This window comes from Haloarcula sp. Atlit-120R (genome assembly GCF_003665885.1).
Lineage (GTDB): Archaea > Halobacteriota > Halobacteria > Halobacteriales > Haloarculaceae > Haloarcula > Haloarcula taiwanensis.
Map to the genome: position 1 here is coordinate 109,591 of NZ_QPLN01000002.1, position 109,806 is coordinate 219,396.

117 protein-coding genes (1 of these 117 only partly in view) are annotated in these 109,806 nt (G+C 63.4%); 60 read left to right on the forward strand and 57 right to left on the reverse strand.

Annotation, left to right across the window (positions count from 1 at the left end):
- Nucleotides 1–197: 197 nt before the first annotated feature.
- Entirely contained in the window at nt 198–1,010 is an 813-nt protein-coding gene (locus DVK01_RS07795; RefSeq protein WP_101349115.1) for a ZIP family metal transporter, read from the forward strand.
- Here DVK01_RS07795 and DVK01_RS07800 read toward each other — a convergent pair.
- Complete coding sequence (locus DVK01_RS07800; protein WP_101349116.1) at nt 1,007–1,459, reverse strand: hypothetical protein; 453 nt, start codon at nt 1,457–1,459, stop codon at nt 1,007–1,009. The genes DVK01_RS07795 and DVK01_RS07800 overlap by 4 nt on opposite strands.
- A 176-nt stretch (nt 1,460–1,635) precedes the next feature.
- Between DVK01_RS07800 and DVK01_RS07805 the strand changes: the two genes are divergently transcribed.
- The 8 genes from DVK01_RS07805 to DVK01_RS07840 all read left to right on the forward strand — a co-directional run bounded on the left by DVK01_RS07805 (nt 1,636) and on the right by DVK01_RS07840 (nt 6,552).
- Nucleotides 1,636–1,788: a 50S ribosomal protein L39e gene (locus DVK01_RS07805; protein WP_004518346.1), complete on the forward strand. Its 153-nt coding sequence runs from the start codon at nt 1,636–1,638 to the stop codon at nt 1,786–1,788.
- Complete coding sequence (locus DVK01_RS07810; protein WP_053966510.1) at nt 1,788–2,066, forward strand: 50S ribosomal protein L31e; 279 nt, start codon at nt 1,788–1,790, stop codon at nt 2,064–2,066. The genes DVK01_RS07805 and DVK01_RS07810 overlap by 1 nt, the downstream gene beginning before the upstream one ends.
- Nucleotides 2,067–2,068: 2 nt before the next feature.
- Entirely contained in the window at nt 2,069–2,734 is a 666-nt protein-coding gene (locus DVK01_RS07815; protein WP_121536265.1) for a translation initiation factor IF-6, read from the forward strand.
- Between the two features lie 281 nt (nt 2,735–3,015).
- Nucleotides 3,016–3,153 carry a hypothetical protein gene (locus DVK01_RS22170; protein ID WP_196219967.1) on the forward strand — a complete coding sequence of 46 codons (138 nt, stop codon included), beginning with the start codon at nt 3,016–3,018 and terminating at the stop codon, nt 3,151–3,153.
- Nucleotides 3,154–3,301: 148 nt separating this feature from the next.
- Nucleotides 3,302–3,475 (forward strand): 50S ribosomal protein L18Ae, encoded by a 174-nt coding sequence (rpl18a, locus tag DVK01_RS07820; protein ID WP_004518350.1) that lies wholly within the window; start codon nt 3,302–3,304, stop codon nt 3,473–3,475.
- Nucleotides 3,472–3,930: a prefoldin subunit alpha gene (gene pfdA, locus DVK01_RS07825; protein WP_101349118.1), complete on the forward strand. Its 459-nt coding sequence runs from the start codon at nt 3,472–3,474 to the stop codon at nt 3,928–3,930. The genes rpl18a and pfdA overlap by 4 nt, the downstream gene beginning before the upstream one ends.
- Nucleotides 3,931–3,937: 7 nt before the next feature.
- Complete coding sequence (gene ftsY, locus DVK01_RS07830) at nt 3,938–5,227, forward strand: signal recognition particle-docking protein FtsY (RefSeq protein WP_121536267.1); 1,290 nt, start codon at nt 3,938–3,940, stop codon at nt 5,225–5,227.
- An 875-nt stretch (nt 5,228–6,102) separates the two neighbouring features.
- Entirely contained in the window at nt 6,103–6,552 is a 450-nt protein-coding gene (locus DVK01_RS07840) for a cell wall anchor protein (protein ID WP_121536269.1), read from the forward strand.
- A gap of 51 nt (nt 6,553–6,603) precedes the next feature.
- Here DVK01_RS07840 and DVK01_RS07845 read toward each other — a convergent pair whose 3' ends face one another.
- From DVK01_RS07845 to DVK01_RS07855, 3 genes are read right to left on the reverse strand one after another with little or no spacing between them, the layout of a single operon-like run.
- A complete protein-coding gene (locus DVK01_RS07845; RefSeq protein ID WP_121536271.1) occupies nt 6,604–7,254 on the reverse strand; it encodes a bifunctional 4-hydroxy-2-oxoglutarate aldolase/2-dehydro-3-deoxy-phosphogluconate aldolase in 651 nt (216 codons plus the stop codon).
- Between the two features lie 55 nt (nt 7,255–7,309).
- A complete protein-coding gene (locus DVK01_RS07850; RefSeq protein ID WP_101349122.1) occupies nt 7,310–7,684 on the reverse strand; it encodes a cupin domain-containing protein in 375 nt (124 codons plus the stop codon).
- Nucleotides 7,685–7,732: 48 nt separating this feature from the next.
- Nucleotides 7,733–8,641, reverse strand: coding sequence for an AEC family transporter (locus DVK01_RS07855; protein ID WP_121536273.1), 909 nt, complete (start codon nt 8,639–8,641; stop codon nt 7,733–7,735).
- A 162-nt stretch (nt 8,642–8,803) separates the two neighbouring features.
- On the opposite strand from DVK01_RS07855, the gene DVK01_RS07860 reads away from it, so the two are divergent.
- Together DVK01_RS07860 and DVK01_RS07865 are read left to right on the forward strand one after the other, a co-directional pair.
- Complete coding sequence (locus DVK01_RS07860) at nt 8,804–10,210, forward strand: signal recognition particle protein Srp54 (RefSeq protein ID WP_101349124.1); 1,407 nt, start codon at nt 8,804–8,806, stop codon at nt 10,208–10,210.
- 108 nt (nt 10,211–10,318) lie between these two features.
- The gene (locus DVK01_RS07865; protein ID WP_053966501.1) at nt 10,319–10,717 is read left to right on the forward strand and encodes a universal stress protein; all 399 of its coding nucleotides are present in this window, start codon (nt 10,319–10,321) and stop codon (nt 10,715–10,717) included.
- 8 nt (nt 10,718–10,725) lie between these two features.
- Here DVK01_RS07865 and DVK01_RS07870 read toward each other — a convergent pair whose 3' ends face one another.
- The 6 genes from DVK01_RS07870 to DVK01_RS07895 all read right to left on the reverse strand — a co-directional run bounded on the left by DVK01_RS07870 (nt 10,726) and on the right by DVK01_RS07895 (nt 16,452).
- Complete coding sequence (locus tag DVK01_RS07870; RefSeq protein ID WP_121513882.1) at nt 10,726–11,409, reverse strand: thioredoxin family protein; 684 nt, start codon at nt 11,407–11,409, stop codon at nt 10,726–10,728.
- The gene (locus DVK01_RS07875) at nt 11,410–12,153 is read right to left on the reverse strand and encodes an ABC transporter ATP-binding protein (protein WP_101349126.1); all 744 of its coding nucleotides are present in this window, start codon (nt 12,151–12,153) and stop codon (nt 11,410–11,412) included.
- Nucleotides 12,150–12,908 (reverse strand): ABC transporter ATP-binding protein, encoded by a 759-nt coding sequence (locus DVK01_RS07880; RefSeq protein ID WP_101349127.1) that lies wholly within the window; start codon nt 12,906–12,908, stop codon nt 12,150–12,152. The genes DVK01_RS07875 and DVK01_RS07880 overlap by 4 nt, the downstream gene beginning before the upstream one ends.
- Nucleotides 12,905–13,996 carry a branched-chain amino acid ABC transporter permease gene (locus DVK01_RS07885; RefSeq protein ID WP_101349128.1) on the reverse strand — a complete coding sequence of 364 codons (1,092 nt, stop codon included), beginning with the start codon at nt 13,994–13,996 and terminating at the stop codon, nt 12,905–12,907. Before DVK01_RS07885 ends, DVK01_RS07880 begins: the two co-directional genes overlap by 4 nt.
- Nucleotides 13,993–14,931, reverse strand: a complete 939-nt coding sequence (locus DVK01_RS07890; protein WP_101351392.1) for a branched-chain amino acid ABC transporter permease — start codon at nt 14,929–14,931, stop codon at nt 13,993–13,995. Before DVK01_RS07890 ends, DVK01_RS07885 begins: the two co-directional genes overlap by 4 nt.
- 132 nt (nt 14,932–15,063) lie before the next feature.
- On the reverse strand, nt 15,064–16,452 hold the full coding sequence (locus DVK01_RS07895) for a substrate-binding protein (protein ID WP_101349129.1): 1,389 nt from the start codon (nt 16,450–16,452) through the stop codon (nt 15,064–15,066).
- Nucleotides 16,453–16,583: 131 nt separating this feature from the next.
- Here DVK01_RS07895 and DVK01_RS07900 point away from each other — a divergent pair, with 131 nt between their 5' ends.
- The 4 genes from DVK01_RS07900 to DVK01_RS07915 are packed head-to-tail and all read left to right on the forward strand — an operon-like array spanning nt 16,584 to nt 19,734.
- The gene (locus DVK01_RS07900) at nt 16,584–17,435 is read left to right on the forward strand and encodes a hypothetical protein (RefSeq protein ID WP_101349130.1); all 852 of its coding nucleotides are present in this window, start codon (nt 16,584–16,586) and stop codon (nt 17,433–17,435) included.
- Between the two features lie 55 nt (nt 17,436–17,490).
- Nucleotides 17,491–18,069: a magnesium transporter gene (locus DVK01_RS07905; protein WP_101349131.1), complete on the forward strand. Its 579-nt coding sequence runs from the start codon at nt 17,491–17,493 to the stop codon at nt 18,067–18,069.
- The gene (locus DVK01_RS07910) at nt 18,070–18,636 is read left to right on the forward strand and encodes a magnesium transporter (RefSeq protein ID WP_101349132.1); all 567 of its coding nucleotides are present in this window, start codon (nt 18,070–18,072) and stop codon (nt 18,634–18,636) included.
- A 54-nt stretch (nt 18,637–18,690) separates the two neighbouring features.
- Nucleotides 18,691–19,734: a nucleoside recognition protein gene (locus DVK01_RS07915; protein WP_121536275.1), complete on the forward strand. Its 1,044-nt coding sequence runs from the start codon at nt 18,691–18,693 to the stop codon at nt 19,732–19,734.
- 2 nt (nt 19,735–19,736) lie between these two features.
- Here the strand turns inward: DVK01_RS07915 and DVK01_RS07920 are convergent, their stop codons facing one another.
- Nucleotides 19,737–20,471 (reverse strand): GNAT family N-acetyltransferase, encoded by a 735-nt coding sequence (locus DVK01_RS07920; RefSeq protein WP_121511304.1) that lies wholly within the window; start codon nt 20,469–20,471, stop codon nt 19,737–19,739.
- 121 nt (nt 20,472–20,592) lie between these two features.
- Nucleotides 20,593–21,486, reverse strand: coding sequence for a CBS domain-containing protein (locus DVK01_RS07925; RefSeq protein ID WP_121536277.1), 894 nt, complete (start codon nt 21,484–21,486; stop codon nt 20,593–20,595).
- Nucleotides 21,487–21,573: 87 nt separating this feature from the next.
- On the opposite strand from DVK01_RS07925, the gene DVK01_RS07930 reads away from it, so the two are divergent.
- From DVK01_RS07930 to DVK01_RS07940, 3 genes are all read left to right on the forward strand, one after another.
- A complete protein-coding gene (locus DVK01_RS07930) occupies nt 21,574–22,536 on the forward strand; it encodes a lamin tail domain-containing protein (protein ID WP_101351394.1) in 963 nt (320 codons plus the stop codon).
- Between the two features lie 51 nt (nt 22,537–22,587).
- Entirely contained in the window at nt 22,588–23,643 is a 1,056-nt protein-coding gene (locus tag DVK01_RS07935) for a molybdopterin-dependent oxidoreductase (RefSeq protein ID WP_101349135.1), read from the forward strand.
- A gap of 92 nt (nt 23,644–23,735) precedes the next feature.
- The gene (locus DVK01_RS07940) at nt 23,736–24,080 is read left to right on the forward strand and encodes a hypothetical protein (RefSeq protein WP_101349136.1); all 345 of its coding nucleotides are present in this window, start codon (nt 23,736–23,738) and stop codon (nt 24,078–24,080) included.
- Between the two features lie 47 nt (nt 24,081–24,127).
- Here DVK01_RS07940 and DVK01_RS07945 read toward each other — a convergent pair whose 3' ends face one another.
- The 7 genes from DVK01_RS07945 to DVK01_RS07975 form a co-directional block, all read right to left on the reverse strand.
- Nucleotides 24,128–24,751: an HAD family hydrolase gene (locus DVK01_RS07945; protein WP_101349137.1), complete on the reverse strand. Its 624-nt coding sequence runs from the start codon at nt 24,749–24,751 to the stop codon at nt 24,128–24,130.
- Nucleotides 24,748–25,170: an RNA-binding domain-containing protein gene (locus DVK01_RS07950; RefSeq protein WP_121536279.1), complete on the reverse strand. Its 423-nt coding sequence runs from the start codon at nt 25,168–25,170 to the stop codon at nt 24,748–24,750. The genes DVK01_RS07945 and DVK01_RS07950 overlap by 4 nt, the downstream gene beginning before the upstream one ends.
- Complete coding sequence (locus DVK01_RS07955; protein WP_101349139.1) at nt 25,167–25,730, reverse strand: AAA family ATPase; 564 nt, start codon at nt 25,728–25,730, stop codon at nt 25,167–25,169. Before DVK01_RS07955 ends, DVK01_RS07950 begins: the two co-directional genes overlap by 4 nt.
- Before the next feature lie 45 nt (nt 25,731–25,775).
- Entirely contained in the window at nt 25,776–26,618 is an 843-nt protein-coding gene (locus DVK01_RS07960) for a polyprenyl synthetase family protein (protein ID WP_101349140.1), read from the reverse strand.
- Nucleotides 26,619–26,679: 61 nt separating this feature from the next.
- The gene (locus tag DVK01_RS07965; RefSeq protein WP_101349141.1) at nt 26,680–27,630 is read right to left on the reverse strand and encodes an electron transfer flavoprotein subunit alpha/FixB family protein; all 951 of its coding nucleotides are present in this window, start codon (nt 27,628–27,630) and stop codon (nt 26,680–26,682) included.
- Nucleotides 27,630–28,421, reverse strand: a complete 792-nt coding sequence (locus DVK01_RS07970) for an electron transfer flavoprotein subunit beta/FixA family protein (protein WP_101349142.1) — start codon at nt 28,419–28,421, stop codon at nt 27,630–27,632. The genes DVK01_RS07965 and DVK01_RS07970 overlap by 1 nt, the downstream gene beginning before the upstream one ends.
- Before the next feature lie 84 nt (nt 28,422–28,505).
- A complete protein-coding gene (locus DVK01_RS07975) occupies nt 28,506–29,600 on the reverse strand; it encodes a hypothetical protein (RefSeq protein ID WP_121536281.1) in 1,095 nt (364 codons plus the stop codon).
- A gap of 154 nt (nt 29,601–29,754) precedes the next feature.
- Between DVK01_RS07975 and DVK01_RS07980 the strand changes: the two genes are divergently transcribed.
- A complete protein-coding gene (locus DVK01_RS07980) occupies nt 29,755–30,987 on the forward strand; it encodes a hypothetical protein (protein WP_101349144.1) in 1,233 nt (410 codons plus the stop codon).
- A gap of 26 nt (nt 30,988–31,013) precedes the next feature.
- Here DVK01_RS07980 and DVK01_RS07985 read toward each other — a convergent pair whose 3' ends face one another.
- Entirely contained in the window at nt 31,014–31,634 is a 621-nt protein-coding gene (locus DVK01_RS07985) for a methyltransferase domain-containing protein (protein WP_101349145.1), read from the reverse strand.
- A 115-nt stretch (nt 31,635–31,749) separates the two neighbouring features.
- On the opposite strand from DVK01_RS07985, the gene ahaH reads away from it, so the two are divergent.
- The 11 genes from ahaH to DVK01_RS08040 all read left to right on the forward strand — a co-directional run bounded on the left by ahaH (nt 31,750) and on the right by DVK01_RS08040 (nt 42,059).
- The gene (gene ahaH / locus DVK01_RS07990) at nt 31,750–32,082 is read left to right on the forward strand and encodes an ATP synthase archaeal subunit H (protein ID WP_101349146.1); all 333 of its coding nucleotides are present in this window, start codon (nt 31,750–31,752) and stop codon (nt 32,080–32,082) included.
- Entirely contained in the window at nt 32,069–34,309 is a 2,241-nt protein-coding gene (locus DVK01_RS07995) for a V-type ATP synthase subunit I (protein ID WP_101349147.1), read from the forward strand. Before ahaH ends, DVK01_RS07995 begins: the two co-directional genes overlap by 14 nt.
- Nucleotides 34,310–34,527: 218 nt before the next feature.
- Nucleotides 34,528–34,788, forward strand: a complete 261-nt coding sequence (locus DVK01_RS08000; RefSeq protein WP_004518385.1) for a F0F1 ATP synthase subunit C — start codon at nt 34,528–34,530, stop codon at nt 34,786–34,788.
- Between the two features lie 22 nt (nt 34,789–34,810).
- Entirely contained in the window at nt 34,811–35,395 is a 585-nt protein-coding gene (locus DVK01_RS08005) for a V-type ATP synthase subunit E (protein WP_101349148.1), read from the forward strand.
- A complete protein-coding gene (locus DVK01_RS08010; RefSeq protein WP_101349149.1) occupies nt 35,392–36,465 on the forward strand; it encodes a V-type ATP synthase subunit C in 1,074 nt (357 codons plus the stop codon). Before DVK01_RS08005 ends, DVK01_RS08010 begins: the two co-directional genes overlap by 4 nt.
- On the forward strand, nt 36,462–36,785 hold the full coding sequence (locus tag DVK01_RS08015) for a V-type ATP synthase subunit F (protein ID WP_053966473.1): 324 nt from the start codon (nt 36,462–36,464) through the stop codon (nt 36,783–36,785). Before DVK01_RS08010 ends, DVK01_RS08015 begins: the two co-directional genes overlap by 4 nt.
- 2 nt (nt 36,786–36,787) lie before the next feature.
- Nucleotides 36,788–38,548 carry an ATP synthase subunit A gene (locus DVK01_RS08020; protein ID WP_101349150.1) on the forward strand — a complete coding sequence of 587 codons (1,761 nt, stop codon included), beginning with the start codon at nt 36,788–36,790 and terminating at the stop codon, nt 38,546–38,548.
- 2 nt (nt 38,549–38,550) lie between these two features.
- The gene (locus tag DVK01_RS08025) at nt 38,551–39,963 is read left to right on the forward strand and encodes an ATP synthase subunit B (protein WP_004964535.1); all 1,413 of its coding nucleotides are present in this window, start codon (nt 38,551–38,553) and stop codon (nt 39,961–39,963) included.
- Between the two features lie 93 nt (nt 39,964–40,056).
- Nucleotides 40,057–40,809, forward strand: a complete 753-nt coding sequence (gene cop3, locus DVK01_RS08030) for a cruxrhodopsin Cop3 (protein ID WP_101349151.1) — start codon at nt 40,057–40,059, stop codon at nt 40,807–40,809.
- 108 nt (nt 40,810–40,917) lie between these two features.
- Nucleotides 40,918–41,610, forward strand: a complete 693-nt coding sequence (locus DVK01_RS08035) for a V-type ATP synthase subunit D (RefSeq protein WP_101349152.1) — start codon at nt 40,918–40,920, stop codon at nt 41,608–41,610.
- Nucleotides 41,611–41,666: 56 nt separating this feature from the next.
- Nucleotides 41,667–42,059: a DUF6276 family protein gene (locus DVK01_RS08040; RefSeq protein ID WP_101349153.1), complete on the forward strand. Its 393-nt coding sequence runs from the start codon at nt 41,667–41,669 to the stop codon at nt 42,057–42,059.
- A 25-nt stretch (nt 42,060–42,084) separates the two neighbouring features.
- Here the strand turns inward: DVK01_RS08040 and prf1 are convergent, their stop codons facing one another.
- The gene (gene prf1 / locus DVK01_RS08045; protein ID WP_101349154.1) at nt 42,085–43,341 is read right to left on the reverse strand and encodes a peptide chain release factor aRF-1; all 1,257 of its coding nucleotides are present in this window, start codon (nt 43,339–43,341) and stop codon (nt 42,085–42,087) included.
- Between the two features lie 267 nt (nt 43,342–43,608).
- Here prf1 and DVK01_RS08050 point away from each other — a divergent pair, with 267 nt between their 5' ends.
- Nucleotides 43,609–44,427: an AAA family ATPase gene (locus DVK01_RS08050; protein WP_101349155.1), complete on the forward strand. Its 819-nt coding sequence runs from the start codon at nt 43,609–43,611 to the stop codon at nt 44,425–44,427.
- A gap of 55 nt (nt 44,428–44,482) precedes the next feature.
- Here DVK01_RS08050 and DVK01_RS08055 read toward each other — a convergent pair whose 3' ends face one another.
- On the reverse strand, nt 44,483–45,178 hold the full coding sequence (locus DVK01_RS08055) for a helix-turn-helix domain-containing protein (protein WP_101349156.1): 696 nt from the start codon (nt 45,176–45,178) through the stop codon (nt 44,483–44,485).
- A 143-nt stretch (nt 45,179–45,321) separates the two neighbouring features.
- Between DVK01_RS08055 and DVK01_RS08060 the strand changes: the two genes are divergently transcribed.
- Complete coding sequence (locus DVK01_RS08060; protein ID WP_101349157.1) at nt 45,322–46,113, forward strand: alpha/beta fold hydrolase; 792 nt, start codon at nt 45,322–45,324, stop codon at nt 46,111–46,113.
- 65 nt (nt 46,114–46,178) lie between these two features.
- Here DVK01_RS08060 and argS read toward each other — a convergent pair whose 3' ends face one another.
- Together argS and DVK01_RS08070 are read right to left on the reverse strand one after the other, a co-directional pair.
- Entirely contained in the window at nt 46,179–47,918 is a 1,740-nt protein-coding gene (gene argS / locus DVK01_RS08065; protein ID WP_101349158.1) for an arginine--tRNA ligase, read from the reverse strand.
- Nucleotides 47,919–48,051: 133 nt separating this feature from the next.
- Complete coding sequence (locus DVK01_RS08070; RefSeq protein ID WP_121536283.1) at nt 48,052–49,818, reverse strand: site-2 protease family protein; 1,767 nt, start codon at nt 49,816–49,818, stop codon at nt 48,052–48,054.
- Nucleotides 49,819–49,921: 103 nt separating this feature from the next.
- On the opposite strand from DVK01_RS08070, the gene DVK01_RS08075 reads away from it, so the two are divergent.
- Entirely contained in the window at nt 49,922–50,812 is an 891-nt protein-coding gene (locus DVK01_RS08075; RefSeq protein WP_101349160.1) for a universal stress protein, read from the forward strand.
- Between the two features lie 62 nt (nt 50,813–50,874).
- Nucleotides 50,875–51,051 (forward strand): hypothetical protein, encoded by a 177-nt coding sequence (locus tag DVK01_RS22175; protein ID WP_198560213.1) that lies wholly within the window; start codon nt 50,875–50,877, stop codon nt 51,049–51,051.
- Nucleotides 51,052–51,101: 50 nt separating this feature from the next.
- On the opposite strand, the gene lysS is transcribed toward DVK01_RS22175, so the two are convergent.
- Together lysS and pyrH are read right to left on the reverse strand one after the other, a co-directional pair.
- On the reverse strand, nt 51,102–52,739 hold the full coding sequence (lysS, locus tag DVK01_RS08080; protein WP_101349161.1) for a lysine--tRNA ligase: 1,638 nt from the start codon (nt 52,737–52,739) through the stop codon (nt 51,102–51,104).
- Complete coding sequence (pyrH, locus tag DVK01_RS08085; RefSeq protein WP_101349162.1) at nt 52,740–53,426, reverse strand: UMP kinase; 687 nt, start codon at nt 53,424–53,426, stop codon at nt 52,740–52,742.
- 419 nt (nt 53,427–53,845) lie between these two features.
- Between pyrH and DVK01_RS08090 the strand changes: the two genes are divergently transcribed.
- Complete coding sequence (locus DVK01_RS08090; RefSeq protein ID WP_004518404.1) at nt 53,846–54,094, forward strand: hypothetical protein; 249 nt, start codon at nt 53,846–53,848, stop codon at nt 54,092–54,094.
- A gap of 94 nt (nt 54,095–54,188) precedes the next feature.
- The gene (locus DVK01_RS08095; protein WP_121536285.1) at nt 54,189–55,427 is read left to right on the forward strand and encodes a site-2 protease family protein; all 1,239 of its coding nucleotides are present in this window, start codon (nt 54,189–54,191) and stop codon (nt 55,425–55,427) included.
- 30 nt (nt 55,428–55,457) lie between these two features.
- Here DVK01_RS08095 and thiL read toward each other — a convergent pair whose 3' ends face one another.
- Complete coding sequence (gene thiL, locus DVK01_RS08100) at nt 55,458–56,324, reverse strand: thiamine-phosphate kinase (protein ID WP_121536287.1); 867 nt, start codon at nt 56,322–56,324, stop codon at nt 55,458–55,460.
- A 96-nt stretch (nt 56,325–56,420) separates the two neighbouring features.
- Between thiL and DVK01_RS08105 the strand changes: the two genes are divergently transcribed.
- The 4 genes from DVK01_RS08105 to DVK01_RS08120 all read left to right on the forward strand — a co-directional run bounded on the left by DVK01_RS08105 (nt 56,421) and on the right by DVK01_RS08120 (nt 59,076).
- Nucleotides 56,421–57,455 carry a lysylphosphatidylglycerol synthase transmembrane domain-containing protein gene (locus DVK01_RS08105; RefSeq protein WP_121511282.1) on the forward strand — a complete coding sequence of 345 codons (1,035 nt, stop codon included), beginning with the start codon at nt 56,421–56,423 and terminating at the stop codon, nt 57,453–57,455.
- Between the two features lie 109 nt (nt 57,456–57,564).
- The gene (locus DVK01_RS08110) at nt 57,565–58,026 is read left to right on the forward strand and encodes a 30S ribosomal protein S19e (protein WP_053966456.1); all 462 of its coding nucleotides are present in this window, start codon (nt 57,565–57,567) and stop codon (nt 58,024–58,026) included.
- A gap of 87 nt (nt 58,027–58,113) precedes the next feature.
- Entirely contained in the window at nt 58,114–58,458 is a 345-nt protein-coding gene (locus DVK01_RS08115) for a DNA-binding protein (protein ID WP_053966455.1), read from the forward strand.
- Nucleotides 58,459–59,076 (forward strand): alpha hydrolase, encoded by a 618-nt coding sequence (locus DVK01_RS08120; RefSeq protein ID WP_101349166.1) that lies wholly within the window; start codon nt 58,459–58,461, stop codon nt 59,074–59,076.
- Nucleotides 59,077–59,104: 28 nt separating this feature from the next.
- Here the strand turns inward: DVK01_RS08120 and DVK01_RS08125 are convergent, their stop codons facing one another.
- Entirely contained in the window at nt 59,105–59,770 is a 666-nt protein-coding gene (locus DVK01_RS08125) for an ATPase domain-containing protein (RefSeq protein WP_121536289.1), read from the reverse strand.
- A 244-nt stretch (nt 59,771–60,014) separates the two neighbouring features.
- On the opposite strand from DVK01_RS08125, the gene hisS reads away from it, so the two are divergent.
- Entirely contained in the window at nt 60,015–61,322 is a 1,308-nt protein-coding gene (gene hisS / locus DVK01_RS08130) for a histidine--tRNA ligase (RefSeq protein ID WP_121536291.1), read from the forward strand.
- A 61-nt stretch (nt 61,323–61,383) separates the two neighbouring features.
- Entirely contained in the window at nt 61,384–61,806 is a 423-nt protein-coding gene (locus DVK01_RS08135) for an SHOCT domain-containing protein (RefSeq protein ID WP_101349169.1), read from the forward strand.
- A 63-nt stretch (nt 61,807–61,869) separates the two neighbouring features.
- On the opposite strand, the gene DVK01_RS08140 is transcribed toward DVK01_RS08135, so the two are convergent.
- Entirely contained in the window at nt 61,870–62,376 is a 507-nt protein-coding gene (locus DVK01_RS08140; RefSeq protein WP_121536293.1) for a GNAT family N-acetyltransferase, read from the reverse strand.
- Nucleotides 62,377–62,471: 95 nt separating this feature from the next.
- Between DVK01_RS08140 and truA the strand changes: the two genes are divergently transcribed.
- The 6 genes from truA (at nt 62,472) to DVK01_RS08170 (ending at nt 68,930) form a co-directional block, all read left to right on the forward strand.
- Nucleotides 62,472–63,299, forward strand: a complete 828-nt coding sequence (gene truA / locus DVK01_RS08145; RefSeq protein WP_121536295.1) for a tRNA pseudouridine(38-40) synthase TruA — start codon at nt 62,472–62,474, stop codon at nt 63,297–63,299.
- A 52-nt stretch (nt 63,300–63,351) separates the two neighbouring features.
- A complete protein-coding gene (gene pepF, locus DVK01_RS08150) occupies nt 63,352–65,142 on the forward strand; it encodes an oligoendopeptidase F (protein ID WP_101349172.1) in 1,791 nt (596 codons plus the stop codon).
- A 150-nt stretch (nt 65,143–65,292) separates the two neighbouring features.
- Entirely contained in the window at nt 65,293–66,513 is a 1,221-nt protein-coding gene (locus tag DVK01_RS08155; RefSeq protein ID WP_101349173.1) for a proteasome-activating nucleotidase, read from the forward strand.
- A gap of 254 nt (nt 66,514–66,767) precedes the next feature.
- Complete coding sequence (locus DVK01_RS08160; RefSeq protein WP_121536297.1) at nt 66,768–67,982, forward strand: PQQ-binding-like beta-propeller repeat protein; 1,215 nt, start codon at nt 66,768–66,770, stop codon at nt 67,980–67,982.
- Between the two features lie 42 nt (nt 67,983–68,024).
- Nucleotides 68,025–68,495, forward strand: coding sequence for a pyruvoyl-dependent arginine decarboxylase (locus tag DVK01_RS08165; protein ID WP_121536299.1), 471 nt, complete (start codon nt 68,025–68,027; stop codon nt 68,493–68,495).
- Nucleotides 68,496–68,576: 81 nt separating this feature from the next.
- Nucleotides 68,577–68,930 carry a DUF5811 family protein gene (locus DVK01_RS08170; RefSeq protein ID WP_004518427.1) on the forward strand — a complete coding sequence of 118 codons (354 nt, stop codon included), beginning with the start codon at nt 68,577–68,579 and terminating at the stop codon, nt 68,928–68,930.
- 39 nt (nt 68,931–68,969) lie between these two features.
- On the opposite strand, the gene DVK01_RS08175 is transcribed toward DVK01_RS08170, so the two are convergent.
- The 3 genes from DVK01_RS08175 to DVK01_RS08185 form a co-directional block, all read right to left on the reverse strand.
- Nucleotides 68,970–69,164 (reverse strand): hypothetical protein, encoded by a 195-nt coding sequence (locus DVK01_RS08175; protein ID WP_053966438.1) that lies wholly within the window; start codon nt 69,162–69,164, stop codon nt 68,970–68,972.
- A gap of 69 nt (nt 69,165–69,233) precedes the next feature.
- Nucleotides 69,234–71,039, reverse strand: coding sequence for a translation initiation factor IF-2 (gene infB, locus DVK01_RS08180; RefSeq protein ID WP_101349176.1), 1,806 nt, complete (start codon nt 71,037–71,039; stop codon nt 69,234–69,236).
- A 94-nt stretch (nt 71,040–71,133) separates the two neighbouring features.
- On the reverse strand, nt 71,134–71,670 hold the full coding sequence (locus DVK01_RS08185; protein WP_121536301.1) for a plastocyanin/azurin family copper-binding protein: 537 nt from the start codon (nt 71,668–71,670) through the stop codon (nt 71,134–71,136).
- Nucleotides 71,671–71,861: 191 nt separating this feature from the next.
- Here DVK01_RS08185 and DVK01_RS08190 point away from each other — a divergent pair, with 191 nt between their 5' ends.
- Both DVK01_RS08190 and DVK01_RS08195 read left to right on the forward strand, forming a co-directional pair.
- Nucleotides 71,862–72,101, forward strand: coding sequence for a PRC-barrel domain-containing protein (locus DVK01_RS08190; RefSeq protein ID WP_004518435.1), 240 nt, complete (start codon nt 71,862–71,864; stop codon nt 72,099–72,101).
- Nucleotides 72,102–72,560, forward strand: a complete 459-nt coding sequence (locus DVK01_RS08195) for an NOB1 family endonuclease (protein WP_053966435.1) — start codon at nt 72,102–72,104, stop codon at nt 72,558–72,560.
- Here the strand turns inward: DVK01_RS08195 and DVK01_RS08200 are convergent.
- From DVK01_RS08200 to DVK01_RS08210, 3 genes are read right to left on the reverse strand one after another with little or no spacing between them, the layout of a single operon-like run.
- A complete protein-coding gene (locus tag DVK01_RS08200) occupies nt 72,557–72,703 on the reverse strand; it encodes a CopG family transcriptional regulator (RefSeq protein ID WP_101349178.1) in 147 nt (48 codons plus the stop codon). The two genes, DVK01_RS08195 and DVK01_RS08200, sit on opposite strands and share 4 nt — an antisense overlap.
- 56 nt (nt 72,704–72,759) lie before the next feature.
- The gene (locus DVK01_RS08205; protein ID WP_121536303.1) at nt 72,760–73,902 is read right to left on the reverse strand and encodes a CPBP family intramembrane glutamic endopeptidase; all 1,143 of its coding nucleotides are present in this window, start codon (nt 73,900–73,902) and stop codon (nt 72,760–72,762) included.
- A gap of 23 nt (nt 73,903–73,925) precedes the next feature.
- Nucleotides 73,926–75,236: a glucose-6-phosphate isomerase gene (locus DVK01_RS08210; protein WP_121536305.1), complete on the reverse strand. Its 1,311-nt coding sequence runs from the start codon at nt 75,234–75,236 to the stop codon at nt 73,926–73,928.
- 126 nt (nt 75,237–75,362) lie between these two features.
- Here DVK01_RS08210 and DVK01_RS08215 point away from each other — a divergent pair, with 126 nt between their 5' ends.
- Both DVK01_RS08215 and DVK01_RS08220 read left to right on the forward strand, forming a co-directional pair.
- Nucleotides 75,363–75,905: a hypothetical protein gene (locus tag DVK01_RS08215; protein WP_121511269.1), complete on the forward strand. Its 543-nt coding sequence runs from the start codon at nt 75,363–75,365 to the stop codon at nt 75,903–75,905.
- Between the two features lie 96 nt (nt 75,906–76,001).
- Complete coding sequence (locus tag DVK01_RS08220) at nt 76,002–76,469, forward strand: DUF5812 family protein (RefSeq protein ID WP_121536307.1); 468 nt, start codon at nt 76,002–76,004, stop codon at nt 76,467–76,469.
- Nucleotides 76,470–76,495: 26 nt separating this feature from the next.
- Here the strand turns inward: DVK01_RS08220 and DVK01_RS08225 are convergent, their stop codons facing one another.
- On the reverse strand, nt 76,496–76,810 hold the full coding sequence (locus DVK01_RS08225) for a hypothetical protein (RefSeq protein WP_121511267.1): 315 nt from the start codon (nt 76,808–76,810) through the stop codon (nt 76,496–76,498).
- A 101-nt stretch (nt 76,811–76,911) separates the two neighbouring features.
- Between DVK01_RS08225 and secF the strand changes: the two genes are divergently transcribed.
- Together secF and DVK01_RS08235 are read left to right on the forward strand one after the other, a co-directional pair.
- Nucleotides 76,912–77,775 carry a protein translocase subunit SecF gene (gene secF, locus DVK01_RS08230; protein WP_101349184.1) on the forward strand — a complete coding sequence of 288 codons (864 nt, stop codon included), beginning with the start codon at nt 76,912–76,914 and terminating at the stop codon, nt 77,773–77,775.
- Nucleotides 77,772–79,328, forward strand: a complete 1,557-nt coding sequence (locus tag DVK01_RS08235) for a preprotein translocase subunit SecD (RefSeq protein WP_121511266.1) — start codon at nt 77,772–77,774, stop codon at nt 79,326–79,328. The genes secF and DVK01_RS08235 overlap by 4 nt, the downstream gene beginning before the upstream one ends.
- A 489-nt stretch (nt 79,329–79,817) precedes the next feature.
- Here DVK01_RS08235 and rnhB read toward each other — a convergent pair whose 3' ends face one another.
- From rnhB to DVK01_RS08255, 4 genes are all read right to left on the reverse strand, one after another.
- The gene (rnhB, locus tag DVK01_RS08240) at nt 79,818–80,453 is read right to left on the reverse strand and encodes a ribonuclease HII (protein ID WP_121536309.1); all 636 of its coding nucleotides are present in this window, start codon (nt 80,451–80,453) and stop codon (nt 79,818–79,820) included.
- Nucleotides 80,454–80,493: 40 nt separating this feature from the next.
- Nucleotides 80,494–81,651: a hypothetical protein gene (locus tag DVK01_RS08245; protein ID WP_121536311.1), complete on the reverse strand. Its 1,158-nt coding sequence runs from the start codon at nt 81,649–81,651 to the stop codon at nt 80,494–80,496.
- A 126-nt stretch (nt 81,652–81,777) separates the two neighbouring features.
- Nucleotides 81,778–83,055 carry a tRNA pseudouridine(54/55) synthase Pus10 gene (locus DVK01_RS08250; protein WP_121511262.1) on the reverse strand — a complete coding sequence of 426 codons (1,278 nt, stop codon included), beginning with the start codon at nt 83,053–83,055 and terminating at the stop codon, nt 81,778–81,780.
- Nucleotides 83,056–83,121: 66 nt separating this feature from the next.
- Complete coding sequence (locus DVK01_RS08255; RefSeq protein ID WP_121536313.1) at nt 83,122–84,222, reverse strand: mechanosensitive ion channel family protein; 1,101 nt, start codon at nt 84,220–84,222, stop codon at nt 83,122–83,124.
- An 89-nt stretch (nt 84,223–84,311) separates the two neighbouring features.
- Between DVK01_RS08255 and DVK01_RS08260 the strand changes: the two genes are divergently transcribed.
- Together DVK01_RS08260 and DVK01_RS08265 are read left to right on the forward strand one after the other, a co-directional pair.
- The gene (locus DVK01_RS08260; protein ID WP_101349190.1) at nt 84,312–85,124 is read left to right on the forward strand and encodes an undecaprenyl-diphosphate phosphatase; all 813 of its coding nucleotides are present in this window, start codon (nt 84,312–84,314) and stop codon (nt 85,122–85,124) included.
- Nucleotides 85,125–85,179: 55 nt separating this feature from the next.
- Nucleotides 85,180–86,046: a CheF family chemotaxis protein gene (locus DVK01_RS08265; protein ID WP_101349191.1), complete on the forward strand. Its 867-nt coding sequence runs from the start codon at nt 85,180–85,182 to the stop codon at nt 86,044–86,046.
- Between the two features lie 189 nt (nt 86,047–86,235).
- Here DVK01_RS08265 and DVK01_RS08270 read toward each other — a convergent pair whose 3' ends face one another.
- From DVK01_RS08270 to acs (DVK01_RS08305), 8 genes are all read right to left on the reverse strand, one after another.
- Entirely contained in the window at nt 86,236–86,460 is a 225-nt protein-coding gene (locus tag DVK01_RS08270; protein WP_232794514.1) for a hypothetical protein, read from the reverse strand.
- Between the two features lie 213 nt (nt 86,461–86,673).
- Nucleotides 86,674–86,889 (reverse strand): hypothetical protein, encoded by a 216-nt coding sequence (locus DVK01_RS08275; RefSeq protein ID WP_121511257.1) that lies wholly within the window; start codon nt 86,887–86,889, stop codon nt 86,674–86,676.
- 52 nt (nt 86,890–86,941) lie between these two features.
- Nucleotides 86,942–87,415, reverse strand: coding sequence for a universal stress protein (locus DVK01_RS08280; RefSeq protein WP_101349194.1), 474 nt, complete (start codon nt 87,413–87,415; stop codon nt 86,942–86,944).
- A 4-nt stretch (nt 87,416–87,419) separates the two neighbouring features.
- Nucleotides 87,420–89,090 (reverse strand): cation acetate symporter, encoded by a 1,671-nt coding sequence (locus DVK01_RS08285; RefSeq protein ID WP_101349195.1) that lies wholly within the window; start codon nt 89,088–89,090, stop codon nt 87,420–87,422.
- On the reverse strand, nt 89,087–89,521 hold the full coding sequence (locus DVK01_RS08290; protein ID WP_101349196.1) for a DUF4212 domain-containing protein: 435 nt from the start codon (nt 89,519–89,521) through the stop codon (nt 89,087–89,089). The genes DVK01_RS08285 and DVK01_RS08290 overlap by 4 nt, the downstream gene beginning before the upstream one ends.
- 45 nt (nt 89,522–89,566) lie before the next feature.
- Entirely contained in the window at nt 89,567–91,561 is a 1,995-nt protein-coding gene (gene acs / locus DVK01_RS08295; RefSeq protein ID WP_121536315.1) for an acetate--CoA ligase, read from the reverse strand.
- A 70-nt stretch (nt 91,562–91,631) separates the two neighbouring features.
- Nucleotides 91,632–93,323 (reverse strand): bacterio-opsin activator domain-containing protein, encoded by a 1,692-nt coding sequence (locus DVK01_RS08300; protein ID WP_121536317.1) that lies wholly within the window; start codon nt 93,321–93,323, stop codon nt 91,632–91,634.
- Nucleotides 93,324–93,462: 139 nt separating this feature from the next.
- Nucleotides 93,463–95,406 carry an acetate--CoA ligase gene (gene acs, locus DVK01_RS08305; RefSeq protein ID WP_101349199.1) on the reverse strand — a complete coding sequence of 648 codons (1,944 nt, stop codon included), beginning with the start codon at nt 95,404–95,406 and terminating at the stop codon, nt 93,463–93,465.
- Nucleotides 95,407–95,571: 165 nt separating this feature from the next.
- On the opposite strand from acs (DVK01_RS08305), the gene DVK01_RS08310 reads away from it, so the two are divergent.
- The 3 genes from DVK01_RS08310 (at nt 95,572) to glmS (ending at nt 99,571) form a co-directional block, all read left to right on the forward strand.
- Nucleotides 95,572–96,432, forward strand: coding sequence for a CheF family chemotaxis protein (locus DVK01_RS08310; RefSeq protein WP_101349200.1), 861 nt, complete (start codon nt 95,572–95,574; stop codon nt 96,430–96,432).
- A 158-nt stretch (nt 96,433–96,590) separates the two neighbouring features.
- On the forward strand, nt 96,591–97,781 hold the full coding sequence (glmU, locus tag DVK01_RS08315) for a bifunctional sugar-1-phosphate nucleotidylyltransferase/acetyltransferase (RefSeq protein ID WP_121511253.1): 1,191 nt from the start codon (nt 96,591–96,593) through the stop codon (nt 97,779–97,781).
- The gene (glmS, locus tag DVK01_RS08320; protein WP_121536319.1) at nt 97,781–99,571 is read left to right on the forward strand and encodes a glutamine--fructose-6-phosphate transaminase (isomerizing); all 1,791 of its coding nucleotides are present in this window, start codon (nt 97,781–97,783) and stop codon (nt 99,569–99,571) included. Before glmU ends, glmS begins: the two co-directional genes overlap by 1 nt.
- Nucleotides 99,572–99,585: 14 nt before the next feature.
- On the opposite strand, the gene DVK01_RS08325 is transcribed toward glmS, so the two are convergent.
- The 4 genes from DVK01_RS08325 to aglF form a co-directional block, all read right to left on the reverse strand.
- Entirely contained in the window at nt 99,586–99,978 is a 393-nt protein-coding gene (locus DVK01_RS08325) for a hypothetical protein (RefSeq protein WP_121536321.1), read from the reverse strand.
- Nucleotides 99,979–99,997: 19 nt separating this feature from the next.
- A complete protein-coding gene (locus DVK01_RS08330) occupies nt 99,998–101,122 on the reverse strand; it encodes a DUF4330 family protein (RefSeq protein ID WP_101349204.1) in 1,125 nt (374 codons plus the stop codon).
- Between the two features lie 242 nt (nt 101,123–101,364).
- Nucleotides 101,365–102,780, reverse strand: a complete 1,416-nt coding sequence (locus tag DVK01_RS08335; protein WP_121536323.1) for a sugar transferase — start codon at nt 102,778–102,780, stop codon at nt 101,365–101,367.
- Nucleotides 102,781–103,136: 356 nt separating this feature from the next.
- Entirely contained in the window at nt 103,137–103,892 is a 756-nt protein-coding gene (gene aglF / locus DVK01_RS08340; RefSeq protein WP_121536325.1) for a UTP--glucose-1-phosphate uridylyltransferase AglF, read from the reverse strand.
- A gap of 88 nt (nt 103,893–103,980) precedes the next feature.
- Here aglF and aglM point away from each other — a divergent pair, with 88 nt between their 5' ends.
- Nucleotides 103,981–105,288 (forward strand): UDP-glucose 6-dehydrogenase AglM, encoded by a 1,308-nt coding sequence (aglM, locus tag DVK01_RS08345; RefSeq protein WP_121536326.1) that lies wholly within the window; start codon nt 103,981–103,983, stop codon nt 105,286–105,288.
- 5 nt (nt 105,289–105,293) lie between these two features.
- Here aglM and DVK01_RS08350 read toward each other — a convergent pair whose 3' ends face one another.
- The 5 genes from DVK01_RS08350 to DVK01_RS08370 all read right to left on the reverse strand — a co-directional run.
- Complete coding sequence (locus tag DVK01_RS08350; RefSeq protein ID WP_121536327.1) at nt 105,294–105,785, reverse strand: hypothetical protein; 492 nt, start codon at nt 105,783–105,785, stop codon at nt 105,294–105,296.
- Complete coding sequence (locus DVK01_RS08355) at nt 105,778–106,251, reverse strand: hypothetical protein (protein ID WP_121536833.1); 474 nt, start codon at nt 106,249–106,251, stop codon at nt 105,778–105,780. Before DVK01_RS08355 ends, DVK01_RS08350 begins: the two co-directional genes overlap by 8 nt.
- Before the next feature lie 68 nt (nt 106,252–106,319).
- Nucleotides 106,320–108,653, reverse strand: a complete 2,334-nt coding sequence (locus tag DVK01_RS08360) for an STT3 domain-containing protein (RefSeq protein WP_121536328.1) — start codon at nt 108,651–108,653, stop codon at nt 106,320–106,322.
- A gap of 48 nt (nt 108,654–108,701) precedes the next feature.
- Nucleotides 108,702–109,697 (reverse strand): NAD(P)-dependent oxidoreductase, encoded by a 996-nt coding sequence (locus DVK01_RS08365; RefSeq protein WP_101349211.1) that lies wholly within the window; start codon nt 109,695–109,697, stop codon nt 108,702–108,704.
- A protein-coding gene (locus DVK01_RS08370; RefSeq protein ID WP_101349212.1) for an NAD(P)-dependent oxidoreductase crosses the window boundary here: on the reverse strand, nt 109,690–109,806 show its 3' portion. 816 nt of this gene lie beyond the right edge of the window; the window shows 117 of its 933 coding nt (coding positions 817–933); its start codon lies off the right edge, out of view; the stop codon is at nt 109,690–109,692. Before DVK01_RS08370 ends, DVK01_RS08365 begins: the two co-directional genes overlap by 8 nt.

Sequence of the window (109,806 nt, forward strand, 5' to 3'; positions counted from 1 at the left end):
GGCCGGCGCTTATTGTAATAATATTTATACGAGCTGCGCGACGGCGTTGCGACCGCTGTAGCATGGGCGGTATTCCTTCCAGGGGCGTCAATTAGACCCCCGAGTAGCTATCGACAGCGTCTGGCTGCCCGTTTAGGTTAGCCAAAACAAATCAGGTTAGTGACAATTTTTATCGGTCCGAGTGGCGTAGGACCGATATGGTCGCCGTCGAGAACGTCGTCTTCGTGTTTGTCGCGGGGTTGCTTACGGCACTCGCCACCGGCCTCGGTGCGATCCCGTTCTTTCTGGTGGATGAGTTCTCTGACCGATGGAACGTCCTGCTGTGGGGGTTAGCCTCGGGGATCATGGTCGCCGCCTCGCTGTTCGGCCTCGTCCGGGAAGGGCTGGCCTACGGGTCGCCGGTGCTGCTGGTTCCCGGAATCCTCGCCGGGGTCGCGCTTGTGGCCGTGGCGCACGAACTTCTGGACGACTTCGACAGGTCACCCAAAGAGTTCGAACAGGCGGATTTCACGAAACTCCTGCTGATTCTGGGCATTTTGACTGTCCATAGCTTCCCGGAAGGCGTGGCTGTCGGCGTCTCCTTCGCGGAACTTGGGCTGGAATCGGCGACGCCAGACTCCGCCGTGAGTCTCGTCGGTGTCTCCGTCCCGCTGCTGGCAGTGTTCATGACGGTCGCCATTTCTATCCACAATATCCCCGAGGGGACTGCCATCGCCATCCCCCTCCGCTCGCTGGGCGTCAGCGAGTGGAAGATGGTCTGGTGGGCAGTGTTCTCCTCGCTGCCACAGCCGCTTGGGGCCGTTATCGCGTACTACTTCGTCACGCTGGCGAAGGCGTTTCTCCCGTTCGGCTTTGGCTTCGCCGCCGGAGCGATGGTGTATCTCGTGCTCACGGAGTTCGTCCCAGAGGCGCTGGAGTACGGCGGCGGTTTGCCGGGTGGGGGCAAACGCGAACTCCTCGCTGGCGTCGTTGTCGGAGTGCTGGCGATGGTGCCGCTGGCGTTCGTCTAGAAGGGGAGTTTGTTCCGGATGACCGTGAGATCGACGAAGGCCTTTAGCGGGTCGTCGTAGTCGTCAACCCGGGTTTCCATCCGGTAGTTCGAGTGGTCGACGGCGAAAAAGTACGGTCCGGGCTCGTCAAGTGACTCTCGTGCGCCGCCGTCGTCTGTCGACGCCTGATAGATATCCGACCCCTTTGGCTGAACTGCTGTCTGGCTGAATTTGGGGTTCCCCGGCGGTGTCTCGTCCGGTTCTCGACCCTTGATGTACGCATCGTACTGCTTGAACTGCGCACGGTCAGTGAAGAAGTACACGTTGAACGGCGTCTCAGACTTGACAATATACTGTAGCTCACCGCCGGGGTCAGATACGTCCGGAATCCGCTCTTTTATCCACGCCTCGTGTGGCTCGACTCTGACATCCTGCTTCACGCTGACGACGACTTCGCCGCCACCACCCATGCAACCAGAGCCGACGGCTGTTGCACCGACACCCACTGTCTGGAGGAATCTCCGGCGCTTCATCCATTGATAATCAGGGTTGCGCTCTACTTAGTTCTACGTCCGCAGTTATAGTCGCTGATAACGGGTTCGAAAAGGAAGGAATTTAAACCACGGCACGGAACAAGCACCATACCATGGGTAAGAAATCGAAGGCTACGAAGAAGCGACTGGCCAAACTCGACAACCAGAACAGTCGAGTCCCGGCCTGGGTCATGCTCAAGACGGACCGCGAGGTCCAGCGCAACCACAAACGACGCCACTGGCGGCGCAACGATACTGACGAATAATGAGCGCCAGTGACTTCGAGGAGCGTGTCGTCACCGTCCCGCTCCGAGACGCGCGAGCCGAACCGAACCACAAGCGCGCAGATAAAGCGATGGTCCTCATCCGCGAGCACCTCGCCAAGCACTTCTCTGTCGACGAGGACGCCGTCCGTCTGGACCCCTCCATCAACGAGGCGGCCTGGGCCCGCGGTCGCGCCAACACGCCGAGCAAAATCCGTGTTCGCGCCGCCCGCTTCGAGGAAGAGGGCGAAGCCATCGTCGAAGCAGAGACCGCAGAGTAACGTTGCTCCGCGCGGCTTTCTCCGGATCGTCGTACGTAGGTGTGTTCGCCCGTGCGACCGACGACTGCGTGCTGGTTCGCCCAGACCTAGACGAATCGCTGCTTGACGACCTGAGCGACGAACTCGACGTTCCGGCTGTGGCGACCACCGTTGGCCGCTCCGGGACCGTCGGCGCGCTCGCGACCGGCAACGAGAACGGGCTAGTCGTCTCCGAACGCGTCCGCGAGACCGAAATCGAACGGATTCAGGACGTCGTCGACGTGCCCGTGACGCGGCTGCCCGGCCGGATCAACGCCGCCGGCAACGTCGTCTGCTGTAACGACTACGGCGCGTACGTCCACCCCGACCTCTCCAGAGAGGCCGTGCAGGCGATCAAGGACGGGCTAGACGTACCCATCGAACGCGGTGTCATCGCCGGTGTCACGACTGTCGGGACCGCCGCCGTCGCCACCAACAAGGGCGTCCTCTGCCATCCGAAGGCCACTGACGGCGAACTCGATGCCCTTGAGGACATCCTCGACGTGCCGGCCGACATCGGGACCATCAACTACGGTGGCCCGCTCGTCGGCTCCGGGCTGGTCGCGAACGATCACGGCTACGTCTGTGGTTCGGACACCTCCGGGCCGGAACTGGGCCGTATCGACCAGGCGCTGGGCTACATCGACTGACGCGACTTCTCTTTCACCACTCAGGATGGATGCTGGTGGCTGAGTTTCTCTGCCACCACGCCCGGAACGGGTAGTCCACAGTCAGCACACGCCCAGGACCGGCTGGTCCCGCCCCGCTCCAGCGTCAAATCCTGCCTGAAGCGCAGAGTCGCACCACACTCACACTGGTAGGTTGTCTCGCTCATATCTCAACGTATGTGGTGTCCGGCCAAATCCGCCGGGGTCAGTGACCATGATAGATCGTGTCAAAGAATAATATAGTGCGTTCCCAAACATCACGTATGGTCCAGCGAACACCGACTGCGGAAGACCAGAACCGCCTCGTCTGCCGGAAGTGTGACTACTCGACAGGTGTGCTCCGGCCGTCCTGCCCGGAGTGTGGTGGTGATATGGTGTACGCGCCAGAACCCAGTGAATAGAGGTATTTCGCCCGTTTCTTGATATGTCGGTATCGGACTGCCCGGGTCTGAGAGTGGTGAATACTGGTTGGTTCTGTCGCGGACAGTTGCGTTACTGGAAAAAGGCGGAAGGGGAAGATACTTCCCTGCCCTGCCCGCATCTGCGTGTATGAGCACGTACACTGTTCGCGGTAGTTTCCCGGCCCGAGACGGCCCACAGGAGTTCGAGAAGGAGGTCGAGGCGCCAAACGAGAACGTCGCTGAGGAGCGCGTTTACAGCGACTTCGGCTCCCAGCACAACCTCAAGCGCACGCAGATCACAATCGAGGAGGTGGCAGCATGATGGGCGGTGGCGGCGGTGGCGGCGGTCAGATGCAGCAGGTCGCACAGGAAATCGAACAGATGGAGCAGGAAGTCGACGCCATCGACGAGGAAATCGAACGCCTCCGCGAGAAGCAGACGGACATCGACGAAGCCATCGAGGCCATCGAAACGCTCGACTCCGGCTCCACGGTGCAGGTCCCGCTCGGCGGCGACGCCTACATCCGCGCGACTATCGAGGACATCGACGAGGTTGTCGTCTCTCTCGGTGGCGGCTACTCCGCAGAGCGCGAACAGGACGGCGCTGTCGACACGCTGGAAACCAAGAAGGAAACGCTGGACGACCACATCAGCGACCTGCAGGAAGAGAAGGCCGAAGTCGAGACCGAGATGGAGGAACTCGAACAGCAGGCCCAGCAGATGCAACAGCAGCAGATGCAGCAGATGATGCAACAGCAAGAGCAGGAAGACGAGTAAGGCCGCCATGTTCGACGGACTGAAGGACAAACTCAGCGGGTTCACGAGCGACGTCGAGGAAGATGTCGACGACGACGCGCTCGAAGCGGAGGACGAACCGGACGCCGGCGAGGCAGATGGGGACGTGCCTGCCGATGCAGAGACTGAATCCGAGCCCGCACCGGACGCACAGCCGTCCGAAGACGACACGCGGGTGGCGGAAGCGACAGCCGAGACCGACCAGCAACAGGCTGACGCTGAACCGCCAGCAGCGGACTCTATGGCGACAGAGGAGTCAGCCACAGCGTCGGCTACGGAACTCGAAGACACGGACGCGGTCCCCGACGATGAGTCACAGTCGGACACCGCAGCGGCGACCGAGGAGGACTCGGAGTCCGAAGCCGATTCGGAGTCTGAGGAAGACGACGGTGGCCGCGGCCTCGCCGCGAAGGCGAAGCTCATGGCGACCGGGAAGACGGTCATTGAGGAGGAGGACCTGCAGAGCCACCTCGACGACCTCGAACTGGCGCTGCTGTCGAGCGACGTGGAGATGAGCGTCGCCAACGAAATCCTCGACGGCGTCAAGGAGAATCTCACGGGCCAGACCCGCCGACGGCTCTCTAGCACGGGGAACCTCGTCCGGGACGCACTCCGAGAGTCGCTGTACGATGTCATCAACGTCGGCCAGTTCGACTTCGACGAGCGCGTCCAGCAGGCGGACAAGCCCGTCACCATCGTGTTCACCGGCGTCAACGGCGTCGGGAAGACGACCTCAATTGCGAAACTCGCCCAGTACTTCGAGGACCGTGGACTCTCGACGGTGCTCGCCAACGGCGACACCTACCGCGCTGGCGCGAACGAGCAACTGGAGAAACACGCCGAGAACCTCGACAAGAAGATCATTACCCACGAGCAGGGGTCGGATCCGACGGCGGTTGTCTACGATGCCGTCGAGTACGCAAAGGCCAACGACATCGACGTGGTGCTTGGTGATACGGCTGGCCGACTCCACACCTCCGATGACCTGATGGCCCAACTGGCGAAGATCGACCGTAACATCGACCCCGACATGACGCTGTTCGTGGACGAGGCGGTCGCGGGTCAGGACGCCGTCAATCGGGCGCGCGAATTCAACAACGCGGCTGAGATAGACGGGGCGATCCTGACGAAAGCTGACGCCGACCCGCAGGGCGGTGCGGCTATCTCCGTCGCCCACGTCACCGGCAAGCCAATTCTCTTCTTGGGGACCGGCCAAGACTACGACGACCTCGAACCGTTCGACCCCGAGGAAATCGTCGACAGTCTCATCGGCGAGTAGGCCTCTTACTTTGCGGTTATTGTTGCCGCAGCCTCCGGGCTGTGCGTAGCTATTGTGCACCCTGTGCGTGGAAAACACGGAGCGGTCACACGCTTCTGCCGAGGGCCCACTGCACTCGATGCGGCAAATATTACTACATGAGCGGAGGTGTGGTCGTTTTCGCCGACAGGAGCGCGCTGAAGTCACTCGCTGTGCATCTCTGACGTACACACTATCGTAGCGTGACACCAATGCAGACAACCGAACGACGCGACGTTTCCAGCGATGTTGTCAACGGGGGAGATAGCGATGTCTGACGGCCGCTACTGTCGGCAAGCCGCGCCGGCTGATGTCGCACCTGAACTCGTCGGGCCGTCTCCGGATGATCGTCCTCTCCCTGTTGACGAGCAGCGGTCGTAACTGGCGGGGGCGAGTTGCTGCCCGCTGTCTCAGTTGGCAGTGACGAGAACTGCGGCGATGGGAGTTCCCGCAGGCTGGAGACTGCTGCTGGACACACGCGTTATTACGTTGCTAAACGGGGCTGAGTGGATGAGTTCTGACCGGTGAACGGCTGTCCGTCACAGTGCGGAGCAGGCCGGCATTCCCAGAGGCGCAGATGTCTATGTGTTTGATAACTGCTTGGGAACAGTATGCATACATATAAGCCGGACACCGAACAACACCGCGACACCTCAATGTCTGGGCAATCAAAGCCAGAACTCCCGGTGAACCGGACGAAATACTGGCTTTGAACGAATCAGGGTCTGGCACAGACTGTTTATCGTTGTTCTGTGGACCGGCCCACCTTCGGATGTGTCTAATTCGTTCCGTCGGCTCCCTGTCAGACGCTTAGCAGGCCATTCATAAACTGCCCTGGTGGTCTTCGGGCAAACGCTATGGGACGACTCACAACTCGACGAAACGTTATCAAAATCGCAGGCGGCGCACTCGTAGCGCTCGCTGGCTGTAGTGACACTGGCGGTAGCGGCGAGAACGGCACGATGGAAACTGACGGCGGAGGTGGTGAAGCCCCGAACACACCCACGGCAGCAGCGACTGATGCGATGACGGAAGACGACACAGAACCGGCGATGGTGACTGCGTCCGACACCGAGGGCGAAACTGGAACCGATACCCAGACGGAATTCGACGAAAACGAGACCGGGATGCCGGACGGCGAAACCGACATACCCGGCAACGATACCGCGGGGCCGGGCAACGCAACAGACCTGCCAAGCAACGAGACCGAACTGCCGGATAACGAAACCGGTCTGCCCGGTAATGAGACCGACACGGCCGGAAACGAGTCGGGCAACGAAACGACTGCCAACGAAACCGGCACATAAGCCGCTGACGCCGTGCCGGACCGCGTTCTGTCCGGCCGGGTACGTCTGGTGTTACTCTCGGGCGGCTTCAACGGCGTCGACGAATGCCGCGGCCTGCTCGCGGACGCCGTCCATGTCGTCGTTTTCGATGGCCTCGTAGTTGACCAGCGCCGAGCCTGCGCCGACGGCGACTGCGCCAGCGTCGAAGTACTCGTCGACGTTGTCAGTCGAGACACCACCGGTCGGCATAATCGGGACATCGCCCAGCGGCCCCTGCAGCGCGCCGATGTGACCCGGGCCGACAGTCGAAGCGGGAAACATCTTCAGGATGTCCGCGCCAGCTTCCATCGCGTCGGCGGCCTCCGTCGGCGTCATGACGCCCGGAATCGCGAGGACGCCCTCGCGGTTGCAGACGTCGATGACGTCCTCGTTGAGATTCGGCGCGAGGACGAACTCCGCGCCCGCCTCGATGACGTTTCTGGCGGCGGCGGCGTCCATGACAGTGCCGGCCCCGATGATGGCGTCGGTATCGTCGAGGGCCTTGTCGACGGCGGCGATCATGTCCGAACAGCGCTTTGCGTCGGCCGTCAGCTCCAGCGCCGTGACGCCGCCCTCGTGGACCGCCGTCGCCACGTCGACCATTTTCTCCTCGGGAATCCCGCGCAGGACTGCCGTGACGCCGCTGTCGACCAGTTCCTGTTGTACCGCCTGTTTGCTCGTCATAGGCGCAACTGTGGTGGGGTGGCTGAAAAGCGTGTCTGAACCGCCGGCTCACTCGCTAGGCGTCCGGGTTGTACGGGCGCGCGATATCGGTCGGCGGCGCGCCGACGCCCAGCACAGTAACCGACTCGTCGGCATCAGCAGGGTTGTGGGCACGGTGTGGGCTTTCCGGTTCGGCGACGAACGCTTCGTCGGACGAGACAACGTACTCCCCGTCGGGCGTTTCGACGTGAAGTGTCCCCTCAAGGACGTAGAACAGTTCCTCGCGCGTCTCGTGGTAGTGGTAGGTCCGCGAGAGGTCTTCGCCGGGGGCCATCTCGTAGGTGGCCGCATGGAGCGCGTGGAGTTCGGCGGCGTCGGAGATGCCGCGCCGGTCACAGGGGTAGTCCTCGGTTTCTGACAGGTCCCGTGGGTCGATCTGATGATAGCCCATATCGTCGGTGGGGGCGTCGGCGGGCAAAAGCGTGCCCACGGCGCAGTGTCAGGTGAACAGCCAGACGAGAAGCGAAAGCGTTCCGATGGAGACGACCGTCGACGTGAAGACGTTTAGCGAGGCAAACGCCGCGTCGCCGCCGAGTTCCGTCGTGTAGACGTACGTCGACACCGCCGTTGGGGTGCCGAGCATCACAACCGCCGCGCTCAGCGCCGTCGTGTCCATCGACAGCGAGGAGTACACCAGCCACGCCAGCGCCGGCATCCACAGCACCTTCAGCCCGACGACGCTGACGGTCTTTTGCAGGTCCGCCATCGGGAGGTCCGTGTCAAGCGTCGCACCGATACACAGCAGGGCCACGGGGAGCGCCAGTTCAGCCGGCACGCCGAGTGCACCGATGAGTGACTCCGGAACGGATAGCGACAGGACCGAGGCTGTGATACCGGCCACCAGTGCGATGAGGACCGGGTTCGTCACGAGTTTCTTGCATTCGCCCAGCAGCGAGGCGTCGCTGCCGTTGATGCGGACCAGCAGGAACACCGTCACCGGGACGTGAGTCACCGCGCCGATGCCGAGGATGACGCTGGCGACGGCTGTCGCTTCGCTGCCCATCGTCGCCGCTACGAGCGGCAGGCCGAGAAACCCCATGTTGCTGTGATACGACTGTACGACCGACACGCTCCGGCGACCCGCCGACTCTAGCCGTCGATGGACGAGCCAGCCCAGCGCTATCGTCAGTCCGATGACGGCCCAGAACCCCCCGAGGAGCGCCGGCGAGATAATCTCCTGTAACGGGCGGTTGTAGGTAGACCGGAATATGAGCGCCGGCAGCGCGACGGTAAAGACGAGTGTGGTGAGGATATCCGTCCGCCGCTCGGTCAGCAGCCCGAAGTGACCGGCAGCGACGCCGGTCGAAAGGAACGCGACCATGAACCCGAGCTGCCCGAGAACGGCCATGTTGGTGCCCAATCGGTTCGAACGCTTGACCCTTTCGTCACAGGCGAAAGCGAATTTTAATCATGTAGTTCCCGCGCGGAGGGAGTCGGTTCCGCTCCCAGCCAGGGCGTGGCGGCCCGACAACAAGCCTTTACCCGCACCGTCGCGTATCTCGCGCCAACAATGGTACTCGACAATCTGGGGAGTTCACTCCGGGGGACACTTGACGACCTCCGGGGGAAGTCCCGGCTCTCTGAAGAAGACATCGAGGACATCGTCAAGGAGATTCAGCGGTCGCTGTTGCAGGCCGATGTGGATGTCGGGCTCGTGCAGGACCTCTCCGACAGCATCGAAACACGCGCGCTGGATGAGGAACCGCCGGCGGGGACGACCCCGCGGGACTGGGTCCTGCGAATCGTCTACGAGGAACTGGTCGACCTCGTCGGCGAGTCGACCGAACTCCCGCTAGAAGAGCAGACCATCATGCTCGCCGGCCTGTACGGGTCGGGGAAGACGACGACGGCCGCGAAGATGGCGTGGTGGTTCTCGACGAAAGGACTCCGGCCGGCTATCATCCAGACTGACACGGACCGGCCCGGTGCGTACGACCAGTCCAAGGAGATGGCCGAACGAGCTGAGGTCGACTTCTACGGCGACCCCGACGAGGACGACCCGGTGAAGATCGCCCGCGACGGGCTGGAAGCGACGGCGAACGCGGACGTTCGTATCGTCGACACGGCAGGTCGTGACGGCCTGAACGAGGAACTCATCGAACAGATCGAGCGCATTGAGCAGGAGGTCCAGCCCGACCGGGACCTGCTCGTGCTGGACGCGGCGATGGGCCAGAGCGCCAAGAGCCAGGCCGCCGACTTCGAGGAAGCCATCGGCATCGACGGCGTCGTCATCACCAAACTCGACGGGACGGCGAAAGGTGGCGGCGCGCTCGCCGCCGTCAACGAGACGGACTCGACCATCGCCTTCCTCGGTTCCGGGGAGACGGTCAAGGACATCGAGCGCTTCGAACCGTCGGGGTTCATCTCTCGACTGCTCGGCATGGGCGACCTCAAACAGCTCACCGAGCGCGTCGAGCGCGCGATGGAGGAGACCCAAGAGGGCGACGACGAGGACTGGGACCCCGAGGACATGCTAGAGGGGCAGTTCACCCTCAAGGACATGCGCAAGCAGATGCAGACGATGAACAACATGGGGCCGCTCGACCAGGTGATGGACATGATTCCCGGCCTGGGCGGCGGGCTGATGGATCAGCTCCCCGACGACGCGATGGACGTGACACAGGAGCGGATGCGTGACTTCGACGTTATCATGGACTCGATGACTGAGGAGGAACTGGAGAACCCCCGCGTCGTTGGTCAGTCCCGGACCGAACGCATCTGTCGCGGCTCGGGCAAGCCCGAGGAGCGCGTGCGTGAACTCCTCCAGCAGCACAAGCAGATGGAGCAGATGCTCAAGCAGTTCCAGGGCATGGGCGACGGCGACATGGAGCGGATGATGAAACAGATGCAGCAGGGCGGTGGCGGTGGTGGCGGCATGGGCGGTATGGGCGGCGGTATGGGGCCGTTCGGCGACTGACGCCGCTGTGTCGAGTCGCGGGCTGTGATGCCCTACGCTATTTTGATGATTTATATTCGAAATCCGGGCCAGAACTAAGGGTTGGCCCGTCCTACGGATAAAGCGAGCATGTACGAAATTGTCGCTGGGATAGACAAAAGTGAGGCTCGTGGGACCGCCATCGCGGAAGCGATAACCGAGATTCCGATGGACGCCAGCCAGGTCCGCGTCACGTTGCTACACGACTTCGAGGAGAACCCCGAAGGTGCGTCCGTCGATCAGGTGGCCTCTATCCGTCGGGCACGGGAAGTCCTCGAAGAGGCTGGCGTCGAGGTGGCTCTGGAGGAGTCGAGCGGCGAACCGGCTGACGCCATCCTCCGGCTAGCTGACGAGCAGGACGCTGACATGATTGTCGTCGCCGGGCGCAAGCGGACGCCGACGGGTAAAGTGCTGTTCGGCAGCGTCACACAGAGCGTGATTCTGGGCACGGACCGCTCCGTGCTGGTCTGTAGCGGCGAAGAAGAGTAACGCCGCGGTCAGACGCCGTACACTTCTTCGACCCGCTTAGCGAGCGGCGACGGGTCCGTCCGGCCGGTGATCCGCTCGACGGGGTCGCCGTCCTCGAACAGCACGACGGCGGGCGCCGCGTTGACACCGACTGACCGACAGAACTCCGGCGACCGCTCGCCGGCGACGCCGCCGACCGGAACGCCGTCCGGGAACGCGGCCAGGACGTCGTCTAACTGTTCTTTCATCGCTTCGCAGGGGTCACAGAACAGCTTCCATACGGTCACGACACACCGCTCGTGGGCGTCGACGAAGGCCTCGTAGCTGTCGTCGTCTAGATGTTCGACCCCGTCGGGGACCGGCGTCTCCGGTCCCAGTTCGGTCGCCATCTGTGCCATCGTCGTCAGTTCCACGGTGGTGTAGGAGCCGTCGACGTTCGACCGCAGGGTCAGGAACGTGGCGAACTCCTCACGCGAGACGTCGAGTTCGTCGACGCGCTCGGCCGCTTCGGCAGCCGAATCGAGGCCGAACACGTCGGCGACGGACTCGTGGAACTCCGCGTCGCCCATCGTGACGTAGGTGTCGTAGTACACCTCGCGGTCGGCCTCGAATGCCTCTGTCGTGCTGACTTCGTCCGTCTCCTCGTCGATGACGGCAACGCCTTCCGACTGCAGCGCGTCAAGCAGCGCTTCGGGAGAGCTTGTGTCCGACATTCAGACACCCAGATATTTGTCGCGCGTTTCTTGATCTTGCTGTAGTTCCTCGGCGGGTCCCTCGAAGACCACTTCTCCGCGATCCAGCACGTAACACCGGTCGGCAATCTTCATCGCCGCTACGGCGTTTTGCTCGACCAGCAGTATCGTCGTCCCGTCCTCGCTGATACGTTCGATGGCGTTCTCGACGGACTCGATGATCTGGGGGGCCAGCCCCTCGTACGGCTCGTCGAGCATCAACAGGTCGGTGCTCTGATGGAGCGCGCGGGCGATAGCGAGCATCTGCTGCTCACCGCCCGAGAGCGTGCCGGCCTTCTGGGAGCGTCGCTCGTCGAGTCGCGGGAAGTACTCGTAGATCTCCGCCGTCGACATCCCTTCGTCGCGGAAGTCGAGCTTCCGCCGCCAGGTGTTCGACTTGTTGCGGACGGTGTCCGCGAGGTGGAGGTTCTCGGCGACGGTCAGATCAGTGAACACGCGCCGTTCTTCCGGGACCAGCGAGATGCCGCGGACGGCGATGTCCTCTGGCGGCTGGTTCGTGATGTCCGTTCCGTCGAACTCGATACGGCCGCTCCGGACATCCGGCGGCGTCGCCCCGGAGATACACCGGAGTGTCGAGGTCTTCCCCGCGCCGTTTCGGCCCAGCAGGGCCGTGATTTCGCCGTCATCGACGTTCATCGACACGTCCTGGATGATGTGGCTCTCGCCGTAGTAGCCGTTGATGTTGTCCACGTCGAGCAGCGTCATTCTTCGACACCTCCAAGATACGCTTCCTGTACCGCAGGATCGTTCTGTACTTCCGTCGGCGTCCCTTCCGCGATGACTGCTCCGCGGTTGAGGACGACGATTCGGTCCGAGATGTCGAAGACGATCTCCATGTCGTGTTCGACAAGCAGGAAGGTCAGGTCGAGGTCCTCCTTGACTCGCTTGATGAGCTTGACGGTCGATTTCGTTTCGTCGGGGCTCATTCCGGCAGTCGGTTCGTCCATCAACAGCATATCCGGCTCGGCGGCCAGCGCGATGCCGAGTTCGAGCCGGCGCTTGTTCCCGTAGTCGAGGCTATCGGCCTGATTCTCCCGCTCGTCGTACAGGCCGACCGACTCGAGGACCTCGTTCGCCAGTTCGTCGACCGCCGGGTAGCTGTTCTGATTCCGGAAGAAATTGAACCGGAACGAGCCGTGCTCGGCCGCCAGTGCCGCGATGGTCGCGTTCTCCTTGACGGTTAGTTCAGGGAAGATAGAGGCCGTCTGGAAGGACTTGCTCATCCCTCGCTGGACGACCTCGTGTGGGTCCATCCCGATGATGGAATCCCCCTGGAACGCAATCTCGCCGTAGCTCGGTTCGAGCCGCCTGGTGACGAGGTTGATGAACGTCGACTTCCCCGCGCCATTGGGGCCGATGAGGCTCACGCCCTCCCCCTGTTCTATCTCCAGGTCCACCTCATCGACGGCCGTGAGGCCGCCGAACTGTTTGGTGAGCTGTTCCGTTTTGAGGACCGTCATTCGTCCTCACCCCCGACAACCATGTCACGAAGGTAGTCGATACCGCCCCAGATCCCGTTGGGGAAGAGGACGACAGCGACGACGAATACGATACCAAGAATGAGGTGCCAGAACGGGCCGAGCGTCTCGAACCCGCTGACGATGTTCTCGATGTACAGATACAGGCCGGCACCGAACAGCGGCCCGAACAGCGACCCGACGCCGCCGAGCACAGTCATGATGACGACGCGGCCGGATTCGGTCCAGTACAGCGACTCCAGTGGCACGTAGTTCCCCTCAATGGCGAACAGGCTCCCGGCGATGCCGGCGAAGGCAGCCGAGATGATAAACGCCATCAGCTTGTACCGCCAGACGTCGAGGCCGACGAACTCCGCCCGCCGCTCGTTCTCTCGAATCGCGCGGAACACGGTCCCGTACGGCGAGTGGAGGATGCGGTTCGCCATCGCGACCGACAGCACCGTCATGACGGCCACGAACACGTACAGCATGTTGTCGACCAGCATCGACAGCGGGAACGGCACGCCGCCGTGGATGTCGATGACGCCCAGCAGGCTGCCGATGTCCACGGAGGTGAAGCCGTTCTCACCGTTCGTCAGGAAGGCCAGCGGCGAGGCCGCTAGGTAGAACGACATCTGGCCGAACGTCAGCGTCAGGATGGCGAAATAAATCCCACCGCGGCGCAGCGACAGGAAGCCGACGATCCACGCCAGCAACACGGCAAACGCCGTGCCGGCGAGCAACACCAGCAGCGGCGAGCTACTGACGCTCGCGCTGAAGATACCGGCGGCGTAGGCTGCGCCCCCGAAGAAGACGGCGTGACCGAACGACAGCAGGCCGGTGTACCCCAGCAGGATGTCGAACCCAACGGCGAAGATACCGTAGATGAGAATCAGCGTCGCCAGCTGCGTGTAGCCGTTGAGGTAGTTGTTGAAGAGGAACGGGAAGACGGCCACGCCCACGACTGTGAGCAGTACCGTCGATATCTCCCGGTCGCGGAAGCTGGCCCACCGGTCGGCGAGGCCGCCGGTGACCTCCGCCTCAGCGTCGGCCGCTGCCGTGGCGGTCGCGTCACCCGGTTCGTCGCTCATGAGACGTCCACCTCCGAGCCCAGCAGACCCTGCGGACGCACCAGCAAGACGAGTGCCGCGAGCGCGTAGATACCGACCTGACTCCAGGCGGCGTACCCAGTCTGGATGAGGAGCACCTGTAGGGTTCCAAGCATCAGCCCGGCCACGACGGCCCCCTCTATTTTCCCGACGCCGCCGATAACGACAGTCAGAAACGCCGGAACCAACTGTTCAGTCCCGATGTTCGGATTGACATTGGCGAGCGGACCGCCAACGACACCAGCCACGCCGGCGAGTGCAGCACCGATGCCGAACACGACGAGGTACGGCCGGCTCAGTTTAATTCCCAGGAGGCGAACCATCTCACCGTCGAGGGTACCGGCCTGGACGATGAGTCCGAAGTCAGTGTACTCAACGAGGCCGTACACGCCCAGGACGAGGACTGCCGTAATCGCGATGACGCCGAGTCGCCAGCGCGGGAAGTTCCCAACGACGGGCAATGCGATGGGGCCGGATGCCCACGATGGCTGTGGGAACGGCTGGCTGTTCCCGCCAAGCAGCGCCCGGAGCAGTTCCTGGACGATGATTGCGAGCCCGAAGGTCACGAGAATCTGGTCCGTGTCGGGGCGGTCGTAGAACGCCTGTGCGACGAATCGCTCCATCAGGAGGCCGACGACGAACACGACAATCGGCACGATGATGAGCGCGGCGACGAACCCCAGACCGATGCCGTATGACTGGATGCCCCACTCTGCTAACTGGCCGTTGTTCAACGGGACCTGACCAGTTATGAACAGCCCCAGATACGCGCCGACGAGGTACAGTGCCCCGTGGGCGAAATTCACGAACTTCAGTGTCCCAAGGATAATCGACAGTCCAACCGCGAGTAGGACGTAAATCGCACCCTGTTGCAACCCGTTTAGTAAGATAGTGAGGATGTCCGCGAGTAGCGTCACGTCGGACTCCCCCCACTGCACTCCGCTCGTACTATCTGCGTATTCCTAATCATGCTAGTTTTTGTGTATCAAGTAAGGCGACCTCATGAACTATAAATCATGAGGGAAGCGGTCCCCTGTCGGGATTATGGCCTATTCGTCGCCGTATTCGCCGAGTTCACACTCCGCGGCCGGCCCGGAATCGCACGCGTATCCGACATCGTCCCGGGACGTGACCTCGACGATTTCGATGAAGTTCCCGTCGCCCTGTTCGCTCTCCGGGAGTCCGCGGGCAACTGGAATCGCTCGCTGGGCCTGGTGGTCGCAGGCCCGCATCGTCTCCTCGCCCATGCCGATATTGTTGTAGTTGTAGTCTTCCAGTTCGCGGATGACTTCCGGCGGGTAGAACGTTCCCGCCCGCTCGGCGGCAGCCGCGTACTGGAGCGTCTGGGCGTAGGCGAGCTGGGCCGGGCCAGAGGGAACACGGTCGTACTCGTTCTGGAACACCTCCGTGAACGCGTTCGAGGGCTCGTTGTCGATCTGGGAGTCCCAAGCAATCGTTCCGAAGACGCCCTCGATAGCCCCGCCGGCGGCCTGTGCCATCGGTCGGTTGTACAGCGGGACGACGATTTCCATGTCCTCGTCGATACCGGCATCGACGGCCTGGGAGACGGAGTTCGCGCCGTCCAGCCCGTAGTGGTCGAGCAGCAACACGTCCGCGCCGCTGTTTGCTGCCTCCGAGAGGTACGACGAGAAGTCGCTGGTCCCGAGCGGCGTCGGCACGCTATCGACCTGCTCCCAGCCGATTTCCGAGAGGAACTGGTTCATCGACTCCTGGACGGTCTGGCCCCAGGAGTAGTCGGCGTACAGCTGGTAGAAGGAGTTATCCGAGCCGTACTCGCTTTCGAGCACCGGCGCAAGCGCCTGTCCGGTCATGTACGCGTTGAACATCTCCCGGAAGCCGTACCGGGCGCAGTCTTTTCCGGTCGTGTCGTTGGAGTGAGTCAGGCAGGCCATGAACATGACCTTCTCCTGCTGGCAGAGGCCCTGGACGGCGATGGCCACCGCGCTGGAGGAGCCACCAGAGATCATCACTACGTCATCCCGGTTTATCATCCGCGAAGCGGCCTGTCGGGCGGTGTCGGCGTCGGTCGCTGTGTCGCCGTTCACCGACTCGACCGTATAGCCAAGGACGCCGTCTCCGCTGAGGTCCTCGAAGCTGTCCACCCAGCCACCCCCGTTATTGAGGTGTTTCTGGGCGAGTTCGTACGCCCGGAGTTCGTCTTGCCCCTCAGACGAGTAGGGTCCGGACTGTGGCACGTTGAACCCGAACGTGACCGTGTCGCCCTCGACCGGGAAGTTCCCGAGCGACGGGTAGTCGTCGCCGCCGTCGCCACCACCGCCGTCGCCACCGTCGCCACCACCGCCGTCGCCACCGTCGCCACCGGAGCAACCGGCCAGTCCTGTTAGCCCTGCCACACCTGCGACGCCCGTACTCTTCAGCAACTGTCGTCGGTTGACCGATCTGCCATTAGTTGGCATGTTCCATACGGTGTGTGTATATATCATAATAGTTTCGGTAGGTTAACTAACGATTTCACATCTACAGGCCGACAGATTCCGGGTAAATTGCGATCCGCAGACTTATTTCGATCTGAATGGTTTGTTATAGCATGGCGAGGAACGCAGGGTGGCAGCTACTCGTCCTCACCGTCGTCGTTACCGCAGGCTGTGGGGGATTCGGGTTCAGCGGCGGCGACGGCTCGCCGACGCCGGTGACGCCCGCTCCGGTACCGACCGACTCTGCGACCGCGTATCCGGCCGGCGTTGGACCGACGGGTGTCACCAGCCCATCTCTGCTTGGGTCCGCACACGGCGACCGCCTCAACGGAACCGGGTACACGCTGACGATGACCCGCACCGTCAGATATGCAAACGGGTCGTTGCGGTCCCACCTTCGAGTCCACGTCGCGCTGGACAAGAACCGGACACATCTCGCGAACATCTCTGTCCGTGGACATGCAGCCCCAGTGCTCCTCGGCCGACCGCCGGCGACCGCCTCGTTCTGGTCCGACGGCGACACGTATCTCCGTCGACTTGTGCGCGACAACCGCACGGTCTACAACGAGTACGACCCGCCGGACAGCTACGCTGGTACGTGGCAATACTGGGTCCACACCGCCGCGCTGAACGGGCGTCCTGCCGCCGACGTCACTCGAACTGTTGCTCCGTTCCACACTCGGACCTCGCGGTCCGGGCGGTCCGACGGGGCGGTCTACGTCATCAGCGGTGACCGACTGCGGGACAACGCAACGTCGACAGTGTGGGCGAGCCGGAAGAACGCGACGCTCGTCGCCCACGTCACCCGGTCGGGACTCGTCCGCAACTACCGGACCGAGTACACGACGGTCACGGACGGCGGCGACCCGATCACCGTCACCAGAACTGTTCGGTTTACCAAGGTCGGGAACACGATGGTCGGGCCGCCGCCGTGGCGCGACAGGGCACAGTCGACTCCCGACTGAGCCGTCGCCAGCGCTATCAGGGGGCTTTTTTTCACTCGCCGTCCTTCGGCCTGCAATGACTGTCCGTGAGGTGGCACTCGAAGCCTACCGGGAATCGCTCCCGGTACTGGCGCTCAGTGCAGTCGGTGGCCTCTTCGCGGGCGTCGTCCTCGGCGGCATGGACGCGGAGTTGCAGGACGTTGCGGGACTGCTCGTGCTCGTGCCGGCGTTGCTTGCCACCCGTGGGAACGTCTACGGCTCGCTCGGGGCCCGTCTGGGGTCGGCACTCCATCAGGGACTCATTGACCCGCGGTTCTCCTTCGACGACGACCGCATCAACGCCGCCGTCGCGGCGGCACTGGCAAACGGCGTGCTCATCAGCGGCGTCGCCGCGGTGATGGCTGTCGCCCTGCTCGCGCTGGTCGGGCGACCGTCGGCCCCGCTCGCGACCCTCGTCGCCATCGCGCTCATCGCGGGCTTCGTCTCCGGGCTGTTGTTGACTATCGCTGTCGTCTCGGTCGTGTTCGTCGGCTACCGCCGCGGGCTCAACCCGGATACGCTGGCCGGCCCGGTCGTGACGACGACGGGCGACGTGGTCGGGGTCGCGACGCTGCTGGGTGCAACCCGCCTCGTTCTCGCGCTGGGGGGTGGCTGAGTGGCGGAGTTCGCCTCCCAGTGGTCGGTTTCGGGCATCATCCGGACGATGTTTCCCATTCTGATCGTCCTCACTGCTATCGAACTCGGGAGCGGCCTCGTGCTGGATACCTTCGAAGGAACACTGCTGCAGTATCCGTCGCTGCTCGTCCTCGTCCCGGTAACAATCGGAATGGCGGGCAACCTCGGCAGTATCCTCGCGGCACGGTTCTCGACGGCGTTTCACCTCGGCCTCCTGTCGTTTACGGCGACTGACGACCGGTTGGCCGGCAACGCCATCGCTACCCTCGCTCTCGCGGTGACACTGTTCCCGCTCGTCGGTGCCGGCGCGTGGCTTCTTCAGACCGTCATCGGCGGCGCTGCGCTCCCGCTCCGGACGGTCGTGCTGGTCGCGCTCGTCAGCGGCAGCCTGTTGGCGGTGCTGGCTATCGTCGTGACGACGGTGACGACCTACGCCGCCTACCGGTTCGAACTGGACCCCGACGACGTGGTCATCCCTGTCGTCACGAACGTCTGTGACGTGTTGGGCGTGGTGGTGCTGTTCGGTGCCGTCCGCGTGTTCGTGTGAGTGGCGACTGACGCTACCGATGGGCCTTTGCGGGACAGGCCGCTACGTCGAGCCGTGCAGTCGCTCGCCGCCGTCCTCGGGCACCCGGCCGTCTCGGTCCTCGGAGAGGTCGCTGTCCGTGTCCTCCGTATCACGCTCTTCCTCTCGTTTGGCGTGTTCCTCGCGGAACTGGCGGTCGCGTTCGGGCTGGTCGAAAAAATCGCCGTCGTCTCGCGCTATCTCACCTCGCCGGCGAATCTCCCGGACGAGGTCGGAACCGCCATCCTGACGACGACCGCGTCGACGACCGCCGGCTACGGGATGCTCGCCGACTTCCGGGAGTCCGGCGTGCTGTCCGACCGTGCGACGCTCATCGCCGTCACCATCAACACGTTCTTCGGCTTCGCCCAGCACATCATCACGTTCTACGCGCCGATACTCATCCCCATCCTCGGCTTCCGCGTCGGGGTGCTGTACGTCGCCACCCGCGGGCTCGTCGCGCTGGCGATTACGCTGACCGGCATCGCCGCGGGCGCGGTCCTGCTGGACCCGGCCGCCGTCGGCCGGTCGGGTGCCGGCGCGGGACCGGCCCCCGACGGCGGGACGGCCGACGACCCCGCGGACGTGTTCGACGAGCGCCCGGCCACCCGCCGGGCGGCCGTCAGGGCGGCGTTCGACGCGACGGCCGAGAAGGTCCGGGACATCCTGCCGCGGCTGGCGGCCATCTACGCCGTCGTCTCCCTGCTCGTGGCCTACGGCGACGAACTCCTGGCGCTGGCTGGCAGCGACGGCGCGTCCGTGACCGCCGCCGCCGACGGGTTCGCCGGGCTGCTCGGCCTGCCCGGCGCAGCCATCCCCGTCATCGCCGCGTACGCGCTCGATACCACTTCGGGGGCAACGGTCATCGCGCCGCTCATCCGGAACGGGACTTTCACCGCCCGGACCGCCGTGGCGACGATGCTCGTGGGCGGCATCATCTCGTATGCCGTCTCGACGTTCAAGCGCTCGATTCCGTTCCAGTACGGTATCTGGGGCCGGGAGTTCGGTTCGAAAGTTATCGTCGTCAACACGGGGCTGAAAATCGTCTGGATCGCGCTGGCGCTGGTCGTCCTGCTGTAGGCTCACTCGAACGTGTAGGCCATCATCACCTCGTCGACCTGCTCGCCGTCGACGGTGTAGTGGTTCCGCCGGATTCCTTCGGTGTGCCAGCCGTGGTCTTCGAGGAACACCATCGCGTTCTCCGTTATCGCCGGCACGCTGTTGTACAGTTTCCGGTAACCGTTGGCCCGTGCCCAGTCCAGCCCGCGTTCCATGAGTTGGCTGCCGATGCCCTGTCCCTGCCGTTCCTCCCTGACGCCGACGGTGAGCTGGGCCGTCTCGCGGAGCTTGTCCAGTTGCGGGATGTCGAGGTGACACCAGCCGACGACCTCGCCGTCGATTGTGGCGACGAAGAACACCCGCGACTCGACCGTGTTGTGCCGCGTGACGGCGTCCTCGTACAGCAACTGCTCGGCGACGCTCTCGGCGACGACGTAGGTGCCGTCGCTGGAGACGTTCCGAATCGTCTGGACGAGCCCCTCGAAATCGTCGTTACGGGCCGGCCGAATCGTGTACGTCAGCCCGTCCGTGGTGTGTTGCTCGACGGAGCCGACGTCGAGCGCCAGCGTCAGGGTCCCGCCATCGTCCTCGATGTATCCCTTCGACAAGAGGTGTGTCAGGGCCTCCTCGAATGCCTCCGGCGATAGATCCACCGCCTCGCGGACCCTGTGGCGCGCCGCGGTCCCGTGTCGCTCGACGTACTGATACACCTCCATCGCCGCGCTCGTCTCGAAAGTCGGCCGTTCAACAGCGTCCATGTCGAGCATATATACTAGCAGATTATTAACAATTGTTGTTTGGTAACACAAACCATTGTTGCGGTGGTTTCCTGTGCGATCAGTCCCGGCCGAGCGTGCCGAGGCGGGCTTACCTGTCAGCTCAGGCCGTGTCCGGAATCGGGTCGGAGATGACGACGGCATCGCCCTCGATGACGCAGTTCCCCTCTGAGTCATCGACGGCTGTGGCCAGCCGGAACCGGTTGTCCTGTATGCGCTCGACGACCTCACAGCGGGCCGTGACCTCCTCGTCGATGTCGACGGGTCCCTGATAGCTCAGCTCTTGCGAGAGGTAGATGGTCAGCCCGGGGAGCCGGGCCAAGGCCGCGCTGATGACGCCGGAGACGAGTGTGCCGTGAACGATTCGGCGGCCGAACCGTGTCCCGTCCGCGAATGCCGTGTCGAGGTGGAGTCTGTTCGTGTCACCGCTGGCCTCAGCGAAGGCCTCCACGTCGCCCTGCGTTATCGTCTTGCTGAACCGGACGTGGTCACCGACGTCGATACCGTCGGCAGTCCCGTAGCTCTCGAAGGTCCAGTCCTCGTCCTCGTACAGCGTGTCCGGCCGGGTGAACCGCTCTCGCTGTGACGGCTCGTCAGTCGCTCCCCCTGCCCGCCTGAGGTATGGGATGTAGTCAGAGATGTCGGTTATTGTAACAATCCCGACAAGTTCGCCGTCCTCGACGACGGGCAGTTTCTTGACGTTGTTCGTCCGGAGCCGTTCGACGGCTGTTTCGATGTCCACTTCGGGGGTGACCGTCACCAGTGTCTCGGCCATCACGTCGCCGACTGACAGCGCTCTGGTATCGCCCTCGGCTGCGGTGACAGCGACGATGTCACTCTCCGTGATGATGCCGACGCAGCTGCCGCCGTCCTCGACGACGAGCGAGCCGATATCCTCGTCGCGGAGGCGCTGGGCCGCCTCGATGACCGGAGCGTCAGGACTGATAGTCTTGACCGGTGTCCGCATAATCTCTCTGACTGGCAGCGGGACGAGCATTGTACGGACACCCACTCGTGGCAAACCTATAACAGTCCGCCCAGCGGCACCGTCACACTTGTGCCGCCGGCCGACAAGGTCTATCCGATGCGATGGCCCGTGTTCGGTTTCGTCGTCGTTCTCGTGGTGGCTGCCGGCTGTAGCGGCTTCGCCGGCTCGCCGTCGCAGTCGACGGGGGCCGCCGCTGACGGCCAGTCAGCAATCGACGTGCCACACGCAGTCGTCACCGTTACCGTCACGGCCGTCGTCGACGGCGATACGATACAGATTGCCTACGAGAACGGGACTGGCGACACGGTCCGACTCGTCGGCGTCGATACTCCCGAAGTCCACACCGAGACCGACCCCGCGGAGTTCGAGGGCGTCCCCGAGACCGACGCCGGGTCGGCCTGCCTCCGCGGGGCCGGCACGAACGCCTCGGCGCTCGCCAAACAGCGGCTCCTCGGCGAGACAGTGGGACTCGCCTTCGATTCGAATCTGAACCGGCGGGGCTACTACGACCGACTACTGGCCTACGTCGTTCACGAGGAAGTGCTGTTCAATTACCGACTCGTCGAGACTGGCCGCGCGCGTGTCTACGACAGCGAATTCACGCGAACCGAGCGATTTTACGCGGCCGAGGACGCCGCGCGCTCCGACCGGCGCGGGCTCTGGCACTGTACGGACCCGGGCGCTACGACCCGGACGGATACCGCCGACAGCGGGGCTATCACCGAGAGCACCAGCGGTGTCGAAATTGCGACGATCCACGCCGATGCGGCAGGAAACGACCACGAGAACCTGAACGACGAGTACCTCACGCTCACGAACGCCGGCGACGAGTCGGTCGACCTCTCCGGGTGGACGGTCAGCGACGCTGCGGGGCACCAGTACACGTTTGCGAACCTGACCCTCGGCCCGAACGACTCGGTCACCCTCTACACCGGTCGCGGCACCGACACTGTGACCGAGCGGTACTGGGGCCGGAACGGGGCAGTCTGGAACAACGACGGTGACACTGTCACGGTCCGAAACGCCAGCGGTGAGCCGCTCCTCCGGCAGTCGTACTGACGCCGCTGCGCTGTCACGGCAGTATAAGCCGCTCCGGTGCTAACCGGTACCATGGCCATCCACCGGCTGACGCCAACGCCACGGGCGGTCGACTGGGGGCTGTTCGCGGCGGTGGCGACGCTGCTTGCCACAGGTATCGCCACCATCTTCGCAGGTATTCCCAGCAGTGCGTGGATAATCGACCTCCACGCGCTCTCCGGCGTGGTGCTGACGCTCCTGCTGCCGGTGAAGCTCCACCGTGTGGTCCACCGTGTCGCGCCGTCGCGGCTCACTGCGGCCCGTGTCCTCTCGGTCGGTCTGGCAGCGGTCACGCTGGGGGCGCTTGGCACCGGCGTCTGGTGGATATTCGGCGGCACGCTCGACCTCGGTCCGTGGGGGCTGTTTCACCTCCACGTCGCGCTCGGCCTGCTGGTCCCGCTGCTGTTGCTGATGCATCTCCGAACCCGGTTTTACTCCCCAGCAGAGGCCACCCGCGGCGGCCGCCGTGACGTTCTCCGGTACGCTGGGTTGGTAACCACGGGGGCACTGATCTGGCGACTCCAGGGGCCAGTCAACGACGCACTCGGTACGGCCGGCGCGGACCGCAGGTACACCGGCTCGCGGGAGGACGGGACCGGTGACGGCAACCGGTTCCCAGTCACTAGCTGGGTCGCCGACGATCCGGACCCGGTCGACGCGGCCGAGTGGTCGTTGTCGGTCGGTGGCCGGGTCGCCAGCGAGACCAGCTACGCCGCAGCCGACCTCTCGCCGGACGCGACCGAACCGGCGGTGCTTGACTGCACGAGCGGCTGGTACTCCGGTCACGAGTGGCAGGGCGTTCGCGTCGGTGACCTGCTCGACGCCGCCGACCCCGACGACGCGGCGGCGTGGGTCCAGTTCCGCTCTATTACTGGCTACCGGTGGAGTCTCCCGCTCTTAGAGGCCCGCGACGCCGTGCTGGCCACACACGTCGACGGCGAACCCCTGGCCCACGGACACGGCTACCCCCTCCGACTCGTTGCGCCCGGCCGTCGGGGGTTTCAGTGGGTGAAGTGGGTCGATTCGGTGCGGGTCAGCAAGCGCCGCGAACTCGGGGAGTGGATCGCGATATTCGTGAGCGGATTCTGAACGACGCCCACACCCTTCGAAAAGAGAGCTTACCGGTGTAGCTGTCATTGAAGCTACTACTAACGAAGTACTGTGTCGCGGTACCGGGTGGTATGAACTGGCGACACCCCGCCCGACTCACCGGTCCCTCGAACACTGCCATTGCTCTGTGGGCGGTTGCCGTCGCCTTTTTCGGCGTCGGCGACCTCGTCACGACGCTCGTCGGCTACAGTATTACCGGGGTGACGGAACTCAGCCCCGTTGTCAAGCTACTGCTTGCACAGCATGCGGTGCTGGTGTTGACCGGCCTGAAAGCCGCCGTGTTCGTGGGCTTTTTCGCCATCTGGAAGTACGTTTCTCGGCCGTACTCAATCGGTGTCCCGCTCGGGCTGGCGCTACTCGGCGTCGTGGTCACGGCGTGGAACACCGGCGTTATCCTTACCGCTGTACTGACCTGATTGTCGGCCGCTTCCAGTACGCCGCTCCGTACCGATGGCTCCGTGCGCTACACCAGCGCGTCGATAGAATCCCAGAGGTCCGGCCCGCTGTCATCACCCGACTCGTAATGAATCGGCACGAAGCCCGCGTTACGTGCGCCTTCGACATCGGTTTCGTACTCGTTGCCGACCATCACGTATTCGTCGGCCGGTAGCTCTTCCCGGACCCGGTCGAACGGCGCGCTGTCGGGCTTGTGTGCGCCGACCTCGTAGGAGGCGACAACAAGGTCGAACAGGTCGGTCAGCCCGTGGTGGTCGAGCTTGGCGACCTGCCGCTCCCGGATTCCGTTGGTGACAATCGCGAGCCGATTGTCGGTGGCAAGTGCGGTCAGGCTGTCCCGGGCTGTGTCGGGGACGGTCGTCGACGCGAACTCGGTCTGCTTGAGCGTCTCGACCAGCGCATCGAGGTCAACGTCTGCCCCGGCCGCTTCGGCGACCGCGGCCATCGACTGGCGGTACGGGTCCGGCTCCAGCGCCTCGAAGGCCGTATAAAATACCTCCTTGCTAACGGCCCGAAGCTCGTCGGTGTACTCGATACCATGGGCTTCGACGGTCCTTCGGATAATGTTCTTGTACGGCTCCGGATAGTGGACGACTGTGTCGTCAAGGTCGAAACAGATGGTCGTCGTCATGAGTCTTCGTCGTAGACCGGCTGGCCGTCTTCGGTCGGCGGCGCGACGTAGTTGATATACTCCTCGGCCGACGGTTCGTTGACGGTCACGTTCACGCGGATGTCACCGAGTTCGGAGGGGTCACCGACTGCGAAGTTTATGCGTCCCTCGAACGCCGCTTGCTTCTTCACGTCGAACGCGAAGGTGTCCCCCTCCAGATTGTCGAAGAAGACAGACCGCGCCGTATCGAGGATTTCCCGCCGGTGGAGTAGCTCAGAGAACCCGTCCATCGTGTGGACCTCGGCGACGAGTGCGCCCTGCTGGTGTGTCGGGTCGGCCTCCGGGAAGAGGGTCCGAACTGCGTCTGCAACCCGGTCGGTTACCTCGGTGTCGTTGACGGGCGCTTTGATTTGGATGTCGACGGCGTAGACGGCGCTCATTGGTTAAGCGCCTCCGACCCGTCCCGAATCAGTGTGCGAACAGTCCGCTGGAACGCGGCCAGCGTCTCCGTGTTCTCGATAGTCAGGTCGGCCATGTCCATGGCCTCGCCCATCCCGAAGCCGAGTTCGCGAGCGTCACGGTCCTCAAGCGACTCGCCGCCGTCTTCGGCCGAAGTGTCCCGCCCCCGGATGTCGAGTCGCTCGGCCCGCAGTTCGAACGGGGCGTCTATCTCGACGAGCAGGAACGCGTCGCCAAAGGCCGATTCGAACGCTTCAACCTCCACGTCCGACCGAATACCGTCGACGAGGACGGTGTCATTCGATTCGAGTTCCGCCTCAATCATCGGTAGCGAGCGCTCGGCGATGGCGGCAGGGCCGTTCTCTTCTCGAAGCGCCTTCGCGACCGTTCCGTGGTCCGATGCGGGGTCAAGCCCGCGGTCACGGCACTCCTCGCGGATGACGTCGCCCATCGTCACGACCGGCACGTCCATCTCGGCGGCGACGTTCGCTGCCTCGCTTTTCCCGCTGCCCGGCAGCCCGACGATACCGATAACTGTCATTGCCGGGCGTAATCGAGCAGCGGGCAAAAGCCCTCCCGTTCGGGCTCACCGCTCGCGGACGACGACGAACTCCGCGAGGTCCCGCAGGTACTCCATCGACTGGGACTCCGGGGCGTCGATGGTCGATAGCGACTCCAGGGCGGCGTCGGATTCAGCCCGCGCCCGCTCGTTTGCCTCCTCGGTCGTCAGCTCCGTCACTTCCACCAGCGACGGTCGTTCCATCTCCGCGTCGGTCCCGGCCGGCTTGCCCAGCGTTTCGGCGTCGGCTGTCGCATCGAGCACGTCGTCACGCATCTGGAAGGCCACGCCGACCCGTTCGGCGTACTGCCCGACCGCCTCGACCGTGTACGGGTCCGAGTCGGCCGCGATTGCCCCCAGTTCTGCCGCAGCGCGGAACAGCGCCCCGGTCTTCCGACGGGCCAGTTCCATGTACTCCCTCTCGTTGGAGGGCTCTGCGACCAGCTCCATGGCCTCGCCTTCGCCGAGTTCGACCATCGACTCGGAGACGGTCTGCATGGCGCGCTCGTCCGTCGAAAAGAGATTGAACGCTTCGCCGAGCAGGCCGTCAGAGGCGATGATAGCCGGGCCGTGGCCGAAGGCCTCCCAGGCGGCCGGAGAACCCCGCCGGAGCTCTGACTCGTCGATGATGTCGTCGATGACCAGCGAGGCGTTGTGGACGAGTTCGATGCCGACCGCGAAATCGACGGCATCGCCCGGCTCCCCGCCCAGCGCCTCACAAACCAGCACTGTCACCGTCGGCCGAACTCGCTTTCCCCCGGAAAGCGCCACGTGACGCACTTCATCTGCGAGTTCATCCGGCTCCACGCTGTCGAGAACCGCCTCCAAGCGCTCCTCGACCCGGTCTCGCCGGCGCTCGAGATACTCCATTACCGCCCCCTTAGGACTACCATAAAAAGTACCTTGTCACCCGCGATTCAGTGGGTCGCGGCTACTGGAACTGCTCGATGAGTGCCGGGACGACCTCGAACAGGTCGTCCTGAATACCGTAGTCGGCGATGTCGAAGATCGGTGCGTTCGGGTCGGTGTTGATGGCGACAATCGTATCCGAGCCCTTCATCCCGGCGACGTGCTGGACGGCCCCGGAGATACCGATGGCGATGTACACGTCCGGAGTAACGACCTTCCCGCTCTGGCCGACCTGGCGGTCCTTCTCCAGCCAGCCATTGTCGATGAGCGGCCGTGAACCCGACACCGTCGCGTCCAGTGCCTCGGCGAGGTCGTGGATAATGTCGAGGTTCTCCTCTTCTTCGATACCGCGGCCGACGGACACCAGCACGTCGGCGTCAGTGATGTCGATGTCGCCACCGCCGACCTCCTCGAAGCCCTTCACCGTGGACTTGACGGCACTCTCATCGATGGTCGCGTCGAATGCCTCGATTGTGGCGTCACCGTCCGCCTCGATTGTCGGCCACTCGGCCGGGCGGATGGTCACGGCCGCCTGCTCGGCGTGCACGTCGATTGTCGTCTCGGTTTTCGAGCCGTACAGCTCTCTGGTCGCGGTGAGGCCGTCTTCGGCGTCGATGTCGACCACGTCGGTCACGAGCGGCCGGCCCAGTCGGTTGGCGACTGCCGGCGCGTAATCGAGGCCGTTGACGCTGTTGGGCATCAGGAGAACGGTCGGGTTCAGTTCCGTGGCCAGCTGGGTGACGGCCTGCGTGTACACGTCGTGGTTGAACTCCTCGCCGATATCGACGGTGTGGACAATATCAACGCCCTCACGGTTCAGATCCGATCCAAACGCCTCGACATCACCGCCGATGACGGCGGTGTGTAGCTCGCCGCCGAGTTCGTCTGCGAGAGCGCGACCGGCTGCTAGCTGTTCTAGGCTCACCGGTCGGAGTTCCCCGCGCCGGTGTTCGGCGATAGCGAGGACCGACATTAGCTGGTCACCCCCTTCTCCGCGAGCAGTTCAGCCAACTCGGCCGCCGTCTCCTCGGGACTCCCTTCGAACACCGTCGCCTCGCCCTCGGTTTCCGGCTCGTACAGCGAGGTCTGTTCCAGCGGGCTCTCGATTTCAGCCGCGTCTAGTCCGACATCTACTAGGCTGTACTCCGCGAGTTCCTTGCTCTGAGCTTGCCGGATGCCCCGAAGGCTCGCGTAGCGTGGGTCGTTGATCCCGGTCTGTATCGTCAGTACAGCGGGGATTTCGATATCGGTGAGTTCCTCGACGCCGCCTTCCAGTTCACGGTGGACGCTTGCAACACCTGCCTCCAGATCGAGGTCGAGGTCGTTGACGACAGCGCCCCATTCCATGTCGAGTTTATCGGCCAGCGTGACACCGGTCGCCCCGAATCCGTCGTCGGCGGACTGAACGCCAGTCAGCACCAGATCGGGGTCTTCCTCGGCGGCGACAGCGGCCAGCACCTCGGCCTTCGTCTCGGGGTCCAGCAGGCCGGCGTCGGCGAGTGCGTCGTCCCAGACACGGATCGCGCGGTCGGCCCCTTTCGCCAGTGCCTGTCGGATCGTCTCGTCGGTTTCGGACGGGCCGATGGTGACGGTGACGACCTCGACATCGTCGTGGGCCTCCTTTATCTGGACGGCCTCTTCGACAGCGTACTCGTCCCACTCGTTGAGGTCGGCTGTGACATATCGGTCGTCGATAGCGAGTCCGTCGATCTCGAACTCGTCGTCGACGGCTGCCACCTCCTTCACCGTGACAAGAATTTTCATATCGGCAGTCCGATCGGACAGCGAATAAACGTTTCCGAACCAGAAACCACGCCCGGCTTGTTTACGCTCAGGCTGTCCTGTGGCTCACTCGTCGAAGTCGGTGATATCCTCGTCCGGGAACGAAATGAGGTTCTCCCGGCCGATGCGGAGTTTGTCGATCCGCCCTTCGTCGTCCATTGATGAGAGCAACTGGGACACCTTCGCGTTCGACCAGCCGGTCTCGGAGACGATGCGCGCCTGCTTCATCCGACCGCCGTTTTCTTCGAGGAGCCGTTCGACGCGTTCCTCGTCGCTCAGCAGTTCGACATCGACATCATCTGAGGCCGTGGTGTCGCTCGTTGCGGCTGCCGTCCCAGTACTGTCGTCTCCCTCGTCGTCGGTCCCGGCTGCGATTGATGGCAGCCCGTCAGTGTATCCCGTTTTGAACATGTACCCGACGGCACCAACGAGTAGCAACATCAGCACAACGCCGCCGATCCAGGCCGAGCCGATGCCACTGAAGATCGACTCCGGGGTCCCCGTCGGCGTTTCGGTCGTCGGTTGTTCGCCAGTGTACACGACGGACAGGTATCCCGGCTCGAACGTCCGACGCCCCTCGAAAACCAGCTTTCCGTCGTCTACGGCGCTCGGGGCGCTCTCTACACCGTACCCAGCCGGCGGCGAGATAACGAGTCGCTGGTCTGCAGTCAGCGTCCCGAACCACGTGCCGTCCGTTGAATTGAACGCGTCACCGACGACGACGTTCTCGCTGGTGACAACCGCGAAGTTCGTCCAGGTAAACTCGAGGATCAGTTGCCCTCTGCGGTCTGACACCTCGTACCGACGGTCGACGTTAGTGATCTCCATCTCACGACCGGTGACCGTACTGGCCTCGTCTTTTGCCTCCCGAAATGCTGGTAGCCATACCGCCTCGCCGTCGCCAGCGAACTGCTCACCGGTGTCTCTGAACGACTCAGTTTCGCTTTCGTCAAGCGCGTAGGTGTCTGTTATCGTCCACTTGGCGTCGCCGTTCGATTGTATCTGGAGGGCGAACGTCGTGTTTTCCGCGACCGGTGCCGGCGTCCCGGTTGTCTGTTGTGCGGAGACAGTATCCGCTGTCGCCGCTGTCGCGAGCGGCGGGGTCGCAAACAGGGCAAGCAGGACAAGGAGGAGGAGGGCACCTGAAACCCGCGGGGTCATTCTCGTTCATCGATGAACGTTCTGGGGGCAAAACCCTTTCCATCCGAGAATAAAACGTCAGCGGGCGCTTTGAAACGTCTCGTGCCTTCTCAGACGATTATTGATATATGGAGAATGGGGAGATTTTTGTACAGTGGGTGAGTATTCGTCGGTGATGCGTCCCCTCCCCGCAGTCGGTGTGATCCTCCTCATGGTTGTTTCCGTGGCTGCCCCGGTGACTGGGGCAGCCTCGCCAGCCCAGACCGCTGACGGCAGCGATCAGTTACCACAGATCACGGCCGTCGACAACACGACGAACCATCTCGCGATCCCAGCCAGTGATGTCAGGTCAACGACGTACAACCGGTCCTCAATCGACGTCGGCGTCGCGGTTGCAACCGGATCCAGTGACCTCCGGAGCGATTACGCGACGACGACGTTTGAGCGGCAGTTCTTCCAGCAGGACAGCGAGGCCGCTCGCGACCGCCTCGTCGACGAGACGCTGACCGATATCGAAAGCCAGCGAGCGAGTCTCGAACGACGGAATCAGGCCGCCATCCAGCAATACGCCAGCGGTGTGATAACCGCGACAGAGTTCCTGCGACAGCGTGCACTGATCGACGCTGAGTCACGTCAGTTGGCCACCCGGCTCGACCGTATCCGGGCCACCGCCGGCACCGCGCCGGACTACTCGCTCTCACCGGCGCAGCGCTTCCGCCTGGAGAACAGCAGAGGCGTGCTCAAGACGTACCGCGGCCCGATAAGTCAGCGTATCAGCGACGAGACCGCCGGGACGGTCGAGCCGAACGCGGTGTACGTTGAGGCGTCCTCAGAAGGGTATATGTTGTCTACAGTCGCAGACGGCCAATACACGCGTGAGACGTATCTCGGACAGGACCGCGAACAGACGGCAGTTGACCAGTTCGCACAGACCAACGACTCTCTCGGTGCGGTCAACACGCGGGCAGAGACCCTCTATCCGTGGCTCTACAGCGAGCAGTACCCGTCTGTTCAGACATACGGTCGGAGTGCCATCTACCAGATTCAGGCTGATCACTCCAACGGACAACTGACGGCCTATCTCGACGGCGGGACGACGAACGTCTTCTACGAGACGCAGACTCTCGAACTGACGACGGTCGACCGGTCGGAAGTGGCGGCGGGTGTGAACCAGTCCGTTCGGGTTCGAGTCCAGCAGTCCTTCGAGTCCGGCCCGCTGCTCATCACGGCCACTGATAACAGCACGGGCTCTCCGACCGATGCGACCGTCAGAATAAACGGTAAGCGGATCGGTACGACCGGGACAGACGGCACTCTCTGGACGGTCGAACCCCGTGGGGAGTACACGGTTACCGCCACCACACAGGACGGCGAACGGGTTCGAGTGCCTGTTAGCGGATCGGCGTAACGACGTGAGAAGGTAGAAACTCGCTGTTATTCGGGGACTTCTGCGATTGTCGTAATCGCACGCGGGCTGCCCGGTCGGGACTGCTGAATGTGGTGTTCGAACTCCTCGAAGCCGGCCTCAGTGAACATCCGGTCGGCCTCTTCCTCGTCGTAAAACAGCATGATGGCATCGGCCATCTTCTGGAAGACTGTCGAGTTCGGGTAGTCGGGACCGACGATGAGGACCTTGCCACCGGGTTTGGTCAGTCGGCGACACTCAGCGAGCGCGTCGACGGGGTTGGGCCAGTACTCGATGGACCCTGAGGACCACACCGCGTCAAAGCTGTCATCTTTGAACGGGAGTCGTTCGGCATCACCGAGGTGGTAGCGCACGTCACCGAACTTGCCGAACTTCTCGAAGGCTTTCGAAAGCTGGTGGGGGCTCTGGTCGAGCCCGTACACCGTATCGACGTGTTCGAGCAGTCCCTCGGTGGCGAAGCCGGTGCCACAGCCGACATCGAGGACTCTGTCGTCGGGCGCAAGGTCGAGCATTGCGATCGCCTCGTCGCGCATCCGTTCGTCCCAGATGAAGGGGTTGATCTGGTCGTACACCTTCGAGAGATACTTGTAGAACGTCCGCGCGCGGGCTTTATTCTCGAGGACTCCCATTACCCCCAGCTTAGGACTTGGCGGTCATAATTCCCCGGATTTTGGCCGGTGTCTCACACGGAGAAACTTCGCAACTACCAAATAGCCGCTCTGGCAACGCTCACATGATTAGAGAATGCCACGGCCAGAAGTTCTTGACAGGATACAGGAGGCCGAGCAGGAGGCCGACGAGATCGTCGCAGAGGCCGAACAAGACCGCGAAGACCGCATCGCGGAGGCTCGGGAAGAGGCCGAGGAGATCCGCGAATCAGCGCGGGATGAGGCCGACGCGGCCGCAGAAGACCGTCTTGAAGCGGCTCGCGAAGAGATCGAGGCCGAGCGCGAACAGATCATCGAGGACGGCGAGAGCGCTCGCGAAGACCTCGAACAGCAGGCCAGTGAACAGATCGACGAGGTAGTCGAATACGTCACAGACCTGTTCGAGGAGGCGGTGCATGCTCAGACCTGAGAAGATGTGCCGCGTCTCGGTGACGGGGTCGAAACGCGCGATGGAGCAGACAATCGAGGCCGTCCACGACCTCGATATGCTCCACGTCACCGAGTATGACGGCTCCTGGGACGGATTCGAACCCGGGAACTCGCTCGAGGGAACCAACGAGGTCTCGGATAAGCTCGTCACGGTTCGCTCGCTCCAGTCAATTCTGGATGTCAGTGAGGAGGACGCCGGTCCGACCCGAGTTGTCACTGACGAGGCGATCGAGGAGCAACTCGACGAGGTGCGGACGGCGGTCAACGAACTCGACGACCGGCGCGACGATGTCCGTGATGAACTCCGGGCCGTCGAGGACCGGATCAACACGATGGCCCCGTTCGTCACGCTTGGCATCGATCTCGACCTGCTCCGTGGCTACGACTCGCTGTCAGTCGTCGTCGGCGAGGGCGACAGCGACGAGATCGAGACCGTCCTTGCAGCTAGCGACATCGAAACGTTCGAGCTGTTCACCGAGGACGGCGTCGTCGCCGTGTTCGCACAGGCCGACGAAGACGCTCTGCAGGACGCACTGGTCGGGGCGACGTTCTCCCGGCTCGAAGTCCCAGAAGGCGACGGCGACCCGACGTCATATCTCGAAGAGCTGGAACACGAGAAACAGCAGCTCGAATCGAAGCTCTCGACCGTCGAAGACGAACTCAATGAACTCCGTCTCGACCACGCCGGATTCCTGCTCGCAGCCGAGGAGAAACTGGCTATCGAGGCCCAGAAGGGCGAAGCGCCGCTCACCTTCGCGACGACGGAAAACGCCTTCATCGCCGAGGGGTGGATTCCGAACGAGCGCTACGAGGAGTTCGAGCAGGCCCTTTCGAGCGCTGTCGGCGATGCTGTCGACATCGACAGGATCGAAATCGCCGAGTACGACAGCGACGGGCACGCGGAGTCTCACGAGGAAGTCGAGCGCGAGGGCGGCAACGGCGGCGAACCGGTCGGCAGTTCGGTCGATGCTCCCGAGCCGGAGAGCGAGCGCCAACCGCAGGAAACCGTCGCTGACGGCGGCGTCATCACGATGGGCAGCGACGACCCACCGGTCATTCAGGACAACCCGAGCGGCGTGCGACCCTTCGAGGACCTCGTCGAGGTCGTCAACCGACCGAAGTACGGCGAGTTCGACCCAACGGTCGCCTTCTTCCTGACGTTCCCGGCCTTCTTCGGGTTCATGATCGGTGACCTCGGCTACGGGCTCCTGTACCTCGCACTCGGATACGGGCTGTACTCGAAGGTTGACAGTGACGTGCTCAAAAGCCTGGGCGGCGTTGCGATGTGGGCCGGTGGCTTCACCGCGCTGTTCGGTGTGCTGTACGGTGAGGTGTTCGGCTTGCACACCATTTCGAACGTCTTCTGGCCCGCGCTGGGATTCAAGAGCGCGCCGATGCACAAGGGACTCCAGCCGCACTACGCCGACTACGCGCTGGCGTGGCTGACAGTCAGCCTGCTTGCCGGGACGGTCCACCTCGCTGCGGGCTGGATATTCGACTTCATCGAGAACCTGAGCCACAGCCTCTGGGACGCCGTCACCGAAAGCGGGTCGTGGCTGCTGATGCTGTTTGGCCTCTGGGCGTGGGTGTTCTCCGGCGCGAACGGTGCAGCGCCAGACTTCCTCTATACCGCTGAGGCAGGTGTCTTCGCAGGGAATCCGTACGCATGGGGATTCACTGGGCTGCCAGCGATCAATCTCTTCACGATTCCGGGACTGGGTGCGCCGTTCTCGGCGTGGCTCATCCTCTTCTTTGCCGGCCTCGTGCTGCTGGCGCTCGCCGACCCAATCGAGGTCGTCGAGTTCCTCAACGTGCTGGTGAACGTCCTGTCGTACACGCGGCTGGCTGCCGTACTGCTGGCCAAGGCAGGGATGGCCTTCGTGGTCAATCTGCTGTTCTTCGGCGCGTACTCACACGACGGTGAGTTCCACTTCCTCATCGGGCACGGGCCTGAGTGGGCAATCTCCGAATACGGCGCGGAAGCGATCATGTTCCCCGGGCTCATCCACTCCGGTATCGCCGCCGCGCTGGTCGGGGTTCTCATCCTGGTCATCGGGCATCTACTCGTGCTGGTGCTCGGCATCACCAGCGCCGGACTCCAGGGCGTCCGACTTGAGTACGTGGAGTTCTTCGGCAAGTTCTTCGAAGGCGGCGGGAAGCGGTACAACCCGTTCGGCTACGAACGCACCTACACGACCGAGGACTGACCGCGCGCTTCCTTTCTATTCGGGCTAATCGCCGCTGTTTACTGCCGGTTTTGCCAATTTCGTTGCGGGTGTCGACTGCTACACGCTCACAACCGACCACAGCTGAGCCGCTAAACCGCCCGAACAGCACGCTGACGAACCGTTTTGGGAAGCTTTATGAACTACGTGGATTCACATACGCCTGTTCGGACACGAGCAATTCCAGAGACTACACATCCATGATCGAAACCATCGCACTCCTTGTCAACGCAGTACTGCAGGAAGGTACCGCCAGTGCTCCAGCTATTCCGGCTTCAGCCGGCGCAGCGCTTGCCGTCGGACTCGCCGCGCTCGGTTCGGGGTATGCGGAACGTGGGATCGGGGCCGCCGCCGTCGGCGCAATCGCAGAAGACGAGAGCATGTTCGGCCGCGGACTCATCCTGACAGTCCTGCCGGAAACGCTCGTCATTCTCGCGCTTGTCGTCGTCTTCGTCGTCTAACAACACTCCGTCTTTTCCAATAATGAGCCTTCAAACAGTCGTAGAGGATATCCGCGACGAGGCCCGCGCGCGTGCTCAGGAGATTAGCGACGAGGCCGACGAACGTGCCGAGGAGATTATTGCTGATGCCGAGGCCGACGCCGAGCAGATCCGAGAGGATCGCGAGGCAGAGGTCGAGCGGACCATCGAGCAGGAGCGAGAGCAGCGGCTCTCCTCCGCGAAGCTCGAGGCCAAACAGGCTCGGCTCAACGCCCGGCGTGACATCCTCGAAGACGTTCACGGTGACGTCGAGGACGCGCTTGCGGCCCTCGAAGGGGACAGACGAGAGGAACTGACACGCGCACTGCTCGACGCCGCTGTCGAGGAATTCGGCGACAGCGACGAGCTGTCGGTGTACGGCCGTGCGTCGGACCAGTCGCTTCTCGAGGATGTACTCGATGACTACGATGGCGCGACGTACGCCGGCGAACGGGACTGCCTCGGCGGCGTCGTCGTCGAGAGCGGTGAGTCACGGGTCCGTGTGAACAACACGTTCGATTCCATCCTGGAGGACGTCTGGGAGGACAACCTGAAAGCAATCAGCGACCGCCTGTTCGAAGACCAATGAGTTCGCGAACGGGAACGAGCGGCCAGGGAAGCAACTACGAGTACGTCATCGCACGGGTTCGTGCCCGCAGCGCATCCCTGTTCGACGATGACGACTACCGGAAGCTGGTCCGCATGGGGACGGGCGAAATCGCCCGCTTCATGGAGGAAACAGAGTACGAGACCGAGATGAACGCGCTCGGCTCCCGGTACGACGGCGTCGACCTCGTGGAGTACGCGCTGAACCGTAACCTCGCGAAACACTTCGACGACCTGCTTCGCTGGTCCGAGGGGGCGCTGTACGACTACATCGCCCGCTACCTGCGGAAGTTCGACGTGTGGAACGTCAAAACCGTTATCCGCGGGCTCTACTCGGACGCAGAGCGGACGGAGGTCGAGGACGACCTCATCCGGGCCGGCGAGTTCGCCGACCGCCGCATCGAGGACCTGCTGAACGCCGGTTCTATCGAGGAGGTCGTCGAGCAACTCGACGACACCATCTTCGGCGAGTCACTGGCCGAGGCGTTCGACGTGTACGAGGAAAGCGGCGTCCTCGTGCCCCTGGAGAACGCGCTCGACCGCGCCTTCTACGAGACGTTGCTGTCGGGACTGCCGGACAACCCCGAGGTCGACAGTCCGACCGGGCTGTACGTCGAGTTCCTGGAGACGGAAGTCGACTTCCGCAACCTCCGGAACGCGCTCCGGCTGGCCCGCAGCGGCGCGGACATCGACCCCTCGGAGTACTTCATCGAGGGCGGCCAGCTGTTCGATGCCCAGGAGGTCGCACAGCTGTCGACGAATCTCGACCAGTTGGTCAGTGCCGTCCGCGAGAGCAAGTACGGCGAGGACCTCGATCAGGCGCTGTCGGCGCTTGAGGAGGCCGACAACCTCATCGACTTCGAGCGGGCGCTGGACGCGGCGCTGCTCGAATACGCTGACCGGCTCTCGAACCGCTATCCGCTGTCGGTCTGTCCGGTGTTGTCCTACGTTCTCGCGAAGGAACGCGAGGTCGACAACATCCGGGCCATCGCCCGCGGTCGCGAGGCCGGTCTCGGCCCCGACGAAGTCGAACAGGAGCTGGTGATACTATGAGCCAGGAAATCGCTGTCATCGGCAGCCCGGAGTTCACGACGGGCTTTCGGCTAGCTGGCGTCCGCAAGTTCGCGGACGTGCCTGCCGACGAGAAAGACGAGCAACTCGACGAGGCCGTCGAGGAGATGCTCAACGACGACGACGTCGGCATCGTCGTAATGCACGACGACGACCTGTCGCACCTCTCACGCGGTGTTCGGCAGGACGCGGAGACGAGTGTCGAGCCAGTGATGGTCACGCTCGGCGGCGGCACTGGGAGCGGCGGACTGCGTGAACAGATCAAGCGAGCCATCGGTATCGACCTGATGGACGAAGACTAACCATGAGTCAAGCAACAGACACAGACGTCCGCGAGGACGGCATTATCGAAAGCGTCTCGGGACCGGTCGTAACGGCTCGGGACCTCGACGCCCGGATGAACGACGTCGTTTACGTCGGCTCGGAAGGGCTGATGGGCGAGGTCATCGAGATCGAAGGAAACATCACCACGATTCAGGTGTACGAGGAGACCTCCGGTGTCTCCCCCGGCGAACCCGTCGAAGGGACGGGCTCGCCCCTCTCCGTGGACCTCGGGCCGGGCATGCTCGACGCCATCTACGACGGCGTCCAGCGCCCGCTCGACGTGCTCGAAGAGAAGATGGGGTCGGCGTTCCTCGACCGCGGCGTCGACGCGCCGGGCATTGACCTGGAGAAGACCTGGGAGTTCACCCCCGAAGTCGAGGAAGGCGACGAGGTCGAAGCCGGCGATATCGTCGGCACTGTCCCTGAGACGCCCAGTATCGATCACAAAGTGATGGTCCCGCCCGACTCCGAGGGTGGCGAGGTCGTCGCCATCGAATCGGGCAACTTCACCGTCGAGGAGACGGTTGTCGAACTGGACAGCGGCGAGGAAATCCAGATGCACCAGGAGTGGCCGGTGCGCCAGCAGCGGCCGACCGTCGAGAAGGAGACCCCGACGGAGCCGCTCATCTCCGGCCAGCGCGTGCTGGACGGCCTGTTCCCGATTGCGAAAGGCGGGACGGCCGCCATCCCGGGTCCCTTCGGCTCCGGGAAGACGGTCACCCAGCACCAGCTCGCCAAGTGGGCCGACGCTGACATCGTCGTCTACGTCGGCTGTGGCGAGCGTGGCAACGAGATGACCGAGGTCATCGAGGACTTCCCGGAACTGGAAGACCCGACCACCGGCAACGCGCTGATGGACCGGACCTGCCTCATCGCCAACACGTCCAACATGCCCGTCGCGGCCCGTGAGTCCTGTGTGTACACGGGAATCACCATCGCGGAGTACTTCCGTGACATGGGCTACGACGTGGCGCTGATGGCCGACTCCACCTCCCGGTGGGCCGAGGCCATGCGCGAAATCTCTTCCCGGCTCGAGGAGATGCCCGGCGAGGAGGGGTACCCCGCGTACCTCTCCGCTCGCCTGAGCGAGTTCTACGAGCGTGCCGGGTACTTCGAGAACATCAACGGTACCGAGGGTTCGGTCTCGGTCATCGGGGCCGTCTCGCCGCCGGGCGGGGACTTCTCGGAGCCGGTCACCCAGAACACGCTGCGTATCGTCAAGACGTTCTGGGCGCTGGACGCCGACCTCGCCGAACGCCGGCACTTCCCGTCTATCAACTGGAACGAGTCGTACTCGCTGTATCGCGACCAGCTCGACCCGTGGTTCGAGGAGAACGTCCGGGACGACTGGCCGGAGACGCGCCAGTGGGCCATCGACACGCTGGATGAGGAGGCCGAACTGCAGGAAATCGTCCAGCTTGTCGGGAAGGACGCGCTGCCGGAAGACCAGCAGCTGACGCTGGAAATCGCCCGCTACCTGCGCGAGGCGTGGCTCCAGCAGAACGCCTTCCACGACGTCGACACCTTCTGTGAGCCCGAGAAGACCTACCGCATCATGGACGCCGCCAAGACGTACAACGATGCGGCCTTCGAGGCGCTCGATGCCGGCGTTCCCGTCGAGGAAATCACCGACATCGACGCCGCGCCGCGGCTCAACCGTATCGGCGTGCAGGAGGACTACAACGAGTACATCGACGAACTCGAAGACGACATCGAGTCACAGCTCAGGGAGCTGTACTAACAATGAAAGAGTACCAGACAATCACGGAGATCAGCGGACCGCTGGTGTTCGTCGAGACCGACGAACCGGTCGGCTACGACGACATCGTCGAAATCGAGCTCAGCGACGGCGAGACCCGCCGTGGCCAGGTGCTCGAATCTGCGAGCGACTACGTCGCCATCCAGGTGTTCGAGGGGACCGAAGGCATCGACCGCGACGCCTCGGTTCGCTTCCTCGGCGAGACGATGAAGATGCCCGTCACCGAGGACCTCCTCGGGCGGGTCATGGACGGGACCGGCCAGCCCATCGACGGCGGCCCGGAAATCGTTCCTGACGAGCGCCGCGACATCGTCGGCGAAGCCATCAACCCCTTCTCGCGGGAGTACCCCGAGGAGTTCATCCAGACGGGCGTCTCGGCCATCGACGGCATGAACACGCTCGTCCGCGGGCAGAAACTGCCGATCTTCTCCGCCTCCGGCCTGCCCCACAACGACCTCGCGCTCCAGATTGCGCGACAGGCGACGGTGCCGGAAGAGGAAGACGGCGAAGACGACGAGGGTTCGGAGTTCGCAGTCATCTTCGGCGCGATGGGTATCACGGCCGAAGAGGCAAACGAGTTCATGGACGACTTCGAGCGCACCGGCGCGCTGGAACGCTCGGTCGTCTTCATGAACCTCGCGGACGACCCGGCCGTCGAGCGGACGATTACGCCGCGGCTGGCCCTGACGACCGCCGAGTACCTCGCCTTCGAGAAGGACTACCACGTCCTGGTCATCCTGACGGACATGACCAACTACTGCGAGGCGCTGCGCGAAATCGGTGCCGCGCGTGAGGAGGTCCCGGGCCGCCGTGGCTACCCCGGATACATGTACACCGACCTGGCCCAGCTCTACGAGCGCGCCGGTCGAATCGAGGGCCGCGAGGGCTCCGTGACCCAGCTCCCGATTCTGACGATGCCCGGCGACGACGACACGCACCCGATTCCGGACCTGACCGGGTACATCACCGAAGGCCAGATCTACATCGACCGCGACCTCAACAGCCAGGGCATCCAGCCGCCGATCAACGTCCTGCCGAGCCTGTCGCGGCTGATGGACGACGGTATCGGCGAGGGGCTGACCCGCGCCGATCACGCCGACGTGAAAGACCAGATATTCGCCGCGTACGCGGAGGGTGAGGACCTGCGCGACCTCGTGAACATCGTCGGTCGCGAGGCGCTGTCGGAACTGGACAACAAGTACCTGGACTTCGCCGACCGCTTCGAAGAGGAGTTCGTCGATCAGGGCACCGACACGGCCCGCAGTATCGACGAGACGCTCGAACTCGGCTGGGACCTGCTCTCGATGCTCCCGAAGGATGCGCTGAACCGCATCGACGAGGATCTCATCGAAGAGCACTACCGCGAGGACGAGACCGCAGAAGCCGTCGAAGCGTAACGACGGCCCTACATCTCACGGCCGCCCGTCGTTTGTACCTAATATTTTGGGTATGCCACTATTTGCCTTTGAGTGCCTAATGTAAACTGCACTATGCCAGCACCAGGGAGCGAAGGAATTTGGCTGTGGTTAGGTACAGCGGGCATGTTCCTCGGCATGCTATACTTCATCGCGCGTGGCTGGGGTGAAACCGACAGCCGGCGCCAGAAGTTCTACATCGCGACAATACTTATCACGGCAATCGCGTTCGTGAATTACCTCGCGATGGCACTTGGCTTCGGGCTGACAATCGTTGAGTTCGCCGGTGAGGAACATCCAATTTACTGGGCGCGGTACAGTGACTGGCTGTTTACCACGCCGTTGCTGTTGTACGACCTTGGACTGCTTGCAGGGGCAGACCGTAACACTATCACGTCGCTCGTCAGCCTCGATGTGCTGATGATCGGGACCGGTCTGGTTGCGACGCTGAGCGCAGGCAGCGGCGTGCTGTCGGCCGGCGCGGAACGGCTGGTCTGGTGGGGCATCAGCACCGCCTTCCTGCTGGTCCTGCTGTACTTCCTGTTCAGCTCGCTGTCCGGCCGGGTCGCAGACCTGCCAAGCGACACGCGTAGCACGTTCAAGACGTTGCGCAACCTCGTCACCGTCGTCTGGCTGGTCTATCCGGTCTGGTGGCTCGTTGGTACCGAGGGAATCGGCCTCGTCGGTATCGGGATCGAGACAGCCGGCTTCATGGTCATCGACCTCGTCGCGAAGGTCGGCTTCGGTATCATCCTGCTCCGGAGCCACGGCGTGCTTGACGGCGCGGCCGAGGCGACCGGAACTGGCGCAACGCCTGCAGACGACTAACCGCTGCCGTTCGTCGACCTCGTTTTTTCGGTGTCAGTCCGGAAGCGGCAGCGCTCGGACCGAAATAACTGGAAACCGTTAACTGCCTACGTCGAAAAGAGGCCCGTAATGGCTAAGGACGTCAAACCCACGCGCAAGAATCTGATGCAGATCGAGGACCGCATCGAGCTGTCCGAGCGTGGGCACGACACGCTGGAGAAGAAGCGTGACGGCCTCATCATGGAGTTCATGGACATTCTGGATCAGGCGCAGGACGTCCGTGAAGATCTCGACGATTCCTACGAGCGGGCCCAGCGCGCGATCAATATGGCCCGGGCGATGGAGGGTGACGTGGCTGTCCGTGGGGCCGCTGCAGCGCTGAAAGAACACCCCGAACTGACGACCCAGTCGAAGAACATCATGGGCGTCGTCGTCCCGCAAATCGAGTCCAGCAAGGTTCGAAAGTCACTGGACGAACGCGGCTATGGCGTTATGGGGACCTCGGCCCGTATCGACGAGGCTGCCGAGGCATACGAGGAACTGCTCGAAAACATCATTCTCGCCGCCGAAGTCGAGACGGCGATGAAGAAGATGCTCGAAGAGATCGAGACCACGAAACGCCGTGTCAATGCCCTCGAATTCAAGCTCCTGCCCGACCTCTATGACAATCAAGAGTACATCGAGCAGAAACTCGAAGAGCAGGAGCGCGAAGAGATCTTCCGCATGAAAAAGATCAAAGCAAAGAAAGAAGAGGAAGAAGACACGCTCGCGGCCGAAGAGGCAGCGGAAGAAGAGCCCGAAGCGGTCACTGCTGACGACTGAACAGAGAGCCCGTCCTGACCGGTATCGTTTTTGCGGTTTCCCGTCCGTGGATGAGTATGTCCTGTCCCGACTGCGGTGGCGACCTCGTCTCGATTCCGGTTCCGGCTGATCTCCAGCAGTATCTCCCCGGCGACGCACCGGGGGCCAGCGTCTGCCGGTCCTGTCTGGCACTGCACCCAGAGACGGAGCCGCCCGCTGATGTGCCCGACCTCACAAGACTCGACAGTGCAATCCCCACTGCCGATGGGGCAGCGATCCCGGTGGTGTTGCTCGTCGGTCTGCTCGACTCGCTTGCGATGCACCGCGAGGAGATCACCGCGCTGCTAGAGCGAATCGAGCGCGAAGGCGTCGACCCGCTGCTGGTGCTGGATCGGCTTGCCGCAAGCTACGGGGAGGCGGCCCATGTCGACCTCGGCCGTCGCCGTCGGCAACTCGAACAGTTGCTATAACAGAACTGACGGTGTGAACGACGCGTTAGACGCCTGTCGAGTAACGCAGCAAGCCGGCGACGCCGCCAAAAGCGGTCAGCAGCTGTTCGCCTTTTTCGAAGTCAGTCGAGATGAACACCGTCTCTGTGCCCCGCTGGTCGGCCAGTTCCATCAGGTGGTCGATGGCGTCTTCGCGCTCGCCGTCCTCGGCGTCGACGGTGGCTCCACAGCGGGTACACTCGTGGTCGTCGGTCGCCGCGTTGCTGTTGATGAGGTCGTACTCGTCGTGGCCGTTCTCGCAGGTGTAGGCGACCACGTCCTTCCGGAGGTCCTCGGAGATGAGCAGCTGTTCGACCGCACCCATGTTGAGGTTCTGGCGGGTCTGGTCGAAGCCGTAGGTGGCCTTGTCCCCGTTGTGGAGCTGCTTGAAGAAGTCCTCCATGAGCTCCTTGTCCCGGAGCATCTCGTGTTCGGCCAGCACCTCGTCGGCTGCGTCCACGAGGTCGTACAGGCCCGACTCGTCGGTGTAGGCAACGTCGAACTTCCCCAGCACCATGTCCTGTAGCTCGTGGTGGAGGTAGTCGCCGTCGAGGAACTCGTCTTTCGTCGGTGAGGGGCCACCGACGAGGATACCGTCCAGGTCGTGGCGGTCGGCGACGAACAGGTCGTTGGCCATCCCCGCGACCTCCTGATAGAAGTTGTCGATGGCTTCCAGTCGGAGGCGGGCGAACCGCTGGGCGGACTGCCCACCTTTCCGCTGTTTGCCCGGAACCAGCGACGAGGCGGACTTGACGGGCTCGACGCGTTTGCCCTTCAGCCAGCCGACGTTAGCCTCGCGCCGGTCGAGCACGATGAGACCGAACAGCCCTTTGTCGGCCAGCATGTGTTCCAGTGGCTCGGTGAGAAACTCCGAGTCACAGTGATAGCGGAACGATTCGATAGGGTCTGGCGGGGATTCGAGGACCTTGGTCACCATGTCGGTCCGGCCGCCGCCGGTGTCGAACGCCCCCGAGAACAGCACTAGGCCGTTCTCCGGCGGCGTGTTGTCGTAGTATCGAAGCCGGTCTTTGATGGAAGTCAGCGCGTCTTGGACCGCGGTGCGGGTGTCCTTCGACTTGATGTTCGAGGCCTCGGAGTGCTCTTGGGTGACGTGGGCGACGACGTCGCTTATCTGCTTGTCCTCGGGGACGTAAATAGAGACCAGCTGGGTGCCCGAACCCTGGTACCCCTTGAGTTCCTCTATGACCTTCCGGAACTCGTATTTCTGCTTGTCAGATTGTTCCTGTTCCTGCTGCTCGCTCATTACTCTCTGTTGGCCGAGGTGGCGTAAGAACCTGTTGACAGCGAGGGGCGCGAACGGAGTGAGCCGTCCTCGTGCCGGAACGGTGACCGGTGGGTGCCGTGGAGGAAGGGGCGAGGGGCACGCGAAGTGCGGTCCTCGGATACCCAGCGGGAGGAACGACCTGCGTGGCCGTGGAACTGACTAGTCTGTGCGGCGCCTCCCGGAGCGGTTCGACAATTGACAGTCGCATTTATATGACTGCCTGCATTGTACCCAAGCAATCAGACTATGGCGGGGTACGTGTGTACGATTGCGGGCGGCAAGGGCGGCGTCGGGAAGACGACGACCGCGGTAAATCTCGGAGCTGTCCTTCAGGAGATGGACTACGATGTGGCTGTCGTCGACGCGGATCTGGGGATGGCGAACCTCGGCTCGATGCTCTCCGTGGAGCCGGAAAAGAGCCTCCACGAGATTCTGGCCGGCGAGGCTGCCGTGAGTGAGGCTCTGACCGATGCACCGGGTGGGCTCACGGTGATTCCGGGTGAACAGTCGCTCGAAGCGTTCGCGGACGCTGACCCCGCAAAGCTCCGGAAAGTCATCAAGACGCTCCGAAATGCCTACGACGTGGTGCTGATCGACACTGGGGCCGGACTGAGCCACGAAGTTGCCGTGCCGCTCGGGTTGGCCGACGGAATCGTCCTCGTCACGACTCCCGACGACGTTGCGGTGGGTGATACGGTCAAAACGGCCCAGCTAGCGAACCGAATCGACGGGATCGTCCTCGGTGCGATCATCAACCGTGCGACCCGCCACACTGATGTCGCGTCCATCGCCGAGCAGATGGAGTTCCCGCTGCTCGCGGTCATCCCGGACGACCCGCAAGCGACGACCGAAGAACCGCTTGTGCTCAACGCCCCCGAAAGCACGGCTGCAGACGCCTACCAGCGGCTGACCGAGGCGCTTGAGGGTGTGTTCTTCCGGGGCGAGAGTCCCGAAGTAGATGTTGAGACCATACTTGATGATGAGTGGTTCCTTGACGACACCGACGACCGCTCAGATGTCGACGACGACGAGGACTCGGGCGGCGTGTTTGGCCTGTTTAATTGACGGTTCTGTACCGCTTGCTGTTCCGGTCGCAGCCCGCCGCTCCGACCGCATTTCACTACGTTTGGGTTTCCGGAAGCGGCGGCCACAGCGTTGCGACCGTTTCCTGGATGAGCTGGGTCTGTGCTCGGCGCAGTCGTTCGGAGAGCGACGACGCAGAGATGTCCAGTTCCTGTGCCACGGCAGCCAGTGGTGCACGTCGCGGAATCTCGAAATACCCCATTTCGTATGCCGTCCGTAGCGCTTCGAGTTGGCGGTCAGTGAGCCCGTTACCGGGCGGCTTCGGCTCCGCATCCCGTGTCAGCCGCTCCAGTTCGAAGTCCGCGTTTCGCTGCCAGAACGAGGCGAACTCGGTGAACGCTGCTCGATCGGCGAACCAGCCCATTTGCACCCACCCATCTGCAGTCACGGTTATCTGCTCGATACTAGCGTCTGCTGTGGCGAGTGCTTCAAGCCCGTCCAGGTCGTCAATTTGGTCGCCGAGTTGCGCCTCGAAGCTCAGCGCCGGCACTGCCTGATACCGCTGGGTATCGCCTGCCGTCCCGATGCGCGTCCACTCCTGTACGTCGTAGGCGTCAGTGAGTGCCCGCTCGACAGCTTGCTCGGAGCTACCCGTCACCGTGGCAAGAAACAGCGGACGACGGCCGTGGTTGTACTGGAGGGAAAGGGTAATCGACGCTTCGGGAACCGTCTCTGCAACCGACACGAGCGGCAACGCATCGCAGTATATCTGAAACTCTGCAACGAGCCCCATACGCTAGCGTTTTTTGCGAGGGTGAAGCGACTGTCGGAACAGAGCGCCAGCGGGGCTGTGAGTCCTGACTTTGACACCCCGTTTTAAACGGCCCAATCACTGAGAGAACGGCTTAGCCCGACCGCGCTCGACCGTACTATTGTATGCAGCAAGCACAATCCACAGACGAGATCGATGTCGAATTCGAGCGTTACGGCGACGGACAGCCACTCATTCTCTTACACGGCGGGATGGCCCCCACCGAGTACTGGGAACCGGTCATACCGGCGTTCGAAGGCTACAGCGCTGTCGTCCCCCAGCGACCTGGGTTCGGGACCTGTCTCGACTCTCCCGCAGAAACGAGCGCCGACGAGGTACTGGCTCGCGAGGGCAGGTACGTCCGGGCACTTACCGATGCCGTCGACGGAGACCCAATCTTGTTCGGCCACTCCTACGGCGCGCTCACCGCTATCGAGGCCGCGGCGGCTCTGTCGGTCGAGGCAGTCATCGCGTACGAACCGGCAGTACTTCCCGCTGAGTACCGGGCCGATGCCGACCTCGCCGACCAGATGGCGTCGCTCATACGGGACGGGGCGCGCGAGGAGGCGGTGAAACGCTACATCGAACATGTCCTCCACCCCGACGGCATCGACGACCTCGACGCCTGGCTAGCGGACTGGCCGGTCTGGCCTGACTGTGTGGACCTTGCCGAGGAGGTCGTTCGGATGAACCGGTCCGTCGAACAGTACCAGCTCCCAGACCGCCTCAATGTCGACGCGCCCACTCTCGTTCTGGCCGGTACCGACGGGCCGGACTTCCTCCGACAGAGCGCTCGGTCCGTTCACGAGGCACTGCCACGGAGTCGATTCGTCGAGTTCGAGGGCGTCAGCCACAGCGGTCCCGCCGAGGCACCTGCACTGATCGCGGCGGAAGTCGACACGTTCCTGCAGAACTAGGCCGACTCGACAGACGTTTCGCGGCAATCGCGTCCGTCACACCGGATCCCCGGCCCAGACCGCTCCTACATCGAGGTCGGTGCTTCGACGCCCAGTGCGTCAAGCGCGTTCGCAATCGCGGTTCGCGTCCCGTCGACGAGCGCCAGCCGCGCAGCGCGGGTCTCTGGGTCGGCGTCGAGGACCGGGCACTCCCGGTAGAAGGCGTTGAACGTCTCGGCGAGGTCGCGAGTGTAGGTCGCGACGGTGTGTGGCGTCAAGTCGTCTGCGGCCGCCTCGATGACAGCGGGGAACCGGGCCAGCTCGCGAAGCAGGTCCCGCTCTTCCGGGTCCGACAGCGGGTCGAGTGCGGGCTCGTCGGGGATGTCAGCCTCCACGTCCGAAAGAATGCCACAGCACCGTGCGTGGACATACTGAACGTAGGGTGCGGACTGGGCCTCGAAGTCCAGCGCGCGGTCCCACTCGAAGGTGATGCCCTTCGTCGGCTGTTTCGAGACGATGTCGTAGCGCACCGCGCCGATGCCGACTTGGCGAGCGATGCGGTCGATGTCGTCCTCGTCGAGGTCGCCGCGGGTCCGGTCGTCGAGTCTGGCCTCGACCTCTTCGCGCGCGCGGTCGATAGCCTCATCCAGCAGGTCGTCGAGGTCGATACCGGTCCCCTCGCGCGTGCTCATGCCGCCTTCCGGGAGGTTCACCCAGGAGTAGAACACTTGCCGGAGCTGGTCGGTGTCGTTGTCGAGCAGTTCGAGCGCTGCCGAGAGCTGGTCGGCCTGCAGCTTGTGGTCTTCACCGAGCACTGTCACGGCGCGGTCGTAGGTGTCGAACTTCCACTCGTGGTGGGCCAGGTCGCGGGTCGTATACAGGGAGGTGCCGTCAGAACGCAGGAACACGAGGTTCTTCTCGAAGTCCGGCAGGTCTAGCTGCCATGCATCCTCCTCGTAGACGGCGCAGTCGAGCGCTTTCAGGCGGTCGACCAGGTCGTCCGTATCGCCGTTTCGCATGAACCGCGTTTCCTTGACGAACTCGTCGAACTCTGCCGGGAGCCGACCGAGTGTGTTCTGCATCCCGCCTAACACAGTGTCGACGACCTCGGCGACCCGTTCGTACGTCTCCTCGTCGCCGTCTTCGAGACCCTGCAGAATTGACTGTATCTCGGTCTCTGCTTCCTCGACTTCTTCGGGGTCCCCCTCTTCGAGGACGGTGTTGCCCTTCCGATAGTACCGGACCATCTCGTACTCCGGAGAGTCGCGCTCGGGTTCGGGCAGGGCGTCCTCGTCGAAGGTCTCGTAGGCCCAGGTGAACACCGCGATCTGTCGACCTGCGTCGTTGACGTAGTAGTGTCGGTCAACGTCGTAGCCGGCGTAATCGAGCACCCGGGCGACGGCGTCACCGATGATGGGGTTACGCGCTCGCCCGACGTGGACCGGGCCGGTCGGGTTTGCGGAGGTGTGTTCGACGACGACGCTAGTGTCGCGGTCGGGGAGCCGGCCGAACTCGCTCTCCGTGACCGACTGCAGGGTCTCGGCGAAGTACGTCTCGCTCGGGAGAAAGTTGACGTATGGTCCCTGTGTCGTCACGTCGCTGACGTAGGTGAGGCTGTCGGCGTCGATTGCCTCGGCGATGTCGCCGGCGACGTTCGGCGGCGCGGTACCGACCTCGCCGGCCAGCCGGAAGGCGACGCTCGACGCTAACACAGCGTCGACATCCTCCGGTGGCTCCTCGATACCGAGGTCTTCAGCCGGCAGGTCGAGGGTTGTGAGTGCGTCGGCGAGGGCGTCCTCGACCTCCGCACGGAGCTGCAGGAACATACGCCCGGCTTTCGCGGCGGGGAGTAAATGGGTAACGAAACCCCGACCGTCACAGAGGCCCGGTCGACTTTACAGCCACAGTAACCGCCGCTAGTCTGGCAGCCGTCGAGCGAATCAGAGACGACAGTCCGCCTCAGGTCAGGAGCCGCGGGCCAAACACCATTAACAGGAGGCCGCTGATCATCGACACCGTGATGGCAATCGAGACGGCCGTCGTCACCCGCCGCCCGTCCGAGACTGGCAGCCGCGAGACGAACGATTCAGTCGACGCCCGAAGAATATGACCCCCGTCGAGCGGGAACGTTGGGATGAGATTGAACTGGCCGATGACGAGGTTGATCCAGCCGGTCCAGAAGAGGACGTTTGCGAGCAGGAACACCGGCGTCGCCCCGAGCGCCCCGAGCGGGCCCTGAACAGTGTAGAAGTTCGTCGCGATTCCGGTGAAGCCGGCAAAGTTGTAGCCGAAGCCGCCAGCGACGCCGATGAACGGAAGCAAGAGCGTGCTGAATATCCGCTGTGCGAACGAGAACTCGGAGACCGATGTCGGTGTGTCAGGCGAGCCGCCGATGAATTCAAGAAACGCCGCCGCGGGGTAGGCGTCGATGCCGAAGTCACTGACCTGGATGCCGCTGATACCCTGCTGGATGCCGACACCGATGATGCCGTTGTCGACCTGTTCGCTCTCGGCCATCGTTAGCTCGTAGGTTTCCCGCGAGTCGTCGACGTAGCCGGTGACCGTCACTTTGTCGCCGGGCTCTCCACCTTCAAGCGCCTGGATCAATGCGGCCCCGCTGTGCGTGCGCTCCCCGTTGACCGCGGTGATGATCATCCCTTCGCCGCTTGGCGCTCCGTCCCCGGCGAGCGGGCCGTCTTCAGCGACCAGCACGTACGCGCCGAGTGGAGTCGTGACCGTCTCCCCGGACTCAGTTTCGAGCGTCGCGACGGGATGGGTTCGGGCCGCCTGCTCGAACTCACTGCGGGTCGCCACTGCGGTCCCGTTGACAGAGACAATTGTCTCACCAGTTCCGAGTGGCGCACTCTGAAGCGCCGCGGAGACGACAACGGAGCGTTCGACGGTGACGGGTTCGGCATCTTTTCGGGCCACTTCGACAGTCTGTGCATCGCTTTCGCTGAGCACCGATTCGAGTTCCTGCTGGTTTTCGACAGACTGGCCGTTGACCGCTGTGATAACGTCACCTGACTTGATGTCCGAATCAGCGGCGGGGGTTCCACTGATTGGGCTTCCGACCGGAACGCCATCGACGACAGAGATAGCACCGGCAACTGGTCCGAACAGCAGCAGGAGCGTGATGATAGCGAGCGCGAAGTTGTTGGTCACGCCGGCCGTGTACATCCGGGTTTGTGAGCCGCGGTCGGTACGGAGGAGTTCGTCTTCGTCGGGTTCGACGAACGCCCCGATCGGAATAATCGCCAGCAGGGCAAGCCCCATCGACTCGATGCTGATGTCCTCGACCCGACAGAACAGTCCGTGGCCACCCTCGTGGACGACGAGGCCGAGCAATAGCCCGAGCACGATTTCGGGTGCGACCGACAGCGGGAGGAAGTCGTTCACGCCGGGAATCGCCAGCGCGTTTCGTGGCTCGTTCAGTGCCGAGGGCTGTGGGTTGACGAGCGCCTGGTAGGCTCCGAGCGCAACGAGGAGAAACGAGCCGACCATCACGACGAGGCCGAACCCGACGCCGAGGTTCCCCCAGGCGCGCCAGAACCGCTTTGGCCGCGCGAGCCAGTCGAGAACTGCCTTGCCCTTCTGCGTGTGGATCGTCGTAATCGGGCCGCTAAAACGGATATACTCGGGTACAACGCCGCGAGTCCGTAGCGCCATCGCGAGGAGGGTGTAGGCGACAAGGCCCGCGAGGACCCACGTCAACGTACTCACCATTTATCAGAAGATAGGTTTAGCCAAGCAAGAGGGTTTGGTTTGGGACACACTGCTGGCACAGAGCGGCTAACGGTGAAGTGACCTCGCCGCAAACGACCACACAATGTACGACCACATTCTCATTGCTGTCGATGGGAGCGACGAATCCGTCGCCGCCGCACGGCGTGGCCTCGAACTGGCGATGGACTTTGACGCGACTGTCGAGGCGGTGTATGTCCTCAATCAACGAGCGCGCAGGCTTACGCGAACGGACCCCGAGAGCGCCCGTCTCCGAGACCACGGCGAGTCGGTCCTCGCGGAAATCGAGTCACTCGCAGCCGATATCGGCCAGCCGGTCACGACAGAACTGCTGGCGGGAAAACCGAGCGTGCAGATAGACACGCGCGCTCGTGATACTGATGCCGGACTCATCGTTCTTGGCCGACAGGGGATAACTGGCCTCGGGAAGCGACTCCTCGGTGGCGTCACTGAACAGGTCTTACACCGGTCCGCGGTGCCTGTCCTCGTCGTTTCAAACGGGCCACAGCCGGACGACTTCGATTACTCCCGGCTACTGCTGCCGACTGATGGCAGCGAGAACGCTAAGGCGGCGACGGAACACGCTGCGGAGGTTGCGGGCCGGTACGACGCGACGGTACACGTGCTCAACGTCGTTGATATCCAGGCCGCCGGCGGCGCGTTCAACGCTGGCGGGCTGGATCAGACGTTCCTCGAACGACTCGACGAGAACGGACGTGACGCCGTTGCAGCAACCGCCGACGAAATCGGACAGTTCGCCCCAGATGTATCGGTTGCAACCGCGGTGGAACGAACGGACTCCCTCAACGGCGTCGCCGACGGCATCCGCGAGTACGTCTCGGACCAAGATATCGACCTCGTCGTGATGGCATCACACGGCCGCTCGAACCTGAAACGCCAGTTGCTCGGTAGCGTCACATCGCGACTTGTCAGAACTACCGATGTCCCCGTACTTGTGACACCCCGTTCGACCTGAGCAGGTGGACGAACCACCTGTTCTATGTATCGTGGGAACGTACCGCAAACCGGTGCCGGAACATGCCAGAAACATGTGGAATCTGTGGCGAGATGGTCCCTTTCGACGCGACCGTCCATGCACTGATTCACACGCATAGCGAGACCGGCGTCATCGACGCGTACGTCTGTGAGGACTGTTACGACGAACGGCTCGGACCGATGTTCGACCGACCAGATACGCAGCAACAGTCGTCCTGAACGCGCCGTTTCGCTCTGGTGGCAGCTCGGTAAGACCTGCTTACTCAGGCTCACTCGTTCTGACGGAACCGTTCCACGACGAACTCTCGGTCCAGTTTCGCGATGAACGTCCCGAGCTGTGGGCCTTCGGTGTCGTCGAACAGCAGCCGGTAGCCGGCCGAGAAGAACTCACCGATGTCGATGTCGTTTCGCTTCGCCGTCTCGTAGATCTCCGACTGAATCGCTTCTCCGTCGTGGCCCTCTGCGATGAAATCGGCCAGTTCGTCCAGCGCGGCCGCCGTCTCGTCGTCGAATGACACGTCGGGCATCTCGGCGCGCTTGAGTTCGTAGTTGAATTCGTTGTTCGTTAGGCTGGCCCACTCCTGGGCGCGTTCGACGCGGGCAAGCGCCTGCTCGACGGCCCACTCTGGCGCGTCGTCCGGGATGTGACCTTCCTTCCGGGCGATCTGCTCCCGGAGCGCCGGGTCATCCGTCATCCCGAGCACGGCCGCGAACGTGTAGGGGATCCGCACCCGCTGTTCCTGCGGTTCGTCTACGACCATCGGGTAGGCCTGCTCAGCGAGTTCCAGTTCGTCATCACTCCCGTCTGTCTCACCGAAGTAGCGCCGCTCAAACCGGTCGAACTCGTCGACGAGCTGGTCAACGTTCTCGACGGAGAAGTCCCGCTGCTTCCGCGGGTTTTTGACGAAGAAGTACTTGAACACCTCCGGTTCAAGAATGTCGAGCACTTCGTCGACAGTAATGACGTTGCCGGATGACGAGGAGAGCGGCTCGCCGTCGAGCGTGAACCACTCGTACACCATCGGGACCGGCGGCTGGATGTCAAGTACGTTCTCGGCAACATCTTCGCCGGAGGGCCAGGACCCCTCGGCGTGGTCCTTGCCGAACGGCTCGAAGTCGACGCCCAGAATCTCCCACTGGGCGGGCCACTCGAACCGCCACGGGAGCTTGCCCTCCCGGAGCGAGGCCGTGCCTTCGTGGCCACAGCCCTCGATTGTCTGGTCGCCGGCCTCGACGTCTTCACAGACGTACTCGATTTCGCCCGCGTCTACGTCGACCGCGGTGACGCCCTCGGTGAGCTTCCCGCATTCGGCACACTGTGGCAGGAACGGGACGTAGTCGTCGCCGACCTTGTTCTGATACTCGGCGAGCACCTCGCGGGCGCGGCCCGCGCGTTCGAGCACGCGGCGCGTGACTGCTTCGAACTCGCCGTCGGCGTACAGCTCCGTGTTCGAGACGAACTCCACGTCGACGCCGACCAGTTCGGCGCTCTTTCGCAGGAGCGTCGTGAAGTGCGCGCCGTAGGAGTCACAGCAGCCGAGGGGGTCCGGGATGTCTGTGTAGGGCTTCCCGAGGTTCCGCCCGAGCGCGCCGGCGTCAACCTCCCCGAGGCCGACGACGTTCCAGTCGAGGTCGGCGAGCTGTCGGGGGACCGCACGCAGGCGGTCTTTGTCGTCGGCGGTGAACACCTGCTGGACCTCGTGGCCGCGGTCCCGCAGCGCTTCGGCGACGTAGTAGCCCCGCATAATCTCGTTGAAGTGGCCGATGTGGGGGACACCCGACGGCGAGACGCCGCCCTTGATGACGATTGGGTCGTCGGGGTCACGCGCCTCGATGGCGTCGGCGACAGAATCGGCCCAGAACGCACGGGAACCGCCCCGGCCAACCTCGTAGGGGTCTTCCGCCATCTATGCCTCCGGGAGGATCTCAGACCCTTCGAACTCGCCGTCTTCGACCGCGCGCACGACGCGGGCTGGGTCAGCGCCGTCGAGCACTATCGTCCGGATACCGGACCGCTGGATGATTTTCGCGGCGAGCAGGTCGACCGGTGCGCTGCTACCGGCATCCATTTCGATGTCGGCGATCACATCGACGAGTTCGTCAGCGCCGAGTACGTCGAACCGCGTCGCGTCGCCGTCCTCGTTCGGGTCGGCGTCGTAAACGCCCGGAACAGACGTAGCATAGACGAGCAGGTCAGCGCCGACGTACTCCGCGAATGCGGCCGCCACGGCGTCGGTGGTCTGTGCGGCGACGATCCCCCCGAGAACAGGGATGTCCCCGCGACGGATGGCTTCTCGCCCCTCGTCGTAGCTCTCCGCGGGTGTCGGTGCCGCGCGGTCGTCCAGGGCGGCGATGAGCAGGCGGCCGTTCAGCCGCGTGACGGCGATGCCGAGCTGGTCGAGTTCGATCTCGTTGGCGCCAAGGTCGCGGGCGCTGCCGATGTAGTCACGTGCGGTCGGCCCGCCGCCGACGACGGTTCCGAGTGTATGCCCCTGTGCATCGAGCGACTGGATGGCGTCGGCGTAGTCGGCGACCCGGTCCGCATCGAGGTCCGGGGCCAGTACGCTTCCGCCAATGGAAACGACGACTTTCATTAGCCCGCCGTAACCGCGATGCACTCTTAAGGGTTGTCAAGGCCACTGACTGCCGTCTCTATAGACGGCCCCTTCTGGCCCCCACAGCGACTGCTATCCGCCGCGTACCGGCGCGGAGCTCCGTATGACGTGTGCCCGACGTGCTGACGCACGTCTGACGGCTCTGGCGTTCTACCAGCGAAACATGCCGTTTGTTCGGGTCACAGAGGGTGATATCTCTCTTTTACAGACCGTTCAAACCGCCACGAAAGTAGCGCCCAGATATCGGCTAAGAATACTTCGTAAAATGTCTAAAGGAATTTGAAACGGTTATAAAAAATGCGTTTTAGCTCGATTTGTCCTGAAAGTGACCGAAGTGACCTGAAGGTTCCTCCCTTTATATACTCCCGGCGGGGTTACGGAGGAGTGAGGTGACAAAGATGAGCGCTACCGCAACGCCCTCCGGCGAGGAAGAGCCCTCCAAAGAAGAGCGCCTGAAGTCGTTCCTCGCAGAGAAGGCAAGTGACGGCGAGATGTATTTCAAAAGCAAGTTCATCGCCGACGAAGTCGGTCTCTCCCCAAAGGAGATCGGTGCCCTGATGGTCAAGCTCAAGGACAGCGCGTCCGAGATCAACGTCGAAAAGTGGTCGTACACGAGCGCGACCACCTGGCGTATCGAGCCGGCGTAGGCGACTGGTCCCCGTGTACAGTTTTCGGACTCGTACCTGCTAACTGTGTGATCGTTCGCGGAGTATTTGTGCCCGCATCGTTTACGAGTAGTCGATGAGTGGCTCTGCCGATGACCCGCCGTCGCCCGACCGACTGGCTGGCGTATTTTCTGTCTCGTCAGTGCGGCGGGAAGACGGCACCGTTCAGTATATCGGCGACCCGCTAGTGCCACCAGCCGCCGTCACTGAGCAACTCAGGCCGGTGTTCCGACAGCAGGGCTATGACGTTCGGCTCGAAGAACTCGGCCCCAAATCGGCTGTGACGGCTGCCACGACGAGCACTGGTGGCACTGCTGTCGTCAGCCCCGGAGGCGATGACACCGGCTCCGGTGGGCCGCTGGGCGCGCGCCGGAACCAGTACGCGTTGATTGCGGAACCAATCGACAGGGACGTGGGCGTCCCGTGGCTCAACATCGGGCTTCTGCTGGCGACCATCGCCTCGACGCTGTACGTCGGCGCGAGTGCCTGGTACTACATCCCGGTCGCTGAGACCCCATTTCGCATCTTCGAGGCCTGGCCGTTCGTCGTGGCGATGCTTGGCGTGCTCGGCATCCACGAACTGGGCCACTACGCCGCGGCCCGCTACCACGGCGTCGACGTGACGCTCCCGTATTTCATCCCGTTCCCGTCGTATCTCGGCACGATGGGGGCGGTCATCAACATCCGCGGCCGCATCCCCGACCGCACGGCGCTGTTCGACATCGGCGTCGCCGGGCCGCTGGCTGGCCTTGTCGCGACAACAATCGTCACGGTCATCGGCCTCTCGATAGATCCGATTACGGTCCCGGAACGCGTGGCAAACAGCGACACCGGCGTCATCATCACATTCAATTACCCGCTCCTGTTTCAGGCGCTGGAAGCGCTGGTGAACGCGCTGGGGCTCGGGACCGAGGTCGGCCCCGGCGAGTCGGTCCATCCGATCGTGTTCGCCGGCTGGGCCGGGATGTTCTTTACCTTCCTGAATCTCCTCCCCGTCGGGCAACTCGACGGCGGCCACATCGTGCGGTCCATCGTCGGACAGCGCCAGGAGACTGTCGCCGCCGCAGTGCCCGGTGCACTGTTTGCACTCGCCGGCTACCTGTATTTCACCCGCGACCCGCCGCCGGTCGGCTTCGGCGTCTGGGGTCTGTGGGTGTTCTGGGGCCTGTTCGCTACCGGACTCGCGTATGCGGGTCCCGCCAGACCGACCGTGGACACGACGCTGGACCGACGGCGGACGCTGCTGGGGCTGTTTACGTTCCTGCTTGGGCTGGCCTGTTTCACGCCGGTTCCGTTCGAGATCAGCGCGATCTGACCGGTCGCTCGCGTCGCTGACGGCACGCTCTCAGTGTGAATACCCTCGATCCGGAAGCGGCTCGTCGTCGAGCGTGACGCCGCTCTCGGTGGCCGTACCGATCCGGTGAAGCGGGCACGGCACGGCCTGTTTGGCCTCGGGAACATCTGACTCGGGCAGCGTACACACCAGCTCGAAGTCCTCGCCGAAGAACACACCGAACTCCCTGCGCTCCTGTTCAGTTTCCGCGAGCGTGCCGGCCTGTGCGTCTATCGGCAGTGGCTCCTCGATAGCGAAGCCACAGCCGCTGGCCTCGGCTAACTGGTGGAGCGAGCGGGCCAGCCCGTCGCTCGAATCCATCATGGCTGTCGCGTGCGGTCGGAGCGCGACGCCAGCGCGTACGCGCGGCTCGAACCGGAAGAGGTCGTTCGCCCGGCCAGCCTCGCCCCGGTCGAACAGTTCGAGGGCGGCGGCTGAGCGACCGAGCGTGCCAGTGACACAGACCGCGTCGCCCGGCGTCGCGCCCGAGCGCCGGACTGGGGCAGCCGCGGAGCCGATGGCTGTCGTCGCGACGGTAAACTCGTCGTGGCTGTCCAGGTCGCCACCGACGTACTCTGCGCCGACCGCGTGACACACGTCCTGTGCGCCGTCGATGAACGCGCCGAGTTCGTCCCCCTCGAACGTCGGCGCGCCGTACGCGGCCACCGCGGCGGTCGCGTCGGCCCCCATGGCGGCCACGTCCGACAGCGAGGCCGCGACGGCTCGCCAGCCAGCCGTGTAGCGGGTCGTCCCCGCCGGGAAGTCCGTCCGCTCGTGGAGCATGTCGGTCGTGATGACCTGGTCGTCCACGACGGCGCAGTCGTCGCCCGCGTCGGGAAGCCGGTCGGCGAGGTCGGCGAGTGCAGCCCGCTCGTCCATACCCCGTCGTCGAGTTCCCGGGGCAAAACCCCCGTGGATATCCCTCGGCGAGACAGGGTCGGTGGGTTGAAATCGGAGACTGCCAATCCCATCCACATGGATGGGAACCGGATGGCGACTGTCGTCGGGTTCGCGGCAGCGCTCGCCGTCCTCGCGGGGCTGGTGTGGCTTGTCGGCATCGACGAGACGGTGGACGCGCTCGCGACAGCGGACCCGGCGGCGCTGCTCGCCGTCGCAGGCATCGCCATACTGTGGCTCGTCTCGTGGGGGTTAGCGCTGTGGACGGTCCTGCAGGCGCTGGGTGCATCGATGGCACCACACACTGCCGTGCTTGTGTTCGTCGCCGCCGTGTTCTCGAACAACGTCACGCCCTTTGGCCAGGCCGGCGGCGAGCCGCTGAGCGCGCTGTTGATTTCGACGGCCGCCGACTCCGAGTACGAGACCGGGCTGGCGGCTATCGCCACTGTCGATACGGTCCACTTCCTGCCGTCGGTCGGGTACGCCATCGTCGGCTTCACGTTCGTCGCCGCCGGTGCGGTCCAGTTGACCCGTAACCTGGCGTTTGCCGCCGGTGCTGTCGCGGTACTCGCGGTCGGCATCCCCATCGCCGCCGTTCTGGGCTGGCGACACCGGGACCGCATTCAGGCGGCGGTCGTTCGCGGTGTCGCACCCGCCCTCGCCGCGCTGTCGAGCGTCGTGCCCCGATGGTCACCGCCGTCCGCCGAAAACATCGAGGCGCGAATCGAGGGGTTCTTTTCGGCCATCGAGCGCATTGCGACCGACCGCCGGACGGTCCTCCAGACCTTCGGGCTCTCGGCGTTTGGCTGGGTCTGCCTGTCGGCGTCGCTGTGGACGTCACTGTACGCCGTTGGGGTATCGGTCCCAGTCGAAGTTGTCCTGCTTGTCGTCCCCGTCGGCAGCATCGCCAGCGTCGTCCCGCTCCCCGGTGGGTCCGGCGCTATCGAGACGGTGCTCGTGACGCTGCTCGTCTCGACGGCCCCGGTTTCGGCCGCACTCGCTACCTCTGCAGTACTGATCCACCGCGTCGGAAGCTACCTGTTGCCGACAATTATCGGCGGCGGCGTCGCCGCTGCACTCAGCGTAGACCAGGCGACTTCGCTTGAGGAGTGATTGCCGCGGTTCGTGGTATGAGCATCGCTGTCCTACGGGCGAGTGAACGGTTCACGCCCGCCGACTGCGAACGACGCGTTTAAATGACGGCGACGGAAAGCATTCTGCAATGGCTACACTCTACGACGTTCCCCCCGAGGAACTCATCGAGGCACTCACGGAGACGCTCGCAGACGAAGACGACATCGAAGCGCCGGACTGGGCAGAATACACGAAGACTGGCGTCGACCGCGAACTCCCACCCGAGCAGGAGGACTTCTGGGCCCGACGCGCAGCTAGCCTCCTCCGGAAGGTTGCCGTCGACGGCCCTGTGGGCGTCAACGCCCTCCGCTCCGAGTACGGCACCTCGAAGCAGGGGACGACTCGCTACCGCGTCCGCCCTCACCAGAAGACCAAGGGCTCGGGCAACATCATCCGGACGGCGCTCCAGCAGCTCGAAGACGCCGGCTACGTCGAGACCAGCGAGAACGACGGCCGCCGCGTCACCGGCGAGGGTCGCAGCCTCCTTGACGACACCGCGGGCGACCTCCTGACCGAACTCGACCGTCCGGAACTCGAACGCTACGCGTAACTGACGCCCTTCTGGCTGTTTTGCACCTGTCCTGTAGTCCCTGCTCCGAAATCGTTTTCCGACCGACCCCAGTATTTTTACACAACTATGAGTGGCGACCCCAGCGAGGAAGAACTCGAAGAGCTCCGGAAAAAGAAGATGGAGCAGCTCAAGGAACAGCAGGGCGGCGAGAGCGAGGGGCAGGAGGCCGCACAACAGCAGGCCGAAGCCCAGAAGCAGGCGGTTCTCAAGCAGAACCTCACGGACGGCGCTCGCAAACGGCTCAACACGGTCAAGATGTCCAAGCCGCAGGTCGGCGAACAGATAGAACAGCAGGTCGTCGCGCTGGCCCGCAGCGGCCGTGTGCAGGGGCAGATAGACGAAGACCAGATGAAGGAACTCCTCTCGGAGCTGACGCCCGACTCCAAGAGCTTCGACATCAAGCGCCGGTAGATGCGCTGTGCCCTGTTGTACAGCGGCGGCAAGGACTCGACGCTGGCGGCGCTCTTGCTCGACCCTTTTTACGACGTGACGCTCGTCAGCGGTTCGTTCGGCATCTGCGACACCGACCCCGCTCGGGAGAGCGCGTCGGCCGCCGGCTTCGATCACGTGACCGTCGAACTGGACTTAGACGTGGCTCACGACGCTGCCGAGCGGATCCACGACGACGGCTACCCGCGAAACGGTATCCAGCAGGTCCACGAACACGCCGTCGAAACCGTCGCCAGCGGTGACTGGCTCACCGATGCTGATGGTATCGACACAGTTGCTGCCGTGGCTGACGGCACCCGCCGCGACGACCGGGTGCCGACGGTGGACCGCCCGCTCGCCCAGAGCGTCGAGGACCGCTTCGACGTGGACTACCTTGCGCCGCTTGCGGGCATCGGCCGCGGCGCTATCGACGCGATGGCCGCAGACAAGCTCATCGTCGAGAGCGGCCCCAGCGCGGAGGTTCCGAAGGCAGACTACGAAGTCGAACTCCGCGCACTCCTGCGGGAGCGCTACGGCGAGGGTGCCGTGGCCGACGTGTTCCCCGAGCACACGCAGTCGCGCGTCAAGGGATTGCGGTAGCCGTTGGCCCCTCTAGGTACCCGCCCGGTCAGGCGATATCTCGCGTGGTATCCACGCTGATGCGGTCTGTGAGGTCGAGACAGATCGGCTCGGTGAGCGCTCGTCCCCCGCGGAACTTCGGAATATAGAGCCTGTTTTCGATGGCGTCGTCGCGTCGCTTCGTTTCGAGATCGAGCACGATGTCGCTCGTGTACTCCGTCCGGTGGCGCTGAGACGGCGTCCTGCCGTGTTTGAGCGCGTACAGGACTGCGATGCTGCCGGTCTGTGTGAGTCTGGCCTGCAGCGTTTCGAGGAAGGCCCGATACTCCCCCGTATCGGCGCGTTCGAGTGGCTCAACCGGATCGATGACGAGGAGTGATCCGTCGGTGAGCCCCTCAACATGCGCAAGCGCATCGCTGACCGGGGCCTCACGGTCTAGTTGACTGACCGCGAGGTCGTCGTAGGTTTCTCTCCGCGACCGCAGCGCTGACGTGACCGTCGTAGGTGCCTGTTCGCCGGAGAGATACACCGTCTCCTGTCGGGCGACGAACTCGGAGAGAAACAGCTCCGCCTGGCTCGCCGGCTCAGCGAGCAGCGTGACGAGGCTTCCAGTCGGAATGCCGCCGTTGAGCTTTCGGTCCAGCGCCCGGACACCCATCTCGAATCGCTGTGTCACTGTCTCACCCCGCGCCGCGTCCATCGAGCCGCTGCCCATCCCATACGATATCTCTCGGTGGAGGCGACCTTTGTTGTCGCCTCTCTAATACGGGCCGTGTCTCACCTAGTCTGTCTCTACCTCTCTTACCGCCAGCGTGCACTGGCTACGCCGCCTGTGATAGAGAGGGGGCTGGCAAACGCAGTAATGGGCACACCGTAGCGAGTCGCTACCCGTCCCTCATCTGTGGTTCTGGTCAGCGTGAACGAACAGGTTCAAGCGCGCCCTCGCTGTAGGCGCGGGTATGTACGACTCCGTCAAGGGCTTTCGCGACTTCTACCCCGAGGAGATGCAGGCTCGGCGCTGGGCCATGGACACGCTGGAAGACGTCGCACGGCGGTACGGCTTCCGGGAAATCGGCACACCGGCGCTGGAACCGACCGAGATGTACGTCGACAAGAGCGGCGAGGAGATTGTCGAGGAGCTGTACAGCTTCGAGGACAAGGGCGGACGCGAGGTGGCTCTGACGCCGGAGCTGACGCCGACCGTCGCGCGGATGTTCGTCGCCAAGCAACAGGAGCTGTCCAAGCCAATCAAGTGGGTGTCGACGCGACCGTTCTGGCGCTACGAGGAGCCCCAGCAAGGGCGGTTCCGGGAGTTCTACCAGACCAACGTCGACATCTTCGGGTCGTCGGAGCCGACGGCCGACGCCGAAATTCTGGCCGTCGCCGTGGACATGCTCACCGACCTCGGGCTCACGGGAGAGGACTTCGAGATTCGCGTCTCCCACCGGGACATCCTCTCGGGCGTGCTGGAATCGTTCGGGGCCGATGTGGACGTGCCCGAAGCGATTCGCGCGGTCGACAAGCGGGCGAAAGTCGACCACGACGAGTACCTCGACGCGCTCGTTGAGGCGGGACTCAACTACGGCCAGGCCGACAAGTTCGACGAGATGCTCCAGATTGACGCCGAGGAAATCGAAACGCTCGCGGACCTCACCGGCTCCGAGGATGTCCGCGCGGCGACTGACAACCTCCAGGCAGTGCTCGATGCGGCCGAGGACTTCGGCGTCCGTGAGTACCTCACCGTCTCGCTGACGACCGCGCGCGGGCTGGATTACTACACCGGTATCGTCTTCGAGTGCTTCGACTCGACGGGCGAAGTGTCACGCTCAGTGTTCGGCGGTGGCCGCTACGACGACCTCATCGAGGGCTTCGGCGGCCAGCCGACGCCGGCCGTCGGGTTCGCGCCCGGCCACGCCACGCTCCAACTCCTCTGCCAGCGGGCCGGCGTCTGGCCAGCCGAGGAGCTATCGACGGACTACTACGTCCTGCAGGTCGGCGACACGCGTCCGACCGCAGCCCGCATCGCCCGTGACCTGCGCGAGCAGGGCCACGTCGTCGAGAGCGACGTTGCCGACCGCTCGTTCGGTGCGCAGATGGGTTACGCCGACGGCATTAACGCCGAGACGGTCGTCATCGTCGGCGAGCAGGACCTCGAAAACGACGAGGTGACGCTCAAGGAGATGGACGACGGCGAGCAGGTCAGCGTCCCGCTCTCCGAGTTCCCGGGCGACCACGACCGGCCGACGTTCGATGACTTCGCGGAGTAACGCGGCCAAGCGGCAGGCAAACGACAGTAGCTTTTTGCGACCGCCGTGTTGATTGTGCGACATGCAGCTCCCCTCCATCGCCCTTCCGAGGTGGAAGCTTGTCGCGACCATCGTAATCGTTTCGACGGGCATCAGCATGCTCGCAGCCGTTGTCGGACTCGGCAACATACTTGCACCGGCCTCGATTATCCTCGGCTGGTTTATTCTGGCTCCGCTCGTCGGCCTTCTGGGATCGAAACTACCGATGGTTGAGCCGCCAGAGGGTGAGCCAGAGACGGACGATGGCGACACGACCATCCCCTCGGAATCAGCGGTGGACCCGGTTGACCAGCTCCGGGAGCGGTACGCTCGCGGCGAACTAACCGACAGCGAGTTCGAGCGACGGCTCGACCGGCTGCTGGAAACCGAACCTCTCTCAGCGAACAGCGGAACCGAAAACAAGGCCCGTGAAACTGACAGGGAAGTATCCCTCGAAACCGAGTGACGGCATCAGGGTCTACTGCCACGTACCACTATCCCTGCGTGTGGCTGTCCGTGAGTGGTCCAGTCAGAGCGCCCGTTCCATCTCCATCTCCACGCGTTCTTTGGCAATCGTCTCGAAGCCGACCGACTCGTACAGCGCCCGGGCGACGTGGTTCGTGTTCGAGACGGAGAGCCAGACGCGGTCGAGCCCGTTCTCCTGTCCGTAGCCAAGGAGGACACGGATGAGCCGCGAGCCGATGCCAGCGTGCTGGTAGTCCGGATGGACGAAAATCGCCAGTTCCGAGGTGTCCTGATACGGAACGAGGACGGCGTGGCCGACGGCGCGATCCTCGTGCCAGACAACGACGTTCAGGCCGTCTCCGACAAGGTTCGGTAGCCAGTCGCGGATGTCCGCTTCCGTCCGGGGTGGGACGCCCTGTGACCGGGAGTCGGGCCCGAAGTCAACATACATCTCCACCAGCGGGTCGATGGCGCCGTCATAGGCCTCGATTGTCACCGTCCGCCCGTCGTGGTCGGTGAACGTTTCGGGCGGGCGGGGGAAGTCGTGATCCGCCGCAGCGGCGTTGGACATACCCCATGCTTCGTTCTCAGCATGCCTAAGTTCGTCTATCCTTCCCAGCGACTGAGATTCGGGTGAGACAAGTGGCTCGCAGTCGACAAATCGGTATGCGCGCCTATCGCGTGGCCTACGACGGTCGACCGTATCACGGGTTTCAACGCCAGCCCGATGCCGACACCGTCGAGGGTCGACTGCGCTCGGCGCTCGTTCGCCTCGGTGTCTGTGAGCGCGGCGGAGAGCTACCCGAACGGTACGCGGCCGCCGGCCGGACTGATGCTGGCGTCTCTGCGCGGGCACAGACCGTCGCCTTCGACGCCCCGTCGTGGCTCTCGCCGGCGGCGTTCAACGGCGAACTCCCGGACGACATTCGCGTGTGGGCAAGCGCTGACGTTCGCGACGACTTTCACGCGACCCACGACCCCGCTGAGCGCAGCTACACCTACTACCTGTACGCACCGACGGACGCCGACCGGCCCGGACACGACCCAGTCGACGACCAGCGGTGGGCCCACGCTGTCGATGCGCTCGCCGGGACACACGACTTTCACAACCTCACGTCCGACGACACCGGCACTGAGCGGACCGTGGACATCGACTGGCACCGGGACGGCCGGTTCCTCATCGTCCGCTTTACCGCCGGTGGGTTCTGCCGCCAGCTGGTCCGTCGCCTCGTCTCGCTCGCGGCGGCTGTCGCGGACGGCTCGGCCCCGCTGTCGAAGGTCGACCGCATCCTCTCGCCCGACCCCGTCGACGGCCCCGACGGCGTCCCGCCGGCCCCGCCCGAACCGCTCGTACTTTCGGACGTGTGCTACCCGGAGGTGACGTTCACCCGGGACGAGGACGCTGCCGCGGACGCACGAGCGGTCTTCGCGCGTCGGCGCGCGACCGCTCGAACAACTGCACGAGTCGCCGACCACATCACTGACGGACTGTAGCTCCCCGCCGCTGAAACGAAGGCTTACTTCGACCCCGCTCCAAGGGCGGGCTATGAGTTCGGTACCCGCACGGAGCGACATCGACGAGGCGTACAAGTGGGACCTCGAATCCCTCTACGCCAGCGACGAGGACTGGGAAGCCGCCTACGAAGAAGCGGAGGAACTAATCGAAGATCTGTCGGCCTACGAGGGGCGGGCCACCGAGGACGCCGCCACCCTGCTGAAGACCCTGGAAACCTACGAGGAACTGATGCGGACGGTGTCGAACGTCGCCGCCTACGCCCGGATGCGCAAGGACGAGGACACGACGGACGACACCTACCAGGCCCTGACCGCCCGCTCGCAGTCGCTGTCCTCGGAGGCCAGTTCGGCGGCCTCGTTCCTCGACCCGGAACTGCAGGACCTGGACTACGACGACATCGAGGCGATGATCGACGCGGAGCCGGCGCTGGAACCCTACGAGCACTACTTCGACGACGTGCTCCGGATGAAAGACCACACCCGCTCGGCCGAGGTCGAGAACCTGCTCGCGGAACTGGGCGAGGTCACCGGCGCGCCCGGCGAGGTGTACAACATGCTCGCCAACGCCGACATGGAGTTCCCGACCGTCGAAGACCCGGACGGCGACCAGCAGCCGATCACGCTCAACAACTTCACGACGCTGCAGAAACACCCCGACCGCGAGTTCCGCCAGCGTGTCTACGAGGCATTCTACGACGAGTGGGAGACCGTCCGCAATGCCGTCGGCACGGCCTACAAGAACGCCGTCAAGACCGACGTGAAGATGGCCAACGCCCGCAACTACGACACCGCCCGCGAGGCCGCGCTGGACGGCCCGAACGTCCCTGTCGAGGTGTACGACACGCTTGTCGACACCGTCCACGATAATCTCGATACGCTCCACCGCCACGCCGACCTCAAGCGAGAGTCTATCGGTGCGGATGAGCTTCGGATGTGGGACCTCTACGTCCCGCTCGTCCAAGAAGAATCGCCTGAAATCGAGTACGAACAGGCCTGTGAGTACGTCACCGAGGCCGTCGCGCCGCTGGGCGATGAGTACCAGTCGCGGCTGGCCGAAGGACTGGACTCGCGGTGGGTCGACGTCTACGAGACCGAGCACAAGCAGTCCGGCGCGTACTCCGGGGGCACCTACGACTCCCAGCCGTTCATCCTGATGAACTATCAGGACGACGTGGAGTCGATGTACACGCTGGCCCACGAACTCGGTCACTCGATGCATTCGGAGTACACCAGCGAGGAGCAGCCCTTCGTCTACTCCGGCTACGAGATCTTCGTCGCCGAGGTTGCCTCGACGGTCAACGAGACACTGCTGACCCACCATCTGCTGGACACCGTTGCGGACGAACGCCTGCGTCGCCACATCCTCAACGAGTATCTCGAACGGTTCCGCTCCACTCTCTATCGGCAGACGATGTTCGCCGAGTTCGAGCACCGAACCCACGAGATGTCCGAGGCCGGCGAGCCGCTGACGCCTGACCGACTGGACGACCTCTACCGGGAGCTGAAAGGCGACTACTATGAGCCCGCGGCGCTCGACGACCGCATCGCCCGCGAGTGGATGCGTATCCCACACTTCTACCGGGCGTTCTACGTCTACCAGTACGCGACGGGCATCTCGGCGGCCGTCGCGCTTGTCGACGGGATCCTCGATGAAGGCGAACCCGCTGCCCAGCGGTACATCGACTTCCTCCGGAGCGGCTCGCGGCAGTACCCGCTGGAACTGCTTCGCGATGCTGGCGTCGACATGGCCAGTCCCGACCCGGTCGAGTCCGCGCTCTCGACGTACAGCGACTATCTCGACGAGTTCGCCGAGCTGTTGTAGGGCGACCAGCGGCGACTCGCTGCCTGCCCGCCTGTTCGAGCCACCAGTCTCACTGACCGCTACAGCCCCGCCTCGACACGGATAACTGTTTCACCCCTCCTGTGACCCGAAGGCACTTTGTGTCTCAACCGTATAGTACCGACCATCCAAATGTCGCGCAGTCCCTCGCTTCCGGAACGACCACGGTTGGAACTTGATCCCGATATGACGCCCGACGAGCGTCTGGAGGCACTCCGGGAACATTTCAAAGAAATAGTACAGGTCAACGAACAGCTGACTGAACAGCTTGACGCCGCCCGTGACCGGCAGCACGACCTCACGGACGAGGTCGACCAGCTGGAACGGGAAAACGAGACGCTCAAGACCTCCTCGCTGTACATCGCGACAGCCGAGGAGCTGACCGACGACGGCGTCGTCGTCAAACAGCACGGCAACAATCAGGAAGTGCTGACGGAAGTCTCGCCGTCTATCCGCGACGGGCTGGAGGCCGGCGACCGCGTCGCCATCAACGACTCCTTCGGCGTCAAGCAGATTCTCGACCCCGAGACCGACGCCCGTGCGCAGGCGATGCAGGTCGATGGCTCCCCCGACGTGAGCTACTCGGACATCGGCGGCCTCGAAGAGCAGATCCGCGAGGTCCGGGAAGCCGTCGAGGAGCCGCTGGTCAACGCCGACCAGTTCCGCGAGGTCGGCATCGAGCCGCCGAGTGGCGTCCTGCTGCACGGCCCGCCCGGCACCGGGAAGACGATGCTGGCGAAGGCTGTCGCCAACGAGACCGACGCGACGTTCATCAAGATGGCGGGGTCGGAACTGGTCCGGAAGTTCATCGGCGAGGGAGCGCGACTGGTCCGGGACCTGTTCGAACTCGCCGCCGAGCGCGAACCGGCTATCATCTTCATCGACGAGATAGACGCTATCGCGGCCAAGCGAACGGAGTCGAAGACCTCCGGCGACGCCGAGGTCCAGCGGACGATGATGCAACTGCTTTCGGAGATGGACGGCTTCGACGAGCGCGGCGAAATCCGCATCATCGCGGCGACGAACCGCTTTGACATGCTTGACCGAGCTATTCTCCGCCCCGGCCGCTTCGACCGCCTCATCGAGGTCCCCAACCCCGACCGCGAGGGCCGCGAGCGCATCCTCGAAATCCACACCGAGGAGATGAACCTCGACGACGACGTGGACCTGGGCGCGTTCGCCACCGAGACCGACGGGCTCTCCGGCGCGGAACTGGCCTCGCTGGCGACCGAGGCCGGGATGTTCGCTATCCGCGACGGCCGGACCACCGTCCAGCAGTCCGACCTCCACGACGCCCTAGAGAAAATCGAAGCCGACGACGACGCAAGCAGCGTGCCGGTCGCGTTCGCCTAACCACCTTTTTCAGCGTCGGGTCGCCTTTGGCGACCACTCCTTGAAAAACGTGGGCGAAAAATGCCGGCCGCTCGCTCCGCTCGCAGCCGGGGAAACCGGGGCCGTTGGCCGCGGTATGCCAACCGGGCGATGCTATCTCTCTTACTCTGTAGCAGTTTCGCCCTCTCGCTGGACCTGCTTGCGCTGCTCGTGCTCCCACTCCACCAGCCCTTGCTCCCACGCGATTTAAGCCACCCCGCCCGGTATCGGTGTCCGTGACAGAGCGCGCACGGACGCGACGGGCGTTTCTGGGGACGCTCGCGGCGACGACGGCCGGGTCGATTGCGGGGTGCCAGTCACAGTTCAATCCGCTCGCGTCGACGGCCCTGGACGAACGCGCCGCCACGCAGTTCCGGCAGGGACTCCTGAACCAGGGGTATCAGGACGCGTCGATTCCGGACGCTGTCGAGCGGGCCTGGGAACTGCCGGCCAATCGCGGGGACCACACCGCGGCAAAGGGAAGTCCCGCGCCGGCACCGACCGGCGACCTGATTCTGGCAGACGACACCGGCCGCGTGCGGGCCATCGCGCCGGACGGCGAGGTCCAGTGGTCGACGACGATTACGCAGGCAACGCGCGGGAGCCACGGCACGCCGGCCATCGCCAACGATACCGTCTACATCGGGGCCTACGACGGCGCGCTGTCGGCGCTGGACCTCGAAACCGGAAAGCGGCGCTGGCGGACAGAACTGGGCGACGCTATCGGTGCGAGTCCGACCTACTACAACGGATCGCTGTACGTCGCCGTCGAACACGCCGCCCCGAGCGGCAGCGTTGTCGCTGTCAACGCCGCGACCGGTGATGTGCAGTGGCGAGACAGTCGGCCGACCGACCACCCCCACTCGACGGTAGCGCTGGACCGCGAACACGGCCGCCTGTTGTTTGGATCGAACGACGGCTATTGTTACGCCTGGTCGTTTCCGGCCCTCGAACGGATCTGGCGGTACAACACTGGCGGCGATGTGAAAGCCCCTATCGCGGTCGCTGACGGGACCGCTATCGTACCATCGTGGGCCGAGACCGTCACCGCCATCGACGTGACCGACGGCTCGGAACTGTGGACCTTCGAGGCCGACGCCGACGTGATGTGTGCGCCGGCGGTCGACGACGGCACCGTCTACGTCGGCAGTCACGACGATCGGGTGTACGCAATCGACCTCGACAGCGGCGAGGAGCAGTGGCGCTACGACACCGGCGGCTGGATTATCGGGAGCACCGTCGCCACCCGGAACCACGTGCTCGTCGGGTCCTACGACGGCCGACTGTACGCACTGGAGCAGGACTCGGGTGCAGTGGCCTGGACCACGGACAACCGCGGCCACGTGACGAGTGCGCCGCTGGTGACCGCTGATGGCATCTACTACGCGGAGCGTGCCGTCGAGGGCGACCCGGACCGGCCGGGGATGTGTTACCGCCTCGTCCCGACGTAGCGAAGCGAAACCCCTTACCCCGCGGACCGTCGACAGTCGGCTATGAGCACCATCCGGGTCGTGTGGGGGACTGCGACCGGCCCGACCGCGCTGGCCGCGTACGACGCGGCACTCGCAGATGCGGGCGTCCACAACTACAACCTCGTCTCGCTGTCCTCTGTCATCCCGTCCGAACCGACCATCGAAGTGACGGGGACGGCACCGGACCTGGGGCCGCCCGGCGAGGCGCTAGAGGTCGTCCAGTCCTCGGCGACCGCGTCGCCGGGCGAGCGCGGGGCGGCGGGCGTCGGCTGGGCCCGGAGCGAGGACGGCCCGGGCATCTTCTACGAGGTCGACGGGGCCAGCGAGGACGCGGTCCGGACGGAAATCCGCGAGGGGCTGGCCGCCGGTCGGGACCTCCGTGACTGGGAGTTCGTCGAGGAGAACGTGTACGTCGAGTCGGCGTCGTCGGACACCGAGTACGCAAGCGCCGTCGTCCTCGCCACCTACGGCGAGAGCCACCCGGTCGTGTGAGCCGCCCGCGACCGGACCCGGACAGCCCTGTGCCGGACCCTGGGTTTTTAGTCTTCCCCCGCATAGGGACAGAGAACGTTCATGTACGGCAATACGTCGTTTGGTGGGGAAACGGAAGAAGTAACGCTGACCGCGGAACAGCGCGAGGAACTCCGACGGGACCTCTCGAGCGTCGCCGCCCGGACCCGCGAACTCCTGCCCGGCGAGTTCGTCGTCGGTTCGGAAATCAGCAACAGCACGACGGGGCCGCGGGCCACAATTGCGGTCCAGCCCCCGGTCGGATCGGTCGTCAGCGCCGACTACACGCCCGAGGACCCAGAGAGCGCGAGCATCTCCGACGCCGAGCGCGACGACCTGGCCCAGGGTATCGCCGCCTCCGCCGCACTGCAGGTAAAGCAAGTGATGGGCGACGACACGTCGCCGACGGCACAGTAGCGCCGCTTCAGTTCTCTTCGACGCGCCGCGAGCAGACCGTCAGGCGCGACCGCCGCTGGCGACTGGCGGATTGTAAAACAGCGCATAGCCGATGGAGCCGGTCGCCGGGAGACTGCCGGCACTCAGCGCCGTCACGAAGCTGATCGAGGTGACGACTGCGCCGAGCGACGCCAGCAGCATCGAGAGGGCGATGCTGGCAAGCACGAGGTCGGGCATCGACGGGGACCCAGGCATTCGTGTCTGTACAGAGACACGCCTCCTAATTAAATATTATTACTCGCGCAAAAGCGCACTGAGTATCGTCTACTTCCCCCAGAAGGGGTCGCGGTTCCGGTGTTTCTCCAGATACATCGACAGCGCCTCGCGCTCGTCGACAGAGATGTCTTCCTTGAGTTCCTGTTCGAGAATCTTCGCGTGCTTCTCCGGGATTTCGACCCAGAGGTCGTCGCCTTCCTCTATCTGGCGGCCGACGGTCGGCCCCTGAATCGAGACGGCCATGCGCTCGCCGGCGCGGGCCGAGTCGACGTCTTCGCCCTCGTCTTGAATCGTCTTGAGGGTCCCGACGCGGTTCGGCTCGCCGTCGTCCCACCTGACGACGTTGACGTTCCGGCGGAGTTCACCCGAGAGGATCTCGACGCCGACGACAGCGGGGTCGGACTGGCGGAAGGTGTGGTCCTGCAGAATCCGGAACTTCGCGGGACGGGTGATGTTGTCCAGAATCTGCTCTTGCTGGGCCTCCTCGATGGCAGTAACGTGGTCGTCGTAGGACTCGACGAGCTGGTAGATGACGTCGTCCTCGAACAGTTCCACGTCCTCCTGTTCGGCGAGGTCCCGCGCGTCATCAAGCACCTCGACGCTGAACGCCAGAATCGCCTGGTTCGTCGGTTCGCCGGCTGTCTCGGCGACCCGCACGTCCCGCGGTGCCACCGCGCCGACCTCGGCGCGCATGACCGGAATCTCCTCCTCTTCGAGCGTGCTGGAGAGGGCCTCCAGCGAGCCCAGCGTGTCGGCCTTGATAACGACGCCCTCCTCCTGTGTTGTCACCTCAATCTCGGCGAGTTCCTGCTCCACCTCGGCGATGACCTCGCTGCGGTCGCGGTCGCGGATGACGCGGATCGGCGCGCCGGCCATCGCGTCGTCGAGGTCCGGTGCGGCGATCTTGACGCCGTCGGCGGCCGCGACCTGCTCGACCTGTTCGAACTCCTGTTCGGTCCGGATTTCTTCGAGCGGTCGCGGACGGAGCAGGGCGCGTACGTCGGTGACGATTGGCCCCTGCAGTCCGCCGACGACGATGGTGTCGTCGTTGCGGATGGTCCCGTCGTAGATGATGGCGTCGAGCGTCGTTCCAAAGCCCTGGGTGTCTTTCACTTCGAGGACAGTCCCGACACCGGGGCCGGTAGTGTCGATTTCCATCTCCTCTTTCATGTACCGCTGGGACAGCCCCATCATCACCGTCAGCAGGTCGGGGATGCCCTCGCTGGTTTCAGCCGACACCGGCACGACGCCGATGTTGGCCTGAAAGTTCTGGACGCGCCAGTACATATCTGCGGAGAAGCCGTTGTCCGAGAGTTCGCCGATAATCTCGTACAATTTCTCGTTGAGGTCGGACTGGACGCGGTCGGACTGGGCGTCCATCGTCTGCTGGACCGGCTTGCCCTCGTTGGGGTTCCAGCCGGGGACGGTGTCGATCTTGTTCGCGGCGACGATGAACGGCGTCTGGGTTCGCTTGAGGATATCGATGGCCTCCAGCGTCTGTGGCTGGAAGCCGTCGTTGACGTCCACGACGAGGATGGCGATGTCGGCGAGTGCGCCACCACGGGAGCGAAGCGTCGAGAAGGAGTGGTGGCCCGGCGTGTCGATGAACAGCAGGCCGGGCAGGTCGAAGTCCGTCGGGTCGACCAGATCGCCGGCGATTTCGGAAATCACGTTCAGCGGGACGGCGGTCGCGCCGATGTGCTGTGTGATCGCGCCCGATTCGCCGGCGGTGACGGCCGACCCCCGGATTTTGTCGAGCAGGCTCGTTTTCCCGTGGTCGACGTGGCCCAGAACGGCGACGATGGGCGTCCGCAGGGTGTCGTCGGTGGCTGTGGTGGGGTCCGTGTCAGACATAGATGGCTCCAGAAGTTGTCAGAACCGAGTCGTCGGTGGCAGTTAAGTTCGTCGTCATCAAACGCGCGCGACCGAACGTCGGGCTAAGCGGGCGTCACTCGGTTATAGTGAACGACCCCGTCATGCCGATGCTCTGGTGTGGGACACAGTGGTACTCGTACTCGCCGGGAACCGCGAAAGTGTAGGCGTACTCGTAGCCCGAACTGTACGTCTTTCCGTCGTCTCCGGGCGTCCCGGACCAGTCGCTCTCTTCCGGCGTCGCGGTCGGTTTGACGTTGTGGCCGCTGCCCTCCCACATCCACAGCACGGTGCTTCCGACTGGGACCTCGAAGGACACGGGCTCGAAGACAAAATCGCCCGGCGCGACGGCGACTTCTTGATCGGCGTCTATCGGCGTTTCCGTCGGTGTGGCTGTCGGTGTCTCGGTCTGTGTTTCGGTTGGAGTGGCGGTCTCCGTTGGTGTCGTAACCGAATCGGCCGATGTCGTCGTCGCAGTACGGGTCGGTACTTGCGTAGCGGTGGCTGTCTCTGTCGGGGACGGCTCACCGCTGTCGCCACCACTGCAGCCCGCGATAGTCCCGGTGACGACGGCTGTGACCGCGCCGAGAAACTGACGCCTGCTCTGGTCCATGCGTACTTGTGTGGGTGCCTGTCGCTTAGGGCTGCTGCCTGCTGTGACTGTTGTGACCTCCGTTTCCGCCGGTGTTTCTCAGTGACTCCGTCAGCCGCCGACGCGTCAGCCCTCGGCAACCGTTCCGGTACCCTGCTCTCCCCTCGGACATCCCCGTGGCGTTTATGTAACCTCGTTCGGAACATGGGGATATGGCCGCGATACTTGCGGAAAACCTGTCGGGCAAAGACGTGATGGGGACTGACGGCGCGGAAATCGGCAGTCTCTACAACATCACGATGGACTTCTCCTCGGGCGCGCTACACAACCTCGTCATCGACCCCGCGGAGTCGCTCCGCAACACGAATTTCGAGTACAGTGACCAGGGCCGCCTGCTTGTCCCGGTTGAGCGGGTCAAGGCGGTGAAAGACCACATGATTGTCAAACGGTAGATGTACGTTCTCGATTCCTCGGCATTTATCAACGAGTACCACACCGACGAGCAGATAGCGACGATTCCGCTCGTCAGAGAGGAACTGGAAGACGAGGCTGCCTATCGCTTCGACGCCCTCGAAGGCTCGGGGATGCACCTTCACATTCCCGAGGACAACACCGTCGAGCGCATCGAGCGCGCCGCCGGTGAGACCGGTGATCTGGCGGAGCTCTCGGAGACCGATATCCGACTGATTGCGGCCGCGTTCGAACTCGACAGCCGACTCGTCACCGACGATTACGCGATGCAAAACGTCGCGGAGAAACTCGACGTGGCAGTCGAAGTCATCGCCCGTGAAGGGATCTCCGAACAGCGGGAATGGCTGTTCCAGTGTGCCGGCTGCGGCCGTGAGTTCGACGAGAATCGCGACCGCTGTCCCATCTGCGGTAGCTCGCTATCGCGGAAGAACCCGGCTTAGACGGTCTGTTCGTCTCGGGCTTCGAGTCCGAGCGCAACCAACTGTGAAAGGACTTCCTCCTCTGTGATGCTGTAGCGTCGCGCAAGCGTTTCGATAATCCGCGCTTGGTCGTCATCACAGACGACGGTGAACCGCCGAGCCATGCCATCGCCTACAACGGTATGTCGCATAAACACCCGTCAGACAGCAGTCAGACGGCTCAGATTGCCGGATTTCCTGTAATCTCGATGTACAATGTGAGGAACTGGATAGCGTTGAACGCCCCGTGAATAAAGACGGGCACGAGCAGGTTCTCGGTCTTGAGGTAGCTCAGGCCCAGCAGTGTCGACAGGACGAACACCAACAGCAACGAGAGGACGGTCTGTGTCGGCGTCCCAGTACTGTACTGTCCGAAGTGAACGACGCCGAACACAGCACTGGTGAGTATAATCGCCTGTAGGTCGCCGAAATCGTCGTAGAGGTACTTCTGGATGAGGTTTCGGTAAATAAACTCCTCACTTGGCGCGATGGTGAGAAACGCCAGCGGGACCATCACGAGCAGGAACGACGGGTCTTCGCGGGCCAGCTCTTCGACGCTGCTCCGAGCGGCTTCCAGCCCGAGCGCCTGAATGAGGTAACTGAAGCCAAACAGCGCGAGCATAAGGACGACGACGCCGCCGACGCTGTAGCCGATGTCGTGGAGACCGGGGCGACGGAGGTCAAGGTCGGCCCAGGTTCGGTCCAGCCGGCTGGCAACGGCCGCCCCGAAACCAACGAAGCCGACGCCGATGCCGATAGTGAGCGTGATGTACGTGGGTCCGGTGACCGTCCCGCCTTCTAGTGCTGCGGCGCTGACTAACCCTCCCGCCGCGGCCCCGAGAACGACGAACTGGGCGAACACTGTGCCCACGAGGAAGCCGGCCAGTCCGATTCCCGTTGCGACCGAGAGCGCTCTGGCGACCGTGTACAGCCGGTCGTTCGGCACGCCGGTCGACAGCGCCCAGCCCAGTGCGACTGTGAGGCTGCCGGCCAGCACCGAAAAATAGACCGCGAGTCCGACAGTCGCCTCGACGCCAGTACGGAATTCTGGCCCGAAGAACGCGATGAGCGTCGCGAGGGTTGCGACGATGCTTGCGCCTGTCGCGCCCAGACCGGCCTGTCTGCGGCCGAGTGCGCCGTGGCGGACAAGTGAGAAGACGAGGGCGGCGACGACGAAGCCGGCGGCGGCGACCTGTCGGGCGGTAACTGGGCCGATAGCCGTCGCTGGTGTCATCCAGCCGACCACGCCGGTTTCTGTGGCGACGAGTACGACGAGACCGAGGCCAGCAGCGAGCACACCCCAGTTCGCGGCAGTGTCGTCCATTACCGGCAGTCCGTTGCGCCGGCCTAAAGGGACTCCGTTTCGCCGATCCGCAGGCGTTCGCGCTCGTCGATGACCGCCGTCTCGTCCGTCGTCTCGCCGCGGATGAGCGCCCGCGTGGCGTTTTTGCCCCACTCGACGGCCGGCTGGGTGAACGTCTCCACGTCCGCGAGTTCGCCGACGAGGACGCAGGCCGCCTCCATCGCGTACAGCAGCTCCCCGACGCTCTCGGCGTCGAGGCGGTCGATCTCTACTTCCAGCGCCGGCCGGTCAGCCGCCGGCAGACTCGCCACCGTCGCCTCGTACTCGGCGTCGATGAGGCCGCCGAGGTCGGTTCCAGCGAGATACGACAGGTCCTCGTGGTCCGGGTCGGGAATCGCCACGTCGGCGCGCTCGCGCGGTCGGACGAACGTGACGACCTTGTCGCGGTGGCCGGCGCGGTACAGCTGGAGCTGGGAGTGCTGGTCGGTCGCGCCAAGCGCCCGTGCCGGCGTCTGGCCCCGCCCGTCCTTGCCGAGACTCTCAGCCCAGAGCTGTGCGAACCACTCGCCGAAGGACTCCAGCCGTTCGGCGTAGGGCATAACAGCGTTGACTATCGCACCTTCTTCTTCGAGTGCGTAAGCCATCGCGCCGTAGGCGTATGCCGGCGAGTCATACAACGACGGCGCGAGATCGTCAGCCGCCTTTTGACCGCCGGAAAGCAGCCCCTCGATGTCGATACCGAGGATGGCTGGCGGGACGAGCCCGACCGCCGAGAGCGCGCTGAAGCGGCCCGGAACGCCCTTGGGAACCGGCAGCGTCGGCAGGTCGTGTTGCTCGGCCAGCGACCGTAGCGGGCCGGACTCACCCGTCGTGACGACGATTCGGTCGGTCCAGTCGACACCGTGGTCCTCGTAGGCCTCGCGGACAACGAGGAAGTTCGCCAGCGTCTCCGCCGTCGTCCCCGACCGTGAAACGACGTTGATCGCGGTGTCGGCAAGCGAAAGTCCGTCAAGCGTCCGCCGAACGTGCTCCGGGTCGACGTTGTCCAGCACGACGTGGCTGTCCGGGTCCTCGGCTAGCGCCTCCGTGATTGTTTTCGCCCCTAGCGCTGAGCCACCGATGCCGACAGTGATGACAGAGTCGGCGTCGGCGACCGGTGCGACGGCATCGCGGATGGCCTCGGCGTCGGTCGCTTCGGGGAGGTTCAGCGACGCGTAGCCGAACTCGTCGTCGGTTCGCCCCTGCTCGATTCGCTCGTGGGCCGCGGCCACCCGCTCGTCCAGCTCCTCTAGCGTCGCTCGCTCGACGCCCGGGTCGGCGGCACTGGCAAGCGCGGCTCCGATATCGACATGCATACTGTGGATGTCGACGGGCGGGTACAAACAACTCCCGGACAGTATGGCAGGCAGCTGACGCGGGTCCACAGTCACCGCCTGTCGGACAACACCGCGCTTAACCACGCGCTCGCCTAACAAACAGATATGACAGATGCGACGGCAGAGCAGTCCGTCACAGCCGACGACGACCGGCCCGAACCGTACAACGGGCTCCCCGGGGCGTTCCCGTACGCGTTCCGTGCCAGCGACTCGCTGCTGTTCAAAGCGTACGTTCCGGTCGCACTGTTACTGTCCGTGGCGATTACGCTCGTGTTCTCCTTTGGACTGATAACGCAACTCGCCGAAACCGGGAGCGTCCGCGGCGGGACGTTCACTTTTTCCCGGAGCTTTTTCCTGTTCGTCGGGCTGTTGCTGGTCGCGCCGCTGCTGGCTCCGGTGCTCTCTGTCGCGCGCCGCCACCGACGAACGGAGTCATCGGTCGCCTACGACCGCGCACTCGCCGTTTCGGCGTTCCTGTTCATCGGGTCGATATACCTCGCGCTGTTGACCTCGGCTCCGGCGGCGCTTCGCGAGCCGACACAGAGCGCTGTCGTCGGCTTCTTCTACTCGCTACCGCCGACTGCCGGCGTCGTCCCGCCGCTGCTTGCGACGCTGGTACTCTATCTGACTCATCGGCTGTTGAAGTAGTGCTGTAGGCCTACAGTCGCCCGCTCCTCCCGAGATGACACGACAGTCCGTCCCCGGGTCGAAACGGGCAAGAACGCCCGTCACGAATCTGAATCTATGACAGCAATCGAAGGGACATTTCTTGTCACAAACGCTGACGACGCGTCGGCGACGCTTCGGAACGTCGCAGACTCGCAAGTACTGACACTGTCGGACAACCCCGGCGTTGAGACCGGCGAGGTAGTAGAGGGGACAGTCGAACCGGAGCCGCCGATGGAAGTCACGTACACCCTTACCGAAGTCGAAGAGCGGCGAACAATTCCTGTGGAGACGGTCGACCTCGCGCCCACGGCGCAGACGACCGAAATCGCGGCCGAACAGGCCCCCGGCGAGCTAACCACGGTCGAGCGCGCCGGAGAGGGTGAGGTACACGTTCTGACGGTCCCGGACGACGAGACAGCCGAGGCTGCGGCAGATGTCGTCGAGGACGAAGCCACCCTCTCACGAGCGGCCAGACTCGGCGTCGACCGCGTCGAAATCCGAACGACTGACGGCGTTGTCAGCGTGCGCTACCTCCCGGACTGACGCGTTCTCTCACCCGCTCGCACTCCTTATTCGGTCGGTCCGGCAGCGCTCTGGACTTGCCAGCCGCCGGCAACACCACACGCCTCGCGCTCGGTGTACACGAACTCGGTGTCTTCGGTCACCGCTGTGCCGCCGTCGACGGATTCGACCCGAAGCGGGAAGTCTAGCGTGTCGCCACAGCAGCCGACGCCGACGAACTCCGTCCACACGTCGCCCGGTTCGGCGCTGTCGTGTGTCTTCCGAAGGTACGCACGGAACGGCGACCCGTCGATCTTGTCGCGACCCCACCCGCTGAGGTCTGCTGGATACGAGAGTTTGACCCTGATGGCGCGCTCTGACATACCGGATATACGTGACAGACTGTCATAGATGTACGGCCATGTCGGATGTCAGCGGCAGTGATTGAGAAGGCTTATTCGCGCCCGTCTCACATCGTTCGGTCATGTTCGAGTTCGAGGTCCCGGAAGTCGATTACACCCAGTACTCGAACCGCCAACTGGTGGCGGTTCCGCTGGTGGTGCTCGGTCTGGCACTTGCGGTGCTCGGTGGCTGGTATCTGGTCACCGGTGCGCCGGTCTCTCCGAGCATCGACTTCACGGGCGGTTCGGAACTCACCGTCGAGTCGTCTCTCTCACAGGCGGAACTCAGGGACAATACGTTCGACGAGCCCGTGGTTTCTGTCCAACAGGTTGAGGGTGAGAACCGCTACATTATCACGTTCGATTCGTCGAATCTGGAGCCTATCGAGGAAACCGCGCGGTCGAGCGACCAGATGGAGTTCCTCGGTAGCGGAACAACCTCGCCGATATTCGGTCAGGAGAACCAGCGGCTCGCGGTCGTCGGCATCGGTGTCGCTTTCCTCGGAATGAGTCTGCTCGTTTTTGCGATGTTCCGGTCGATCGTGCCGAGCATTGCGGTTGTCCTGTCGGCGTTTTCCGACCTTGTCATCCCGCTCGCGGTGATGAACCTGCTGGGAATCAAGCTTTCTCTGGGAACTGTCGCCGCGCTACTGATGCTCATCGGTTACAGCGTCGACTCAGATATCCTGTTGAACAACCACGTCCTCCGGCGGTCCGGCGGGTTCTACGAGTCGACATACCGCGCGATGCGGACCGGTGTGACGATGACACTGACGTCGATGGCGGCGATGGCGGTGATGGCGATTTCGGCGACGCTATTCGGTATCGAACTGATGGCCTCTATCGGGTTCGTTCTCGTCGTGGGACTGGCTGCTGACCTGATGAACACCTACATGCTCAACGTCACGTTGCTTCGCTGGTACAAGTACGAGGGGGTCAAACGATGAGCACACTCAAGGAAAACTGGCGCGTCGTTGCGCTGGTCACGCTGTTGCTACTCAGCGCCATTGCGCTGTTCGTCCCCGGCGTTCCGCCAGGGACCTCGGATACTGAAGGGGCCGGGGCCGCCGACCAATCGACGAACCTCCAGTACGGCATCCAGTTGAGTGGCGGCACACGCATCCAGGCACCAATCGTCGGTACCACTGCGGAAGGTGTTGACGTTGCGCCCGCGGACGAAGCTGATCTTGCCCAATCTATGTCGGACCGGTTGGGTCTTGATCCAATAGACGTGCGCGTCTCGAATCGGACCGAAACCGTCGAGGTGTTCTCGAACGATGTCACCACCTCGGAGGTCGAGTCTGCACTCGAAGCAGAAGGGTACCAACCGGACGAGGTGCGGCCCGGCGTGACACGAGAGACCCGGGAAAATATGGTATCGGTCATCGACGACAAACTACGCGAATCAGCGTTAACAGGAGGCTCCGTGCAGCAAGTCAGTTCGCCGGGCGGTCGGAGCTTCATTAGCGTCACCGCCCCGGACAGGGGGCGCGAGGAACTCATCGGTCTGCTGGAGGAACGTGGCGTCGTCCGCGTGTACGCCGTCCACGACAACACCGAGAACGGCTCCTACGTCCGCGAGCAGGTCCTCTCACAGGGTGACTTCGCCGGTATCGGGTCGGCACAGCGAACCGAGACGCAGGGAACGCACGTTCCCGTAACGGTCAAACAGAGCGTGGCCGAGCGCTACGCGAACGACATGGTCGAGGCCGGCTTCGGTAGCGGGTCGACCTGCCGTCGCTCGGATTACGACCACGATAACCTCCAGAACTCGCAGGCAGACTGTCTGGTGACGACGCTGAACGGCGAACCGGTGTTCGTCGGCGGCGTCGACCCGGGACTTGGCCAGTCCTACCAGAACGGTGAGTTCGTCAACAACCCGCAGTTCATTATGCAGACCAGCAACATGTCCGAGGCGACCGAGCTGGAACTCGCGCTGAAGGCCGGTCGGCTGCCGGCTCCGCTCAACTTCGACAACGCCGAAAGCCAGACGCTCTCGTCTGCGCTCGCTCAGGAGTTCCAGCAGCGCTCCCTCCTGACGGGCATTCTCGCCGTCATCGCGGTGAGTCTGGTAGTGTATCTCCGGTACGGGCGTCCCGAGGTCGCCCTGCCGATGATCGTCACGGCGCTGTCGGAGGTGTTCATCCTCCTCGGGTTCGTCGCCTTCGTCCAGTATCCGCTGAACCTCTCGCATCTGGCCGGGTTCATCGCGGTCATCGGCACGGGGGTGGACGACCTCATTATCATCGCCGACGAGATACTTCAACAGGGGAAAGTCGAGACCGGACGCGTGTTCCAGAGTCGCTTCCGCAAGGCGTTCTGGGTCATCGGCGCGGCCGCAGCGACGACCATCGTCGCCATGAGTCCGCTGATGGTCCTCTCTCTGGGTGACCTCTCCGGGTTCGCCATCATCACAATCGTCGGCGTGCTGGTCGGGGTTCTGGTGACACGGCCGGCCTACGGTGATATCCTCCGGAGTCTCGTGCTGGACGAGGACTGACCGCCCGCGGCCCGTTTTTATGCCCCGTCTCCAGTAGTCCGGTGCCGACTATTTTCATGTGGGAGAATATCAAATTCTTTTAGATTGACTTATTATTCAGCAGGTTTAATGGATATATCCCGCCAGATGCGGGGAGCAATCGGACGACGGGTCTCAGACTGTCCACACAGGACGGAACGGGACGCGTTGGGGGCAACAACCGAGCGGTCCGTCAAACGACTCCGAGGTGAACGCTCCGAAGGAGAACCGAAACAGCCCACCGCCGGCCCGGCCGGCCGGACCGGTGCGAAGGCCAACTACCGGATGTCACGTAAGTGGCGTTCGGGAATCCAGCACATCGACAAAACCCGGTGCGAGCCCGGGTAAAGCCCGAGAGGGCGAGGCCGGTGCAAGTCCGGCTACAGTCGGACACGTGCTGGAAGGGCCGTACGGGCTGTGGAAAACAGCTCCCGTCCGACTCCAAGCCGCGTCTGCGGGGATTTTCGGTATTCAGAACTCGCCCAGCGACGCCTGTTCCGCCGCGGCCAGCACGTCGTCACACGTCGACCACGACCGACGAGCACACGCCGGTAGCTCGCCGTGGCGCTCGACGTAGTCCGCCAGGAACGCTCGCGTCGTCGGGTCGCTGGGGTAGCCCGACCCCACGTCGCCGTACTCACCGGCCAGGTCCGCGACGTGTGTGTCACGGGCCACCTTCGCAATAATCGAGGCCGCGCCGACCACCGGGTCCGTCTCGTCGGCCCCGTGTTCTGCCCGCACGGTTACGTCGGCGTCGACCGCCTCCGCGACCCGGTGGCCGAACCGCGTCGCGTCGGTGTCGCCGGCGTCGACCGTGCCCGACAGGCCGTCACGGGCCACCGACGAGAGCGCCGCCGCCTGCGCGTCGACGGTCAGCGTGTTCATGTCCGTCCCGTCGGCGTCGATGCGTTCGACCGGAATCTCGGCGACGCCGACAGCGTCTGCCAACTCGCGGATTTCCTCGGCTAACCGTTCGCGTCGCTCCGGTCTGATGTCTTTCGAGTCACCAACACCATCGGGTAGGACTGCTGGGTCGGCCCTGACAGCAGCGGCGAACATCGACCCCAGAACCGGCCCTTTGCCGGCCTCGTCGACGCCAAATTGCATGGCTGGCACGTCGATGCCGGTGTAAAAACAGGTTCCGGTCCTAGTTGTTGGGGCCGCGTCCCTTCTCGCCCGGGGGGTTCCGGAGGAACGGTTCGAAGGCGACGTTGCCGACGACGTCGCTCCGGTCGTCGTCGTCCGCGTCTTGGTTGAAATCGGCTTCTTCTGGCCCCTCGGGACTCCCCCAGTAGTTGTTCTTCGCGTCGACCTGTGGGTCGCTCGACGGGTCGCGATTCCCGTTGTCAGTCCCGTTCCGGTTGTTCAGCCCGACCGCGACCAGCAACTGGTTCGCCCGGACGGTCAGGCCACCGCCGTCGCCGTCGACTTTGATTGCTTCCGGGAGAATCGTCTCCGCGCTCGTGACGTCCTCGATGATGTTGTGGGCGAGAGTCGTCTCGCTCGTCGCGGGCGACGCGATGTTGATACCCTGTGCGAACGTGAAGCCGAAGTCCACGTCGTCGGACGGGTCGGAGTCGGTATCGTCCGCGGCCACGAGATCTCGTATCTCGTTGTTGTTGATGTCGACGCCGTCGGTTTCGTGCTGGACGACGATGCCGAGCGGCGCGATGTCGCTCTCGATGTCCCGAATCGTGTTGTTGTTGACCGTCGTGTCGCTCACAGTGCCGGGGCCGCTGTTGTCGGCGTCGAAGAGTATCCCGTTGACTGTCGGGAACCCCGAGTCCTCGGTGGTCTCCTGGTCCAGGTTCTGAATCGTGTTGTTCACGATTTCGATACCCGCATGGTCGCCCTGGCCGACGACGACGCCGGTCACGCCGAGGCGACCGGTCGGACCGACGTTTTCGATTGTGTTGTTGCTGATAGTCGCGTCGTCGTATCCGCGCTCGACTTTCACGCCGAGCAATCCACCCGGATTCGTGACGGTGAACCCGTCGAGGGTGACGCCGTCCGACTCGATGCCCACCGCCGCGCCGATCCCGCCGTCGCCCTCGATTGTCGGACTCGCGTTCGCCTCGATTGTGACCTCGGCGTCGACGGTGACGGGGTCGTACACCGCCGAGTCGACGACTGTCAGCGTCTCGCCGTCGCTCGCGGCGTCGATGGCCGACTGGAGCGCGTCGCCGCCCCCGGACACCGTCGTCGCCGCGCTCGCTGTGCCCACTGTCAATCCCAGCACGCCGGCCGCGACTGTCCCGTGGCGTAACACCGCTCGTCGTGAAAACGTGGTCTGCTTTCGTGTCATGGTGTCTCCCGCAGCACCGTTGATATATCCGGGGCCGAATAAAATAGAGCGACAGTTCACGACCGTTTCGTCTATAGTGACCTCCTACTGTGACGCCGGTACGACGGCGCTGCCAGTAGCAGGCTGCTACTCCTTGAGGTACTCAGCTGTCGCGAACGGCTCGTCCTCGCCCTGCACGTCGATTACGTCGAGCGCCGTCACTACGGCGTCGGTGCCGAGCAGGCCGGCCAGGCTCGGCTCCGTGCGGCCCTCGTCGCTGGAGACGAGTTCCTTCACGTACAGGCCGCCCTCGCCGTGGATGCGGAGTTCGGCGTGGCGCTCGTCGGTCAGTTCGCCCTCGGCGTCGTACACCGTCCGCGTCCGGGTGATGTCGGCCCGGCGGTGGGTGACCCGCTGGGGTGTCTCCTGCTCAATCGTGGTGCCGTCCAGTTCGGCAAGCGCGTCCCGCAGAGCGTCGGCGTCGACCGGCTCCCCGAACTCCACGTCCATCCGGTAGGTCTTCGAGGCGTCCAGTTCCTTGACGCGCTCGACCATCTCGTGGGTCGCCAGGTGGAGGTCCGTCACCTCGACTTTCCCGTCGGCGAAGGCGTTGATGTCGGCTTCGAGGTCGTCGGTGTCCACGTCGCGTTTTCGGGGCTCCATCACCTCGATGACGAACGGGCGGCCGGAGTCGAGCATCAGCGCGTCGACGTCTTCCCGACCGGCACCGTGGAACACGGCTTCCTCGCCATCCATCGCCTCGCGGACGACAGGGGCGGACAACTGTTCGACGCTCTCGTCGTAGCGATACCCGCTACCGCCACAGCCGTCGCAAGGCTCGCCCTGCCACAGCCCGGTCCCGTTGCAGTCGTTGCAGGGCCACTTCGTCTGTGGAATGTCGCGTTCGAGCTTGCGGTAGCGGCCGTAGACAAACGCCGAGTTGACGTGTGTCTCCACTTCGTCCGTTGCGAGGTCGAGTGTGAGCTGGACCGCTGGGCGGCCAAACTCCACCTCCGCGCCGGTCAGGTCACCGATTCGTTTGCCGACCTCGCGGTTGAGTTCGGTCTTCAGCGCTTCGCCGGCGTCGGGGTCGAGGCCCACGTCCTCTCGGAGCAGTTCGTCGTTCTCTTCGAGCAGCGGCGGCACCTTCGTCCCGACCTGATAGGTGTCGAACTCGTAGCCGCGGACGGCGCTTGCGGCCTGCTCGGCCCACCAGTCGAAGCGGTCGCACTCGCCTTCACAGACCCAGCAGTCCTCGCCTTCCTCGAAGGGGTCGTCGTCCGCGAGCGCGACCGTCACCCGCAGGGCGTGGCCTCGCTCGGCGTTAGCCAGCCCGAAGCTCCGGTCGGCGAAGAGCCGGCCGAGACAGGAATCACATAGCGGCCCGGTCGCAAGCGCCGCACGGGCGTCCTCAAGTATGCTCATTGCCTGAGCCGACGCGTCGCCATCGTAACTGCGTTTCGACCTCTCCGTCGCCCAGGCGGGTCGGCCTCACTCGCCGGCCACGCCGTCCTCCGTCCCCTCCGGCGCTCGGTCGAAGCGGTCGCCGCCGTCCGCCGTGGAAATCGAGACGGACCGCTGGGGGAACGGGATTTCGACGCCCTCGGCCTGGAACCGCTTGTATATCGCGCTGTTGAGTTCGTGTGTCGCCCTGGCCGTCAGGGCCGGGTTGCCGACCCAGCACAGCAGTTCGAAGTTTAACGCGGAGTCCCCGAACTCCCGGAACCGGACTCGCGGGTTCGGTCGGTCCTGTACGAGGGCCTCGGCTTCGGCTAATTCTAGGAGGATTCCTTCGACCCGGTCGATGTCCGTCCCGTAGGCGACGCCGACGGGGACCCGAATCCGGCGCTTGCGCCGCGGCGTCGACTCGTTGACGATGGCGGCGTTGTTGAGCTTCGAGTTCGGGACAGTGACGAGGATGTCGTCGCGGGTGCGGATGACCGTCGAACGGACGGAGATATCCTCGACGCGGCCGCGTTCACCACTTTCGAGGACAACGAAGTCGCCAACTGCGTACGTTCCATCGAGATACAGCGACAGCGAGCCAAAGAAGTTCGCCAGCGTATCCCGGGCCGCCAGGCCGACGATGATACCCATAATCCCCGCCGAGGCCAATAGCGGTGTGACGTCGATGTCCCAGAGGACCAGCAAGAGCAGGATGCCCCCGCCGGAGACGACCGCGCTCCAGATGTTCTGGAGGATGGGGACCATCTGGCGGTCGATATACGCCGAGTCCGTCGCGATGGCGGACGCCTGGCGGCCGATGCGCAGCAGCGTCACCATCCAGACGATGACGACCAGCGAGAGTGTGCCGGCTCCCAGTGAGACAGCGACGGCCGGGCGTACGTCGTAAATCTGTGCCCCGGCGTACGCGCCACCGAGACCGACCGTGACGTACATCGCAGTGTGAATTCCACGGAAGACGATGTCGTCGACATCGCCCTCGATGCGGAGCGTGACCTGTCTGAGCAGTCGGTCGCCGACCACGCGAATGCTCAGCGCGAGGACGACCCCGCCGCCGACGAGTAGCAGAAACCCCTGCCAGGCCGGCAGCCCCGACAGCAGGTCCACCGCACCGCTTCCCAGTTGCATACCTCCGATTGGACATCGGAGCTATATATACTGCCACGTCGACGCCCTGAACCGAACGGCCTTTGTCCCGCGGCGTCCGCTCCGTGGGTATGAACCCGATTCTCGTCGCTATTCTGCTGGGTCTGCTGCAAGGGGTGCTTGAGTGGATTCCGGTCTCCAGCGAGGGCGGCGTCGCACTCGCCTCGACGGTGGTCACGGGCGTCTCGCCCGCCGCTTCGACCCGCCTCGCGCTCTTTCTCCACGCCGGGACGGCGGTTGCGGCCGCGGCCTACTACCGCACTGAGGTCCGAACCATCCTCCGTTCGATTCGACGGCTCTCCCGTCGCCCGTTCGCCGACGAGACGGCCGACCTCTCGTTTCTCGTCGTCGCCACGGCGGCGACCGCCGTCACCGGCCTCCCGGCGTATCTGGTGCTCGACGCGGCTGTCTCAAATCTTGAAGGCGGGCTCTTTCTGGCGCTGGTCGGCGGCCTGCTCGTGCTGACGGGCCTGCTCCAGCGGTTCGCCGTCGCGCTGTCGCTCGGCGAGCGGGCGGTTCCCGACTGGGTCGACGCCGTCCTCGTCGGGGTCTTGCAGGGGCTGGCTATCCTCCCCGGCGTCTCCCGGTCGGGGACGACGGTGAGCGCGCTGTTGCTCCGGGGCCACGAGGGCGAGTCGTCGCTTCGCCTCTCGTTCCTGCTGTCGATTCCGGCCGCGCTCGGCGCGAACGCGCTGGTGCTGGTCGACGACGGCATCCCTGCAATCGACCCGCTGCCGGCTGTCGTCGCCCTGGCCGTCAGCGCTGTCGTCGGCTATCTCACCGTCGACGCGCTAGTCCGACTGGTGCGGCAGGTCCCGTTCTGGGCAGTCTGTACGGTGTTTGGTGGTCTTGGCGTCGTCGGCGGCCTGCTCGTCGCGCTGTGAGAGCGGTGCTGGAACTTATTTACCCTTCGGCGTCAAATCTCTAATATCAGCGGCCATGAGTGGTGACGAACGCAAGCTAGTCGACACGTCGGGGGACTTCCAGTACGTCGTCCGTGACGGCGACCCGGTCTCGGACCCGCAGTGGCGCTCCTGTCGACTCATCGTCACCAACAAGCGGCTCATTCTGGCGACGAACGGCTCGAAACAGCCGATTCCCCACGCCAACATCTCCCTCCCGTCGAACCCAGACGATCTGGTTCCTGACGGTGGGACCGGCGGCGCGACCGCACTGGAGGTCGGCAACAACGTTCTGCTGGTCGATACGCCGAATCTACCCGACTTCGAGACGGAGTACGTCCGCGCGACTTTACAGGGCGAGGTCATCCTCGCGCGACAGCAAGCGGTCGTCGGCGGCGTGGTTCAGGAGGACGCCGAGTGGAGCAAGGCGCGGTTTCAACTGGACGACGACATCATCCGACTTCAGTTCCCCGGCGGCAAGAGCATGTCATTCGAAATCGAGGACGTCGGTACCATCGAAATCGGGACCAGCACGGTGATGGGTCAGGAGCGGGAGGTCATCGAAGTCGAACACACTGACGACCAGGACCGCAGCGTCGAAACCCACATGTCGGGGATGGACCACCATACGCGGGCGCTGAAGACACTCTTTACCCGCGTTATCGAGGATCGCGAGGACGATTACGAACTCTCGGAGATGGAGAGTCAGGTGCTGATGGCGCTGTATTCCGGCGTATCACCGTTTGAGATGTCTGATTTCGTCGGGACGACACCTGACGAGGTCGAAGAAATCTATCAGAAACTACTCGATATCGGTGCAGTTGACGAGGTCCGGGTTCGGACCGAGGTCGCGTTGAACGCGCAGGGGCGAAATATGGCGAGTGAAGCGATGAGTGAGAAGTAGTGTGGCGCTACGCGCCACAAAACGACTGCTCTCGAATACCACTCGTGCGCGAACCAGTCCCGAGCCGAGCGGTAGGGCAGCACCGACGAACGACACACTCAGTATGACCCGGAACGGCGGTTCGTCTGCGGGGATTGCTGTAGCACCGACCGCTCAGACGGCCTCGCGGCTGCTCCTGTCTTGCCGCCGTTACTCGGGCAGGTACTCGACATCCTCAGCTTCCGTCACCGATACTCCGTCGGGGAGCTCTGATTCCGGGACTGGCGTCAGAGTGAGGATGTCACCTGCCTCGGTCTGTACCCATTCCTGTCCTGTCGCTTGACTCCAATCGTGCGGTTCCCAGTACCCCGATTCGAAGCGCATCCAGATGTCGAGACCACTGTAGTACTCTCCTGTTGAACTTTCGTATATCATTGCTGACTCCACAGCGACTGCTGCCATCGAAAAGGTCAATGCACCTACATGGTATTATTACTACCGGCAGGGCCGAAATTCGCCAGGCTTGAGCATAGAAGGGTGCCTGGATAGTACGGGTGTCGCGGCGACTCGGTCGCCGTCTGTGTGGTTCTCAGGTGGTCCTGCGAAACGGCTGGGGGACCCATCGCCATCGCGCAAACAGAGGGCGACTTACTGCTGTTCCATCGCCATCTCAAGCGACCAGAAGAAGCCGTAGTACGCGACCACGCCGGCGGCAAGCGTCAGGTAGTACGCCCACTGAGGTGCCGACAATAGGTCGAAGATGACGCTCACGGCGGTCACCCAGGCGATAGCGAACACGAGGTCGACGAACATCCCCCGCTTGTGGTCGTGTACGTGGTCGCGAAGGGTGTCGACGACGCTCATCGGCGACCTCGCGTCGTCCGTGGCGGTCGGTGTCGGCTCTGTCCCATGCTAGTCACGCCTCGATGTCCGTGTCACCGTGCACGTCGACGACCAGTATCGGCAGCCGCGTTCGGCGCAGTACCTTCTCCGTGACGCTACCGAGAATGACACGCTTGAGGCCAGAGCGACCGTGTGACCCCATCACGACGAGGTCGATGTCGTTGTCCTCGACGAACTTCCGGATGGCGCGGGCTGGCTCGCCGGCGGTAACGTGTTCTTTGACTTCGATGCCGTGTTCGGCGGCCCGGTCGCGGACGTAGCCGGTGGCTTCGTCTGCGTCGGCTTTCACCTCGGTCATCTCGTCGAGGTACCCCTGTCGGATACGGTCGACCTGCTCTGTCCCCAGCGAGTAGCTGGTCGCGTCGACGTCGACGACGTACAGCGCATGGACTGTCGCGCCGTACTTCGAGGCGATGTCGACTGCTTGGTCGACCGCGTTTTCCGCGGTTTCGCTGCCGTCCGTCGGAACGAGGATGTTGTCGTACATTGGTTTAGTCGTCTGCGGGGGTGCCGCCGCCGGTGTTGTCGCCGACGACGTCTGCGGCAGTCTCCTGCTGTCCCATTGGTTCGGGGCTGTGACACTGTCGCACCATCTTCTTCGTCTCCAGTGGCGGTTCGGGCGTCGCAAGCGAGACGGCGATAGTGACGATGAACACGAGCGGCGTCCCGATCAGCGCAGCGCCGATGGGTGGGACGTACTGGGCGTATATCGGAACGAGTGCCCCACCTTCGCCGGCAATCGCTTCGAGCGCGCCGATGTAGCTCGGCAGGACGCTGTTGATGATCGAGGTAATCCAGATGAGCAGGCCGAGCACCATCCCGGCCAGTGCACCCTGTCGGTTCGTGTTCTCCCACCAGAGGCCGAGGAAGAACATCGGGAACAGCACGGTGCCCGCGAGTGAAAACGCGTAGGCGACCAGTTCGCCGATGAGCGCCGGTGGGTTGAACGCGGTCACCGTCACCAGCGCGCCCATGCCGATGATCGTTCCGCGACCGATGAGCACCTGCTGGCGCTGGGTCGCGTCAGGGTTGATCAGTTCGGTGTAGATGTCGTGTGCGACCGCAGAGGAGGCTGTGATGAACAGCCCGGCGGTCGTCGCAATGGCGGCGGCCATCGCACCGGCCGCGACGAGGCCGACGAACCACGTCGGGAGGTCGGCGAACTGCGCGGCGAGGACGACGATCACGTCACCCTCAGCGCCAGACATCCCGCCTTCAGCAGCGTATGCGCTCGCGCCCGTCGTCGTCTGGAACAGGTCGACGCCGAAGGCTGCCATCGCGGGCGACGCCCAGTAGAGCAGGAGGATGAAGAACAGCCCCCACACACAGGACCAGCGGGCGACGCGCTCGCTCCTGACCGTGTAGAACCGGACGAGGACGTGCGGGAGGCCACAGGTCCCAACAATGAGCGAGAACGCTGTCGCGATCCAGAGGTAGAACGGCTGGTTCACGAACGGTGCGGAGAACTCGCGACCGAGGTCGGCAATCAGCGCGCCGTACTCTATCTGCGGGAGTATCGTCGAGTACCCCTGCGAGAAGCCGACGACGTACACGCCGGCAAGGAACGCGACGATGAGGATGGTGTACTGGACGGCCATGTTCTTCGTCGCGCCCAGCATTCCCGAGAGCGCGAGGTAGCCGACGGTAATGGTCATCATCACGACGATCATCGGGATGATGTCGAGGCCGAAGACGTACTGACCGACCAGCCCCATGCCGCGGGCCTGACCAACGGAGTAGACGTACGCGATGAGTAGCGTAGTGAACGCGGCTAGCGCGCGGGCGGTTGGCGAATTGAACCGGTCGCCGACGAAGTCCGGCGCGGTGTACTTCCCGAACCGGCGCATCTGTGCCGCCAGGAATATGAGCAGGACGAAGTATCCGGTCGTCCAGCCGACGATGAACGCCAGCCCGTAGAAGCCAGAGAGCGCAACTAGTCCGGCGAGTCCCAGATACGAGGCGGCGGACATCCAGTTCGCACCGATGGCCATCCCGTTCTCGATGTTGCCGATGCCGCGGCCCGCGACCCACATTCCCTCCGTGTCGGCCACTTTGAACACGTAGCCGATGACGAGGAACGAGGCCATCATCAGGAAGACGATGATCGCCGGGACGAGCTTGAACGAGATGTCGAGCGCTTCGGCCTGTAGCGGGACCGTCACTGTTCGACACCTCCGTCAGTGGCCGCTGCCTCGCCGGTCTCCGGAGCCGTACTCTCGACGGCATCGGGGTCGATGCCGTACTTCTGGTCGAGCCGGTCCCGGTAACGGGTGTAGACCGTCGCCAGGATCAGCGCGCCCGTGGGCGCACCGAACGAGACGAGGAAGTAGTGCAGCGGGAAGCCGAACAGGGGCGTCTGCACGGTCATCATCTCCGGCGCAAGTGCGGTCAGCGTCACCGGCCCGAACACGACCAACGCCCAGAGCACGAAACTGCTCCAGATGATCTTCAGATGGTCGCGCATAAACGGTGTGCTTGGCCGTAACAGGTTCACCTCCCTGTCGAGGTAGTCGATGTCCTCATGGGCGGGCTCTGTACCACCGTCCGGTTGGATAATTGACTCTTCTCGGTCCGCAGGCGTGTCTCTTGACATGGGTTTGAAATGGTGAGAATTCGTGGTGCTGTTCGCCGCTACGGCTCAGTCACCCTGGACTTTGGTTTCGATATCACTGACAACGTCAGGGTTTCGCAGCGTACTCGTATCGCCCAGTTCCTCGCCGTTCGCGATGTCTTCTAGTAGGCGGCGCATGATCTTCCCGGAGCGGGTCTTCGGCAACTCGGGCGTGAAGATGACTGCTTCCGGCCGAGCTATCGGCCCGATAGCGTCTTCGACACCGTCGATAATCGCACTGCGGAGTTCGTCGGTCTCTTCGTAGCCGTCCTCGGTGATGACATAGGCGTACACCGCTTCGCCCTTGATATCGTGGTCGCCGCCGACGACAGCGGCCTCGGCGACGCCTTCGACGCCGACGATGGCACTCTCGATTTCCATCGTCCCGAGCCGGTGACCGGAGACGTTGATGACGTCGTCGACCCGTCCCAGTACGGTGATGTAGCCGTCCTCGTCGATTTTCGCGCCGTCTTCGGGGAAGTACACCCAGTCGTCGGAGTCGTCGCTGTCGGTGTCAGAGTACTCCGCCCAGTACTCGCTGATGAACCGTTCGTCGTTCTTGTACAGCGTCCGGAGCATCCCGGGCCACGGCTTGTTAACTGTCAGGTAGCCGGCGCGGCCGGGTTCGACCTCTTCACCCTCGGTGTCGACGATGCGGACATCGTTGCCCGGTAGCGGCGGGCCGGCTGACCCGGGTTTCATGTCCTTGACGCCCGGCAGCGTCGTTATCATCATGCCGCCGGTTTCAGTCTGCCACCAGGTGTCGACGACGGGACACTCCTCGCCCCCGATGTGCTTGTAGTACCACTTCCAGGCGCGGGGGTTGATCGGCTCGCCGACCGTCCCCAGCAGGCGCAGGCTGGAGAGGTCGTGTTTCTCGGGGTACTCCTTACCCCACTTCATGAACGCGCGGATCGCCGTCGGTGCGGTGTACAGCTGGTCGGCCTCGTACTCCTCGACGATCTCCCAGAGGCGGTCCTTGTCGGGGTAGTCCGGCGTCCCCTCGTACATCATCGTCGTGGTCCCGAGCGCGAGCGGGCCGTAGACGATGTAGGAGTGGCCGGTAATCCAGCCGATGTCGGCCGAGCAGAAGTACGTGTCTTCGGGTTTGATATCGAGCACCGCCTGCGAGGTCCAGGCCGCCCAGGCGAGGTAGCCGCCGGTGGAGTGTTTGACGCCTTTCGGCTTCCCGGTCGTCCCGGAGGTGTACATGAGAAAGAGCATGTCCTCGGCGTCGCGGTCGACCGGCTCGACAGTCGCGCCCTCGTTGTCGGCGATGACGTCTTCGAAGGCGACCTGGTTGTCCGCGTAGTCGTGATCGAACTCGTCGCCGTCCATCAGGCGCTCGGCGACGATGGCGCGTTCGACCTCGTGGTCGACGCCACTCAGGCCCTCGTTGGCCTTGTCGAGGTGATCGAGCGGGTCGCCGCGGCGGTAGTAGCCGTCGCAGGTAACAAGATACTCAGAATCAGCGGAGTTCATCCGCGTCGCAAGCGCGTCCGCAGAGAAGCCGGCGAATACGACGGAGTGGGGCGCGCCGATGCGGGCACAGGCCAGCATGGCGATGGGGAGCTGCGGAATCATCGGCATGTACATCGTCACGACGTCGTCTTCGCCGACACCCATCTCACGCAGACCGGCCGCGAACTCGTTGACCTTCTGATGGAGTTCCTCGTATGTGTAGGTGATATTGTCTTCTTCGACCGGCTCACCGACCCACTCGATAGCGGCCTCGTCGCCGCGCTCCTCAAGATGGCGGTCGAGGCAGTTGGCCGAGGCGTTTAGCGTCCCGTCCGTGAACCACTCGTAGAACGGCGGGTTCGAATCGTCGAGTACCTGATCGTACTCCTCCTCCCAGTCGAGAAGGTCGGCGGCACCCTCCCAGCACTCCGGCCAGTTCTCTTCGAACTCGTCGTAGATACCCTCGTCCGTGACGTTCGCCTGCTCGACGAACGACTCCGGGGGCTCGAAAACCTCCTGCTCTTCGAGCCGTGCTTCGAGTTGGACATCTTCATCTGACATGGTCTATCATCGATATTTCACAGCGGCCATATAAACGGGGGGTCTAACTACGATAACATGAAACAGGGTTTCAGTTGTCGGCCGGCTGTCGCGGCTCGGTCGGCCGCTCGTCGAAAAACGCGGTCAGAACCTTCTGCTGGGCCTTTCTGAGGTGATTGTGCAGCGTCGGCGACGAGATATCCAGCGAGTCCGCTAGCTCCTCGGCAGTTGAGCCGCGGGGCCACTCGAAATAGCCGCTGTGGTAGGCCGCCTGCAGGACGGTCTCTTGCCGGTCTGACAGAGTGTCGGTCAGCCGGTCGCGGAATCCGGTGTCCGTCTCCGCCGGCCGTTCCGTCTCTCGCTTCGCTGCCAACGATGTCTCTGGATAGGCGTCGGTGACAGCGTTGACTGTTGGTCTGATATCGGCCTCGCTGGGAAGCTCGACTGCGATGGTCGCGACCCCGTCGGTGGCTGTCACAGAGCGAACCCGGCCACCGCTTTCGACGAGCTGGAGTGCTGGCGTGTCGGTGACCACGACTTCCAGTAGTACGCCGTCGCTGTGCTCTTCGAGGAGTCTGGCGTCGGCCACGCCGTCGTCCTCGTCCGCATATGAGAGGATCGCGTCGGCCGAGGCGCCTTCGACCATCAGGTAGTACAGCAGCGACTGGCCCGCAACGGGAACGACCCCGGACAGTTCGACCGTACACTGTAATGCCCCGGATACCCCGGCGGTAAAGGTCCGCTCGTCCGCACAGTGGAACTCTAACTCGGTCACCGTGTCAGCAAGCAGGAGGCGTTTGCGCTCGGCGGCGATCTGTGCGTGCCCGACCTGCACACCGAGCGCGGACAGTACGGCACGTTCGGTATCAGTTAGACCCCCATCCGCTGCGACTCCGACGACACCGGAGATGGTGTCTTCCCTGACGAGTGGCACCAGCGCGACCGATCCACTGTCGTCGTCGACGAGACGAACCTCACCCACGTCGAGCAGACCAGTGACTGACTCGATGTGGGTGTCGATCTGCTGCTCGACAGCCGTTTCCGAGATTTCTGCCGTCGTGTGCGGTGTCAGTCCGTCACCGGTCCGTTCGGCGAGCCAGGCGAACTCGAAGCCCGCTCCTTCTGTCAGGTGGTCACAGACTGTTGTCGCAATTCCCTCACCGGTCGCGGCGACCGCAAGCGCCTCGCTGACCGCCGTAACCCAGTCGACCGGTCGCTGTGGCCCGCTCGGAGCCGCCCGCTCGCCGGACTCACCCACGGCTGCGACGATGGTTTCGCGGTCCGGTTCGTCAAGCAAGGGGTCCAGTCGGTCGAGTCGGTCCCAGCCGCCGAGCGCACAGACGACGTCCGGCGCGACGCCGTCGTCCAGCAAGCTCGCCGCGAACCGCCACCGGAGGTCACGCGAGGAAACGTCTTTCAGGTGCGGTGTCGTCTCGGCGGCTCGGTCGGCTACTTCGCTGACGAGCATCTGGAGCCGACGTGCGGAGACGGAAAACAGTGGCTCGTCGTCGGCCGCTCCAGCCGCGTTTGCGTATTTTCGCATATCGTGTTCGACTGAGTCTGGAAGATAGGTCTCGCGGACCACCTCACCGCTTTCCCGAACAGCAAGCAGGCGATGCCCATCGAATTCGGTGATGTCGGCTAGCCGTACAGCGGTCATCTCTGCCGGGCGGAGCCCGATCTCTGCGCCGAGTCGGAGCACGAGGTCGGACCGGTGTGTCTCGGCCGCGCGTCGAAGCTGTTCGTACCCCCGCTCGCCGATGGGATCAGTTGCGCCGTCCATCTATTTCGGAAAGTCGAAGAATATCGAAATAAGCATTACGACCAAGGCGCGGCTGTCTGCGAGAAGAGCGAAGCGAAGGGGCTGTGAACGACGACGCTGGTACGAGAATTTTCGCAAATATCGAAGAAGACGAAACAGCTTATTTCTGTCTCGTCGTCGACTGGATTTCACCGAGGATTTCGGGGTTACGCAGCGCGCTGGTATCGCCCAGTTCCTCATCGTTCGCCACTGCGGTCAGCAGGCGGCGCATAACCTTACCCGAGCGCGTCTTCGGCAGGTCGGGCGTGAACACGATTTCTTTGGGGCGGGCGATACCGCCGATAGCATTGACGATAGCGTCTTCGATGGCTGCCCGGAGTTCACTCTCGGCGTAACCGTTCTCCGGGGAAGCGAACGCGTACACTGCCGTTCCGGTCGTCTCGTCGTCGGCACCAACGACGGCGGCTTCTGCGACGCCCGTGACGCCGGCGACCGTCGACTCAAGTTCCTTGGTGCTGAACCGCCGGCCAGCGACGTTAATCGCGTCGTCAATCCGGCCGAGGAACGTGATGTAGCCGTCATCGTCGACCGAGACGCTGTCTTCGGGGTAGTACCGCCACTCCTCGACGCTGTCTGGGACACTGCCCCAGCCCGTCCCATCGAGCAGCGCGCGCGGCATTCCGGGCCAGGGGCGCGTCACGACGAGCTCGCCGGCCGAATGAGGCTCGGCCGCCGCACCTGAACGGTCGACGACGGATGCTTCGATTCCCGGCAGCGGCCGTCCCGCGGCTCCGGGTTTCATCTCGTCGACGCCGGGCAGCGTCGATACGAGTATCGCGCCAGTCTCGGTCTGCCACCAGGTGTCGACGATGGGGCACTCGCCGCCGCCGATGTGTTCGCGGTACCACTCCCAGGCGCTCGCGTCCATCGGTTCACCGACGGTACCCAGCAGCCGCAGGCTGGAGAGGTCGTGCTTGGCGGGGTACTCTTCGCCCCACTTCATGAACGCTCGAACAGCCGTCGGTGCGGTGTAGAACACGTCGACGGCGTACTTTTCGATAAGTTCCCACAGCTGATCTTTTTTCGGGTGGTCCGCTGTGCCGTTGTACAGTACCGTCGTCGTCCCGAGTGCGAGCGGCCCGTAAACGATGTAGGAGTGACCGGTGATCCAGCCGATGTCGGCCGAACACCAGTAGGTGTCCTCTGGCTTTATATCAAGCACTGACTGGGCGGTCCAGGCGACGTGTGCGAGATATCCGCCGGTCGTGTGCGTGACGGCTTTCGGCTGGCCGGTCGTCCCCGACGTGTAGATACGAAAGAGCGGATCGTCCGCCGCCCGCGAGACGGGTTCGATTTCGGCCCCCTCGTGTGCTGCCAGCAGGTCGTGATAGTCGTCGTAGTCCGCGCCCAGGTGCACGTCACGGCCCAGTCGGTCAAGCACCACGACCGACACGTCGTGGTCGACGGCGATGCGCGCGTTATCGGCCTTGTTCTTTTGTGCGACGGCGCTACCGCGGCGGTAGTAGCCGTCGCAGGTGATGAGGTACTCCGACTCGGCCCGCTCCATCCGCGTCGCAAGCGCGTCCGCAGAGAAACCGGCGAAGACGACGTTGTGTGGCACACCAAGGCGTGCACAGGCCAGCATCGCGACCGGGAGTTCGGGCACCATCGGCAGGTACAGCGTCACCACGTCGTCCGGGCTGACACCGTGTTCGCGTAGCGCTGCGGCGAAGGCGTTGACTTCTCGGTACAGTTCGAGGTATGTGTAGGTGCGGGACTCGCCAAGGTGGCCCTCCCAGACCAGCGCGAGCTGGTTCTTCCGCTCGGGTAGATGCCGGTCGAGGCAATTGTAGGCGGCGTTTAATCGGCCACCGGGGAACCATTCGAACGGTGGGCCGTCCGTTCCATGGAGTACTGTCTCGAACGGCTCCTCCCAGTCGAGCAACTCAGCGGCCTCGCGCCAGCAATCGGGCCACTCCCGCTCGAAGCGGTCGTAGACAACTGAGTCTGTCACGTTCGCCTGTTCGACGAACCAGTCCGGTGGTTCGACTGTCTCTCGCCCCGGCTGGGACTGACCCCGATCCGGTTCGTCACCCCGTGTCATCAGTTGACAGTATACCGCCGCACGCAAAAAATATCCTATCTAATTGTGCACAATTCCGCTATGAGCGACTCGCCAGTGCAGTTGGCCGTTCTCAGTTTCGACACTGGCGACGGAAGTTATATTGAGTCCTGCGGACAACGGAGGTACGAGAGGCCGGTACGGGGCATGAGCGACACCGAAAAGAAGATCGCCGATACAAAAGGACAGTTCCTTCAGGCGGTCTCACAGGGCCAGCGCCTCACCGACGCCGAGTGGCGAAACTGTCGCATCGTCCTCACCACCGAGCGAGTCGCCCTGCTGGGCGACGACAAGCGACAGATTTCACTGACCGATATCGACCGTATCGCCGACCGGTTCGACGTGAACCAGCAGAGCGCCGGCGTCTCCGATTACGTCGCGCTCTACGTCGGCGAGGATGTCATCCTCGTGTCGGCATCGGACCACGAGGCGTTCGAAACTGACTTCTACCGGGCGAGTCTCGACGGCGCAATCGTGCTGGTCCAGCACCCCGCGCTCAAAGGCGGCGTCGTCCAGTCCGCCGAGTGGACGAAAGGCCGGCTGAAAGTCGGCGACGAGGCGCTAAAGCTCGCGATGGCCGATGGGCAGGCCGTCGTCGTCGACCGCGCCGATATCGGTGATCTCGCTGTCGAAGAGAAGCAGGTCAGCGGCGAGGAGCGGACAGTCATTCAGGTCGAGCACAGCGAGGACGACATCAGCGTCGAAACACACCTCGCGGGTGAGGAGTTCCACGCCACTGTCCTCCGGACGATGCTCGAAGAGAGCGCCGAACAGAACCAGGCTGATCTGGACCTGAGCTCGACGGAGAAACGGGTAATCATGGCACTTCACTCCGGCGTATCGCCGTTTGACATCCCCAACTTCGTCGGTATCGATGTCGACAAGACCGAGGAGATTTTCGACCGGCTGATTGAACTCGACGTAATAAGCGTGCTCCGGGAACGGACCGAAGTGAATCTGACGACGAAGGGGCGTCGCGTCGCCGGCGAGCGGATGGGCGAGCAGTAGTCCGTAGCTCTGGACTGCGAAGCGTTGAGACGGCTGGATGTCACAGCCGCCTGATACGTTTGATTTTCCCACCGCAATCTGGACATGCGTGGCAAGTAGACTCCGACGAATCTCGGTAAGGCCGCCATATTGAAGCCCCTCCTCCGTCTGCAACAGGTATGCACATCGATACGGCTGTGGTCCTCGCTGCGGGTGAGGGAACTCGCCTCCGGCCGTTGACGCGAAACCGGCCAAAACCAATGCTGCCGGCCGCAAACCGGCCGATTCTCGAACACGTCTTCGACGCGCTGGTCGAGGCGGGCATCGAGAAACTGGTTGTCGTCGTCGGCTACAAGCGCGACCGCGTTCAGGACCACTTCGGTCCGACGTACCGTGGCGTTCCGATTTCCTACGTGAGCCAGACAAAACAGTTGGGTAGCGGGCACGCACTCCTCCAGGCACGAAGCGTTGTCGACGGCCCGGTTCTGGTGATGAACGGTGACCGTCTCGTCGACGCGGCCACTATCGAGGCGGTAGACTCCTCCTATGCAGAGACTGCGCACACGAGCATCGCTGTGGTTGAACGGCAGGACACCAGTCGGTACGGTGCTGTCGAGGTACAGGACGGTGACATCGTCGACATCGTCGAAAAGCCACAGCACGACGAGTTCAGGCTCATCAACGGCGGCGTGTACGCCTTCGACGGTGATATTTTCGAAGCGATCGACGAAACGACGCGCCACGCCGGCGAACTGGCACTGACCGACACAATCGAACTCCTGCTGGAATCTGACCGTGTCCGCGCGGTCGAGGTCGACGGGATGTGGGTCGACGCGACATACCCATGGGACCTGTTGACCGTTGCCCGCGAGGTGCTGGCGCGGGGGCGGGTCGTCGAATCGGCTCGCGACGAGCAGGTCTGGGTCGACAACTCCGCACGTGTCCACGACGAGGCGACTCTCCAGTCGCCGGCCGTCATCGGCCCGGACTGTGAGATCGGTCCGGACGCTGTCATCGGTCCGAATGTCGCACTCGGACGCAACGTCACTATCGGGGCCAACAGCGTCATCCAGCACACTGTCCTCGACGCAGACACGCGTGTCGACCCGAGCTCGACTCTCGTCGATACTGTCACCGGTCAGGACGTGAATCTCGGCGTCAACACAGTTGTCCCCGGCGGCCCGGCTGACGTTCAGGTCGGTACAGCGGTGTTCGAGGACCAGCGACTGGGCGCTGTTATCGCCGACCGTGCCGTCGCACTCGGTGACGTGAGTTTCGTCCCCGGGTCGCTTGTGGGCCCCAACGCTCGGCTCGCCACCGGCGTCACAGTCGACGGAACTGTCCGCGAAGACGCGGAGGTGGTCCGCTGATGTGCGGGATCATCGGCTGTGTCGGCCGCGGCGACGAGACGCTCGACACGCTCGTTCACGGTCTCTCGAAACTGGAGTATCGTGGGTATGACTCTGCTGGCGTCGCGCTGGCGAACGATCACATCGACCTCTGCAAACACTCCGGTAAAATCGCCGACCTCCGCGAAGCGTTGTCCGATCGGACGCTCTCGGGGTCGGTCGGCATCGGCCACACCCGCTGGAGTACGCACGGGCCGCCGACCGACGAAAACGCCCACCCACACCAGGACTGCACCGGCGATGTCGCAGTCGTCCACAACGGGATCATCGAGAACTACCAGTCGCTGCGGGACGAACTCGTCAGCGCCGGCCACACCTTCACATCCGACACCGATACCGAGGTCGTCCCACATCTGATCGAGGACGCGCTGGAAACGGGAGCCAACCCCGAAGACGCCGTCAGAGAGACAGTCGACCGACTCGAAGGCAGTTATGCCGTCGCCGTCGTCATCGCCGGCTGTGACTCGGTGTTCGCCGCACGGAACGACTCGCCGCTCGTGTTAGGCATCGACGACGACGCGACCTACCTGGCCAGTGACGTGCCCGCCTTCCGGGACTTCACCGACAAGGTCGTCTACCTCGCCGACGGGGAGTTCGCCCGACTCAACGGTGCCGGCTGGACCGTCACCGACACCGACGGCAATATCATCGAGAAAGACATCGATACCGTCCAGTGGGACCCCGAGGAGACCGGCAAGAGCGGCTACGACCACTTCATGCTCAAAGAGATCCACGAGCAACCGCGCGCGCTTCGGCAGTGTCTGCGGGGTCGGGTCGACGAACTTGCCGGCACGGTCGACATCGGCGATCTCGGCGACCTCTCTCCGACCGGCGTCCAGTTCGTCGCTTGTGGCACCTCTTATCACGCCGCTCTGCACGGCGCACAGTTGTTCCGCGAAGCGGGCATTCCTGCCCAGGCATTCCTCGCTAGCGAATACGCGACTGCGACCCCACCTATCGGCGACGCGCTCGTCGTCGGCGTCACCCAGAGCGGGGAAACCGCCGATACCCTTTCAGCGCTTCGGGCGGCCCGCCGTCGCGGCGCGCGCACGCTGGCCGTGACCAACGTCGTCGGATCTACTGCGGCCCGCGAGTGCGATCATGCGCTGTACATCCGAGCCGGCCCGGAAATCGGCGTCGCCGCCACCAAGACCTTCGCCTCCCAGCTAGCCGCGCTGAACCTGCTTGCCCTCGGCACGTCGACGACCGGCGACGCCCGGCAGGTCATCAGCGCGCTCCGCGACCTCCCCGGTCACGTTCAGGAGGTCCTCGACGAATCTGCCGCCCAGGAGGTCGCTGAGTTGTATCAGGACGCCAGCGCGTACTTCTTCATCGGCCGCGGGTACCAGAATCCCGTCGCGCTTGAAGGCGCACTGAAAATGAAAGAGATCACCTACAAGCACGCTGAGGGCTTCGCTGCGGGTGAGCTAAAACACGGCCCGCTGGCGCTGGTGACCGAGAACACGCCAGTGTTCGCTATCGTGACCGGCGACGACGAGCGCGCCCGCAAGACCATCGGAAATGTCAAAGAGGTCGAGGCCCGCGACGCACCGGTCGTCGCGATCACCGATGGACAGAGCGACGTTGAACGATACGCCGACCACGTGCTCCACATTCCGGAGACCCACCCGCGGGCCGCTGCCGTGCTGGCGAACACGCACTTGCAGCTAGTGTCGTATCACACAGCCGCGCTGCTGGGGCGGAATATCGACAAGCCGCGCAACCTGGCAAAAAGCGTGACGGTCGAGTGAGAGGGCGTAGCTGGCTACTCGCGCTGGTCGCTGTTTGCTGGTGGTTCCGGCGGTTCCAGGAACTTTGCCGCCAGCTTGGCTGTTTTTGAACCAGAAAGGACGTTTTCGATAGCCCGTGCTACTGCGGCGAGACGAGACATTTCCCAGAAGCGTGTGACTTGAGGTGTGGCAGCATCGAGAACAGCGAGTACTGGACCGACGCTGTGCGTTTTACGTAGATCAATGACGATACTCATCGACTCCGGTTCTGTCGTGAGCCAGCGATAGAGTCTGGATGCTCTCGTTCTCTCGAGGAGCAGAGTCCAGGCTCTGCCGAGCGTCGAGTGCTCGAAACTTCGTATAAAATCATCGGAAACCGACTTGAGCGTTGAGTTCTCGACAGCCGACTGGAGCCGCTGTTTCACCATTGTGACGTCGCTGTGCTTCTCATTGATGGCCTGAGACCACGGTCGCTTTGACTGTCATGGTGTCTAGATCCAGTGTCACGACGCGCCCCTGCTGGAGTGTTTGGCCTTTGAATGTGACGCCGGTATCCGTCTCTCGAACAGAGAGGTTTGCGGTGACGGTGACGTCTTGATTTATCGGATGTGTCCGCTCGTATATTTCTCCGTTCTGTCCCCTAGTAATAATTGTCGCATTCTGGCGCTGGACAGCCGAAATCTGCGCGATTGTTTCACCACCGAATGACTCTGTCATCCCTGGAGAGATGCTGTTAGCGAGTAACGGTGACACGTTAGAAAGCTGTAACTTGACCTCGCGCGTGGCGGGCTGGCCGCGTTGCGTTGTCGCACCGACTCGCGTGATTTTCCCCTTAACAAGGCCCGCTTCTGTCGGGAGTGAGAGGCTTACTCCCGGCCGGATTGTCGTCTCGCCGAACACCTGCTGTTCGCTGTAGGTCACGCTCTGGAGTGTTAATCCGAGGAAGACGGTCTTTGTATCAGGATTGTCGGTCCCGTATGCCGTTACCGAGTCGATGGTAGCTACTTCTCGTCCTTGCACACGGATCGGTTGCCCGGCGCTGAGACGACTGGCGTCGGTTTCTGACAGATCCGCTCTGACTACTACCTCTGTCTCAGTCGTGGTCAGTTCGGAGCCACCACCAACGTCACGAATCGTCCCTGTTGTGGAGTACGTCTCAGTCAGGATCTTGAGCTGTCGGCCGTGTCGTGGCGGTGCGCCGCTGTACTGGATTGTCTCTCCCGAAGCCGGTGCCGACAATTCGGCTCGAACTACCGCCCGTGTCGATCCATCTTGTGGAGTGAAATACACATCCGTGATCGTCACGTCCGAATTCTTCGACGGGCTGTAGCTGTCACCGGTCGATATTTGAGAAGTAATATATTCAGGTTGGGTACCGAGATCCAGTGTCACATTGGTTGTCTCGGTCGTCGGGGCTGAACTCGAATCGCTATCGTCTGCCAGTACCAGGCTGGTTCCAGCGACAAGTGCAGCGAGAACAAACACGACGACGAGGGCATCAATAATATTGACAACGCCAAACAGATTTCCCTCGTCGTCGATGATACCGTATGGCTCTTTCATCGACTTCATACAGGGGCATTTCCCGGCCAGTGTATGGCCTTTTCGCTTGGTCCCTAGACCTTACGACAGATCTCTGTTCATCAGTTCGCACGCAGCCTGTCATTGACCCCAGGGCATTTTCACGAACTGTCTGTGCTCCTCGTAACTGGTCTCACTCATGACTGGACTGAGTGAGTTCTGAGACCTGGTACCAATCCCTCCTGTTATTGCGTCCATTGCCCGCCGAAGGAGTATACGACGTACAATCGGTTCTACGGATCTCTGTACGCGATCAGTATATCGATAATAACACTCCAAATCTGCCTGGAAACGAGTTTCATATCGTAGCTAAACGACTGGTCGCGCACGTACTCTAGGTCGTACCGCAGCTTTTCGCCCGGCTCTTTCCCAGTTACGTGATTGACCTGGGCGGGTCCGGTCAGTCCCGGCTTGACGAACCATCGCTTCTGCCAGTCAACGACACCGGTCTGGATATCCGAGTCAAGCTCCGGTCGTTCTGGCCGTGGCCCGACAACGCTCATATCACCCCGCAGTATCGACCAGAGCTGTGGAATCTCATCGAGGTGCGTCTGCCGAAGGACTCGCCCGACTGATGTTACGCGTGGGTCGACTCCACCCGCATCCTCGTCACTGATCTTCGCACCGGTCTCGTCCTCCGCGTTCTCGATCATCGATCGGAACTTGTAGATGGAGAAGGTTTCGCCGAACACCGCTGTCCGGTCCTGCCGGTACAGTATCGAGCCGCCGTCTTCTAGCTTTATCCCGACTACGATCCCGAGAATCACCGGCGATAGCGCGATCAGCCCGGCCGATGCAAACGTGACATCGAATGCGCGCTTGAGAATGTAGTCCTGTATGTCCCAGGGTTCGATCTCTACGTCGACTAGGGTTCCGACTCCACCGCTGGCGGTCAACACAGAGTCTGCATGGTCGCGGTGGACTTTCGCGTCGAGACCGTACTCGTAACAGGCGTCGAGGGCACCGAAGAACTCCGCCCGGTCGGCGTGTTCAAACGCCAGCACGACCGTATCGATATCATACTCGACGAGCACGTCCTCGATTCGCGAGAGGCCACCTAACCGTTCCAACCCACTCGGGTTAGTGCCGCCGTCAGCGATGGCTTCGGTCCGTTCGATTGTCGTCATTACACTCGTCGGACAGAGATAGCCCAGGAGCGTGCCGTCGACCTCGCTTGCCACTTCTTCTATCACACGGAGATCATCGCCGACGACGATGGTCCGCTCGCCGTTTGACGACGGCCGCTTCCGAATCCACACAAACCACGCCGGCAGTGCGACCAGTAACAAAGGGGTCACTAACACGACAGTCAAACGCGGCAGCTTGTACGAATAGTCGAAGTAGCCGATTGTCGCCAGAACGAGAGCCGCCACGAGCACCCGCTTCTGGGCCAGTGCTATCGCGTCGAGAATTCTTCGCGGGCGGGGCTTGTACAGCGGGAGGAACACGCTGACGACGACTGCGATTGTGACCAAGAGCTCAATCGTGAACTCTGGCCCCGTTGGGGGGTCGGTCGGCAGCCGACTGAGTATCGGGAGAGTTGTCGCTATCGACTGGATGCTAGCGTTGTTAACAAGTGCGACGGCGACCGCTGTCAGCACGACAACGCCGGCTACACTTGCGACCCGGTACCGCCAGCCACTATCCATTATCACTGTGATTGCCGAGTTCCGGGATAAGTCCTGCGTCCCGGGACTCAAATACTGAAGTGACCGTGTGTGGACACGCAGCCCGACAACCCTGTACAGCCGTCGTGTTACTGAGAGCGAGTGCTACACGAACCGCGTTCGCGAGGCGACGTACCCACAATGACCGTCTCACCCCAGTCGTGTCGACTCTCGAAACGCCGAGCCAGCGTTCGTCATACCTGCCCTGTTTAACGGTGTCCGATGGAGATGGGATCACGGTGGTGGTCCAGCCTTTCGATTGAAATCCTATCCGACTGTGAAACATACCTGCCCGTGCTGTCACACTGGTAACTGGCGGGATGATACGGTTTCGTCGCTCACTCGCTTGCGGCGATGTTTTCGGCGGCCATCTCTGGGTTAATCTCGCCCTGTAGCCGCTTTTCGGCCTCGTCGCGGTCCTCGGGATAACCGATATCGTTTCGCCAGCCGTCCATGCGGATCGCATCGATCGTTCGCCCGGAGTGCAACAGGAGGTCAATCGCGTCACTGATCTCGTACTCGCCGCGATTAGACGGTTGCACCAGATGACAGGCGTGGAAGATGGCCGGCGTGAAGGTGTAGAACCCGGTCATCACCAGATTCGATGGCGGCTCTTCCGGTTTCTCGACGACTTCGGTTATCTCGCCGTACTTGTTGGTGTCACAGACGCCGTAGCGCCCGGCCTCCTCCCAGGGAACTTCCTCAACGAGGAAGGCGGCGTCGGCACGCTCCTCCGCCTGTCGGTTGACGACGTCTTGGAGGTTCGCCTCGAAGATGTTGTCGCCGAGCATCAACATGAAGTCGTCGTCGACGTGCTCTTCAACGGTCAGGAGCGCGTGGGCGAGGCCGTCCTGCTCGCGCTGGTGGGTGTAGGTGATCGGGACGCCTTCGAACTCGTCTTCGTAGTGATTAATGATGGCCTGCTTCTTGTAGCCGACAACTACCAGAAGTTCGTCGGCACCCAGTTCGATCAACTGCTCGAAGCAGTGGGTCAGGATCGGTTTCCCCGCGACCTCTACCATTCCCTTTGGCTTGTCTTCGGTCAGCGGACGGAGACGGGTCCCCTCGCCAGCGGCGAGTACGACAGCTTTCATATATCTCAATTCGTTGGCCGTCCGATAAAACTCTTGTCGAATTATAAGACCCGAATTATAATATCCGCTTCTCGACTATCGTCTCCTGATGAACGTCAGTATTGTCGGAAGCGGATACGTTGGGACGACGGTCGCGGCGTGTCTTGCGGACCTTGGACACGAAGTCGTAACGATAGATATAGACGAGGATATTGTCGACGCGGTAAACGACGGCGAGTCGCCGATACACGAACCCGGACTCGACGAACTCGTCGCTGAACATGGCGGCGGTCGCCTTCGGGCAAGTACCGACTACGCCGAGATTCTCGATACTGACCTGACGATGCTAGCGCTCCCGACGCCCTCGAACGACGACGGGAGTATCGACCTCCAGTTCATGGAAGCCGGTGCGGCATCCATCGGCGAGGCGCTGGCTGGCGCTGAGAACGCGGCAGCGGACCCACACCTTGTCGTCACGAAGTCGACTGTCGTTCCGAACACGACCGAAGACCGCCTCGCTCTCCGTATCGCCGACGCCGGTCTCGAACGCGGCACGGACTTCCTCGTCGCCTCCAATCCCGAGTTCCAGCGTGAGGGGACCGCTGTCGCGGACTTCCTGAACCCCGACAAACTCGTCTTTGGGACGGACGACGACCGCGCGACCGACCTCCTCCATGACCTCTATGCACCGCTACGTGAGGCCGCTGACGACGACGTCCCGGTCGTCGAAACCGGTATCGCCGAGGCCGAGATGATAAAGTACGCCAACAACACGTTTTTGGCGACGAAAGTCAGCCTCATCAACGATATCGGGAATATCTGCAAGGAGTTCGGCGTCGACGCCTACGAGGTAGCCGACGCTATCGGACTCGACGATCGGATCGGCCAGCAATTTCTCCGGAGCGGCGTCGGCTGGGGCGGCAGTTGCTTCCCGAAAGACACCGACGCCATCATCGCCGCGGCGCGGGAGCGGGGCTACGACCCCACAGTCCTCTCTGCGGCCGTTGAGCTGAACGACGGTCAGCCAGAGCGCCTCCTTTCCCTCCTCGATGACCATGTCGACGTGTCTGGGAAACGCGCCGCCGTGCTCGGACTGGCGTTCAAGCCCGGGACGGACGATATCCGGAACACGCGGGCGGCACCGGTCATCGAGGGACTGAAAACGCGGGGTGCCGATGTCGTCGCCTACGACCCCGTGGCGACCGAGAACATGCGCGAGCGCTATCCCGACATCGAGTACGCCGACTCCCCGGCGGCCGCCCTCGACGGCGCGTCCGGCGCTGTCGTCGTCACCGACTGGGACGAGTTCGCGGCGCTCGACGCCGAGTTCGACGAGATGGCCGACCCCGTCGTCGTCGACGGCCGCCGCACCATCAAGCGCCGGGACGGCATCACCTACGAAGGGTTGACCTGGTAGCCAACTCAGTCACGTCGTACTCGCCTGTCGAGGACGGCGACCGCACCGGCCGCGAGAAGCGCTATGACGAGTACGGTCGGATCCGAAGACACGTACAGGCCCGGTGTCGGCGGCCGCCAGTTCGTGAACGGATACAGCCAGGCGCTGGCCCGACCGTCGGCGTACACCCGCAGCCCATCGAGCAGGAGCGAGGTGAGACCGCCGAACGTCACGAGGCCGAACACCCGTCCCCAGTACCGTCGCTCGAACGCAACAGTGATAAGACCGGCCAGTAGCAGAACTCCGCCGAGTGTCGAGAGGGGCATGTAGGTGAACGGCACGCCGAGAAGTGCTCCGACTGTCTCTTCGTTCACCACGATTCTGACTTTCACTACATCCGGAATCGCCGCACCACCCATCCCAACCACGACCCAGCGCCGGTCGAGCCAGTCAACGCGCCAACTCATGACCGTGAGAAGGATGTACGGAGCGAGCAGGTGTGTCAGCAGGTCAGCCATTGCGGCCCTCCAGCGTCCACGTGTCTCGATTGATGCGCCAGTACCGGAAGAACAGCAGCAGGAATCCGAGCGCGCCGATAGCCGAGGCGCCGTACTTGTAGAGTTCGGCCCACCGGCTGCTGTTGACGACTTCGACGCGCTCGGCCGCTATCGTTTGCTCTGGTCCGAGCGTCCCGTACACTTGGACGACGCCGCCTGATTCGACGGCTGTGTTCGTCTCAGTGACTCTGAGTGTGATTGCCGTCCCGTCGCCCTCGACTTTTATATACAGCTCGCCGTCGCCGGTCTCTGTCACTGTTCCAAACACCATGAGTTGCTGTCCGACGTACGACTCGTACCCGGTCGAAAGGTCCGCAGCATCTGGATACGGTGACCGTTCGTCCTCTGTTATCTCCGCGTGGACGAACAGTCCTCCGAGTGTCACACACAGCACAAGCACGATCCCGACACGAACCCAGACGCGCACACCATCTGTTCTTTCGGTGGGGACAATGGTCGTTTCGCTCCAGACCCACAGCGTGCCTGTCTCCAAGATCACTCGACAGTGACATTGCCGCCGCTGTACACCATTTCTTCGGTGACTTCGACGGACGTTTTATTCCCGCTATCGGTAGTCACGGCGTACGTCCCGGGGTTTGCGACGGTAACAGTGAAGTCACCATTCCGGTTGGCCGTCGTCTGGCGCTCGTAGTCGACTTCTCTGTCCGAAACAGTGATCGTCGTTACGACCGAGACGGTCGAATTCGGGGCCGCAGTCCCCCGTATCTCTCCACCCGGAACAACCGCGAACGCCTTGTGGCTCCCGTCTTCGCTCGCGAAGAGCGGCCGGTAACGGGCCAGTCCGTCCACATTTCCGTTACGGCTTCCGAAGTGCTGGTGTAGCCGAGCGTACATCGTGGCCGGTTCCTCGATGTCGGTCGCCGTCGTTACGATATACCCGACTCGGTTGGAGATCCGACTGTGTGCCGCATCAGGGTCCGTTGCTGCGACGAATGGCCCGTACCTTTGGCGGGCGTAACTGAAGCTCCGTGACTCGCCACTAACGAAGTAGTTGTACACGCGGTTCTGTCCCCAGCGGCTGAGGACGTAGTTTTCGGGGTATTCGAGTCCCCGCTCGGCGGCGTCGGCTTCGATTGCAGTCGCCGCGTCGTACGTCCCGTCCTCGACGAGTACCTGACTCGTCTTCACGGGGACCTGCACTATCCCGAGGGACCCGAACAACAGGAACAGCACGAACAGCGACGCAACCGCGCGGGTGTCCGGAACAAGTACGTCTCGCAGGTCCCGATCCCCGGTCGCTAGGACCGGTCGGGCGAGCTCAACCCACGAGGCGACCCAGATGAACGCGAGGCCAGCGAACAGCGCGAGAAACGTGGCCAGTTCGCCGACGAAACGGACCTGAATCATGGCGAGGCCGAACAGCACCCAGACGTAGCTACTGGCGACGAGCCAGCCGCTCTGGTCGCTCCGCGCGAGGTCGAGTCCCCACACCATTGCCGGAAGCGCCAGGAACAACGTCAGACCGAGCAGGAACAGGAAGCCGAAGGCGTCCGTGCTGAACAGGCCGTACGTCTCGGCGATTGCGTCGGATCGAAACAACAAGTCGAGCCGGCTATTGAACGTGTCCCACTGTTCGGTGAAGCCAAAGCGGAAGACGAGGAGGCCAACGACGCCAAGTCCGAGATCGACCACAGCCAGTTGTCCGACAGTACCACCGAAGCGCCGGGCTACCTCTGCTGTCGCAATGACGACGACAGTACCCAGCGTCAGTAGTGCTGGCGCGCTAGTGACGAGCGCAGTTTGCCAGCCGGTGACAGTATGAACACTCCAGGCGAGTGTCGCACCGAAGCTAACGCCTGCAAGGACCGGCGCGTTGCTGACCAGTGCCGACCGGTCGTTCGAGACATCCAGCAGTGTCTGTCCCAGCACCACCAGACTGACCGGCAGGACAAGCAACGGCCCGGCCTCCCACGCGAGCACCTGGCCGGCAGTCCCGACACCGATGCCGACCGCGGCAATCCACGGCTGTGGTCGACGAAGCGACGTTCGATTCGTGGCCGTCGTTAGCGCGATGACGAGTGCAAGGGCGGAGAGTCCCAGCCAAGGATAATCGAAGGCGTGGTGATCCGCGAAACCCAGGCTGGTCCGGAAGGCGTGGCCCGGCATAAACGCGAGGAACAGAACCGCTGCGAGGCCGACACGCCGGTCGCTGGACACCCGAACTGCGAGCAGATAGAGCAGGACGCTCGTGACGAGTGCCGACACGACTGGATACCAGGCGAGAACGTGGCCGATAACTTCCTTGCTCCCGCCAAAGAGGCTGGAAACCAACCAGAGTGTCGCGATCATAAGCGGCTCTCCCTTGGTCACTGCGTCCGGAAGCACGGAGAGCGCCCCGAAATCAGCCGCGCTGCCGGCGTTCGCCGCGACCTGTTCGACGTGGTATCTGTAATAATAGGGGTCGTTGCTCGAGAGAACGATATCGCCGTCACGATATACTGACCCGATGATGTAGGTTCGGGCGACGAGCACGACCGATAGGGCGGCGACGAGCAATCCGGTTGCTCGCGCGTCGAAATCAAAACGCAGTGCGTCACCGAGCGCCAGCCCGTGTCCGCTGTCGCTACCGGCCTCAGGCTCGCCGTTGAGCGCGGCCCGTACAGCGTCTGGATCGGCGACTCGATACTGCTCACCGTCTTTCTCGACGATGCCCGCGGAGACGAGTTCGCCGAACTGCCCCGAATCGATAGGGATGTCATCGAACGTCCAGCCGTCCTGTTCGTCGTCGACGGCCAGAACCGCTTCTGTCGCATCTCGTAGCTCGGGCCGGTCATCGAGTACCGCTCCCGCCCCGGGCGTGTCGCTCATGTCTCTTCTCTTTCCGGTCTGGCGAATAAATCCATCGGGACTCGATGTCTACGTGGTCGCCGATTCCAGTGCCGCCCGAATCGCTGACTCTACGTCGTGTTCCGGGGTCCAGCCCAGCACGTCAGCCGTACGGTCAGTGTCGACCGGGAATGAATCGACGAGCGTCTCGTCGTCGCCCCGCGGGTTCTCGACCAGTTCCACGTCGGTATCGATGTCAGCGACTGAGGCGGCGATGTCGCTGACGAGTTCGGCGACGGCACGGACGCCCGGGTCCTCGTCACTCGCGATCTCATATTTCTCGACGCCGGTCTCATCGCGGTCCAGTTGCTCTAGCAGTCGTTCGCAGCTGTCGACGTAGGCACGGGCCACGTCCTTGACGTGGACGAAGTTCCGGGACTGTGTGCCCGGTTCGTAGACCGTCAGCGTCTCGCCGGCGAGCGCGCGGTTCACGAAGAAGTTGATGACGGTCCCCTTCGAGACGGTCTGGCCGTCTATCTCGTGGCTCCCGTATAGGTTCGATATCATGAACTGGTGGGCCGGGAACGCGCCGGCGGCGTACGTCTCGATAGCACGCTCGTTGAGCAGTTTCGTCTGGCCGTACCAGTTCAGCGGGTCCCGTGGGTGATCGACCGTAATAGGGAACTCCTGTGGGTCGCCGATGACCGCCATCGAGAATGGGAAAATTAGCGCTGCGCCTGTCTTGCGACAGAACCAAGCAACGTTGTCGGTTCCCTGAACGTTGACCTCGTAGGCCAGATCCTGCTTTGCTTCGCAGTCGTCGACGCCGGAAATCGCGGCGAGGTGCATCACGACGTCGGCCCCGTCTAGCGCCGCCTCCAGACGGTCCCGGTTCCGGATGTCGACGTGTTCAATATCGACACCGCCGACGGTTTGCACGGTCCCGAGATAGAAGTTGTCGATAGCGGTGATTTTCCAGTCGGGGTGGGCCTGCTGTAGTTCGTGGATGACGCGGCTGCCGATGTAGCCCGCTCCGCCGGTGACGGCGATGTTGGGCGTCTCGCTGGTAGGTTCTGTTTCAGACATTGGTGGTGAATTTCTCCGCGAGGTCGCGGACGCCCTCGCGGAGCGTCCACGATGGTTCGAAGCCCGTCCGACCCAGTCGGTCGAAGTTGACGTGATAGGACGGCCCGGG

Coding starts and splice junctions, on each gene's coding strand:
- DVK01_RS07795 (WP_101349115.1), top strand. CDS start 198: ATGGTCGCCGTCGAGAACGTCGTCTTCGTGTTTGTCGCGGGGTTGCTT.
- DVK01_RS07800 (WP_101349116.1), bottom strand. CDS start 1,459: ATGGGTGGTGGCGGCGAAGTCGTCGTCAGCGTGAAGCAGGATGTCAGA.
- DVK01_RS07805 (WP_004518346.1), top strand. CDS start 1,636: ATGGGTAAGAAATCGAAGGCTACGAAGAAGCGACTGGCCAAACTCGAC.
- DVK01_RS07810 (WP_053966510.1), top strand. CDS start 1,788: ATGAGCGCCAGTGACTTCGAGGAGCGTGTCGTCACCGTCCCGCTCCGA.
- DVK01_RS22170 (WP_196219967.1), top strand. CDS start 3,016: ATGGTCCAGCGAACACCGACTGCGGAAGACCAGAACCGCCTCGTCTGC.
- rpl18a (WP_004518350.1), top strand. CDS start 3,302: ATGAGCACGTACACTGTTCGCGGTAGTTTCCCGGCCCGAGACGGCCCA.
- pfdA (WP_101349118.1), top strand. CDS start 3,472: ATGATGGGCGGTGGCGGCGGTGGCGGCGGTCAGATGCAGCAGGTCGCA.
- ftsY (WP_121536267.1), top strand. CDS start 3,938: ATGTTCGACGGACTGAAGGACAAACTCAGCGGGTTCACGAGCGACGTC.
- DVK01_RS07840 (WP_121536269.1), top strand. CDS start 6,103: ATGGGACGACTCACAACTCGACGAAACGTTATCAAAATCGCAGGCGGC.
- DVK01_RS07845 (WP_121536271.1), bottom strand. CDS start 7,254: ATGACGAGCAAACAGGCGGTACAACAGGAACTGGTCGACAGCGGCGTC.
- DVK01_RS07850 (WP_101349122.1), bottom strand. CDS start 7,684: ATGGGCTATCATCAGATCGACCCACGGGACCTGTCAGAAACCGAGGAC.
- DVK01_RS07855 (WP_121536273.1), bottom strand. CDS start 8,641: ATGGCCGTTCTCGGGCAGCTCGGGTTCATGGTCGCGTTCCTTTCGACC.
- DVK01_RS07860 (WP_101349124.1), top strand. CDS start 8,804: ATGGTACTCGACAATCTGGGGAGTTCACTCCGGGGGACACTTGACGAC.
- DVK01_RS07865 (WP_053966501.1), top strand. CDS start 10,319: ATGTACGAAATTGTCGCTGGGATAGACAAAAGTGAGGCTCGTGGGACC.
- DVK01_RS07870 (WP_121513882.1), bottom strand. CDS start 11,409: ATGTCGGACACAAGCTCTCCCGAAGCGCTGCTTGACGCGCTGCAGTCG.
- DVK01_RS07875 (WP_101349126.1), bottom strand. CDS start 12,153: ATGACGCTGCTCGACGTGGACAACATCAACGGCTACTACGGCGAGAGC.
- DVK01_RS07880 (WP_101349127.1), bottom strand. CDS start 12,908: ATGACGGTCCTCAAAACGGAACAGCTCACCAAACAGTTCGGCGGCCTC.
- DVK01_RS07885 (WP_101349128.1), bottom strand. CDS start 13,996: ATGAGCGACGAACCGGGTGACGCGACCGCCACGGCAGCGGCCGACGCT.
- DVK01_RS07895 (WP_101349129.1), bottom strand. CDS start 16,452: ATGCCAACTAATGGCAGATCGGTCAACCGACGACAGTTGCTGAAGAGT.
- DVK01_RS07900 (WP_101349130.1), top strand. CDS start 16,584: ATGGCGAGGAACGCAGGGTGGCAGCTACTCGTCCTCACCGTCGTCGTT.
- DVK01_RS07905 (WP_101349131.1), top strand. CDS start 17,491: ATGACTGTCCGTGAGGTGGCACTCGAAGCCTACCGGGAATCGCTCCCG.
- DVK01_RS07920 (WP_121511304.1), bottom strand. CDS start 20,471: ATGGACGCTGTTGAACGGCCGACTTTCGAGACGAGCGCGGCGATGGAG.
- DVK01_RS07925 (WP_121536277.1), bottom strand. CDS start 21,486: ATGCTCGTCCCGCTGCCAGTCAGAGAGATTATGCGGACACCGGTCAAG.
- DVK01_RS07930 (WP_101351394.1), top strand. CDS start 21,574: ATGCGATGGCCCGTGTTCGGTTTCGTCGTCGTTCTCGTGGTGGCTGCC.
- DVK01_RS07935 (WP_101349135.1), top strand. CDS start 22,588: ATGGCCATCCACCGGCTGACGCCAACGCCACGGGCGGTCGACTGGGGG.
- DVK01_RS07940 (WP_101349136.1), top strand. CDS start 23,736: ATGAACTGGCGACACCCCGCCCGACTCACCGGTCCCTCGAACACTGCC.
- DVK01_RS07945 (WP_101349137.1), bottom strand. CDS start 24,751: ATGACGACGACCATCTGTTTCGACCTTGACGACACAGTCGTCCACTAT.
- DVK01_RS07950 (WP_121536279.1), bottom strand. CDS start 25,170: ATGAGCGCCGTCTACGCCGTCGACATCCAAATCAAAGCGCCCGTCAAC.
- DVK01_RS07955 (WP_101349139.1), bottom strand. CDS start 25,730: ATGACAGTTATCGGTATCGTCGGGCTGCCGGGCAGCGGGAAAAGCGAG.
- DVK01_RS07960 (WP_101349140.1), bottom strand. CDS start 26,618: ATGGAGTATCTCGAGCGCCGGCGAGACCGGGTCGAGGAGCGCTTGGAG.
- DVK01_RS07965 (WP_101349141.1), bottom strand. CDS start 27,630: ATGTCGGTCCTCGCTATCGCCGAACACCGGCGCGGGGAACTCCGACCG.
- DVK01_RS07970 (WP_101349142.1), bottom strand. CDS start 28,421: ATGAAAATTCTTGTCACGGTGAAGGAGGTGGCAGCCGTCGACGACGAG.
- DVK01_RS07975 (WP_121536281.1), bottom strand. CDS start 29,600: ATGACCCCGCGGGTTTCAGGTGCCCTCCTCCTCCTTGTCCTGCTTGCC.
- DVK01_RS07980 (WP_101349144.1), top strand. CDS start 29,755: ATGCGTCCCCTCCCCGCAGTCGGTGTGATCCTCCTCATGGTTGTTTCC.
- DVK01_RS07985 (WP_101349145.1), bottom strand. CDS start 31,634: ATGGGAGTCCTCGAGAATAAAGCCCGCGCGCGGACGTTCTACAAGTAT.
- ahaH (WP_101349146.1), top strand. CDS start 31,750: ATGCCACGGCCAGAAGTTCTTGACAGGATACAGGAGGCCGAGCAGGAG.
- DVK01_RS07995 (WP_101349147.1), top strand. CDS start 32,069: ATGCTCAGACCTGAGAAGATGTGCCGCGTCTCGGTGACGGGGTCGAAA.
- DVK01_RS08000 (WP_004518385.1), top strand. CDS start 34,528: ATGATCGAAACCATCGCACTCCTTGTCAACGCAGTACTGCAGGAAGGT.
- DVK01_RS08005 (WP_101349148.1), top strand. CDS start 34,811: ATGAGCCTTCAAACAGTCGTAGAGGATATCCGCGACGAGGCCCGCGCG.
- DVK01_RS08010 (WP_101349149.1), top strand. CDS start 35,392: ATGAGTTCGCGAACGGGAACGAGCGGCCAGGGAAGCAACTACGAGTAC.
- DVK01_RS08015 (WP_053966473.1), top strand. CDS start 36,462: ATGAGCCAGGAAATCGCTGTCATCGGCAGCCCGGAGTTCACGACGGGC.
- DVK01_RS08020 (WP_101349150.1), top strand. CDS start 36,788: ATGAGTCAAGCAACAGACACAGACGTCCGCGAGGACGGCATTATCGAA.
- DVK01_RS08025 (WP_004964535.1), top strand. CDS start 38,551: ATGAAAGAGTACCAGACAATCACGGAGATCAGCGGACCGCTGGTGTTC.
- cop3 (WP_101349151.1), top strand. CDS start 40,057: ATGCCAGCACCAGGGAGCGAAGGAATTTGGCTGTGGTTAGGTACAGCG.
- DVK01_RS08035 (WP_101349152.1), top strand. CDS start 40,918: ATGGCTAAGGACGTCAAACCCACGCGCAAGAATCTGATGCAGATCGAG.
- DVK01_RS08040 (WP_101349153.1), top strand. CDS start 41,667: ATGTCCTGTCCCGACTGCGGTGGCGACCTCGTCTCGATTCCGGTTCCG.
- prf1 (WP_101349154.1), bottom strand. CDS start 43,341: ATGAGCGAGCAGCAGGAACAGGAACAATCTGACAAGCAGAAATACGAG.
- DVK01_RS08050 (WP_101349155.1), top strand. CDS start 43,609: ATGGCGGGGTACGTGTGTACGATTGCGGGCGGCAAGGGCGGCGTCGGG.
- DVK01_RS08055 (WP_101349156.1), bottom strand. CDS start 45,178: ATGGGGCTCGTTGCAGAGTTTCAGATATACTGCGATGCGTTGCCGCTC.
- DVK01_RS08060 (WP_101349157.1), top strand. CDS start 45,322: ATGCAGCAAGCACAATCCACAGACGAGATCGATGTCGAATTCGAGCGT.
- argS (WP_101349158.1), bottom strand. CDS start 47,918: ATGTTCCTGCAGCTCCGTGCGGAGGTCGAGGACGCCCTCGCCGACGCA.
- DVK01_RS08070 (WP_121536283.1), bottom strand. CDS start 49,818: ATGGTGAGTACGTTGACGTGGGTCCTCGCGGGCCTTGTCGCCTACACC.
- DVK01_RS08075 (WP_101349160.1), top strand. CDS start 49,922: ATGTACGACCACATTCTCATTGCTGTCGATGGGAGCGACGAATCCGTC.
- DVK01_RS22175 (WP_198560213.1), top strand. CDS start 50,875: ATGCCAGAAACATGTGGAATCTGTGGCGAGATGGTCCCTTTCGACGCG.
- lysS (WP_101349161.1), bottom strand. CDS start 52,739: ATGGCGGAAGACCCCTACGAGGTTGGCCGGGGCGGTTCCCGTGCGTTC.
- pyrH (WP_101349162.1), bottom strand. CDS start 53,426: ATGAAAGTCGTCGTTTCCATTGGCGGAAGCGTACTGGCCCCGGACCTC.
- DVK01_RS08090 (WP_004518404.1), top strand. CDS start 53,846: ATGAGCGCTACCGCAACGCCCTCCGGCGAGGAAGAGCCCTCCAAAGAA.
- DVK01_RS08095 (WP_121536285.1), top strand. CDS start 54,189: ATGAGTGGCTCTGCCGATGACCCGCCGTCGCCCGACCGACTGGCTGGC.
- thiL (WP_121536287.1), bottom strand. CDS start 56,324: ATGGACGAGCGGGCTGCACTCGCCGACCTCGCCGACCGGCTTCCCGAC.
- DVK01_RS08105 (WP_121511282.1), top strand. CDS start 56,421: ATGGATGGGAACCGGATGGCGACTGTCGTCGGGTTCGCGGCAGCGCTC.
- DVK01_RS08110 (WP_053966456.1), top strand. CDS start 57,565: ATGGCTACACTCTACGACGTTCCCCCCGAGGAACTCATCGAGGCACTC.
- DVK01_RS08115 (WP_053966455.1), top strand. CDS start 58,114: ATGAGTGGCGACCCCAGCGAGGAAGAACTCGAAGAGCTCCGGAAAAAG.
- DVK01_RS08120 (WP_101349166.1), top strand. CDS start 58,459: ATGCGCTGTGCCCTGTTGTACAGCGGCGGCAAGGACTCGACGCTGGCG.
- DVK01_RS08125 (WP_121536289.1), bottom strand. CDS start 59,770: ATGGGCAGCGGCTCGATGGACGCGGCGCGGGGTGAGACAGTGACACAG.
- hisS (WP_121536291.1), top strand. CDS start 60,015: ATGTACGACTCCGTCAAGGGCTTTCGCGACTTCTACCCCGAGGAGATG.
- DVK01_RS08135 (WP_101349169.1), top strand. CDS start 61,384: ATGCAGCTCCCCTCCATCGCCCTTCCGAGGTGGAAGCTTGTCGCGACC.
- DVK01_RS08140 (WP_121536293.1), bottom strand. CDS start 62,376: ATGTCCAACGCCGCTGCGGCGGATCACGACTTCCCCCGCCCGCCCGAA.
- truA (WP_121536295.1), top strand. CDS start 62,472: ATGCGCGCCTATCGCGTGGCCTACGACGGTCGACCGTATCACGGGTTT.
- pepF (WP_101349172.1), top strand. CDS start 63,352: ATGAGTTCGGTACCCGCACGGAGCGACATCGACGAGGCGTACAAGTGG.
- DVK01_RS08155 (WP_101349173.1), top strand. CDS start 65,293: ATGTCGCGCAGTCCCTCGCTTCCGGAACGACCACGGTTGGAACTTGAT.
- DVK01_RS08165 (WP_121536299.1), top strand. CDS start 68,025: ATGAGCACCATCCGGGTCGTGTGGGGGACTGCGACCGGCCCGACCGCG.
- DVK01_RS08170 (WP_004518427.1), top strand. CDS start 68,577: ATGTACGGCAATACGTCGTTTGGTGGGGAAACGGAAGAAGTAACGCTG.
- DVK01_RS08175 (WP_053966438.1), bottom strand. CDS start 69,164: ATGCCTGGGTCCCCGTCGATGCCCGACCTCGTGCTTGCCAGCATCGCC.
- infB (WP_101349176.1), bottom strand. CDS start 71,039: ATGTCTGACACGGACCCCACCACAGCCACCGACGACACCCTGCGGACG.
- DVK01_RS08185 (WP_121536301.1), bottom strand. CDS start 71,670: ATGGACCAGAGCAGGCGTCAGTTTCTCGGCGCGGTCACAGCCGTCGTC.
- DVK01_RS08190 (WP_004518435.1), top strand. CDS start 71,862: ATGGCCGCGATACTTGCGGAAAACCTGTCGGGCAAAGACGTGATGGGG.
- DVK01_RS08195 (WP_053966435.1), top strand. CDS start 72,102: ATGTACGTTCTCGATTCCTCGGCATTTATCAACGAGTACCACACCGAC.
- DVK01_RS08200 (WP_101349178.1), bottom strand. CDS start 72,703: ATGGCTCGGCGGTTCACCGTCGTCTGTGATGACGACCAAGCGCGGATT.
- DVK01_RS08205 (WP_121536303.1), bottom strand. CDS start 73,902: ATGGACGACACTGCCGCGAACTGGGGTGTGCTCGCTGCTGGCCTCGGT.
- DVK01_RS08210 (WP_121536305.1), bottom strand. CDS start 75,236: ATGCATGTCGATATCGGAGCCGCGCTTGCCAGTGCCGCCGACCCGGGC.
- DVK01_RS08215 (WP_121511269.1), top strand. CDS start 75,363: ATGACAGATGCGACGGCAGAGCAGTCCGTCACAGCCGACGACGACCGG.
- DVK01_RS08220 (WP_121536307.1), top strand. CDS start 76,002: ATGACAGCAATCGAAGGGACATTTCTTGTCACAAACGCTGACGACGCG.
- DVK01_RS08225 (WP_121511267.1), bottom strand. CDS start 76,810: ATGTCAGAGCGCGCCATCAGGGTCAAACTCTCGTATCCAGCAGACCTC.
- secF (WP_101349184.1), top strand. CDS start 76,912: ATGTTCGAGTTCGAGGTCCCGGAAGTCGATTACACCCAGTACTCGAAC.
- DVK01_RS08235 (WP_121511266.1), top strand. CDS start 77,772: ATGAGCACACTCAAGGAAAACTGGCGCGTCGTTGCGCTGGTCACGCTG.
- rnhB (WP_121536309.1), bottom strand. CDS start 80,453: ATGCAATTTGGCGTCGACGAGGCCGGCAAAGGGCCGGTTCTGGGGTCG.
- DVK01_RS08245 (WP_121536311.1), bottom strand. CDS start 81,651: ATGACACGAAAGCAGACCACGTTTTCACGACGAGCGGTGTTACGCCAC.
- DVK01_RS08250 (WP_121511262.1), bottom strand. CDS start 83,055: ATGAGCATACTTGAGGACGCCCGTGCGGCGCTTGCGACCGGGCCGCTA.
- DVK01_RS08255 (WP_121536313.1), bottom strand. CDS start 84,222: ATGCAACTGGGAAGCGGTGCGGTGGACCTGCTGTCGGGGCTGCCGGCC.
- DVK01_RS08260 (WP_101349190.1), top strand. CDS start 84,312: ATGAACCCGATTCTCGTCGCTATTCTGCTGGGTCTGCTGCAAGGGGTG.
- DVK01_RS08265 (WP_101349191.1), top strand. CDS start 85,180: ATGAGTGGTGACGAACGCAAGCTAGTCGACACGTCGGGGGACTTCCAG.
- DVK01_RS08270 (WP_232794514.1), bottom strand. CDS start 86,460: ATGATATACGAAAGTTCAACAGGAGAGTACTACAGTGGTCTCGACATC.
- DVK01_RS08275 (WP_121511257.1), bottom strand. CDS start 86,889: ATGAGCGTCGTCGACACCCTTCGCGACCACGTACACGACCACAAGCGG.
- DVK01_RS08280 (WP_101349194.1), bottom strand. CDS start 87,415: ATGTACGACAACATCCTCGTTCCGACGGACGGCAGCGAAACCGCGGAA.
- DVK01_RS08290 (WP_101349196.1), bottom strand. CDS start 89,521: ATGTCAAGAGACACGCCTGCGGACCGAGAAGAGTCAATTATCCAACCG.
- acs (WP_121536315.1), bottom strand. CDS start 91,561: ATGTCAGATGAAGATGTCCAACTCGAAGCACGGCTCGAAGAGCAGGAG.
- DVK01_RS08300 (WP_121536317.1), bottom strand. CDS start 93,323: ATGGACGGCGCAACTGATCCCATCGGCGAGCGGGGGTACGAACAGCTT.
- acs (WP_101349199.1), bottom strand. CDS start 95,406: ATGACACGGGGTGACGAACCGGATCGGGGTCAGTCCCAGCCGGGGCGA.
- DVK01_RS08310 (WP_101349200.1), top strand. CDS start 95,572: ATGAGCGACACCGAAAAGAAGATCGCCGATACAAAAGGACAGTTCCTT.
- glmU (WP_121511253.1), top strand. CDS start 96,591: ATGCACATCGATACGGCTGTGGTCCTCGCTGCGGGTGAGGGAACTCGC.
- glmS (WP_121536319.1), top strand. CDS start 97,781: ATGTGCGGGATCATCGGCTGTGTCGGCCGCGGCGACGAGACGCTCGAC.
- DVK01_RS08325 (WP_121536321.1), bottom strand. CDS start 99,978: ATGGTGAAACAGCGGCTCCAGTCGGCTGTCGAGAACTCAACGCTCAAG.
- DVK01_RS08330 (WP_101349204.1), bottom strand. CDS start 101,122: ATGAAGTCGATGAAAGAGCCATACGGTATCATCGACGACGAGGGAAAT.
- DVK01_RS08335 (WP_121536323.1), bottom strand. CDS start 102,780: ATGGATAGTGGCTGGCGGTACCGGGTCGCAAGTGTAGCCGGCGTTGTC.
- aglF (WP_121536325.1), bottom strand. CDS start 103,892: ATGAAAGCTGTCGTACTCGCCGCTGGCGAGGGGACCCGTCTCCGTCCG.
- aglM (WP_121536326.1), top strand. CDS start 103,981: ATGAACGTCAGTATTGTCGGAAGCGGATACGTTGGGACGACGGTCGCG.
- DVK01_RS08350 (WP_121536327.1), bottom strand. CDS start 105,785: ATGGCTGACCTGCTGACACACCTGCTCGCTCCGTACATCCTTCTCACG.
- DVK01_RS08360 (WP_121536328.1), bottom strand. CDS start 108,653: ATGAGCGACACGCCCGGGGCGGGAGCGGTACTCGATGACCGGCCCGAG.
- DVK01_RS08365 (WP_101349211.1), bottom strand. CDS start 109,697: ATGTCTGAAACAGAACCTACCAGCGAGACGCCCAACATCGCCGTCACC.